Raw genomic sequence first — 103,335 nt, 5'->3', positions numbered from 1 at the left:
GCGTTTTCGTGCATCGAAATTTTGCACGAAAAAGCATTCAACATAATGCCGATCAACATAATGCGCAGTTATATATAGGTACCCAGATAAACGGCGTTATATCACCCAAAAGCTGCTTCTCATCATTAAACCCATAAATGTCATTTCGTATATCGGTGTCATCTTCTTACTCCGTTTTCGCTTTTGCGTTTTAGGATTCCCTCTATGGACTTTGTTGATATGAGTTAATCATCGCGGTCTTTCAGTTACCAATTGTTTACAGATCTTTGGTTTACTGTATGTCTATTTTTGCTTACAAAGCCCATTGAAATAAAAATGTGTCATCAATCTTATTAATAAATAAAACTAAGCACCAAACCAACTGCTCATTTCATCGAAGATCGCATCGGCGGTTTCACTGCTTTGCTCTGCAACGTTTTCTGCCATTTCCATTGCGCTATCTACGCCTTCTTCTATGGCGTCTTCTACTTCTTCTTTTGCTTGTTCTGCCGCATCAAACGCTTGTTCTGTAATGTCTTCTAAATCTTCACTGATTGTTTGTGCCTGTTCTTGAATTACTTCGTTAGTGTCATTTATCAAACCATATACATCTTGTAATAACTCTTGCGAACTTTGTGAAATATCCTCAGCTGCATCAGCCATGGCTTGCGCACTGGTTAGTAAAATGACACTAGCAGCATCTTGGGCAGATTGCGCAAACTCTGACAATAATACACCGGCTTCAAACATCATGTCTTGGCCACCTGCGGCGAGTTCTGCAGCCAACGTTTCACTCAACTCAAAGAAACTGGATAAACCAGTGACAGGATTGAACCGACTATCATCGTGCTCTGTAATGATGGTTTCTGGAAGCGGCAATGGCGTTGCCAACAATCGCTCTGCGTTTATGATGCCTGAGCCATGTCGCTGATTGTCCCAGTTTATGGGAGTTTGTACCGTATTTATCACATGCTGCCTAAAAATATGTGACACTGGGATATCACTGTATAAGTCTTGCTGCAGTTGAGTTTGAAAAAATGCGCGCCATAATGCACAAATACCTGCGGTATAAGCGCATGAGTAACTGGTGCCTTTTGAATACGCTATCATAGGCTCTACTGTTGTATTTCCCGCATCGTCTTGCAGCGCTCTTACATCTGCCATCCAAATATCATCTCCAGGCGCAGAAAAATCAATTTCATCACCACTGAAGCTCCAATATGTCGCTTCACCTCTGACATTACTGGCTGCGACCCCAATCACGTTTGGGTAAGATCCTGGTTGTAATACTGGCCCACCAATCGATGTAAACACTTGTCCTGCGGCGGCAATCGCCACAATATTTTTTTCTACGCCTGCGTTCAGTACCTCACGCAGTTTGTAATGAGCAAATCCGCCTAAACTCATCGAAATAATATGACATTTACCAGGGCTATCGGCATCATCGGGCTCTATCAAATATTCCGCACCACGAACCAATCCTTCGCTTGCAATTGTGGTAATCACACTGTCAAAACAGCGAACTGGCAGTATTTTGGCGTTGGGTGCAACGCCACTAAGTTGTAAATTAACACCCGCAGGTTCAGATAACCCAGCCGGTATCTCTGTGACTCTGGTGGTGCCCGGTTCAGCAGGAGCTGAAACCATGATTGCAGCCGTTGCTAAGCCATGGGTTTCTGTTTCAAACATATCAGAGCGAATTTCATGCATGGTTGCATCTTGACCGATAAGCCCGGTTTGTGCGTTATAAGCTTGCTCAAATAAAATTTGGGTTTGATCATACTCAGGGTGTGGATACCAGCCGGTATCTAAGTGACCGATTATGCAGCCCTCGCCTAGCGCCAATCCGCCATTTTGCAAAGGCTGTTGCCAAGCGTTGAATACGCCCATTGAGCGTAATGCCCAATCGGTATCTGCCGGCGGTAAATCGGTCATTTGATCCAATAAGCTTTGTGGTGCAAGGGATTCACTCGGTTGCACACTCAGGCACTTAATGCGTTTTTTTAATGCATTAGCAATGATAAATCGCTGGCTTAAAAAATGTTGTTTAGGTACTGCAAGGGTTAATACAAAGCAACTTTGCTTTTTAACCCTTAATAACAAAGGAGCAATGTAAGGCAAGCTTTGTACTTTGTAGCTGAGCTTGATCTTTAGTCTATCCGAGATGATTTTACAGGCTTGCTTGATATTATATTCCACAGCCAAATCGACGATAAAGGTCAATGGCTGTTGTTGTTTATAACGTCTTCTACTGAGTTTATCTTCACTGTATTTTGGCCATGGCATACTGGCCGTTAAGACTTGCTTGAGCAATGCTTTTTGGCGTGTCATCTTCTTTGCGTGAGATTTTCTAAGCAGGTCAAGATCGGCTTTTGCTTGTGCGCATAAAGCTGCCACACGTTGATGCTTTTTCTTAGTTGTTGGTGATTCTTGCTCGGTTAATCTTTGTTGCCAAGATTGCTGCTTTTTCTTCAATAACAGTTCGCCTTGCATGTGGTCGATACGCTGGCTGTTAGCCTTTACGAATTTCAGAGCCTTTAACATTAGCTTCTGTCGCTTGGCCGCGTTAATAACCGCAGGGTTAATACGGTTTACAGGCTCAGAAAGCCTTAGGTTCGGCGTTATTTCGGCCATGTTTGCTCTGTGAATCACCGAAGGTGTACGGCGGTGTAAAGTGGTGGTGGTTCCGGTTCGGCTTCGGCTTGTTGTAGTATTATGAGTAGTCATCGTTCGCTCCTTGTTGTGGATGGTCTCAGGGTTAAACTTAGCCTCTAAACCCCAAGCCTTTACGACGTTTCCGACTGAAAAATGACCTCATATAAGTATTGGACATAAGCTTTGATTTAATCGATATCTACAAGTCTATGTGATTGAAAGTCTGTTTTTTTTAGCACTCTTAATTATGGCCCATCCTTTATTGATATAAGCGTAAATAGACTTTCATAATCCTGAGAAAATCTGTCATGCATCAGACTTATTTACACTGTACATTTAAACAGTTACTCTGTGATTTTATACAATAGCGGGTAAACCAGTGCTTTACATGCCTCTTTTCCCCCATGCAGATCAATTAGATACAGGCGTGGATTACATCAATCAACAGGTGACCCAGTTGCAAAGGCAGTTCCCAGATGCCAGCTATAGCTATGAATTAGCCATTGAGTACTTGTCTGAAAATCGTTTTAACGCCAACAACTATAAATCTATTCGCAGTGAGCTGAACTTGTTGTTTAACTGGGCGTGGTTCACGCATGGCTGCGCCATCGCTGAGCTTGATCGGGTGAGCTTACGTAAATTCATCGATTTTTGTAACCAACCTCCTGAGCACTTGATCACAACCGCTGCCTTCCCATATTTTATTACCGACAAAGAAACAAAAGCTGTCAGCGCTAACCCGAAATGGCGCCCCTTTGTTAAGCGCGGGAGCGGCGGTTATATTCGAAAGCAAGCGACCTTAAAAGCCCAATTGTCTTTATTAAGTGGTTTTTTTCTATTTTTAGAAGACATGGATTATTGTTCTAAAAACCCGGCGGCCGTCTTATTGCGCCGCTTGAATGTCAACAATACCCGCATCGCAGCTACCAGTGAGCAAGACAAAGCACTCAGTCCTGCGCAATGGCAAGCCGTGTGGCAACATGTCAATGTGCTAGCAAATACACAGCCGCACAAACACGAACGCAGTCGAATGCTATTGGCTATCTTATATTCTTTATATCCTAGGGTATCAGAGATTGCGGCTCGGCCGGGTTTTACGCCACTGATGAGCCAATTTTATAGACACAGAAGTGGCCAGTGGCTTTATCGTGTGCCACAAAGCAAAGGGGGAAAAAGTCGGGCAATTCCCTGCCCTAAAGACTTGATGCATTGTTTAATTCGTTATCGCCAGTTTCTTGGTTTGTCACCCTTGCCGAAACCCGGTGAAGATTTGCCGTTGTTCGTGCGTCATCAAGCGGCAAGTCATGGTCGTGAAGCCGGTGTTTTGCACGCGCAATTAGGCATTCACGCGATTCAGTCTATTGTCAAAGACATATTCTCACAAACCGCCACCGAAATAGAGCAAGCGCATCCTTACGATGCCCAAGAATTAAGGCAATTTACCGCACACTCTCTTAGGCACACGGGTATTTCGAATATGTTGGCACAAGGTGCATCTATGCAAGCAGTAATGAAAAATGCCGGCCACAGTGATTTATCTACCTTAAGTATTTACGCTAATGCCGACCTCACTGAACAAGTCGCAGCAGCCACAAAGCAAGCGTTAAGCTAAAAAAATCCCCGTTGCCCAATGAATCACTGGGGCAACGGGGTTCGAGGAACCGTGCCGCTCACGTAGCGCAAACGCGGCGAAAAGTTATTGTTGGTAATTAAGATCCTCACCTGAAATCAGGTGTTGTAAGGGCGTTTGTCCCTGGTATTGCCAAACCTCAACTAAATAATGCTGTTCTGGCAAAGCACTCATGACGGCACTAAATTGACCATTAATCAAAGGGCCAGAAACTAAACGGCTCGAGGCAACAGGAATAAAATCACCCGTGCTGAGCTCAGTGAACTCGCTATACACAGAAACATAGGCTCTTGTTCCTTCGAGATCTGTGTAGCGCAAAGTAATATTTTTCTCCGTGATAGCTGTAAAATTAAAATCCTCATTGACAATCAAGTCTTGAATGTCCGTTGCCGAATCATTAACGATATCATCCGTAGGCGCAGTGGTTACCGTTGGCAGCTCTTCGGCTATCTCGTTGGCGTTAGATACATCATCAGGATTACTGCCTCCGCCGCCACCTCCGCATGCTGAGAGAGATATCAAAGTCATCAAAAATAATGCTAAATATGTAAAAGAGGTCATAATTATTTCCTTCACTTAAACAGATACGTTTCATTGGCGTGCTTTGGCTCAAACCAGTTCCAATCATTTACGCCGTTGGATTCAACAAAGGACTTAAATCGTGGGTATGCATGTAATAACCCTTGCCGCTCTTTCGGCCATTGCCATTCGCCGGGAATCATTAAAGCCCAGGGTAAATGGTTAGCATTTCGAAAGTAGCGGTTTTTTGTCGGTTCACTCGTATCTTGGGCTAAACCATAGAAAGCAGGATTAAACCTTTCTGTAGGAGCTTGATCTACCAAATGAATCTCTAAGCTTCGACCCGCTTGATTGGTAAAATTGTCGCCGTGATAAAAGCCTGGAGTCGCAAATATGAAAGGGTCTAATGCCGCATTTGGAAAGTTTGCAATATTAATGGGTTCATTGAAGGGGATACTCAAATCAAATTCAAATTGAGGGCTCTGATCACAACCCTTTTCAGTACGAAAATACTCACAGTTACTTTGCGTGCCTTGCCACAAGTCTTGTTTCACTGTGACTACGGCGAATTGGTTGTTTAACTCTAAAATCGGAAAGGTATCAGCGCCTTGTCTACCGCTTTCCGTTTGTAATTGGCCATTATGCCAAAGTCTCACCGCCTCTTGATTTATCTGAGATGTAAGGATATTTGGCAACGCAATACCAAAACCACTGTGATAACTGCCGCCTAATGCCAACAATTTACCATGAATATCGACTCTGATAACCTGGCCGTCGCGTATTATTTGTGTAGTGCGATAGGCCATAACAACATCATTCATGTCGTAATCATCCGTTGCGGGCCATTGATCTTCATATACTAAAGTCACCACGCCACTTTCAGATGGAAAATGTTGGTAAAGTACATCACCATCCACTATCGCTATTTGATGGTCTTCTACTTCTCCGCTACTACTGCCACCTGTTGGCCCAAGTCCCGCTTGTTGACTAAAGCGAAACCGCGACCAAGTATTGCCTGCTAGCGCTTGTTGCGGCACTCGCAGCTGAATGATATTGATACCTTGTTGCAAATAAACATCATTCAAGTCGTGCTCTTGGCTAGCCTCAAACTGTCCGTTTTGGTCCCAGTCAAACCACGCATTTAAATAGCCGGGTTTTGAAGCGATAACGCGTACAACCGAGTCTAAGCCAATTTCAAATGCCGTAACAAACTGCACGCCATCTTCATCGTCAAAGCTGTCATTATTGGCTTGATGGGTGTCATCACTATCTGGGCTTTGGTAACCGTCATAATCGCCGTCTGGCGCAGCTAGGCCGAGGTAAGTTTCACCATCAAGCAGGTGACGGGCACCGTTATCCGCAAGGCGGGTACCATAAGTGGCAGGCGCATCGCCAAAATCGATATTTGACGGTGAGTCTTCATCGATCAAAGGGGCATTTGCGCACCGTGCACCGTCATTCTGACTACTCATTGGCCCGCTAGAAAACAACACAGCGCTTACATCGAGCCCTGTTGCGTGGGGATCAGCTTGTTGATCAACTGAAGATAAATCGATGCGGTAAATTAAACCATCTTGATTACGTGAGAGGTAGAAATAACCATTAACATCAAAGTACATTGCACCAAAGGTGCCCGTTTCGCCGGTATCGCCTAACGCTTGAGTGGCACCTGTATCGGGGTCAATTTGGTATAACACGCCCGTCTTATTGTCTACTCCGTATAGCTTTTTTGATTGCGGATGAAAGGCAAAATCCGTTAAACGAATATTACTGTTTGCGCTGATAAGCTCTGCGGTTAATTGCCCTTGACTGTCACTGTCTAGCGGCGCCAAGTTAATTTTGTAAAAGCCAACGCCAGTGCGGTATAAATAATAGTGATGGTTAGCGACATCTCCTACAAAGAAGCTGGTATTACTCGGTAAACCACTGACATTTAAGGTTTCAGATTGAAAATCATCCCCTAGCCTTACGAGATTTAAATTGCTGGTATCAAAACCGTAGATATACCGGTCTGATTCGTTAAAACCTACTCCGTTGATGTTGGCATTGATACCGGGGGAATCAGACAGTTGCTCAAAATTTCCCGTCACCAAGTTAACGCCATAAGTGGCCACGGGCTTGCCTTGTAATAAAAACGCTTTACTTGGGCAACTGCTAAATGCCCCGCCCTGTGCACTCAGGCTCAGCGTTAACATTGAACCTAACAACGCGGTGCGTGATAAATTAAAATAACGCCCTCTGACAGGGCTCGTTAACCGATAAAAAGCATGCATGGCTCACTCCTTAATCAATGGGATACTCGGATGGTATCGCATCAATATGGCGCCACCCTTTTTGTGTTATCTAAAGCGTTTCAAGTCGTGTGCCAACCCTAGCGGGAACCGAGGAAGAGTTGTTTATTTCAATCATTTCAGTTAGGTAAATACAATTGCGTACAAACTTTATATTTCCGCTTTTTCTTTCTGACCCGCCAAATCGCAAATTGCAAAGCTTGCTGCAATCAAATTACTGTTTTGCGTTTAATTTGAGCGCTGTGCTTAATGTGTGCTCAATACTAAGCTGCGCAATTTGGTAACGGTATAACCCGTTACCTTTTGCGGCCTGCTTAACTCTTCTCTTGTGGGCATAAATATTGCTGTCTCTCAATAAAGCGGTAAACAGGCATTGATGGTTTCAAGTCGTCCACTTGCAGTTAGCCGCATTAACAAGGAGGCTTTTATGAAGGTGATACTACTACTCGATAGCCGCGGCTTTGGCGGCATTGAAAGCCATGTGATGCAGCTGGCTTTTGGCCTTAAAGCACACCGTCAAGCTGTGGAAGTCTGGTTATTGAAAGATTATGGGCGCCATCCATTAAGCAATAAGTTGCAACAACAAGGCATCACCATGGATCATGTGAATGGCGGAATACGCGCGTTATATCGCAAGCTCGCGACGCAAACGGATGCAATAGTTCACAGTCATGGTTACAAAGCAGGCATTGCCTCGCGACTAGTCTGCAAAATACTGTCTATTCGCTGTTTTAGTACCTTTCATGCCGGCGAGCGGGGCCGCGGTAAGATGGCAATATATCAATGGCTAGACGAGCATACGGCTGGCCTTGCCACCTCAGTGTTTGCGGTTAGCCAACCGATTAAACTTCGCTTGCCAGCAAACTGTGAATTAGTGAACAATTTTATCCACCTGCCGCCATGGCCCATGCAACTTGGTCATGAAGTCGCGTTTGTGGGGCGCTTGAGCGATGAAAAAGCGCCGCACCGTTTGCTGAGCATGGCGCAAGCATTACCTGAATGTCATTATGCATTTTACGGCGATGGGCCACTGCTCAGTCACTTGCGCCCGGCTGCGCCAGAAAATGTTAGCTTTTATGGCCAGCAAACTAACATGGAAGCGCGATGGAAAAACATTCAAGTACTGATTATTTGCTCGCGCCAAGAAGGCTTACCTATGGTCGCAATTGAAGCCATGGCCCGAGGTATTATCGTCATTGCATTTGAACTGGGAGCCTTAGCAAATTTGATTGATGATGGTATTAACGGTTGGCTAGTAGCAGGACAAAATCCGGCTGACCTGACGTTAAAACTGCATGCTTGGCGACAACTTTCGACACCACAACAAGCCAGAATGCGCCAGCAAGCCAGGCACAAAGTGGCACAAACTTTTAGCGATAGCGCGGTTATCCCCCAATTGCTGCGCCGATATCATGCCGCATTTTGATAGTGATAATCGACTCATGTGCAAGATGAGTTGCAAAATGCAAATAAACCCAAATACTCTGTTACACCTTCTCCACCCTTCATGTTAACCATCTGTTTTTATGTGAAAAATTTTTATTTCTGATTCTGTCTTTATTGGACTCAAGCTTGCAACACTTTACGAAAAGCCCAACCGCGAGCACCACTATGATGGCAGAAGAGGAAACAAACACAGTCAAACGCATACTTTTTGTGCATTACGGCGACAATTGGATAAGAGGCAGCGAACGCTGTTTACTTGATCTTATGGCGCAACTTCAGCAGCAATATTTTCAATGTGTGTTGTGGTGTAATCAAAGCGTGCTTGCACAGCAAGCTAAAGCTTTAGGGGTTACCGTCTACCGCAGTGATTTTCCAGCTAAATTGCCCTTGTTTCAACGCTTAAGCAAGCAACAGAGCTTCAATGTACTGGTAGGCACTGGCTGTCACATAGTGAAAAAGCACAATATTCAGTGTATCCACGTCAACAACGCTGCGCCTGGTCAATGGGTCAGTCAAGTGGCGAAACAGTCCCAGCTGCCCTGGTTGGTGCAGTTACACGGTATCTACTTTTGGCGCGACCGTATCTATAACAATTTGTACCAAGCAAACCGCTTAGTGGGCGTGAGTGATTATGTGATGCGAGACTTAAAGCAAGAACAAGCCTCGCCAACGCAAAAGTATCACGTTATCTCTAACGGCATCGACACCGACGCGTTACCGCAACAAGGGCAAATTGACCTCAGAAGCCAGCTTGGGATCAGCCGCCAAGATTATGTGTTTGCGCATTTGGGGTCTTTAATCAAGCGCAAGGGTGTCGACACCTTACTGTGGGCGCTAGCGCTACGAGTTAAACAAGGGGGCGCGGTGCATTTGTTGATCATTGGCAGTGGACCTGAACAACAGTCGTTAATGCAATTGAGTCGTGATTTAGGGATCTGCGCTCACGTCAGCTTTCTTGGTGAACAAGATACAGCTTTTGCCATTCTCGCTGGCACTGCCGATTGCCTTGTTTCAGGGGCGAAAGAAGAAGCATTTGGTTTGGTTGCAGCTGAAGCAGGCTTGGCAAAACTGCCGGCGATTGTGCCCGACATTGGGGGCCTGAAAGAAGTGGTTGTAGACCAACAAACAGGTTGTCACTACCCGGTCAATGACAGTCACAGATTATGTCAGCTAATGGCCAAGTATCAACAGCAACCTGAATTAGCAAAACAACACGGGCACAGCGGTTATATACGCGTTTGTCATTGTTTCAATATGGCGCAAAACGCGGCGGCGTTTGCCCGTAGCTATCAAGATATAGCCTCAGCCAATGGCTCGTCATACTGGCGCAATCACACAGCACTGATAGGCACCTATAGCTTGTCGATATTCAATACACTCAAACGCAAATTAAACAAAGGACTGGCGTATGAATAAGCAGCACTTGGTCGTAATTGACGCGATCCCCTTTCACGGTGGTTCGAAAGTCGCCACTGCTACCATGCTCAAATTGCTTGGTAATACGCAAAGAAATATCACAGTGTTAACCAGTAATCCAGCAGACTGGCCAGTGCCAAATATCGATATTATGCGTTTATACGTACTGCCTTGGTTTGCTCGCCAAGAACAAGGCCTTGGTTACCTAATGTTTCAATTATGGCTGGCCGTCTACTTGATGGCACTGCGACTAATTAAGGGTAAAATCGACATCGCCGTGGGCGCTTCAGGTCCAGGCGTGGATATGGCACTCTACCTCGTTAAAGGCGTAATGGGTTTTAATATCGTGCAGCTGGTGCATGGCCCAGTGGCTAGATCTGGCATGATCAAAAAAGCGTTATTAAAAGCCGATAAAGTGTTTTATTTATTCAGCAGTCATCACACGCTATGCCAAGCCCTTAGTATGCCAGTTCAAGCGGATGGCGCGCGTTATTTACCGGACAATTTCACTCCGATTAATAACGGTTTAGACGTCGAAAACTGGCCCACGTTGTCGCTTAAAAACAGCACCGATCAGAATTGCCATATTTTATGGTCAGCGTCTTTGTTGAAGTGGAAAGGCTTAGACGTATTCCTGCAAGCGTTGCCTTTAGTCAAAGCGCACAAGCAAGCCCATGTTTGTTATATCAAACCCAGCAATACGGTGTTGGCGACCACTAAAGCACCGTTAGTGATGGCAGATGTGAAATGGTACAAGCAACCAGAGAACCTCGATGAAATCAGGTCGAAGTGCAATGTTTTTGTGTCGACGAGTCAACAAGAGCCGTTTGGTTTAGCCATTTTGGAAGCATTAGCGGCTGGCCTGTGTGTTGTCATTCCGTCCGATGGCTCCTATTGGGATAAGGTGTTAGTTGATCATATCAATTGCATAAAATACCACCCTAACAGCCCGCAAGATCTTGCGTTAAGGCTCTCGCGTTTAATCAAGAATCCAGCGCAAATTCAGTATTTTGGTGAACAAGGCACTGAAGTAGCGAAACAATATCAAGCGCACCATCAGTACAAACGCGTGATCAACCATTGCGATCAATTATTACGTCCAGAAGGCTGTGATGTGGGAGCGTATATCGATGAAGGAACTACCAGTAAATGAGTTAACTCAACCCCGAATTTCGCCGGCGATGTCAGCAACACGCCAAGCCTGTTTGTACGGTGCCAGTTTGGTATTGATGAAGGGCACCGCGCTTATCATGTTGCCATTTATCGCGCATACGTTAACGACCGAAGATTTGGGCCGGCTAGAACTGATTAGCAGCGTCGCCATCTTTTGCTCAATTATGGTGGGCATGGGTCTTGAAGACACCTTGTTTCGCTTTGCTGCAAACCAAAGCAAAGCCAAAGCCCGGACCACAGTCGCCGCGATTTTTGCTCTGAGTTTACTGCTCGCCGTTACCGTTGTGATTGCCGGCTTGTTGCTCACTCCGGTGATTACAACAATGCCCGTCAGCATACGAGCGCAGGAATGGCAACTTATTACCCTGTCCATTGCCTTAGAGAGTGCGATAGCGGTACCGTTAGCTTGGTTAAGAATGACCGATAAAGCAGCGCGTTTTTTTCTTGTCAATGCTGCTAGAGCCTTACTACAAAGCCTTCTAATTTGGGCATTTGTCGTCGCAGAGTTTGGTATTACGGGCATTTTATTGGCAGGTTTTATCGCCTGCGCCATGCAATTTTTGTTGCTGGCCTACTGGCAGCTTTACGATACCGGAGTGAGGTTGGTGAAATCAGTGAGCCTGCGAGCGCTGAGTTACAGCTGGCCGATTGTGGGAAGTGGCTTACTGGCATTTGGATTAAACGGTTTAGACCGCTGGTTAATAGCAGACGTTGCAACACTCGCTGACATCGCCCATTACGCCATCGCCGCTAAGTTTGCCCTGGCCTGCGCTCTATTGATGCAACCTTTTGGTATGTGGTGGTCGGCCAAGCGTTTTCAAGTTTTAGCCCAAGTCAATGGCGCCAGCCAATGCGGCCACACCATCAGCCTTGGCATTACCGTGCTGAGTGTACAAACCGTCTTGGTCAGCATTATCGCCCCCTACCTGATCGCCCTACTGTTACCGCCGCAATATTTGGCGGCCATCCCTTTCTGCTTTGCGCTCATTTTGGTGGTGTATTGCAAAGAATTAGTGGAGCTCATTAACATAGGTTGCTTTGTAAAAGAATCTACCCAACAACAATTATGGATTAACGTATGTGCTACAGCCACAGGTATCGTCATTATGTTGCTAGCGGGCGAGCAGTGGCAAATTTGGGGAGTCATTGCCGGCTTATTGGGTGCACAGTTGCTGCGTTTAGTGATGTTTTATCTGGCAAGTCAAAGGCTGAGTTACATCCCTTACCCTGAAGCATTACTGCTGTTTATCACACTTAGCTGCGCCTTGATCAGCGTTGGTCATGGTGCGATGTGGCGCAGTGCATCGTGGCCCGAAATGGCTTTTCCTTGGCTAGCGAGTAGTGTCTACGTTGCCTTGACCCTTGGCGTGTTAGGACTGGCAAATTACCGCCAAAAATGGTGGCATTGGCCGCAAATATCCCAAGCGTTAAGCGTCATAAAAGTGAGGTTAACTCATGGTTAATGCGCAGCAATCTTACGGTGTTTGGCTGGCCCTTGTACTCTGCCTACTGGTTATTAGCGCTGCGAATATGACGCAGGCGTTCCTGCCTGGCTATATGAGCTTAGTGATCATAAGCGCACTGCCCTTAGCGGGCTTGGTATTGGTGAAATACAGTTTTGTCATGGTGTTTTTATTTGTCGGTTTTTCTTTTTTTCGCCTGCACGAGGCGTTTAGCCAGCTTTATCATTTTAAGATCCCTCTGTTGCTCTCACTCGCGGCTTTGCTAGGCTTAGGCTGGCAATTGCTCATAAGCCGGCAAATAAAGTGTTACTGGCGTGCAGAAATGTCGTGGTTGTTGGCTTTCTATTTAGTGGTGATGGTCGGCATAGTGTTAGCCAGTAACCGGCCAATTGCTTTAGCGTATTTCAATAATATTTATTGGAAAATCATCTTGATGAGCTTTGCCATTGCGTGGCTAATGCAGCGTAAACAAGACTTTTCTAGTGCTATTTTCATCATTGTGGGCTTTGGCACTGCCATCGCTTGCGTTGCCATCTATAACCAAGTAAACGCCATAGGTTTAGTAGAAGGTACAAGGGTTACAATAGGCAGGCAACTTGGTTCTGTTCTGGGCGATCCGAACGATTTGGCCTTAGTCTTGATGTTTCCAATGGCATTTGCCTGCGCCATCGCCTTCCACCCCAAGGTGACACCTTTTCTTCGGCTCGGGCTTTGCGGCTGTGTGATCCTCTTATCCGTGGCCATTATTGCGACCCAAAGTCGCGGTGGTCTGCTCGGTATCTTAGCCATTTTCAGCTTGTTTTTTTATTTTAAATGCCCCAGCAAGACGCTATTTTTAACCGTATTTACCCTGCTAGCGCCGGTTTTGTTTGTGATCGCCGGTATATCCGATAGAGCTTCAGGCGGCGCCGCTGAGGCTGGTATTGATGCTTCCGCCATGGGCCGACTTTATGCGTGGCAAGCTGCATGGGGCATGGCCTTAGATAACCCATTGAGCGGTGTTGGCCTGAATAATTTCTACGCTAATTATTACTTTTACAGTCCCCATTGGGACGGCTTGAATCACGCGGTGCACAGTACCTGGTTTGGCATATTGGCTGAAACAGGATTTTTAGGCCTGTTGATATTTACTGGACTCATGCTGAAGCTTATTCGCTGTGGCCAATACAACCTCAGCGCGCTAAGAAATACGCAACATACCGTGCCTTTGGTGATTGACATATCCTGCCGGGCCGTCTTTGTTGCTTTGATTGCAACCGTCATCTCAGCCACATTTCTTACTCAAGGCTTTACATGGCCCATTTATGTATTAGCCGCCATGGTCATCGCTTTAAGACAATGGATTGACAAGCATTTGTAGCTTGCATTGTGACACTTCTGCAATTGCCTTTTGCGTTCCAAGGGGCAGAAATGTTTATTTTAAACTCACCCAGTGCTTGTTTCACCAAGGTTTTGCTCCAATTTCTATGCCTAAATACGTGCTCTGTTGAGCGCTATTTTATTCCTTGGTCATTGAGGCCATGGGTTTTAAGCCCAAATCACACATCACTTTAATTAAATTCCAATCTATCTTGTCACGCTTACCGCCGCCTCCTGATTCGAGCGTTCAACTTTATCAAGCCAGTTCCAACCCCGCTTTTGCAAATTGCGAATGTTGCCACTGTGTTCGCGTTGCGAAATGCATTTATATCGGTAAAAAACCTAACAGATAATACGGTAAGGCACTGATAAATCGTTGTTTTTATCATTGGCACACACCATGCAACCCGTTAATAGCAATGCAAATTAAGATTTCTGGGGGGCAGTATGACGCTAATCAATATGCAGCAAGCAAAGGCCAGGCTCAAAGCCAGTCACCACCCGCTCGCAAGACAATGTATAACGGCCTTAAAAGCATTACGCGGGGCAAGTCTTCCCTTGCCTAAGCCGATAGCTTACGGGACTTATCATTTACTCACCGCCAGTCGAACTCTTTTTACTAACTGTCTGCGGATCTTTATTTACACCCCTGCATTTAGCGGCAGAGTGAGCGCTCAAGGCAGAGGGCTGTATTTGTATGGCGGCTTCCCCTTCGTGGCCGGCCCTGTGGATATCCACTTAGGGCACGATTGTCGCATTAGCGGCCAAACCACTATCACAGGCCGCAGCCAAGGCCAGCAAACGGTGCGTTTAGAGATTGGCAGCAATATTGATATTGGCTGGCAAACGACCATCGCTGTCGGTAAGCAGGTGATACTCGGTAACAATGTGCGTATTGCTGGGCGCTGCTTTTTAGCGGGCTACCCAGGTCACCCATTAGACGCTAAAGCACGAGCGCAAGGTTTAAGTGAAACCGCCAATCAAATCGGCGACATAGTACTGCAGGACGATGTTTGGTTAGCGACGGGCGTGACGGTGATGGCCGGTGTCACCATAGGCAAAGGCACTGTGGTAGCGGCCGGCAGTGTGGTGACAAAGGATCTTCCGGCCAACGTGTTGGCTGCTGGCGTACCTGCCCGCGTGATCAAAGAAATAGTGCAAGAAAATGACGAAAGGTGACAATATGAAAGCCAAAGATATGGTTGTTTTTGCGGAAGATTGGCACGGCTTACCAAGCAGTACACAGCATCTTATTCAGCACCTCGCGCAAGAACGCAAAGTAATTTGGGTCAACTCCATTGGCCTGCGTAAAGTCGGCTTAAACCTGACGGACATGCGCCGTTTATGGCATAAATTACGTGCACTTTTGAAGCCTAACGTAAATACTCAAGGGGCTTTTTCGAAGACTTGCCCAACTAACATGGCCGTGATGAACGTGTTGGCTATTCCGCTGCCAAGCTTTATGTGGCTGCGCCATTTAAACGCTAAGCTGATTGCGTTTCAAGTCAAACATAAATGCCAACAACACGGGGTGTTTAAGCCACTGCTTTGGTTGTCATTACCGTCGGCAGTCGATCTTATTGGCCATTTGAATGAGCATAAAGTGGTCTATTACTGCGGCGATGACTTTGCCTCATTAGCAGGTGTTGATCACAACATAGTCCCGCAACGTGAGCGAGCCTTGTTGCAACAGTCCGATCTGGTGGTAAGCGCCAGTCATTTCTTAACCGCCAAACACCAATTTAGCTGCAAGGCAACCTGCCATACATTAGTCCATGGGGTAGATTTTGAGCTATTTATACGCTCGCAGCCTCGCCCTTCAGACCTGCCCCAGGATGAGCGACCCATTGCCGGCTTTTACGGCAGCATCGAAAAATGGTTAAACATTGAATTACTGATAGCGGTCGCTAAAGCATTACCCTATTGGCACTTTGTGTTTATTGGCCATGTTAAAACTGAGGTGACTCAATTAGCGCAACTAAGCAACGTGCACTTACTAGGCGAAAAAAACCACCGCGCATTGCCTCAGTATAGCCAGCACTGGACTGCCAGCTTGTTACCTTTCGTGTATAACCGTCAAATCCAAGCCTGTAATCCGTTAAAGCTATCTGAGTACTTTGCCGCAGGTAGCCCCATTATCAGCACCCAATTTAACGCAGCTTTACGCCATAAATCGACAGGCTTAGTGCAGTTTGCTTCTGATACAGCGAGTTTTATCGAAGCTTTACTGGCTGCGGAGCACCTTAAACAATGGCCAGCCTTAAAACCTGCGATGCAACAGCAAGTAGCAAAGCAAACCTGGCAGCACCAGGCTGATACATTAAACCTGTGGTTGGAGGCGTTATGAATGACTTATATGTCAGAGCCTATTGCGGATTAGCGGCAGCTTGGCGTCGCCGTTATTTGCTGGTGCTACCGGTAGTGATATTGCCACTTGCGGCGCTCTTAATGGGACTATTAACCAGCAAACATTACAACGCCCACACCAGTATGTTGATTCAAGAAACGGCCAAATTAAACCCGTTTTTAGAAGACTTAGCCGTTTCTGCCATGCTTAAAGAGCGCATTAGCGCCCTTAAAACCCTATTACACAGTCGCCATATTTTATCTGCTGTCGCCACTGAACAGGGCTTGTTGAACGACAATATGCCTGCCCAGCAGCAAGAACAAGTCATTGCCGTGTTATCGCAAGCTTTGACCATTAATATGTTGGGTAAAGATCTTATCCGTATTGACTATCGTGCAACTGAGCCTAACCACATGGCGGCCATGTTAACTTCGGTGAGCCGTCATTTTATCGAGCAAGTCTTAGCGCCTGAGCGCTCATCAATGACTTCTTCCAGTCAATTTCTGTTACAGCATTTACAGCAACGGCAACAAGAGCTCGACCAGGCTGAACAAGCCATGGCGGACTTTGTCGAGCAACACGCCCAAGAGTTGCCAGAAATGCACTTAACCAATCTTAACCGATTGTCTCAGCTGAAACAGTTATTGTCGCAACGTGAAGCTGAGATGGCTTCTGCGCAGCGTCGCATTGGCGGCATCAATCAACAATTGTCAAAAACTAATCCGGTGCTCAGTTTACTCGAAACAGACATTATTCAGTTACAAGGCGATTTAGCGCAGCTGCGAGGCCGCTACACAGATCAACACAGCGCAGTGATCACCGCCCAAAAAAAATTGCGTCAATTGGAGTCTGAACGGCAAAGCCTGCTTCATCGGCAAGGTGACAATCTTAGTTTGGATAAGCTTTGGACCCTAGGCAGTGAATTCTCTGTGGGCCAACCTCAGCAACCCTTGCTGGTATCTCAGCTCAGTAATTTGCAGCAAACTCACAGCGATTTTGAAGGCTTAAAGGAAGAAATTTTGAGCTTAAAACAAAGCATTACTCAGCTAGAGAAACAAGTGGCTAATTACGGTACGAACGCCAGCGCGCTGTCTAAGTTACAACGTACCCTTACGATTAAACGCCAACTGTATGACGACATATTACTGCGGTATGAAAAAGCCAATATTACAGCGTCGCTGGGGGTTTTTGAGCGTGACAAACGGGTTAAGATCATCGATCGCCCTTATACCCCCAGTCAACCGACGAATCCGAGCTTGCTCGTTTATGGCTTGGCAGGCTTAATGGGCGGCCTCCTTCTCGGTTGTGGCCTTGCCATCATCACTGAACTAGCCGATAACAGCCTGCGTAAGGTTGAGGACCTTGAGGTTATCACTGGCGCTCCGGTTTTGGCGCGCATCCCTTATATGCCAAGCCTCACCTCACAGCCATTTTCTCCCCAGGTCAAAGGAGGCCAATCATGAAAACCTGCATGCAAATTGTTCAGCACCTTAAGCCCGGGGGCATTGAAAGCCTGTGTTTAGATTTAGTCTCTTTTGCACCGGCTCACGAACAAACCTATATCGTCAGCTTAGAGGGCAATCTGGAGCAGGCACTGACAACGTGGCCAAGGCTCGCGGCGTATAAAGAGAAACTACTCTTTATCAACAAAGGTCTGGGCTTCAGTTTTAGCTGTGTTATTAAGCTAAAAGCATTGATCAAGCAATACCGTATCAGTGCCATTCATAGTCACCATATTGGTCCCTTGCTGTATGGTGCCTTGGCCGCAAAAATGGCTGGCATACATTGCCATCTTCATACTGAGCATGATGCTTGGCACCTGCACTCACTCAAACATCGCATGTTGCAACGTTTTGCCTGCGCCATGAGCCAACCGGCGTTAATCGCCGATGCAGAATTTGTGGCTGCCAAAGCCGGACGATTTATGGGCAACAAACAGGCTTTTAAGGTGATTAAAAATGGCATTGACTGCGAACGTTTTGGCCCTGCGGCACGAATTCAGCCTCAAGCAAGGTCACACCCTCAGATTGTGATTGGCTGTAGCGGCAGGTTGGAATGGGTAAAAGGTCATCGATACTTGTTACAAGCCATGGCCTTATTACCTGCGCATTTTACGTTGCAAATTGCGGGAGACGGCAGTGAGCGAGCAAACCTTGTCGCTATGAGCCAGGCGCTGGGCATTGCCGACAGAGTCTGCTTTCTGGGCCAGCAACAAGACATGGCCAGCTTCTACCCTAAGTTGGACTTATTTTGCTTGCCGTCAGTCAATGAAGGTTACCCGTTAGCACCATTAGAAGCGCAGGCATGTGGTATTCCTTGCGTCATCACAGACGTGGGCGGCGCGAAGGAGTGCTTATGCCCAAGTATTGGCACCCTAGTTCCAGCAAAAGCGCCGCAACAGTTGGCTCAAGCCATTATTCAGCTGCACCTTAGCGCGCAACTCTTAGGTAAGGGGCAAGTGACCAAGGCGACCCGAAATTTTGTTAAAAACGAAAGTGAAGTTCGCCAAATGACGACGCAGTACGCCGCGCTTCGCCGTGACATTCTGAATCAAGGAGGTACGCCATGTGGCTCATACTAATCACTGCTGCTTGTATTATCTTAGTGATTTATCATCACTTGGGTTACCCCTTAATTTTAAGGTGGGTACGTCAACATAAACGGGGAATTGCGGCTCCTCATACGCAGCATGACTTACCTTGTAAACCCCTTGTCGAGTCACAGTTGCCAAGTGTTGTCATCATAGTGCCAGCGTATAACGAGGCAACTTGGATTGCCGATAAAATTCGCAACACGGCCGCCCTTAACTATCCTGCTGAGAAGCTTACGCTGCTCATTGGCTGTGATGGCTGTGATGACGCTACTTATCACATTGCGCAATCAACTCTCAGCGAGCCAGAGTGCCAAGGGTTACAGGCTAAGGTGGTTAATTTCGTCAATAATCGCGGCAAAGTGGCGGTACTTAATCAATTAGCGAAAATGGCGCAAGGAGACTTACTGGCGTTCAGTGATACCTCCGCACTCCTGTCGATTGACGCCTTGTTAATTACCGCTAAACACTTTCAAACGCCAGCAGTAGGCGTACTTAACGGCAGTTATTGTCTGTTAACCCAGCCCAATTATGGCGAACAAGCTTATTGGCAATACCAAAATAGAATTAAAGCGAGTGAAGCTCAATTAGGCGCTACCCTTGGTGCCCATGGTGCATTTTATGTCATTCGCCAAGCCTTGTTTCGCCCGTTAGAAGCCGACACTATCAATGACGACTTTATCTTGCCTATGCGACTTGTCGCCGACGGACATCAATTTGTCTATGACGACAATATTCACGCGGTTGAACAAGAGCCCAGCTCAGAGCAACAAGACCATCGCCGTCGTCAACGCATCGCCGCAGGCAATATGCAGCAGTTATTGAGATTAAAACAATTGTGCTTGCCTCGATATAAAGGCATCGCTTTTGCATTCTTATCAGGAAAAGGGCTAAGGGTATTAATGCCTTACCTTATGATAACCGCGTTAATAGGCAGCGGCATACTAGCTTTTACACATGCTCAATTTGCCACTGTATTCTGGTTGCAAGTACTGGCTTATGGCATTGCCGCGGTAGAACTCATATTCAAGCCAAAGCGCAGCCCTGCATGGGTAAAAGCCTTGGGATATTTAGTCGCGGGACACAGCGCTGGTTTGATTGGGTCAATGCGTTACCTATTACATTTGGACAAAGGCCACTGGAGTAAATAAAGGAGTTATTTATGCAAGGTTTAACAAAGAAGTGCATCATGCAACGCAACGCAGCTAGAAACAGTTATATCCCGTGGACGGTATTAACCTGCAAGCGAATATTTGATATCGCTTTTGCATTTACGGCATTGATTTTATTGCTGCCGCTGTTCCCCCTTATTGCAGTATTGATCAAAATGACCAGCAAAGGCCCCGTCTTATACAGCCAAGTTCGAACCGGGCGACAAACACAACAGGGCCGTGTGTTTATTATTTATAAATTTCGCAGCATGGTACAAGACGCCGAAAAAAACGGCCAAGCCATGCTAGCCAGTAACAATGACGTGCGTATCACTCAGGTTGGAAGGTGGCTCAGAAAAACCCGTCTTGATGAAACGCCGCAGCTATGGAATATTCTCAAAGGTGACATGTCCTTGATTGGCCCCCGCCCTGAACGCCCTGTTTTGGTCGATAAAATTGAGCAGCAGCACCCATTTTTTGCAGAAAGAACGTATCAAGTACTTCCAGGTTTGACTGGCTTGGCACAAACGCAGCAAAGTTACTTAGACAGTGTAGAAGATATAGAGCAAAAGTTGGCCCTTGACCATGGTTATTGTCTTAGCTTGAGCCGCTTTAGCACCTGGTTAAAAACGGATTGCCAAATAGTGCTTGCCACCGTGGTTACTGTGCTTAAGTGTAATGGCTAACATTAAGACTCAAACACCATCAAACTCAGCCTCTATGGCGAGCGTCAAAGCAATGCTTGGCTCAAGTGAATCAATATTTAAGACCAACGGCTTAATCCGAATCAACATGCAATATTTCGATGCTTTATTCTTGAAGCCGCTGCTACCCAGCAATGGCACATTCGATTTATGTCGAGCAACATGACTGCTCACTGGCAGCCGTTACCATCCTATGTTGTGAGTTGTTAGCCGCCGGGCGCTATCTCTTGGCATTTAATCCTTCTGTTATTGCGGGTATGACTAGGGTTAATGGCGACACCTGAGTCAACCCTGCACTTTGCAAAGTATATATCTCCCTTGCAATATTAATTGCAAAATGCAAATAGCCTGCCATGCAAGTCCCTCAGATTATTTTAAGTCACTGTTTTAATTAGATATAAAAGTAGGCATAAAGCCTGCAACATCAATCCTGTAGTGATAAGAAATATTTTTTGAGAGGACGCTAGCCATGCAAATTGAAATGAACGATTTATCGACGCAGCAATTAGTGCTTAACCTTTCCGGAGAAATGGACGCACTGGGTTGTAGTAAAATTCGACCTCGCCTAGAAAAGGTAACGGACTTGCCTCATCCCCATATCGTGATGGATGTCAGCCAAGTCAGTTTCATGGACTCATCAGGAATAGGCGCCATTGTGTTTTTATTCAAACGACTAAAACAACAGCAACGCACCATTGAAATTGTGGGTGTTCACGGCCAACCCAAAGATCTGATGAAGCTGTTACGCATTGACAGTGCTATTGCACTTTCGTATGTCGATGAGCAGGAGGTGCAACATGGATAAGTTAAGCAAAGTGTTCGCCACATTAAGCTTTTCACTTCTAGCCGCTTGTAGCCACAAAGCGCCGCCAAGCCAAGGGGGATTTGCAGAGCATGACCTCACGTACACGGAGGACGTTGCCCATCGCAGCAACCATCCCGTTGGCATGGAAAACGCCTTATACTTTGAGCAACAAATGAGCATGCGCCACCTGCAAGACTTAATTCAAGCCGGCGCCAATATTTGTTTTCCCGCGAGTGTCAAAGAGGCGCAAATCAGACAAAATCGTATTGCCAGAGAACTGCAAGGTGGCTTAGAAGCCGACGCGGCGAATGACTTGATCATTCAACGTGATAAATTAGCGCGACTTGAGCGCAGGCTAAACTATGTGCAATTACAAGATACTTGTGTTTACGACAGCCCACAGCAAGTAGCGCCAATTACTGCTTCTCACGCCATGCGACTGAGCGACGCAGATCTTCAACGTTTGACGCGCCAACTTAACAATAATAACCAATTTGTAACCGACTCTAGTGAGTTGAACCCTAGGTATATTGGCCAGCTAGCACAGGTCTGCGCCGAGCTAAAAGATCACCGCAATATCACCATAGTGATCACCGGCCATACTGATGCCAAAGGTCAGTCCGCGGCCAATTTAACTTTGTCTCTTGAGCGCGCCAAGCAAGTTGAGCGCTATTTACAGATTTTTGGTATCAACCCCAGTTTGATTCAAGTTAAAGGAAACGGAGAGCATCAGCCCTTATATCAAGGCGACGCACCGCAAATTGACCTTATCAATCGCCGTGTCACGATAGAACTGTTGGCACAAGCGTCTCCATTAGGAGGTAACACGTTATGAATACCATCAATAAAAGCCATTTAACATGGCTACGCCTTATAACGCTCTGTTTGAGTTTCTTATTAGCAGGGCAAGTCCAAAGTGCAACGATTCAACCCGGCGATTTACTTAGTGTTGATTTAGCCGGTGAACAAAGCTTAAGTAAACCGTTCAGTGTTGATCGCCAAGGCCGCGTTTCACTGCCAGAAATTGGCCGCGTCTCTCTGTCTGGATTATCAGAGCAACAGGCTCAGCAAAAATTACAAAGCGCCTTTCAATCTGTCTTTAAAGACACCAGACAATTACGCGTGCGTATTTTACGTCAGCAGAAAATTGTTTCTGTGCGTGGCTATGTTAACAGCCCGGGTGAATATACCCTGTCCCGTCAAGCCTCAGTACAAATGGCGATACATGCAGCCGGGGGACTGCGCCGTGGCGCTCAACTCGACAAAGTACAAGTGACCCGAGACAATAAAACCTCAATATTCAATTACAAACAGTACTTGGACACAGGTAACCGTCAATTGTTACCTCAATTACAGTCTTTAGACGCCATTTTTGTGCCTTCTTCACCCATGACGGGCAATGTAGAAGTAGAGTTTAACCCGGCGGATATTGTTAATGCAGGCGATGTAGCCAACGACAGCCAAGCCATTAAGGTCTTTGGGGAAGTGAATCGCCCGGGAAGCTTTGCCTTTCAAGCGTCACGAGACATTGTTGATTTGCTAATGGGCTCAGGCGGCGTGACTCGATACGCTGATGTTGAGAAAATCCGGGTGATCACTTCTGGCAAACCCGCGATCTTTAATTTAAAAGCCTACTTAGACACCGGCAAACAAAAGCACCTGCCACCGCTGCAAGCTGGGACGACCATTTTTGTGCCCAAACAAGAAGAAGCCATAAAAAGCGGCGGTAACATGGTGTACGTAATGGGTGAAGTTGCCCATCCTGGCGCGTACGAAAGCCAAGCGGGCGCGACTTTTATGGACATATTGGCTAATGCTGGCGGCCCTAATCGTTTTGCTGAGTCTCGCCAAATTCGCATCATTAAAGGCAATGGCCAAATCGTGCCGTTTGATTTAACCGCTTACACTGAAGGTGGCGCAGGCAGAAAGCCACCCACTGTCGGCCCTGGAGATGCCATTTTTGTCCCTGAAAAGACGGACATGAATGAAAAGTCTTGGCTCAAAGTAACCCCTAATCGCGCGGTGCGTGTGATAGGTCAAGTGGTGAGGCCAGGACGTGTCGAATGGTCTAACGAAATGTCTTTGCTGGATTTATTGGCTCATGTTGGCGGACCTTCATCAAAGGCTGATACGAACAATATTGAAATTGTGATCCCGCAGGCCACGGGCAACAACCAAGTCGTCAATTTTGACCTCAATGCGTTTATTCGCAATGGTCGCAAAGACAGTGAATTACCCGCCATTGTCGCCGGCAGTACTATCATGGTGCACGAACTGCCAGTTGATCCCAGTGATAATAAATCTCAGTGGGTCAGACAAGCGTCTAACAAGTCGATATACATCTTTGGCCAAGTGGGAGCCCCTGGTCGCTACATGTTTTCTAATGAAATGAACTTTTTAGACATTTTATCGGCGGCTGATGGCCCAACTGATAAAGCAGACCTGCGTAATATTCGCATCAATCACAGAGACAATGCTCGCAAAGGCGTCAGTAAATTAGATTTAGCCATGTATTTCGAAACCGGTGATGAAAGTTTACTGCCGCGGGTGAAAACCGGAGACACCATTTATATTCCAGAAAAAAACCGCCTTTGGCTCGACCAAACCAAGGAGTCAACCGTGCGTGTCATTGGCGCGGTGAACAAACCCGGTCGCTATCGTTTTGACGACACCATGACAATTTTGGACTTACTCGCAGAGTCCGGTGGCACCATAGAAGACGCTTACATTGAAAATATCACCGTGGTCAATGTGTCATGTTGTCAAGACCAGGCTCGCAGCTTCAACCTTAAGGAGTTCACGTACACGGCATCTTTTAACGACTTGCCGGTATTGCGAGCAGGCGACACCGTGTATGTACCTTATCGCCGAGAAAGCGGTTTTGAGACTTTTCGTCGCGGCCTGAACGACGTGGTGAAAATTGTAGCTTTAGGCGCACTAATAGGACTTTAACATGCAACTAGCGTATCAAAACCTTGAGATAGAACAGATTTATCACCAAGTGTTTCATGCTGATAAATTGGCGCTAACCGTGTGCGCTGCCAATGAGCAAGAAGGGGTAACCAGCCTCGCCCTTGCCCTCGCCCAGCGCCATACTTTAGCCGGGTATCGCACCTTAGTGGTAGACCTGAATTTATACCGGCCTAGCATCCATGCGGTGGACCCAGCACAGAAGTCATCGACAACCGGCTTAGTCGATGATGCGGGTTTCCAACCACCAAGCTTGATCACTAGCGAGCACCTTGATGGCGTGTTGCTCGGGGTACCCGCCCCGCAGCAACGCGTGCACATTATGGCTCTGCGACACGGTCAAGGCCTCGCGCAACAATTGCAGCAATGGTTGACCCAAGTGGATTGTGTCATTTTTGATACATCGCCCATCAATCAAATAAACCAGCATAATATTCCTGCAGAGCACGTGGCCGCGATTTCCGATGGCGCTATATTGATGGTCATGGCAGGTAAGACCAGTCAAGCCATGCTCAGTAATGCTATGGGAAAACTCGACAAAGCCAAGGCTAAATTGCTGGGCTGCGTGTATAACGACGCACAAAACCCTCGCTTGGCCTATGAGTTATTGCGACAAACCAACAAAGCCGGTCGTTGGCTTGGGCCTTTGTCTGTTGCAATCAAAAAAGGCATCTCAAATAGCCGTTTATTGAAGGTAGAAGTATGAATGTCACCTTGTTTCAGCAAACACTCAAGGGCCCAATTTGCCTCGACGCTATCAGCCTATGCCGCCAAGCGCTGCAACTGCAATTGCCGAATTTTGCCGTACCAACAGAGTTGCAGCAAAAAATGCTATTGTGTTTATCGGAAGTACTGACCAATTTTTATCGCTACGCCCAAGACATCACACAAGTAGGCGTGCAACTGCAAGCCACAGATACCGGCTGGCAATTGTCTATCGAAGATGATGGCGCTGCTTTTTCTCCCACTGAACACGCCGACGATCAAGTTTTACTCAATTTCTCTGAACAAGAAAATGGTCGCGGTCTTGCCATCATCACAAGCGTGTCAGATCAGCAACACTATCAAAGCACTGGGCGCAGCAACTGTCTTATTTTAACTTGGCAGCGCCAACTTAACGTTAAGCCCACGCTCTTGCTGGTTGAAGATAACGCCAGTTTGCTGGCCCTTTATCGGGCATATTTAAATCAAACATATCGCATTGTCACTGCGCAAGATGGCGAGCAGGCCCTTGAAAAACTTCAACAAATTGAAATAGATTTAGTCGTTTCCGACATCCGTATGCCCAACATGAGCGGATTAACACTGCGCAAAAAAATCGCCTGCTTAAAAGGCAGCGCGATGATGCCATTTATATTCCTAACCGCAGCTGATGATGAACTGGTGCAACAGCAAGCCAATGGTTTGGGCATTGACGATTACTTGTTAAAGCCCATCAGCAAAAAACAGTTGTGCCGCTCAGTTGAGCGAGTATTAGAGCGTAACTTACAGGTTTATCAACAATTAAGTCATCGCATAGAGCAAGACATTAGCGCGTCATTGCAGCCTGATTTACCCACTGAATTACAGGGCTGGCGTTGCCAAGTCGCAAGCAGAAACACTGGCTTGGGCGGCGGCGACTTGCTGACATACAAACGCTTCCCGGCGATGACACAACTGGTGCTGGCTGACATTATGGGTCACGATGACAGTGCTAAATTCTTTTCACACGCTTGCTGTGGCTTTATTCATGGCTTAATGCAAAGTTTGTCTGCGCAGCAGCAAGCCAATCAGATCTTGCAGCAGGTTTCTCATTTTGCACTATCCGATCAAGTCTTGTCTAAAGTGACTCTGACTGCATGCTCTATCCAGTTATCGCCCCATGGCATGATTGACATTGCCAGCGCTGGACACCCTGCGCCTTTATTGGTGTGCGCCGACAAAGCCGTGCCAATAGACATCACAGGTGTGATGCCAGGTTTGCTGCCCCACGCTCATTACGATGTATTACAAATGCAGGTGCTGCCGGGTCAGCGTCTGGCATTTTACACCGATGGTTTATTTGAGTCCGCCACAGATGACGTAGGCCGTGCCAAATTGCAACACGCGTTAGTCAAAGCCCTTAAAAGCACCCTATGCTTACCCATCGATAAAGCCATGGTGGAAGTGATGCAAGTGTTTGATGAGATCACCTGCCGTAAACCGAGTGATGATGCCTTATTGATGTTAATTGAACCAAGTCAGGCTTGATGTCTCAGTTTTGCTAACTGAGCGCCGGTTTTAATCATTATCTCATTGAGATATTAGAGTTTTAACCTAGATCCATTAAGATTAAATCAGGCTTAAGTGTGGAACTTAAGCCTTGTTATTTGTTTAGGTGTATATATGAATCGTTTAACTCGTTTGCCTGCAACCTATGTTGCACTTTGTTTTTTTTGGCTTTGCGCTGCAACGCAAGCGCAAACATCACCTGCAAACGCAAGCACGTCGCTGACGTTTGGCATCGTGCCGCAGCAATCCGCCAGTAAACTCGTTAAACGCTGGGGGCCGCTGCTGCAACAACTGAGTCTTCACAGCGGTGTTGATATCCGCTTTGCCACGGCCCCAGATATCCCCACTTTTGAACAGCGCCTTAGCCAAGGCCAATATGATATCGCCTACATGAATCCTTACCATTATGTCGAGTTTCACCAACGGGTCGGTTATAACGCCATCGCCAAAGCCAAAGACAAACAAATTAAAGGCATCATAGTAGTGCCTAAGAATGCAGCTATCAACGAACTGAGCGATTTACAGCAGCAAACCTTGGCGTTTCCGTCGCCAGCCGCTTTTGCTGCCACCATCATCACGCAAGCTGCGCTGCGCCAGCACAAGGTTGATTTTGACGTGGCTTATGTCTCGTCTCACGACTCTGTTTATCGCGCAGTGGCAAAAGGTTTGTACCCAGCCGGTGGCGGTGTTATTCGTACCTTTAACAATACCGAAAAAAACGTCAAAGATAAGTTGACCGTTTTATACACCAGTCTTGGCTACACGCCGCACGCCATTGCCACCCACCCTAGGTTAGCACCTGAAATACAAAGCAAACTGCAGCAAGCTCTGGTGAATTTGTCGAACACTGGCGAAGGCCAACAAGCATTGAAAAATCTCAGTATCAAAGGCTTTAGTCAGGCTCAGAATCAAGATTGGGACGATATTAGATCCCTTAACCTCCCCCAACTTGAACCCTAATTTGAGGCCGGCATGAGCTTTCGTTTAAAAACCATCATCGCGATTACGTTATTACAAAGCGCTTTACTGCTAGTGCTCATCATTAGCGTGGTGAATTTTTTAAAACAAACCAATGAAGAGCAATTAAAACTTCACGCCCAAAATACCTCGGCGCTATTTGCCACCTCAGTCACCGATGCTGTACTAGCGACCGATTTAGCAAGCCTGCAAAGCTTTATCGATGAAGTGACTACCAATCAAGACGTCATGTATGCAAGAATTTTAAACAATAATGACGTGGTACTGGCCGAAGGTGGTAAACCTGGCATGCTAGCCTTGGATCATAGCCCAGACCATTCATTGGCTGAAACCCAAGATGGCGTGTTTGATACCCATGTGGATATCACTGCCAGTGGCGTCACTTTTGGTCGTATCGAGGTGGGTATTTCTACTCACCCTTTGCAGCAACAGTTGGGTCGAGCGCATCGTTGGATCATGCTTATCGCTAGCATAGAGGTTGCCTTGGTGTTGGTATTCTCATTTTTGCTTGGCAGCTATTTAACCCGACAGTTAAGGAATTTAAAGCAAGCGTCAGAGAACATCGCATTAGCCGGGCCTGGCCACCAAATTGAAGTGGTTGGTAACGACGAGATAGCCGAGGTTGGTCATGCTCTTAACGCCATGTCGACGACCTTAGCAACCAGTTATCAGCAACTTTCTGAAAGCATCGACAAGCAGCGAGAACTCACTGAAATAGCCAGTCAAAACCAAGCAAAAAACAACGCCATATTGACCGCTTCTCTCGATGCCATGATCACCATTGACGACCTAGGCCATGTGTTGGATTACAACAAGATGGCTGAACAGGTGTTTGGCTGGCGCTATGAGGAAATCCATCAAAAAAACTTGGCTGACTTTATCATTTCTCCGCAAAAACGCGATGCACACCATCAAGGCATGCAACAATTTTTGCTCACCAAATCCTCCCCTGTGCTGAATCAACGCCTTGAGTTAAACGCCATGCATAAACAAGGTCACTCGGTACCGATTGAGATTAATATTGCTCCAATAGAAACCGAACAAGGCATGTTTTTCACCGCTTTTATTCGTGATATCAGCGATCGCTTAGCGGCGGAGACAGAATTGCGTTTAGCCGCGCAAACGTTTGAGTCCAGTGAAGCTATTTTTATTTGTGATACCAACAGCGTGATCATGCGAACCAACAATGCCTTTACCCGTATTACCGGTTACCGCAATGATGAAGTGGTAGGAAAAACGCCGAAAGTTCTCGCCTCGGGGCAACATGATCAAGCATATTACGAACAAATGTGGAACTCACTTATCGTCAACGGTGAGTGGAGTGGTGAAATTTATAATAAGCGTAAAAATGGTGAGATTTACCCTGAGTACCTCAATATTTCCTCAGTGAAAAGCGAGAATGGTGAAATCAGCCACTACATTGCCCACTTTATGGATATCACTGAGCAAAAGACCAACGAAGAAAAATTGCGAAGCGCGCGTTATGAAGCCGAGATGAGCAATGAGTCTAAGAGTCGCTTTTTGGCCACCATGAGCCATGAAATTCGCACGCCAATGAATGCGGTATTGGGTATTCTAGGCCTGCTTAAAGACACCGACTTAACTCCGAGACAATTAGAATTGGTGCAAATGGGCAGAGAATCCGGCGAGTTGTTACTGACCATTATCAATGACATTTTGGACTTTACCAAGATGGATATCGATAAACTGCAATTAGAGCATACCCGTTTTGATTTACATAAATTACTGCGAAATTGTAATGAACTGCTTAATAGTTTGGCGTTTAAAAAACAACTCGCCTTGACGCTACAGTTAGGGCCACAATTGCCGCAATTTGTCAGTGGCGACCCCGATCGATTAAGACAAGTACTGATAAACCTTATCAACAATGCCATTAAATTTACCCGTCATGGCCAGGTGAAAGTGTCGGCGAGCTTAGTCTCAACCAATGGCCATAACGCCATCATTCGCTGCCGCGTCAGTGACACGGGCATAGGTATAAAGCCGGATCATTTAGCGTCGTTATTTGACGAGTTTACCATGGTAGATCAAACCCATTCTCGTCGCTACGAAGGCACCGGCCTTGGTCTGGCCATTTGTAAACGCTTGGTTACCCTAATGAAGGGGGAAATCACAGTGACCAGTGAGATTAATCATGGCAGCACGTTCGACTTCACCATTGAGCTGCAATTGGCTCAAGAAAGCGATGACAAACAAGAGCTCAGCGCGCAACAAATAAAACAATTACCTTTAAACAACGTGCGTGTATTGCTAGCAGAAGATAATCCCGCTAACCAAATGGTTATCAAAAGTATTTTAGAATTTGCCGAGCTGCAAGTGGACGTGGTTTCTAATGGCTTTGAAGCCGTTGAAGCCGTGCGCACCCTGCCCTATGACATAGTGTTAATGGATATCTCTATGCCGGAAATGGACGGCATGGAGGCCACTCAACATATCAGGCAATTGTCCGCTCCAGCCTGTAATGTGCCCATTGTGGCGCTGACCGCTCATACCCTACAAGGTGATAAAGACAGATTCTTACAAGCCAGCATGAATGATTACCTCAGTAAACCGATTGATCGTGAAGCCACCTTAGCGTGTATCTGCCGCTGGACGCAAACTGACCCTGCACCTGCTGCGCTGTCACAAACCGCGGCACCATCGACACAAAATATGGATGATTATGCATTGGTCGATGAAAGTATTTTACTGCAGTTGGTGGCCGATACCAGCGCTGACATAGTGCCGGATTTACTGCTTTTATATATCGAAGACAGTGAATCCCGCCTCGCCTTGATCCAAGATGCCATCGCGGCTACAGACTACAAAACACTGGAGTTTGAATGTCATACTATAGGCTCCAGTGCAATCGCCCACGGTAACGTTAAACTGCACCATATTGCGCGCAGCGCCGAGCGAGCTTGTCAACAGGAAGACTTTGCGCAAGCAATTACTGCGGGCCAGCAACTTGTTAACCTTGCCCAGCCGTCATTTGAAAAATTAAGCAAACGAGCCAAACAAGGTTTCATGCCATCAGGAGCAACCAATGCCTAAATTTCCCAACGTTTTGATAGTTGAAGACTCAGCTCCACAAGCCAGGCTGTACGAGCAATATTTAAAGAATGAGACCCTGTTCTTGCATTTTGCTACCACTGGCGCGCAAATGCAGCAGCTAATGACAGAGCACAACATCGACTTAGTGTTACTGGATTACAAATTACCCGATATGGATGGTTTAGCCGCTTTAAAGTGGATGCGTCAGAACGGCCAAGAGTGTTTCGTAATTGTGATCACGGGGCACAGCTCAGTCGGCATTGCGGTGGATATGATGCGTGAAGGCGCCAAAGACTTCATTGAAAAGCCGGTATCGGCGAGCCGCTTAAAAACCTCGGTCAACAACCTGCTAGAGCAAGCCAGGTTACAAACCATCGTCAATGATTTCCAAAATACCTTTGAGCGTAATCGTTACCATGGCTTTATAGGCTCAAGCTTAAGCATGCAAACCGTTTATCGCATTATAGACTCGGCTGCGCCCAGTAAAGCGACCGTATTTATCACAGGTGAAAGCGGCACTGGCAAAGAAGTCTGCGCCGAAGCTATTCATGCTCAAGGGCCCAGAGCTAAGCAAGCTTTTGTCGCGATCAATTGCGGCGCTATTCCAAAAGACCTGATGGAAAGTGAAATTTTTGGCCATGTTAAAGGCGCATTTACCGGGGCTAGCTCAGAGCGCAAAGGCGCAGCGTCCCAAGCCGATGGCGGCAGTTTATTTCTCGATGAATTGTGTGAAATGGACTTGGATCTGCAAACAAAACTATTACGCTTTATTCAAACTGGCAGCTTCAAAAAGGTGGGTTCCAATAAATTAGAGCAAGTAGACGTGCGTTTCATTTGTGCCACTAATCGTGACCCACTTGCAGACGTTGCCAGCGGTCGATTCCGAGAAGATCTTTACTACCGCCTACACGTTTTGCCGCTGCAACTGCCTCCACTGCGCGAACGAGAACAAGACATTATCGCTATTGCCAGCGATTTTCTGCTCAATTATAGCCAAGAAGAAGGAAAACAATTTAAACAGTTTTCAGCCGAAGTAGAACACTTATTTTGCCATCAATACGATTGGCCAGGTAACGTGAGGCAGCTGCAAAATATCATTCGTAATATTGTGGTGCTACACGACGCCGAAACGGTTCAGTTAGAGCACTTGCCTGCCCCGCTCAATCAAATCTCTGCGCAAACCTCGGCAATGGGCCAACCTGTGCAAACAGCTACAGCGAGCTTGGCCACGCCTGAGATTACCGAGCCCAATCAAATTACGCCATTGGCGCAAGTTGAGAAACAGGCCATTGAGCAAGCTATCAACATTTGCGATGGCAATATTCCAAAAGCCGCCGCCCTGCTCGACGTGAGTCCATCAACCATTTACCGGAAAAAGCAAACGTGGGAACAAACAGAGTAGTGGCGCTGCCGTGTAGCGTCCACGAAGGAATATAGTAATGGGTGCTATTAAACACCGAGACTATGGTTATCAGAGGCTATGGCAATGAGAGGCTATGGCAATAAACGGTCATCTAAGGTGAAGTTTAATTGCTCAGCGCTGCTGATGGCGGCTTCAAAACCAGCATGCTTGGGGTTAAGAATAAAATTCCACTCCCTAGGCACAATCACACTGGGCACCGCCAGGGCTAAACTGGCCTTGCTGGCTAACCAATCGTCACCCATTTCTGCGGTTTCATAAGGGGCTGGATCATCACGCCAATTGTCGGGTAAATCGCTTAGGAATAACGCTTGCTTACGAGGCACGTGTAATTTAAAGAGGTCGTACTGGCTTAAAATGTCTGGCGCCTGAATATGAACCAATACTTCCAATATCGCCAACGACTCTGAGCCTGCAAGGTACACGCACGCTTTGCCTTTACTGTTCCAACGTCCGCCAAATAGACGCGCGCCTTCACCATCGAAAGCGCTGCTCGAAAACTTGCGTTTAACAATGCGATAAAGTGCCAGATCGCTCAAGCAAACACACCATGCTCTAAGCGGCCAATTAAAGACATCACAGCTTCGGTTTCAGCTGACGTGGCAAGCATGTCTATTGGTCGGCGTTGGCCCAATCCACGAACGGGCTGGGTTAACCAAAGTTTGGCTTGTTCGCTATTGCCTTCAAATAAATCGATGGCCGCTTTCAGCAGTTCAGCAAAGCGGTACAAGCGGTCACTTTCCACCTGATTAAAGTGGCCCGACTTGGCTCTACGCTGAAGCGTTGCCGGCGCGATCACCGTGACTTTAGCCAACTCTTTTTTGTCTAGGCCCGATAAAGCAGACAACTGGTTATACACCGAAAATGGCAAACCTTGATGCAGGGCCTGATAAAGTTTCTCACCCCGCGCCGGGACGCCAATTTCGCGCCAAAAGTTTTCTTTATGGCTGCTTGTCGGCTGGTATTGTTCGATGGATGCGAGCATAGGCACCTCTAATTCAATTGATACACTTATATACTATCATGTGATAGAAAAACTGGCACTGATTTTTTATTTTTGCTTTATGCCAACCGGTGTTTTCATCTTTGTTGTTTTTGTGTCAATCTTGATTACGCATTTAACGCATTCATTATAAGGGGTTTCATGAAGTATTCTGCATTAGGCCGTACCAACCTTAACGTTTCTCGTGTTTGTTTAGGCAGCATGACTTGGGGATTGCAAAACACGCAACAAGACGCAGATGAGCAGATAGATTATGCCATCAGTCAAGGCGTCAACTTTATTGATACGGCAGAACTCTACGCCGTGCCTCCTTCTGCCGATACCTACGGTAAAACTGAAATCATTATTGGTGACTGGCTGGCGCGCCATCAAGCTCAACGTAAAGACCTCATTATTGCCAGTAAAATCGCTGGCCCAGGCATTCCTTGGATCCGCGATGGCGGCCCAATAAACAGTAAAAGTGTGATTACCGCAGTAGATGCTTCGTTAAAACGGCTGCAAACGGACTATATCGATTTGTATCAACTGCACTGGCCAAATCGTACTTCGCCGCATTTTGGAAAACATAGCCCAGGGCAAGTGCGCTTCAGTGAGTTTGACAGCCAAGAACATACCGCGCAGATGCTCGACATTTTACAAGGCTTACAAAGCTGCGTTGAGGCCGGAAAGATTCTCCACTGTGGCCTGTCAGATGACACCACATGGGGCATCAATACCTACCTCAAGCTCAGCGAGCAACACAAATTGCCTCGCATGGCGTCAATTCAAAATGAATTTAACTTATTACATGCCAAAGATTGGCCGTATTTAATTGAAAACTGTGTGCAAGAAGACGTGGCTTACCTGCCCTGGTCGCCGTTGGCTACTGGCATGTTGGCAGGCAAATACCTAAACGGCGCAAGGCCAGATGGCAGTCGCTGGACGTTTATGCAGCGCAACGGGCTATTTCGAGATACAGAACAAGCTCAACAAGCAGTAGCCGCTTATGTTGATCTCGCGAACGCTAACGGTTACACCCCTAGTCAGCTTGCCCTCGCATGGTGTGACCAAGTGGATGGCGTGACTTCAACCATCATTGGCGCGACCACCATGGCGCAGCTAAAAGAGAATATCGCCGCATTTGATATGCCGCTGTCAGATGCACTCGCCGAGCAAGTTCAAACTGTTTTAAAACGCTTTCCGGCGCCGTTTTAAAGCGCAAAATCAGGCATAAAAAAAGGCTGCTTAGCAGCCTTTTTTATGTCATCAGTCAGCCCTTCATTTTAGGCTTGCTCTGCCGCCTTACAAGCTGTCGCAGTAAACAGTACGTCGGTAGAGCTATTGAGTGCCGTTTCTGCCGAGTCTTGAATTACACCAATGATAAGCCCCACGGCGACTACTTCCATTGCCACGTCATTTGGAATACCAAACAAGCTACACGCCAATGGGATAAGTAGCAGTGAGCCGCCAGCAACGCCAGATGCACCACAGGCCGATACTGCCGCGACAATGCTCAGCAGCAGTGCGGTTAAAATGTCCACTTGAATACCAAGGGTATGCACAGTTGCCAGTGTCAAAATGGTAATGGTGATAGCCGCCCCTGCCATATTGATGGTCGCGCCTAATGGAATAGACACAGAATATGTATCTTTGTGCAATTTCATCTTTTCGCACAAGGCCATATTAACTGGAATATTCGCCGCGCTTGAGCGAGTGAAAAATGCCGTGACGCCACTTTCTCTAAGGCAAGTAAATACTAATGGATAAGGGTTTTGTTTTAACTTGTAGTAAACAATTAAAGGGTTCACTACCAAGGCAATGATCAACATTGCAGCCAATAGCACCGCCACTATTTGGCCGTAACTGGCCATCGAAGAGAAACCGGTTTGTGCCACCGTATTTGCGACAAGCCCAAAAATACCAATAGGCGCCAAACGAATAACAAAGCGCACCATTTGTGATACCCCGTTACTGACGTCTAAAAAAACTTGTTTCGTCGTGTCACTGGCATGGTGCAGCGCTAAACCTAAGCCAATGCTCCAAGCCAAAATGCCTATATAGTTCGCGTGAACCAAAGCATTAACAGGGTTATCCACCACTTTAAATAATAAGGTGTTCAATACTTCGGCAATGCCTTGAGGCGGAGCAGCCACTTCCTGCGCCGCAACCAATTCAAGGGTGGTTGGAAATATAAAACTCAATACCACTGCCGTTAATGCCGCGGCGAAAGTGCCAAAGAAATACAACATCAAGATCGGCTTCATATTGGTATGTGCATTCTTTTTTTGATTAGCAATTGAAGCTGCGACTAATACAAATACCAAAATGGGAGCTATCGCTTTTAATGCACCAACAAATAAACTGCCTAAAAAGGCCACTTGCGTTCCCGCTTGTTGAGAAACCGAGCCAAGGATGGCACCGGCTATAATACCAATAGCGATTTGTAGCACTAAGCTGCCCGAAAACATGCGGGACAGCAGAGATGGCGAATTTTTCATTGATAAGCCTCTTTAATCTCTCAAAATAACAACATAATATTTTATCGCCTGCTGTTTTAAACAATGACAGTCCATTTGTCGAGCGATGCCAATATTTAACAGTCAGTTATGCGTCATATGTCCGGTTTAGCAATGAATTTCGCTAATTTAGCAATAAAATTGATTAAAGGCATGGTTTTAGCTGCGGCTGCACTATTGAGTCATACCTAGCCGCAACCAAGCAGTTGGAAATGGATAAGGATCAGGAATTGCACAACGAATGGGGGGCGCAGTGTAGTCAGAGTTACCAGCAAGCTAGAAGGTTTGCACCCAGGTGTGATAAGCAATAGGCATTCTTAGATAAACACTACCAAAGAATGCCTTCAATCCCGCAAAAGTAACTATTGTACGACCTCGACTTCGTAAGAGGAAAATTTCCGCACATTGATAACGCCCGTATCAAAGATAAGATACTGACCTTTAATGCCCAGCAAGGTGCCGCTGACCTCTGGCGCTTTGTCTAAATTAAAACTGCTTATTTTGCTCGGGTATTCAAGTACTGGGTAGCGAATATCCACAATATCTGCATTCAATGGTTCAATCGCACCGTCTGGGTAATCCGCGCTAAGTTCAGCTAACGTCGATTCGATTTCAGGAATTAATTCATCGGCTAATGCGCGCAGATCTAACGGAGCGTTGTCGCCTTTAAGCATTGCCCGCCAGTTGGTTTTATCAGCCACGTGCTTGGCAAGTGCAACTTCAATTAAACCAGAGAGTTTACGGCTGCTCACCTTAAAAATGGGTAAGGCCTGTGTTGCTCCTTGATCAATCCAGCGCGTGGGAATTTGGCTGTGGCGCGTAATTCCTACCTTTAGCGCAGAAGTGTTCGACAAATAAATAAAGTGGTCTGTCATACAAAATTGCTCAGCCCATTCAGGCTCGCGGCAGGTGCCTTGGGCAAAGTGGCAGGTTTCTGGTTTCATGATACACATGTCACAACGGGCCAGCTTTTTCATGCACGGAAAGCAGTGCCCTTGAGAGTAACTCTTCTTGGTTTTTTTACCGCACGCGTCGCAATAAATGTTGCCAGTGTGGGTAAAGCTCAAAGTTTTTCCTAGGTAAGGATTCAGGTGTAACTGATTGTCCCCTACTGGTAAATAGTACTGCACGGTAGCGCCGTGCTCGCTGCGCATCTTGCTCAAGGTGCCTGAAATTATATTTGTCATATTGCTTCTCTTGTGCCGAGTAATGGCTATTATTTTTATTGAGTTAAGTTTATATTAATACTTTAAAAACAACGGTTTTGTTGTGATAAATATTGCAAAGGAGATGGCTGTGATACTGTTAAAGCGGATCATTAAGTTGTGCTTTATTTTTATTTTACTCTTGATTGCAGGCTCAATGCTGGGCTTTTGGCAGACGACTGAAGTATTAGGCGCAATTTGGCATCCTCTCGCAGAAATGGTCAGGGAGTGGAATACTCCCTAACGCTCTGCTGAGTTTAGCCTGTATTGGCTAAACTTCTCGAATGAATGCTTGTCTTACTATGCTTGTTCTTGGCTTTTCAGGTAGTCGTCGTAACTGCCGTGGAAATCATTGATGCCTGTTGCCGTGATTTCAATGATGCGGGTTGCCAGAGACGATACAAACTCACGGTCATGAGAAACAAATAGCAAGGTGCCGGCGTAGTTTTCCAACGCCAAGTTTAATGATTCAATGGTTTCCATGTCCATGTGGTTGGTAGGCTCATCCATCAACAAAATATTTGGCGTTTGCATGATCAACTTGCCAAATAACATACGACCTTGTTCGCCACCCGAGAGCACTTTCACCGACTTTTTAATATCGTTTTGCGAAAACAGTAAACGACCAAGTACACCACGCAGTGTTTGCTCGTCGTCACCTTCGTTACGCCATTGTCCCATCCAATCAAGTAGGTTTAGGTCTTGCGCAAAATCATCCGCATGATCTTGAGCGTAATAACCTAAATTGGCGTTCTCGGACCACTTAATGCTTCCTTTCGTTGGCGTAATAGCGTTAACCAAACACTTTAACAAGGTGGTTTTACCGATACCATTCTGGCCAATAATGGCGATGCGCTCACCCACTTCCACCATTAAATCTAAGCCACTAAACAAGGTTTCATCATAGCTGTGACCTAAGCTTTCAACTTCAAGGGCATTACGGTGCAGTTTTTTCTCTTGCTCAAAACGAATAAATGGGTTCTGGCGGCTCGACGGTTTTACTTCTTCAATTTGTATTTTATCAATTTGTTTGGCACGCGACGTCGCTTGCTTAGACTTAGACGCATTGGCAGAGAAACGGCTTACGAATGTTTTCAGCTCAGCAATTTGCGCTTTTTTCTTGGCGTTATCGGCAAGCAGGCGTTCACGAGCTTGCGTAGCTGCAGTCATGTACTCATCATAGTTACCTGGGAACAGGCGTAATTGGCCGTAGTCCAAATCAGCCATATGGGTGCACACACTGTTTAAAAAGTGACGATCATGGGAAATGATTATCATGGTGCAGTTACGCTCTTTTAACACGCCTTCTAACCAACTGATGGTATGAATGTCCAAGTTGTTGGTTGGCTCATCAAGAAGCATAATATCAGGGTCGGAAAATAACACCTGGGCCAAAAGCACACGCAGCTTCCAACCAGGGGCAATTTCACTCATTGGGCCGTAATGCTGCTCTACCGGAATACCAACACCCAATAGAATTTCACCGGCACGTGACTCCGCAGTGTAACCGTCCATTTCAGCAAACTCAGCTTCAAGATCGCCGGCGCGAATACCGTCTTCGTCAGTCATCTCGGCTTTTGCGTAGATGGCGTCACGTTCAGATTTTACCGCCCACAATTCCTCATGTCCCATCACTACGGTATCGATAACGCTGTATTCTTCGTACGCAAATTGGTCCTGCTTCAATTTACCGATGCGCTCGTTAGGCTCTTTTGAGACGTTGCCCGCGCTTGGCTCTAAGTCGTTACCCAGTATTTTCATAAAGGTTGACTTACCACAACCATTGGCGCCAATTAAGCCATAGCGGTTGCCTTCGCCAAATTTAACGCTGACATTTTCGAAAAGTGGCTTGGCGCCAAATTGCATAGTGATATTTGAAGTTGTTAACACAGATTTACCCAGATTTTGAAAACAAATTTGACCGCAATGGCCGCAAAGATGGCGCGCATTATGCCATAAAGTATGGTCAAGCCCTATGCCTAATTCAGATGATCTAAAACGTATGAATCGCGCGCCAAAAAATACACCGGGTAATGAAGCTTAACGACAAAAAAAACAAGAAAACAAGCTCGTGACTGCTCAACCCGTGTCCTGTTGTCACACAAGGATTAAACCGTGGTGCTATCGGAGAACAATAGACTTTGATCGGAAACGCCCTTTGAATGCAAATCGTAGGCTATATAAAAGCTAAAAGTTGATCATTTTTAAAGCTCATTGTCTTCAGAAGGACTGTGGAAATGACTATAAAATCTGATCAATCTCTAGCAAGGTTTTGGACAGGAATGAGTTACCGTGCTTTAAGGTTCTCATTTTTGGGATAAGTATTTCTAAGGGAAATTTGCTCCTTGTCGCTTCCATCCTACTTCATTTATCTGATGCCTGGCGTCAGTCTACAATAAGTCAGTACACTTATTGCTGGGGTAGCTATTCTGTTAGAAAAAAAGGGCACTGGCTCTCAAACTAACTGGTTATGTATGCCAATTGAGAGCCAAAATCTCAAATTGAAGATTCTTATGCTTTGCGCTTGCTAAACCATAAGCCGAGAGAAATCAGCATAACTAGCACTGTTAATACAGGAGGCTTAGATTGTAGCGGTAGCACTTCTGCTGGGACATTAGGAGAAAGGTGTACATACACTGCCACGCTCATAATAACTACCGTAAGCATCGTTGCCAGATGTAATAAGGAGGTCGATATTTTAGTAGAGATTAACTTACCTTCTGTCAATATGGCTAAGTACAGCAGACCTGCAAATATTTCGCCCATTTTCCCTGCAAATTTTGATAATGCAGGAAACGGCAAACCACTTAGCGCAATTTGAGCTGAAAAAATATCGGCAAAAGGCAAGAAAAACTTAGCCGTCCCCGCCATAACGAGAAATCCACCCAACAGTGCGGTCACAAAGTTTATCGCCTTGCTGGCAGCGCTGCCTTTTGAGCGAACGAAATAGCCGGCTGTAATTAAGAACATTGTTCCAATCATTATGGCTTCTAACAATATTTGTTTGTTCATACCTGGTACCAATTTTAGGGTTATTGATGAGATTAGAGAGAGTTACGCTTGCTCTGGCTTAAGCAGTACTTTAGTTACAAATAAACGTACTGCGGGTGCGACTACAGCGAGTAGCAATAGCGCGGAAGGTACAACCTGCACTATTGCTGTGCCCCATGCAGAAAAAAATTCTCCACCATTTGGTAAGTTACGAAACGCCATGATGCCTGACATACCGATCAGCATTGTTGGCAGCACCATCGATGCAATGAGTGGGTATTGAAATTTACGGTCAAATTTTTTCATGATTACTTTCTCCAGAATTTGTTGCTATTAGGCGATTTGATGGAGTGAGTATAAATGGCTCTTAATGATTCAAAAATAGACAATGTTGAATTTTAAAAGTACATTTATGTATCTTTTGATAACAGGTGTCTGTCTATGATCACAACTAAAAACATGACCAACCTCTATTGGTTCTGCCTTTCGGTAGAATGTGGAGGATTTTCCGCAGCCAGTATCAAAGCCAATACGTCAGCGCCCACGGTCTCACGATCTGTCGCTAACCTTGAACAGCAACTTAACGAAAAACTGCTGCACCGCGATTCAAAAAACTTCCAACTCACCAACGCTGGAGAGGAGATATACAATAAGTTCTCAGAGCTGTTTCGTGGATTAGAGGAACAATGGCAGGGACTTTCCAACGCACAGGGTGAGTTAACTGGCAATATCCATATTTCATGTCCAGAGCCGTTTGCTGATTTTTTCTTGCAGGCGCTCGCATTGGAATTCATGGATATTCATCCAAATGTGAATATCCATGTTCATTTCTCTTCTGATGCAGAGACATTCATCTCTGAGAAAATGGACTTGGCGATTGTGACCATGCCTGCAACCGCCTCTCACCTAATTCAGCGTCAACTTTTTGAAACTGAATTAGCATTGGCAGCTTCCCCAACTTATTTAGCTCGAAGAGGCTCACCTAAGTCTGTGAAAGCGTTGCTTGAGCACAACGTGCTAGCAGGAAATAATTTCCCATATTGGCAGTTATATGAAGAGGGAGAGTCAATCAAAATACCCGTTAAACCAAAATATTCTATTAACAGCTTAAGGCTTAATATTCAGGCAGCTATAAGCGGTGCAGGCATTTGTTTGATGCCCAAAGTGGCACTCCAACGCCTAAGCGAGCAAAATCAGCTTGTTGCTGTACTGCCGAACGTTGAATGCCCGAAAGGCACAGCATACATGGTATGGACGGATAGAAAGATGATCGCCTCACGCGTTGTAGCATTTCGAGATCTTGTGTTTGAACGCATGAGCCACAATGCCGAATCATTGTGGCGCACCATGTTTGGTTAATCAGTAAATGCGTCCTTTAGAGCCGCAGTTAATTTTTCTTCACTCGCGCGTAAGCGAACGTCTTCAGCCTGGTCAATCCACCGAACAATCCCCTTTTCATCAATTAAGATTGAGGTTGGGATTGCCATGGGCTTGTACTTCATCTTCGTTGGAAAAGGTAATCCAAATAGTGTCAGGCTTGATGCACCGTCACCGCCAAGCGCTTTGTGATGTTCCACTCCATATTGCTTGATTACCTTTAATTCTGGGTCTGACAGCAGTAGATGGGTTAATTGATCGCGCTGTTGATGCTTTAACGCCGCCATGGGTGCATCATTTGATAAAGCAACAATCTTGACATCAAAGCGCTCAAAGATCGGCTTCATATCTTCAAACATCTTAAGTTCCATGCTGCAATAGGGACACCAAGCTCCTCTGAAAAATTTCAGTAATATTCGTTGCCCCTGTAAGTCATCTAATCTAAACGTTTCACCGTCACCATACACAGCAGTAATAGGCATTATTGCATCACCTACCTTGACCTGAATGTCTCCAAGTGGAGGTTTTGACTCTTTGAACGTCGTATAAAAAACGATGCTCATCAAAATAGGGAAGCTGGCTAAAAATACGCCGACAATCGAACCCAGTGTTGGAGCCCTAATGGCGAAATAAATCGCCGTCATCCCTACAACCGAGCCCAAAACAAGGCATGCAATGAAAAACAAAGGCAATTTAGGCGTTTGTCGTTGCTTCACCTTTGAAAGTAAGTAATAGCGCCAACAAACGTGCTAAGTGCGGCTAGCAGTGAGAGATAAATGTCAATCATTCGCCGCCCCTTCTTGATTCATGAGTTCTTGCAAAACCTGTATAAACGACTCTTTTGGATGAGCGCCAGTTAACGCACTTTCTCGGTTAAAAACCACTGTCGGTACAGCACTAACTCCCATTTGATGCCACTGAGATTCAACCTCTTGTACGACTTGCTTAGAGGCAGGATCATTCAGCACTGCTTCAGCACTCAATTTGTCGATTCCGACAGATTGCGCTTCACTAAGTAGCACTTCTCGCTTTGAAATGTCTTTGTGCTCGGTAAAAAATGCCGAGAAAAGTCGCATTTTTAGCGCATGTTGCAAATCAAATTGTTTAGCGTGCTCAAGAAGCACGTGGGCGTCGAGTGTGTTGACCATTTTCATTTTGTCAAAATAGTCAAAAACAAAGCCGTATTCAGCGCCTTTACTTGCGATATTCGCCCGAGCGCTGTCGCTATCCTCAGGAGATGCACCATACTTTCGAGCAACATGATCTCGAAGATTTTCACCTTCAGCAGGCATGTCAGGGTTGAGCTCAAATGGTTGCCACTCAATGTCAATGTGCCCTTGAATTCCCAATTCTTCAATGGCCGCTTCAAGGTGCTTGTAGCCTACAATGCACCAAGGGCAAACTACGTCAGAAATAATGTCGAGTTTTATACGTTTAACCATGGGAGAGTTCCTGTAGAAAAGCTTGCTATACGCAAGCTTTTAAAAAATGAGATCGCGTTACAGGCGTTTTGCATCCAATGCCGCGTTCAAGATTTTTTGCATTGAGAGCGACATCATTTTGCGAGGTGTTAAGTCAGCCATAAACGCCATTATGTTGTTGCGTAAACCGGGAACCGTTAACACTCGCTTGCCGACACCTTGTAAACCAACTTTTGCCACTTTCTCTGCTGATCTAGCGGCCATTGGCACTTTGTTCCAATTGACACCTGTGCTGACCGCCATTGGTGTTTTAGTGAGACCTGGGGATAAGATACTGACATCAACACCTTTTGATTTAAGCTCCCCATAAAGTGACTGACCAAAGTTAATCACAAAAGCTTTGGAGCCAGCATAAGTAGAGAAGTAGGGAGAAGCCATCTGACCAAACATGCTCGCGACCAACAATATGCCTCCTTTGCCACGCACTATCATAGTGTTGCTAAAGTGATGACTCAGATCGACCACAGAGTTTACATTCACTTGCAATAGCTGCCGTTCAACGGCGAGATCCAATTTCTCAAATGCACCGTTGGTCTCTAGGCCAGCAGACAGTGCAACCAAGCCTATGTCGTGTTGGGTGGCTTTGATTTCATCGACGCCTTGTTGTGTGGACAAATCAGCGACGATGACATCGGTTTCGATAGAGTACTGGGTTGCCAGCTTTTGAGCGTAGTCCTTTAACTCTTGTTCACGGCGAGCGACTAAAACAAGATTCATTCCATCTTCGGCAAGCTGTTGTGCCATCTGCTCGCCGATACCCGATGTTGCGCCTGTCACTAAAGCCCAGCCACCATATTTTTGTTTAAAGTTAAAAGACATCTTTATGCTCCCACTGGTTAACCCAGAATTAGGTAAAACTACGTTATTTATATGGTTTAATTAGGCTTTTTTAGTCCAGGAGAATTTTTCAAACATGGGGCCCGCTGGTGTTTTAGCCACGTGATTGGTGTAGTTGCTGATCACTTTTTGCGAAAGACCAAGAATAACTTCAAGTACTTGCTGTTGGCCGTAGCCTGCTGCAAAGAAGGCTTCCATTTGCTCGTCTGACACATTTCCGCGCTCACGAACCATGGCTAACGTAAAGTCATGCAATGCTTGCAGTTTCGCAGTTGGCATAGCTTCTTCATTACGAAGTGCTTCAGTTAGCGCAGGATCAACCTTCATTGAATGTGCAATAACGGTATGAGCAGGGACACAGAAAGTACACTCATGCTCAACGTTAATGGTTTGCCAAACCACGGTGAGTTCTTCTGCATCGAATGAACTATTCATGAATAGTTGGTGAAGTTGTTGATACGCCTTAAGGGTTTCTGGAGACTCAGCCATAACAGCGTACAAGCCCGGTACTGCACCCATTTGCTTCACTGCGCCTTCTAGCATTGATTTACTTTTTTCTGGTGCCGTTTCTACTGTGTGAAATGTGAATTTGCTCATGTTGAAAACTCCAATTGATATAACGTTCTAAAAAATTAGGGAGGAACGAGTGTGTTACCTCACTAGAAAGACCCCGTGGCCTTGTCAATGGAGTGAACTATACGTCCGCCTGAACGATCGTTCAAGTTTTATTTTGAGCAATCGTTCAATTTAAGTTGAGGATGAATGTTATCTATCAGATTTATAAGCATAATTTTTTTCGAATTCTTTGTGATCATGTGCCTGTTTAAGTTTTCGGAATTTCACCCTTTACCCAAAAGAGTCTCACGCTTATAATTGAACGAGTGTTCACATTCGAAAATTGAAAAAATAATTATGGCAAAGACTGCAAAATTTGACCGACAAGCTGTGGTAGACAAAGCGACCAACCTGTATTGGAAAAAAGGTTTTCACGCAACTTCAATGCGCAATCTGCAAGATGAGATTGATATGAGGCCTGGGAGTATCTATTCAGCCTTTGGAAGTAAAGAGGGGTTGTTTAAAGAGACACTTCGCAACTATACCGACATGGGGCTTGCGCTGTTGCAACGTTTAGTCGATGAATGTAACAACCCTATAGATGTGCTGAAGGCATTTGTTAAGTCGCAGGTGATCGATACGCAAACCGATGCGCCAAACGGTGTGTGCATGCTTGCAAAAACCATGAGTGAGCTGACTGAGGAAAATCAAGAGCTCATTGATGTGACTAAAGCCCACCTTGGTGAAATCTCTCAACAGTTTGAAGAGTTGATTAAAGAAGCCCAAATCCAAGGTTTAATTGATACAGAAAAAGATCCTGAAGCGCTAGCAAGCCACATACAAATCCAAATTACTGGGTTACGTACCTTCGCGAAACTGAATAAAGACAAAGCACTGCTTCACAGCAAAATTGACGACATTTTTTGTCATCATCCGTTTGCTTGAGTTTGGCCCTGTAAATAAATGGATGATTGGAGAACAACATGCCCACGCAAACCGTATTGTTTGACATTAATGAAACCGTACTCGATCTGAACGTACTCAAACCCAAGTTTGCCACCTATTTTGGCAATGAGAGCCATATGAGCACTTGGTTCTCTATTCTTTTACATTCATCGACAGTGTGTTTGGTTACAGGCACAACCACTGATTTTAAAAGCCTAGCATTAGCAGCATTAAAGACCATAGCCGGTCGACTGCGTAGGAACATAACGGATGAAGGCTATCACGATGTTTTGGGCACTTTCGCTAACTTGCCTGCTCATAACGATATTGAGCCTGCATTCAAACTGCTAAAACAGGCCGGTTTTAAATTAGCTGCACTCTCTAATTCTTCAACTGTACTGCTTAAGTCGCAATTGTCTTTCGCGGGTTTGAAAGATTATTTCGATGACATAATTTCAGTTGAGCGGGCCAACACGTTTAAGCCGTCAAATGCGGCATATCAATTTGCGTTACAGCAATTGCAAATCAAACCAGAACGAGCAAGGCTTATTGCGACTCATGATTGGGATACACATGGTGCGCTTGCAGCTGGTTTAAAAGCGGCCTATGTAGATCGAACAGGAGCCCCTTACAACGTACATTACTTGGCGCCAGATATAGTCGCGAATAACATGATAGATATTGCACAGCAAATTATTGTGACGGAAGGACTATAAATACAACCCATTTTACTGAGTGTGCCAGTGTATTGGCTGTGGGGAACGTGAGTTATCGCTATGTATTAGATTTAATAATACATTGCCAGTGGGATGAAACTCGTTTTGGGGCAAAGACGTGTTTACTATAGTCGATTCACATACCTCTGCCGAGTGAACTAGCAGAGGAAAAGTGACAAACTTTATTGTAAATGTTCAGGCTTTATTGGAATCGATGAAACTTTATTTTCCGCCGACAGGTACGTATCTATGGCTTACTGGTATTTAAGCTGATTTTGCCTGCCACCTTATTCAAATTTGATTTTGGCGAGTTTTCGAGGCTTAAAAGTCGCTGATTACGCCACAGCTGAACGGTAAAGGAAACGACAAACAAAACACTGAGTAATAAAATGATCGTCGGCGCTGGGGCACTGTCTAAGTAAAAGCTGACATACACGCCCGCCATACTGGCAAAGCTGGCAATCCCAAGCGAAGTGGCCATCATGGTAGCAAACCGAGAACACAGCATAAATGCAATAGCGCCTGGAGCAATCAATAAGGCGATCACCAAAATCATGCCTACCGCTTGTAATGCCGAAACGATTAACATGGATAATAGAGCCAACAAACCGTAGTGCAATACTTGGGTGTTTAAGCCAATCACTTGAGCGTGACAAGTGTCAAAAACAACCATGACAAGATCCTTGCCTTGCAGCAAGAGCACCGCAATGATGATCGTTGCCACAATGGCAATCTCAATTATCAAGGCCCAATGAGCAGCCAACAGATCGCCGTATAACAGGTGGTCGAGATGCAAACCCGTTTCCACTTTTGTCATCAGCAATAAACCAAGGGCAAACATCACAGAAAAAACCACGCCCATGGCCGTATCTTGCTTAATGCGGCTATGTTTACTGATATAACCCGTCGCAGATGCGCAGCATAGCGCAGCAATAAAAGCGCCAATCGCAAATGGAATGGCCAGTAAATAAGCCAGAATCAAGCCCGGTAATACCGCGTGCGCAATGGCATCGCCCATCAACGACCAGCCTTTTAACACCACAATACAAGATAAAATGGCGCAAGGAATGGCGACAAGCAATGCCAACAAAAACGCTTGCTGCATAAAAGCAAAATGAAAAGGCGCCAACAAGGCATCAATCATAGACCTGCTCCTTGATAACCTCGGCGCGTCGTTGCTTCTTTCTCGCAAGCGGTGTTATGCCATACTTTGGCGCCAACAAAAAACACAGTGTAAACAGCAATCCTTGCAGCAAAACGATGATAGCGCCGGTAGCCCCGTCAATAAAATAACTGATGTAGCACCCGAGAAAACTGGTGACAATGCCTATGCTGGTGGCAATGATAAGTAGATTAGAAAACTTATCGGCCAACAAGTAGGCGCATGCGCCCGGGATCACCACCATGGCGATAACCAAAAATGCCCCAACGGTTTGCTGCGCTGCCAAAGTACATGCGCTGAGTAAGGTAAAAAAAATCACTTTGGTCACGGCGGGGTTGATACCCATGCTGGCGGCCTGATTGGGATCAAAAAATACCAGCATCATGTCACGCCACTTAGCCCATAAAATTAACCCTGAAACAACACTGATCACGACCAGTTGTAGGGCGTCAGCTGGGGCGATGGCTAATACGTTACCCATTACGATGGTTTGAATGTCTACCGCTGTAGGAGACATCGAAGCAATGAACAAACCGAGACCAAAAAAAGCCGTGAAAATGAGGCCTATAATGCAGTCTTGCTTGAGCTTTGAGAAATGATTAAGAAACAATAACGCGCAGGCTGCCAGCCCCCCAGAGATAAAAGCGCCCATGGCAAAGGGCCAGCCTAAAAGGTAAGCAAACGCGACGCCAGGCACCACTGAATGGGATAAAGCATCGCCTATCAGCGACCAACCTTTTAACATTAAAAATACCGATAAAAACCCACACACTGCGCCAGTCAAAGTGGTCAACATCATGGCATTCACCATATACTCATATTGAAAAGGTAAGCTCCACTGACTCATGGCTGAGCCTCCGATTGCGAGGTGATAGCAGTAAGCTTTTGCTGGCGACTGAGCGGGGTTTGTGCCCATTGGTCATACATGACGACCGGCCGTTCACAATCTGAAATCACCGTCACTTTGCGGGTATCTTCATCTTCGTGCAGTTCTTTGCCGGCCAAAATGAAGTGTCTTAACACACCGCCGAAGGTGTGCTGCAAATTTTGATGGGTAAATACCTGCTCGGTCAAACCGGCGGCAATGATCCTTTGCTTGATCAATGCCGCGCGATCACAAAACTCGGGTACGCTGCCAAGGTTATGGGTCGCCACGAGTATCATCTTGCCTTCTTGGCGAAGCTCTCGAAGCAACGCCATGATTTGCTCTTCGGTGGTCACATCCACGCCTGTGAAAGGTTCGTCCAATAAAATCAGCTGGGCTTGTTGCGCCAACGCTCGGGCCAAAAACACGCGTTTTTTCTGGCCGCCAGACAGTTCTCCAATTTGTCGCTGACGACACGACCACATGCCCACCCGAGTCAAAGCTTGACGCACTAAATCGCGGTCTCGTTGTTTAGCTCGACGCAAAAAATTCATGTGGCCGTAGCGACCCATCATCACCACATCTTCAACCAAGACCGGAAATTGCCAATCTATTTCTTCCGATTGCGGCACGTAAGCCACTTGATTCGCTTTTAGCGCTTGGGCCATCGGCACATTGTTGAAAGTGACCTTGCCCGCGCTTAGTTTGACAAAACCCATGATGGATTTAAACAAGGTCGATTTACCACTGCCATTAACGCCCACTAAGGCTGTAATAGAGCCAGGTGGCAAAGCTAAATTGGCGTCGCTGAGCGCTTCTAAACCATTGCGATAACGCACGCTCACATGTTCTATGTTAAGGCCGCTTTGCATTTATTTCACCAACCCATGAGCGATGGTTTGAGTGGTTACCTGTAATAAAGCTAAATAACTGGGTACCGGGCCATTCGCGTCACTTAACGAATCAACATACAGCTCGCCGCCATAGTGAATACCTGATTCACGGGCAACTTGTTGCGCCGGTTTCGCCGATACAGTGCTTTCACTGAAAATTACTGGGATCTGCTTTTGTTTCACCGTATCAATCACGGCTTTAACTTGTTGCGGCGTACCTTGGGCGTCGGCATTAATGGGCCATAAGTACAACTCTTGCAAGCCTAAGTCCCTTGCTAAATAACTAAACGCTCCCTCGCTTGAAACTAACCAGCGTTTGTTTTCAGGCACCTTGGCAATAATGTCTTTTAGGGGTTGCATGCTCGCTTCGAGCTCGCCGATATAGCGCTTTGCATTGGCGCTATAAACAGCAGCATTTTCTGGGTCGTGTAAGGCTAAACTGGCGCGAATATTTTCGACGTAAATGATGGCATTGGTTAATGACATCCAGGCATGAGGGTTCGGCTTACCAAGATAAGGTCCCGAGTCAATACTGATAGGCTTGATGCCTTGGCTAACGACCACGACCGGGGTGTGTTTAAAGTGGGCAAAAAATTTATCAAACCACAGTTCAAGGTTAAGGCCGTTATATAAAATAAGATCGGCACCTTGGGTACGTCGAATATCTCCCGGTGTAACTTGGTAATTATGTATCTCAGCACCGGGCTTAGTAATCGACTCTACGGTGGCTGCGTCCCCTGCCACTTTTGCGGCCATATCAGCAATAACGGTGAAACTGGTGACCACTTTGAATTTCTCAGCAGATACCACGCTGACCTGACCAAGCAAAACGACAAACACAATCAAACGAAACATAAAGGCTCCTTAGCAGAATACTACTAAGGAGCCTAACAGAGGAGTTAAGATTATTCAATGCAAATGATAATGATTTGCAATTGTATTTATTGAGCTAACGCTCTGGTGACCTTTTCATATAAATCTTTAGCTAGATTTGGTAATGACAACAAACGGTTAAGCTGTTCTTTAATCAACAATTGGCGATCATTATCAAGCCGCTTAAATTGAATGAGAGGGGTAATTAACCTTGCCGCGACCTGTGGATTAGACGTATTAAGCTGACACAAAATATCGGTTAAAAATAGATAACCGCTGCCATCGCTGTTATGAAAACCTTGCACGTTGCCATTTACAAAACTGCCAATCAAAGCGCGCGTTCGGTTTGGATTTTTCAAACTAAAACCAGGGTGTTCGAGCAATGCTTTAACCTGCCCTAAGCTATCGTTAGCAGGCGTGGTTGCCGCTAAGCTAAACCATTTGTCCAACACCAGTGCATCATGTCGCCACCGCTGGTCAAAATCCTGCATTAACGAATCACGACATGGCAGTTGGGCAACGTTAGCAGCGATTAAGGCGCTTAGCGTATCTGTCATGTTGTCGCTGTTTTGGTAATGTTGCTGAGCCAATTCATCGGCAAACTTTGGTGCTGACAAAGCCAACAAGGTTAAGCAAGCACGGGCTAGAGCGCGTTTTGCTGCTTGTTCTTGATTGAGCTGGTACGCCGCTTTAAGGGCATGCTGGCGGTAAACACAGGCCAACTCATCTGCTAGCGCCGTTGATAACTGCGTCAGCATCTCTTGACGGGCTTGCCAAATTGCGTCGATGTCGACCTGCTCAAACAGCTCCCAAAGGCTACTTTGTGATGCGAACGCAAACACTTCCGCTATTAGGGCCAAATCTATCTCGTTAGAGAGTAATACGCCGCGATAAGCATCAATCACAAACTCAGGGATGGTGACACTTTGTTGCTGTTGTACCCTAGTGACATTGGCAATCAGGTGCTTATTAAATAAGTTTTGCGCGGCGTCCCAGCGGGAAAAATCATTGTCCGCAAACTGCATCAGAGTAGCGAGTTCTTGGTCACTGTATTGATACGAGTATTTTACCGGGGCTGAAAACTCTCTAAACAGAGCCGGTATTGGCTTGCTGCAAATGCCGTCAAAACTAAATGTTTGCTCGGTTTGTGTGACATTCAGCACCTGGTTTTTCTTTCCAGCTAATAGGAAATGCTCCCCACTTTCACTGAGCAGTTCAATGTCCATGGGGATATGCTGAGCAGACTTTTCGTGTTGCTCAGCCGTTGGCGCAGTTTGCTGGGTTACATGCAGCTGGTATTGCTGGGTTGTTGCATCGTATTGGTCAGTGATCGTTACTTGTGGTGTACCGGATTGACGGTACCAGCGCCTAAATTGTGTTAAATCGACCCCAGAAGCGTCTTCCATGGCTTGCACAAAATCATCACAGGTAACAGCTTGGCCATCAAAACGTTCAAAGTACAAATCCATGCCGGCTCTGAAACCTGCTTCGCCCAATAACGTATGGATCATACGAATAACTTCAGAGCCTTTGTTATACACGGTCACGGTATAAAAATTATTCATTTCAATCACAGACTCAGGGCGGATAGGATGCGACATTGGCCCTGCGTCTTCGGCAAACTGGTGTTGGCGAATAATGCGTACGTTATTGATTCTATTGACTGCTCGACTGCCTAAGTCACTGCTGAACTCTTGATCTCGAAAAACTGTTAATCCTTCTTTTAAGCTCAGTTGAAACCAATCGCGACAAGTTATGCGGTTACCTGTCCAGTTATGGAAATACTCATGGCCAATCACGGCTTCGATGCCATAGTAATCATCATCGGTGGCCGTGTGATCATTGGCAAGCACGTATTTAGAGTTAAAGACGTTTAAGCCTTTGTTTTCCATCGCGCCCATGTTGAAAAAATCAACCGCCACTATCATGTAGATATCAAGATCGTACTCTAAACCAAAACGTTGCTCGTCCCATTGCATTGACGCTTGTAACGATTGCATGGCGAACTTGGCTTTGTCTAAATTGCCTTTATCAACAAAAATCTCGAGCGCCACGTCTCGCCCAGAGACGGTTTTATAGCTGTCTTGCAATAAATCAAATTCTCCGGCGACAAGCGCAAACAAATAACAAGGTTTTGGAAACGGGTCTTGCCACTGCACCCAATGCTTGCCGTTGCCTGCATCGCCACTGGCAACTTTATTACCGTTGGACAATAAATAGGGGTACTTGGTTTTGTCCGCAGTGATTTTGGTGGTATACGTGGCTAGCACGTCTGGGCGATCTAAGTAATAAGTGATGCGGCGAAAACCTTCGGCTTCACATTGAGTACAAAATGCGTCGCCCGATAGGTACAAACCTTCTAACGCAGTATTAGCTTGCGGGTTAATCTCTGTCACTAGGGTTAAGATAAAATCGTCAGGTACTTGATGGATCTTGATGCCTTCATCACTGAGGGTGTAGTCACTGTGCCCTTGACCATCAATCTCAAGGCTGATTAACGTTAAGTGCTCACCGTGTAAAAACAAGTCATTCTGCTGGCCTGCTTTACGTACTTTCGAAACGGCGGTGACTTGGGTGGCTGTTTCATTGAGCTGAAAGTCTAAATCGATGCTGTCGATAAGAAATGAAGGCGCTTGATAATCTTTGAGGTGTTTAGCTTGTGGTTGCGACGCAGCCATGAATTTCCTGCCTAATGGTCATAAAAGAATTAACCTTAGGCTGGCAAAAAAATGCCATGGGGTCAACGTTAAAAGGCTTTAAACACGCATATTTAGCGGATGTCACCACTTTATAGGCTGATGAGTTAAGCGAATAGCTAAAGCAATAATGACGCCGGCCACGTCATTATTGAGAAGGGTTACAGTTCGTCACTGTGCACTTTGTTAATGCAACCTTGTAAACTAATCACCAAACAGCAGCTGCCACATGCTCGGCTTATCTTTCTTATGGTATTCAATGCGCAAATCATCCACGGCTTTTAGCTGCTTTTGCACTTCACCAAGGCTGGTTTGTGCGAGGTCTAAGTCAAGTTGTGCTAATGCTTGACTGACCTTATTCAGTCCTTCCAGTGATTTTTCTTTGTGTTCAGGTGCAAAAGAATATGTTTTTGCTTGTTCAACCAAATCGCTAAACTCGGTCATATGTTGCTTAAATTCGTCTTCAGACTCGGTTTTGATAGCCGCTTTAAACTGATACGACATTTCTTTCATTACCGCTTTGAGATCAACCGTGTTTGTCGCGCCGACAGGCAGCGTAAATAAGCTAAATAACAAACACCAAACAGGCAAGGCTTTCATAGTTTTTCCTACAACAAAAAGCCGGAGTGTGTTGAAAAGTCACGCAGCTGTAAAGCCTTTTTAACAAGCTTTACACTGCGCCAAATAAAGAAGGGGTTATTTCGAGCTATTTACCACTTGTTGCGCAATAGCACGGTGAAGGTTCAGCCAGTTTTGTTTCAGTTTTTCGACTAGGTCTGAGTAATCCCCTCTAGGGATATTTAACTGATGGTTAAAAAGTTCATCTTTCACCACCACCCCATCAGGATTGACTAAGCTCCAGCGACCAGACACCACCGCACTGCCCTCTAAGCGACCCTGAAAACGATTGACGTTAATTGCCAAAATCCAATATTTGTCACCTTCATTGGGATAAAAGTCGGTACTTTCTATAATTGACCACTGCGGTAAATGTAAGGTCAGCGCTTCTTGGCCTAAACTATCAAGTTGCTGGTTAAGGTTGCCTGCCCAAAGGTGTTGCTCAGCGATATGAATTTGATTGTCGGTCATTTGCATCACAACCCCTGAGCTGTTGAGGTAGTCTGAAAGCTCAACCGGTTTCACAACTAAGGTACCCTGTCCTTGATTATCGATGGCGGAGACCGCTAGGTCGTCTGCACCAAGCGCATAATAATAAGTTTCGATAGCAGATTGGTTGTTACTGCACGCCATCAGAGTGATGCCCGCCGCGGCCAATAATACGCGGCGTATAAGTGACTTCATCATTAATTATTCTCCAGCCTAGGATCTCGTTTCTTCGGACCATCAAAAATGATTGCGTTTGGTTTTGCGCTGACTTTACGAATAAAAGGCTGCAATTCACGCAATGTTTGCTCTAAGGTGCGAATGGTTTGCGTCAGGTCTTTGTGTATTTGTGAGTCTTTTGAATAACTGCGCAAAGTCACATTTGCTTGCTCAATGGCAGCGCTGAGCTCTGCGGGTAACTGTTGCGTTTGTTGGTTATTTACCAGTTTATTCATCGCTTGCATGGTGGCATCGGTATTAGCCAGTAGTTGATTGGCATTATTGATGGTTGTTTCGATTTGTAGATTGTTGATTTTATCTAACATCATGCTGACTTTTTGCTCTAATTGATCAAAGCCCCCCTTCACCGTTAAGATGGTTTGCAGGTCATACTCTTTGGCAAGCGCTAGCTGATCAGGATCGTCTAGGGCATTTTCAACGATTGAAATATCAATCAGTTTAGCACCGGTGAGCAAGTTACCCGATTTGATTCTGGCTCTTAAGCCTTCATCTTTGAGCCTATTAAAGACCTGATGCCAATAATCAAAACCGCGGCCATCATTTGGTAAGCGCCAGCGGTCGAATTCAATGCGAATTAACACGGGGATCATGCCGTGAAACTCATAGCTGTGCTGTTTCGTAAAATCCATGTAAGGGATTGAACGTACCCGGCCTACTTGTATACCTTTATACTCTACCGCTGCGCCTTCGACTAAGCCGGCAACGGACTCATCAAAAAATAGTACGTATTCAAGGTAGCTTTCGTATGATTCAGTCAGCACAGCACCTTTATCAACGTATAGCTGAAATTCTCTTGGCTGAGTGATCACATCTCCGGCTTTCCAGCCTTCTGGGACCCCAAATGTAATGCCTCCCGATATCAGGCTTTCTATCGACTCCATCTCCATTTTGATGCCTTTGGCGTCTAAAGATACTTCAAAACCGGGCTTGACCCAAAAACGCGTATTTTGTGTGATCAAACTATTATATGGCGCGTAAACAAAAATGCCGTACTTAATGGTCCGAGTATCGACTTCGTAATCCACTGTTTCTACTTGCCCAACGTTAAAGCCACGAAAATTAATTGACGAGCCAACTGACAAAGCCTTATTCGCTTTGCTAAATAACTGCAGTTTGATTCCAGGTACTTCAGGTCCGATCAGAGGGGTGTTTTCAAGTACCTCAAAATGGCGATGTTCTTTGTCACTGACACCGGGTTTGACTTCCAAATATGCACCAGACAATAACGTACTTAGCCCCGAAACCCCACCAGTACCGATACGCGGTTTTACCACCCAAAACTGGGCATCTTCTACTATCATGTCCGCGGCACTATTATTAATGCGGGCTTTAAGAATGGCCTTGGTAAAGTCTTCACTCAATCTTATAGACTCAATCACGCCAATATCCACGCTCAAAGATTTTACTTTGGTTTTACCCGCTTCTAAGCCTTCAGCATTGTTAATAACCAAGGTGACTAACGGGCCTTGACTGGAAATATGTTGGTAAATCATCCAAATGCCAATGGCTAACGCCAACAAGGGCACGAACCAGACTTTTGACATGCGTTTATTATCATTCACTGCTTCAGTCACTGTTACTTCCTTTTGCTTTAGCGCGATCCCAAATAATACGGGGATCAAAATGCATCGCTGATAACATGGTTAACGCCACTACCGCGCCAAAAGACAGCGCAGCAGGGCCAGGATAAATCACGATCAAACCATCGATATGAATAAGGGCAACCAAAATGGCAACCACAAAGACGTCTATCATCGACCAACGGCCAATAAACTCCGTAATGCGATAAATTTTAAGCGCTTGCTTTGGGCTAACTTGCTGCTTTTTACTCGCGGTATGCAACAGCCAGGCAATGGCAATCATTTTTGCAATCGGAATCATGATGCTGGCGAAAAGTATCACGCCGGCTACCGGATAAGACCCAAGCTGCCAAAGTAAAATCACGCCCCCTATGATAGTTGACGGGTCGTTTTTACCCAGCAATGCGGTATCCATAATGGGAAATACATTCGCAGGAATGTAAAAAATCGACGCGGCAATCAAGTACGCCAAGGTTGTTTGCAAGCTGTCAGGGATGCGGCTGTGTACCTTACTGTGACAACGCTGACATTCGTCATGGCCGATGGGTGTTAACTGGCCACAATGATGACACAACATTAAGCCAGCACTGGCTGTTGTCTCATGCCTTGCTTCGAGGGTATGGGGCTGTAAGTCCCCCACGTGCTGCAGCCAAAGCCAATGGGTATCGGTGGAAAGCGTTGCCTTTATCAACAGCAGTGCGTAAGCAACAAAAGACCAAAAGGACAAACCAAAACCAATGTCGGCCATCGACATGACCTTGACGAGGGCCACCAAAATGCCCACCAAAAAGACATCAACCATGATCCAGGGTTTAAACCAGTGTAATACCTTTAAGGTAATTTTGGCTCTAGCACTGGTGCGTTTTAACGCTAAACTGGCGTGCAAATAGATAATGATCAGCAAGCTGATTAGCGGCAGTGCAACCAAGGAGATAAACAAAAAGATAGCAATGGAGTTGTAACCGTTTGCCACTAATGAAGTCATGGCGCCTTTAAAAAGAATACTGCTCGAAATGCCCGCTGACGTAAAGGCCATAAAAGGAAAACTGAAAGTTAAGCCAAGCATAATGATCGCTGAGAGCGCATAAGCGATTGGGGCAGAGAGAGGATCACGTGGTAGAGCACTGATAGTATGCTGACAACGCTCACAGTGACGAATTTGCCCTGGTTTAACAGCAGAAGATGAGATCAGCCAATCACACTCCTCACACGCGGTTTCCACTTGGCGTTGAATGGGCTCTGTCATGGCAAATAAAAACCTGTCATATATCTTAATACTATCAAATAGCTCACTAATATCATTTAGTTAGATTCTATTTAATGTAGATGAGCAGTACCAGTAATGCGACTTTTTGCTGCCAATTTTCTCTTAATCATCGCTCTTGATTCAGTTTTGCTTGTGCCATCAAGGCGATAAACTGCTGATGATCATGCAGCGGTGACAACACGGTGTCATGTTGTAAAAAATCTTTTTGACTATAACCAGCTTTAATCGCTTGACCGATAGAGCGCAGCGCCATGTTTTGGTCACGAAAGCTGTGTAGCCTTGCTTTATATATATCAAGGTTGGGCAGTTTAACCCCTCTGCGATGATGATAAGCGATATCTTTAAGGCCTTTTTGTCTGACACTGGCCGCCTCAACGGGTCGGTTATCTTGTTCTAAGGCAAACGCAAAGGCACCGCGGTAAAATGCATCGCTCAGTAGAATTTGGTCCAACGCTTGCTTGCCATCATGGTCGCTGAGTACTTGTCTTAAATAATGGTTTGCCGTCTTATATTGACCCGCGTACACGGCTGATAATCCAAATTGTGCGCTGAACGCAGAATTGCTGAATACGTTGTCGTGGGTGGCGACGTACTCTTTTAATAACGGCAATAATTGCGACGCTTTATTTTGCGCCAGATAAACAGCTTCAAAGGCTGAAAAAGTCCTTTCAAGGGGTAAACCTTTTAGTTCGGACAACAGCTTCTGCGCTTGAATATACTGTCCGACATTTACCAGATTAACCACGTGATAGACTTTCAATTGCGCTTGATAAGGGGCTTTTTCTAAACGTTGCTCAATCCAGCGCAAAGCTGAACGACTTTGCCCTGTCGCCGTTGCTGCGGCAATTGCTACGTCGACATAATAGGGGTCCATCGGTTGTTCAAATAAACGATTCAGTGCCGCCATAGCGGTTGCAACATCACCTGAATACAGTCTAAGGATGGCTTGTAATGCTCTGACTTCGTTAGCATTTTCATGAGTCGTTAAAACCTTGGCCAAAGCGGCTTGCGCTTGATGTATATTGAGCTCTGCTAAATAAGTTTTACTGACATTTAAATTTGCCAGTAAGTTATTATTGTCCTTGGCTAAAATTTGCCGCGCAGTTTGCCTTGCTTGCTGATAGTCTTGGCCATAAAACTGGAGCTGGCTTAAGCCGTTTAATGCTTCAGCAGAGTCCGGCGCTAGGCTCAAGGCATGGTATAAATAGCCCTTTGCTTTTAGTAACCATTGGCTATTGTTGTGTTCGTGATAATATTTTTCAAAATACACCTCAGACAAGCGAATATAAGCTTGGGTATGGCGCTTGTTTAAACTGATTGCCAACAGATATTGCTCGATGGCTTTGTCATTGCTGTTTGGCTCATGTGCGCCGCGATATACATTGCCTTGCTCATATGCTTGCGCCGCTTGCATATTTAAATCATCAACGCTGTTATTTTGCTGTTTTAACACGGCGAGAATTTGCTGGAAGAAATATTCTTGTTGTTGTTCGATATTCTGCCAAGAGACTTTGCTACTGCCTGACCAATACTGAGTACCTTGTACCCCGTTAATCAAAGCTATTTCGATTCTAAATAGCTGGTTAGGCAACTCATCAATTTGTCCTTCTATCAGGTAATCGGCGCCAAGAGATTCTGCGATATGCGTCGCTGCCAACCCTTGTTTTGCGATGGCTGAACTCGATGTATGAGCAACTAATTGAATACCCTTTACTTTATTTAATAAATGACTTAATCCCCGGGCGGTGGCGTCGGCTATATGGTGGTTACCAGGTTGCTGTGTATTATTGTTAAATGGCAGAACCGCAATGGTAGTGGTCTTACTTGACTTCGGAAAAAGTGTTATTACCAGTAAGAGCAACAAACAAAATACGCTTACCGTCAGCCATTTTTGACGCGCCGTCAACCAAACAGACGCTTTAACTTCAAGCTGCGTTGGTTGGTCATCTTTTAGGAAATTATGAGTCACAGCGCTTGAACTCAAGTCTGATTCAATGCTAGTGCGTGACATTTTTGAACCATTAGCCGTGCGGGTCGACGATGTTGCACACGAGACGTTTTGTGCGGCGTCTGTATCTACATGACGGCCTGTTGATCCTTTGTCATCAAGCGCATGAGTAGCCTCGTCAGACTGAGCAGGCTTTTTTGGCAATGGCTCATTGATTTGGCTTGGCTGTTGCTGCCCGCGGGCAGTACCGTCGCCTTTGAGCACTTGACGTCTTTCGATAAAAGGCTTTTTAGCAGCACTTTGCGACTCGGCGCCAGTCTGTGGTTGCTTATCGCTGCGGCGGCGACGAGGCGTATTATCAAAGCCTTGTAAACTATTTGGTGTATCAATAGGGGTAATAACCGCGACTTCAGCAATCAACTTGTAGCCTTTTTTAGGCACGGTTTCGATATAACGCGGCGCACTGGCTTTATCTTCAAGCGCTTTACGTAATTGGGCAATCGTTTGGTAAATAGAAGAGCCGGTTACAACCCTGCCCGACCAAACCTTATCGAGCAGATCATCGGCGCTAAGGACTTTCCCTGGATGCTGGCATAAGTATACCAACAGGTCCATCACCTTGGGTTCTACGGTTTTGTTACTTTGTTCGTTAAAAATCTTGTTTTCTTGCGCCACTACTTGCCAGTGACCAACTCTAAACTGCATTATTTATCCTTGCACTCAGCGACCCATTCAATCTTCTCGCCTATAAATCGTGCTACCGACCTTCAAATAAGTGTGTGGTATAGATGACTGGTCGCTACCTTAATGGTGCATAACGACATTTTTATTAATCTTATGAGTCAAATTTTACCGACAGTTCACAGAGCTTCTTTTATTATTGCTTTTTAGCGGGCCTTATTATGAATTAAAGTTATAAAAATACCTAAAGAAAAGCTCATTAAGCTCTCAAAATCAGTCTTAAGACCCTGTTTTTACTGGTCGCTGAACAATTAATAAACATTTAATCTTCCCTTAAGTTTTATCCCATCGCGCTAAGTAAACTGATTTCGGTTTCATGAAGAAACACACTTTTTGGCTTTAATGGATTTAAAGTCGAATCATTTACCATGGATGAGAAGACTTAAGGTTAAATCATGTCTACTCAAAATAAAGCTATCAGCGTCATCATCCCTACATATAACCGCGCTGAATTGTTACGTCACACATTAGTATCACTTACAAAACAATCTCTTTCTCAACAAGCATTTGAAGTCATCGTTGTTGATGACGGCTCTGTCGATCACAGTGAAGCGGTTTGCCAGGAATTCAAGCAAAGTCTGGATATCAAATATTTCCATCAACAAGACAAGGGCTTTAGAGCCGGTAAGGCACGCAATATCGGTGCTGCAATCGCCGAGGGCGATTACCTCATTTTCATAGACACCAGTGTGGTGCTTTCGAGCCAAGCATTAGAAAAACACTTACAAGTGCATCAAGCCAGTGAGCAACCAACCAGTATCATAGGTTACGTTTATGCTTTCGGTTTACGAGGCAAAGAGATAGAGCACATTGAGCCAATGATGAGCAGCGACAATGCTGACGTAAGTCTCATGTACCTCGACAGCATTGGTGCAAACGATCAACGTCACGGCCAATATGAGTTGATGGGCGCCGATTTATCACGTTGGCCAGCACCGTTCGATATTTTTTGGACTTGCCACGTATCTGTTGAGCGCAAGTTATTCTTATCTGTTGGCGGATTCGACGAAAACTTTACTTCATGGGGCGGTGAGGATGTGGATCTTGGTATTCGTCTATTTCAAGCTGGCAGTCGCTTCCACATGCAAAAAGATATTTGTTCGTTTCACTGGCCACACCCTGAAGAAGGCGAAGAAAGCAAAAACAACGAAGGCGTTAACATCGCACAAGACCTTCACAAAAAATACCAGCTGTGGGAAACGAGTTTCTACGGCGACTTATACGGCGAGCCGCACATGTCACTGAATGAAGTCATCGCACGATTTGGCGGTCGCTCAGAACTTGAGTTGGTAGGTTAAGTCATGGCTGATTACCAAAATATCTATCTGACACGCCCAGATCAATCATTATCCCAAAGCGTAAACCAGCAACTGAGTGATTTCGGTTGTCAATTAGGCCTTGATAACGCCATTTGTGGGGTGCCACGGGTAGCTTATACCCAAATAAGCGATGATACTGACAACGCGGCGCCAATCAATGCCCATGATTTTTCCGGCTGTATCAGTATTGGTGATAACTGTTACATTGAGTCAACTTGCAGCCCAGCTTTTCACTCACAAGCGGTTAAAATGACCAGTGTGAAACGCAATCAATACCCTGCGGGAAAAATCACCATAGGTAACCACGTTCAGCTGCAAGGCACTGCTATTTTGGCCTATGAGCAGGTTACAGTGCAAGACAATGTCATATTTGGCCCTATGGTTACCATTATGGATTGCAGCGGCCACACGTTGACACAAAGAGGCCAAGCAGGTGAAATTGCGGCCTTAACCACCGCGCCCGTTACCATCAAAGCCCATGCATGGATTGGTGCCAACGTCATGATCCTAAAAGGGGTCACCATAGGTGAGCACGCGGTAGTAGGCGCAGGAAGTGTGGTTTATCAAGATATCCCAGACCACTGTGTGGCCTTAGGCAATCCGGCAAAAGTGGTAAAAGACATTCACCCCGAGCAGCTTAAGGCGGTCAGCTAATGGCTTTCTTCCTCGAAGTAGGCTGGTTTATCCGACAACATAAATGGCGTTATCTGACCATAGTGCTTGCCATTATCACGGCGTCAATCTGTAGCCTGTTACCGCCTTTAATGATAGCTAAACTGGTCGATAAAGTCGCATTACAACAGAATTTGGGCTGGGCTGAGCTTTGGCCTACTCTCGCGCAGCTGTTGCTGTTAGCTTTTGCAACGTATGGCTTACGGTATTTGTGGCGACTGTGTTTGTTTAGCAGCGCATTAGAGCTAGAGCGGCAATTGTTACTTAAACTTTATGGCCACTGCTGCAACATGCCGGCAGCATTCTTTCGCCGCCATGGCACGGGTAAATTGCTCAACCATCTAAATGCCGACATCAACTTGGTGAGCCAAGGAGTGGGCAATGGCGTGATCTTTATGGTCGATGCCTTTGTGATGTCGACTTTGGTTGTTATCGTGTTGGCGACTCAACTTAATGCGCTGCTCACCGTATGTGTGCTCTTGCCCTTGCCTATCATGGCTTGGGCGTTAAAACGCTATGGCAAACAAATGCATGATGTTAGCCATCAGTCGCAACAAGCGTTAGGCAATTATTACCAAAACATTGAACATACCTTATCCGGTATGCAAGTGTTAAAAAGTCACGGTTATACTCAAAGTCAGCAAGCGAAAGTGACGGCGAGCCTTGAAACGCTCACTCATGCCAATATTGCGCAAAGTAAAATTGAAGCCAAATACGAGCCCACTACGTCGTTAGTAGCGGCAGCCAGTTTTCTATTAACGCTCGCCGTGGGCTCCGTACTTGTGAGACAGGGTCACATGTCACTGGGTGAACTGTTAGCTTTTAACCTGTATCTAGGGTACCTAATTTGGCCTATGAACGCGTTTGGATTTCTATTCAATACATTAGCCCTTGCCAGTGTCTCGTTACAGCGAGTGAATCACGTACTCAATGAAAAGTGGCCGGTAGCGGCTAATGATGACGGCGATGTGTCCATGCCAGAAGCCGATTTACTTGAGATACATCTGCCGCAGGGGTTTAAACACGAGAACCGCGACACAAATGCACTACACCCTTTGCTTTTCACCCTTTCTAAAGGGCAATTTCAAGGCATTGTCGGTCCTATTGGCAGCGGTAAAAGCAGTTTATTACAATTATTGTTGGGCCAATTAAAAACCGAGCAACAACCGTGTTACCTACATGCAAATGCCAAAGTCGCCTACGTACCCCAAGAGCTCGCCTTATTCAGTGGTAGCTTAAAAGATAACCTGACCTTGGCCAAACAAGACGCCACCATGGCTGAGATCCGTCAAGCTTGTCAGCTTGCTTGCATTGATCAAGATATCCAATTACTGCCTATGGGATACAACACACTATTAACCGAATCCGGCCATGGCCTTTCCGGCGGTCAAAAACAACGCTTAAGCATTGCCAGAGCCATCTTGAGTGATGCCGAGGTGTTGTTACTCGACGATTGTTTTTCTGCGCTCGATGCCCTTACCTGCCGTCAGCTCATGGTGAATTTGAAATGCTGGCTCAATGATGAACGCGCCATCGTCTTAACCAGCAGCCGCTTAGGCTTGATGCGCCACTGTGACAGCATTTTGGAGTTAAGCGAACGTAACCATAACCTGCCCCATGATGCATTAATGGCGCAGGGAACTTGGTATTCACTTCATGTCGGCGATAAGGAGGCTTAGCATGTTTTCGATATTACGACGGCTTGTTGGTCTCAGTTATCACTACCAGCGAACGCTTTTTATCTCATCGGTTTTAATGCTGCTTGTGGCATTGATTGAAGTCACTTTACCTTGGCTTACCATGGTGTTTATTGATAACCATTTAAGTCAAGCATCGCCTAACCTTAACAGCATAGCGATTATTGTGGCGGCTTATGTTGGTTTAAATCTGTTAGGGGCCGCGCTGAGTTATTTACAAGCCACCACTTTTTTTAAACTATCGGCACGCGTCACCGCAAAACTGCGCCAAGACTGTTTTAATCACAGCTTGCATTTGCCCATGTCGCATTTTATTAGCCATCAAAAAGGGGAAATGCTAAATCGTCTGACGCAAGATGTAGAGTCAGTGCGCAGTTTATTCAGTCAAATAATGGGCCGAACGTTAAAAGATCTGGTGATCCTCGTCGCAGTTGTCGTTGCGATGTTTAGTTTGCAATGGCAGTTGGCGTTAATTACCTTGGCTTTTGTCCCTGTGTTTATCGGTGCTTTTGCTATTTTCCGACACTATGCTTTGCCATTACAGCGACGCATAAAAAGCAACAGCGCCAAGCTTAACGGTTTTCTCATCGAAAGCTTATCGCAAACTGGCATCATGCAGGTATTTAAAGCACAAGCCCGCTTTGGTGGCCGCCTTAACCAGATCGCAGCCGAGAACATTACTTTAACAAAGCGCAATATCCGCCTCGAAGCACTGCTATTAAGGCCACTGTTCGAACTCATGTCAATCGTGATGATGACGGCCATAGTGCTCAGTTTTCAATGGTTACCGGCGAGTGAACTCGGCTTTGGTTTGCTGTTTGCATTTTTTGCCTATTTATCGCGCTTTTTTGAGCCCATCATTAACCTCATGCAAAGCCAAGGCGACATGGTACAGAGTGCCGCCGCCGCGGAACGTGTTTTTTCGCTCATGGATCAAGAAGTCGAACACGCAGGAGGTGGTATTAATGCCGATGACACCTGCCAGCAAGCTCCCGAAATCGCTTTTAACAATGTCAGTTTTGGTTATGAGCAACAGGCAATATTAACCAATATGCATTTTACCTTAGCACCGGGACAACAACTGGCCGTTGTTGGGCCCTCTGGGGCCGGTAAAACCACCCTCGCCCATTTGTTAAAATGCGCTTATCACCCCAGCCAAGGGAGTATTCAGCTAGATGGCGTGGACATCGCTCAGATGCAAACCCAAAGTATCCGGCGCAATATTGCCATGGTTGAGCAGCAGCCGTTTATTTTATCCGCCTCAATCAGAGAGAATATTTGTTTGGGTCAAATTTGTAGCGACGCAGAGCTCGAGAGGTTATTGAAGCAAGTCGGTTTAGAAAGCTGGTTATTCAGTCAACGCAACGGGTTAGATACCTTGATTGACCAACAAAGCGAACTGCTTTCAACGGGCACTAAACAACTGTTGGCTATTGCACGCGCGTTATGCCAACGTTGTAAGGTCATCATCTTAGATGAAGCATCAGCCAGTCTTGATCCACAAGCTAATGCCAGTTTGCAAACTTGCTTACATCAACTCAAGGGTCAGGTTACAGTGGTTCTCATCGCGCACAAGTTAGAAACCCTTGCCAACGCTGATAATATTCTGGTGATGGTGAAGGGCCAGCGAGTGCAATGGGGAAGCCATCAACAATTGGCTAATGAGACAGGCATGTATCAAAGCTTGCTAACGAAACAACAGCAGGATTCACAAGCCGCATAACCGGCTCATCAGTGAGGGCCGATAGGCCCTCACTCATTTAACAACACGCGTTCAGATATCTTAGTTTAGGCTGTGTTGCCAAAAAACTGCATGTCCCATCTCAGGGTCGAGTTCATAACCAGAGAAGCCAGCTTTATGATAAGCCCGTTTTGCCGCTTCGTTCCCTGTCAGCACTTCAAGGGTCACTTTACAACAGCCCCGCTCGCGCGCAACTTGCTTCACTTGCTCTAGCATGTGTTGGCAAGTCCCTTTTCCACGACTTGATTCATGCACCACCACATCATGAATGTTAATCAAAGGTGCACAGTTAAACGTTGAGAACGCTTCAAAGCAATTAACCAAACCCACTGGCTTTTCATCATCGTAAGCCAGCACAGAAAATGCGTGATCAATTTTTTGTAGCTCGCCAATAAGGTTTGACTGAACGTCAGGCTTTAAAGCCGCGCCGCCACCCATGGGGTCAAGCGCGTAATAATTAAGGAGTGAAAGAATGTCTGCTGCGTGGGCAGCATTGTGGTAATCCGCCACGATGATTGTCAATGCCATAACGATATTTCCGATTGAAAAGCCATATTACTGCATATAACAATGGCTTTTGCAATGGCTTTAAATAACTGATTATTCGTTAAATTCTAATTGATAATCAATATACAAGGTCACTTTCTTATGGTCTTTTTGTTTCACCCGCACCGGATTTTGTAGCCCTTTGACCGTTACCCTATATTCGTTGCCAAGAATCTCCCGAGTAATATTAATCTCATCTTTGATCATGGATAACAGCTGGTTACGGTAATCATTCGGGCTTTTTATCGCAATCAGCGTATTACTCAAATGTAATTTGGTTTCGTCCGGTTTTTTTATGCGGTTAATAAACTGATAAATTTCTTGCGTGGCCGCGTAAATATCTTTGTACTCATCTAATTTATATAGCAAGTACATTTGCGAGCCAGAGCTTTTGGTTGCGTAGTTGCTCGAAAGCTCCACCGTGGTCTTCTCACCTGGCGACAGGGAAACGACTCCTTGCTGAAATTCAATGTTAACGTCTTTACTGGCCGCTTCACTGATTTCGTATTCTAGTTGATTGATCAAGTTAACCCGCTGCGAAGCAAATTTAGCTTCGCTCACCAATGAAATGGACATGGCAACGTATTCTGCATCGAGATCAATTGAGGTTGTTACCGGAACCTTGCCAGAGCTGTAAGCCAATACTACGTCTGAAAAGTCTGCATTTGCGTTGAAAGATAACGCCAGAGCTGCCGCTGCAATGATTTTTTTCATACCACATCCATGTAGAGCTAAAGATTCCATAATAACCCTGCCAATTTTTTTGGCAATATGGGGAAATGATTAAAGCGATAAATAACCGATATCGATCATAGAGTTGGCTATAAAGTATGCACTTATTGTTAAGTATGTAATAAAATCGCCGTCTAACCTTAGATGAAACTGTTATTAAGTTTGTCCGATTAACCTGCTGACAAACGCAATTCTGCTCCCATAATTAAGCTTATTTACCGATGCCAAATGACAATGCAAAAGCGTTCACGAAAGCTCGTCAAACAAAAAAAACATATCCGCCACAGACACCATCGTCAGCATCAATTTTTATTTTGGCGCCAACAACAATACGAACAAGAGTTTAATCAACATATTTCTGCGTAAAAATTGGCAAGAAAAACCTTGCAGCTTTTGTGATTTGTGATATTTTTGCGCCGAATTTTTCAGTGAGCACCACAGGTAAAATTACCACTTACTTAGTACAGGTTTATCGGTACTTTGTACATAATTTATCCAGTGCTACACTATGATGCGCACTTAACAGAATATTTTTGATGTTCTAATAGGTAATCAGTATGGGGTTTAAGGCCCCCGTAATAGTAGGGAAAATAAAAGTCCTCACCTACCGGCTTTTATTTACAAGTTTCAGGAGCCCGAAATGATTATATTCTCAACCACAAATCAATACCTTAAGGTAAAGCGTACTTTTATTATCGTACCCGAACCTTGATCTGACCTCCCCCGTAACATATGACATAACCCCAGTTTTTATTGGTTTGTAAAATACGGCACCTGTGTTGCCGGCAATTAAGCAACTTTTTTGTAGTGAGTTAGTTGATGAATAACATCTTAAACTTTGGTATTGAACCATTAACCGAACAACCTGTTGTACCTGTCTTTAAAGAAGTGTACGACCTTAGTCCAGACAACATCGTATTAAGCCAGGAGCACTACGAGTCTGAGGTTCGTTCTTACCCTCGACGTTTCCCCATCGCGATTAAAAGCGCGCAAGGGGTATTAGTGGAAGACACCAAAGGCCAGCATTACCTTGATTGTTTAGCGGGCGCCGGCGCTTTGCCATTGGGTTATAACCACCCAGAAATTAACCAAGAGATCATTGCCAAATTACATGAAGGCGTACCTTATCAAACGCTGGATATCACCACGCCAACTAAAGATAACTTCATCAAAGAAGTGATGGCATTTTTACCACAAGACTTTGCCGCGGAGTCGTGCATTCAATTTTGTGGACCATCGGGCGCTGACGCGGTAGAAGCAGCCATAAAACTGGCTAAACAATTTACCAAACGCAACAATATTGTTTCGTTTCACGGAGCCTACCACGGCATGACTAATGGCTCGCTAGCACTGACTGGTAACCTTGGCGCGAAAGCTCGTCGCACCGGCCTCATGGCAGACGTGCATTTTATGCCTTACCCATATAGCCTGCGTTGTAAGTTTGGTTTAGGCGGCGAAGCAGGCGCGAAAGCGGCGATACGTTATCTTGAGTCTGTGCTACTTGACCAAGAAAGCGGGATTTTGTTACCGGCAGCGATCATCGTTGAGCCTATTCAAGGTGAAGGTGGCGTGATCCCCGCGGATATTATTTGGCTACAAGAATTACGCCGCATCACAGAAGAGTTAGAAATTCTTCTTATTTTTGATGAAATACAGTGTGGGGTTGGCCGTTCTGGCAAACATTTCGCATTTGAATATGCCGATATCAGTCCGGACGTATTGATCATGTCAAAAGCCATCGGCGGCGGTTTACCCTTGTCCTGCTTGGTATTTAAAAAGAAATTCGATAACTGGAATGCCGGCGAACACACGGGAACGTTCCGTGGCAACCAACTCGCGATGGCAACCGGCGCTAAGACGTTACAAATTATTCAACGCGACGAACTGGCGAGTAACGCGCTTGAAATGGGTCAATCGCTCATGTCACAACTCAGTGCAATCGACAGCCCTTGCATCGCTGAAGTGCGCGGTAAAGGTTTGATGATCGGTGTTGAAATTGTAGTGCCAGGGGAAACCAACGCTTTAGGTGAGCCCTTAGCGGATCCCGACAAAGCCGCGCGTATTCAACGCGCGGCGTTAGAACGAGGCTTAATTATTGAAAAAGGTGGGCGTCATGGCGCAGTGCTGCGCTTTTTACCGCCTCTCATCATCAATCAAGAGCAAATTAACTATGCAGCTTGGGCTTTCACTCAAGCTGTGAATGCGTGTGAGGAGCAATAATTTGAGCCCTTGGCAACAACATTTTATTGCCACCGGCCCCGGTGGTAGCGAACATTATCAAGACGCGATGGCACAAACTGTGGCGCAGCTTGCACACGTGTTTGAACAAGCAGACAAGCCCTACTCAGGGCTTGATCCTGTGGCACTAAAGCAACAAATTGAGGCCATCAACCTTTCTGCTGCGCCTCACTCCTTGCAACAAGTGATTCAGCACAGTGCTGAACTCATCGCTCATCACTCCATCCTAGTGCAACACCCTGCTTGTATTGCCCATTTACATACCCCGCCCATGATAGCCGGCATTGCCGCAGAATCTATGATAGCGGCGCTGAATCAGTCGATGGACTCTTGGGATCAAGCATCCGCTGCGACCTATGTTGAGCAGCACGTGGTTGATTGGCTGTGCCAAACCTTCGGCTACGATCAACACAGTGATGGCGTATTCACCAGTGGTGGCACTCAAAGCAATATTATGGCACTGCTTATGGCCCGAGATTGGGCGGTTGACAGCATCTCACAGCACAACGTGCAACAACAAGGCATGCCAGAATACAGCCACCGCTTGCGCATCGTTTGCTCCGATAAAAGCCATTTCACGGTTAAAAAAGCAGCCAGCATCATGGGGCTGGGCGAAAAAGCCGTGGTGTGTGTGCCAACCCATAACAACGGCACGATAAAAATTGACGCATTAAATCAGTGTTTAAATGATCTCAAGCAGGCAGAACTTATCCCTTTTGCCCTAGTGGGAACGGCTGGTACCACAGATCACGGAGCCATTGATGACCTTAGCGCGTTAGCTGAGTTGGCAAAGCAACACAAACTTTGGTTTCACGTTGATGCTGCATACGGTGGCGCGCTCATATTGTCTCAGCAAAACCAGCGCTTGGCGGGCATTCATTTAGCCGACTCTATCACGGTAGACTTTCATAAACTTTGGTACCAACCGGTAAGCTGCAGCGCGCTTTTACTAAAACATAAAGCGCATTTTAAATACTTGCTTCATTATGCAGATTACCTTAACCGTGAAGGCGATTATCTACCGAACCTAGTGGATAAAACCATCTCTACCACTCGGCGTTTTGACGCCCTTAAGGTGTTGATGACATTAAGAACGGTGGGCAAAGAAGCCCTCGGCGCAATGATTGACCACCTGATCACACAGACTCGCCAAGTGGCTCAACTCATCGACGAGCACCAAAATTTTGAGCTGTTGGCGCAACCTAGCCTCAGTACGGTGCTATTTCGTTATCAACATCCGGTTGACGCGTTTAACCGTCAACTGAGATTAGCCTGTTTAAAAGCAGGCGTAGCCGTACTAGGCGAAACGACGGTCAATGGCCAGGCGGCATTAAAATTGACCATTCTCAACCCTTGTTTGAGTATCGAGAACTTCACAAACTTATTAACGAATATCAATGAATTTGCGGATTCATTATTACAAATGGAGACTTGCTAATGGCCGTTCTACAAATCGGAGCCGGTGGTGTAGGTTGGGTGATTGCCCATAAATGTGCCCAACACAATGACGTTTTTGGTGATTTGACTATCGCTTCTCGCAATATTGAAAAGTGCGATAAAATCATTGCCTCTATCGCTAAACGCGATAATCAAAAAGTCAGTCAGCACACCATTGAATCTGCCCAAGTAGATGCGGACGATATTCCTGCTTTAGTGGCTTTAATCGAACAAATTAAACCTGATTTAGTGATTAACGCAGGACCTCCATGGGTCAACGTCGCGATTATGGAAGCCTGCTATCAAACGCAAACATCCTACCTTGATACCTCAGTAGCCACCGACTTATGCAGCCCAGGTCAACAAGTGCCTGAAGCGTACGATCCGCAATGGGCTTTTCGCGAAAAATTCAAGCAAGCAGGCATCACCGGCATTCTAGGGGCAGGGTTTGATCCTGGCGTGGTCAGTGTATTCGCCGCTTATGCTCATAAACACTTGTTTGATGAGATAGACAGTATCGACGTAATGGACGTAAATGCTGGCGACCACGGTAAGAAATTTGCGACCAATTTTGACCCAGAAACCAATATGCTTGAGATCCAAGGCGACTCGTTTTATTACGAGCAAGGTAGCTGGAAACAAGTACCTTGTCATACTCGGATGCTGGAATTTGACTTCCCTGTGGTGGGTAAGCAGAAAGTTTATTCCATGGCACACGACGAAGTGCGCTCATTAGCAGAGTTTATCCCGGCAAAACGCATTGAGTTTTGGATGGGCTTCTCAGACAAGTATTTAAATTACTTCAATGTCATGCGAGACATTGGCCTACTTAGCCCAGATCCAGTGAATGTTGACGGTGTTGATATCCACCCACTTCGCGTGTTAAAAGCGCTACTGCCCGACCCCACGTCACTGGCGCCAGGTTATACCGGCAAAACGTGCATAGGTACGTGGCTGCAAGGTCGTAAAGATGGCGAAAAACGCAGTGCTTTCTTGTACAACATTTGTGACCATGAAGAGGCTTATCAAGAAGTAGAACATCAAGCCATTTCTTACACGACTGCGGTACCGGCTATCACGGCAGCCCTACTCTATTTCCAGAATAAATGGAGTGACGTAGGCTTGTATAATGTTGAGCAGTTGGACCCAGATCCATTTTTAGCGCTAATGCCAAGCATTGGGTTAGATTGGGACGTTCACGAACTGTAAGCGGTAAATGTGATTAATAAGGGCTCCCTCAAGGGGGCTTTTTTGTAAGTGCGTTATTAAAGAGTAGTTATGCAGCAAGAATCTCAACTGGCCACCCCTTACTTTATGATTGACGAAAGTAAGTTGATTGACAACCTTAAAAAATGTCAGCAGTTAAAACAGCTAAGCGGCGCAAAACTGGTGTTAGCGCTAAAATGTTTTTCTACTTGGGGGGTATTTGACACTATTGCGCCCTATTTAGATGGCACCACCAGCAGTGGCCCATACGAAGTCATGTTAGGCCATGAAACGTTCGGCAAGGAAACCCATGCTTATAGCGTAGGTTACAGTGAGCAAGACGTGAAAGACGTGGCGGATAAAAGTGACAAAATCATTTTCAACTCACAATCACAATGGCAACGTTACCGACACTTGGTGCCTGAGCACTGTCAAGTGGGATTACGCTTGAACCCTGAGCGCAGTGCTGCGGGGCAAGATCTGGCCGATCCTGCAAGGGCATTTTGTCGATTGGGAGTCACAGAAAGTGCGCTTGATAAGACCTTAGCCTTAGGTCTTGATGGCGTCATGTTTCATATGAATTGCGAGAATAAATCTGTCAGTTCATTTGCCGCTTTACTTGATCACATTTCAGCGCAATTTAGCGACGTACTGAGTCAGGTAAGCTGGGTCAGCTTGGGCGGTGGGGTATTCTTTACTTGGCCTGGTTACCCTATTGAAGAGCTGGCTGAAGTACTTAAGCAATTTAGCCTGGCCCACCAAGTGCAAGTTTACTTAGAGCCTGGGGAAGCGGTGATCACTCAAACCACAGATCTAGTTGTAACCGTGGTGGATATCGTAGACAACGGTAAAAAGACTGCCATTGTTGACAGTGCAACAGAAGCACACCGCTTAGACACATTAATATACAACGAGCCTGCTAGCATCGCAGAAGCTTCGCAAGATGGCCCGTTCCCTTACGTTATCGGCTCTTGCTCTTGTCTTGCCGGCGATCAGTTTTGTGAAACTCAATTTGACCAGCCATTGCAAGTTGGCCAACGCCTGACCGTGCAAGATAGCGGTGGCTACACCATGGTGAAGTTAAACTGGTTTAACGGCTTAAAGATGCCCAGCATATATTGCCGTCGGGTCAATGGTAGCATTGAGTGCCTGAATAGCTTTGAGTATCAGGATTTTAAACACACGCTTTCTAGGAAGTCGATATCAAGTATCTGATATAAAAAAGCCACGACACCCGAGAGGTGATGTCGTGGCAAATGGTCTTTATCCCGTGTTAGGCGAAGTTATTCATGAATGGTCTTTATCCCGTGTTAGGCGAAGTTATTCATGTAAGCCGCAGTGCTTGCCGTAGTGTTCATTTGTGCAGTGCTTTGAGTGGTTTCTTCTTCCTCAGTGCCAGTAGATTGTTCGATAAAATCAGAAGCAAGTTCGGCTTGGCTATTTACCGCGTATAAACCTACGGTAGACTCTCTGGCTTCATCATTGTTTGCTAATGTGTAAGCGCTGGCTGGAGAAAGGCCATTACCACTGCCCGTAGCGACACCCACTAAATCACTGGCTACCTGGTATTGCAATTGCGTTTGCTTTACATCTTTATAAGTCTGAAGTTGATCGCTGTAGTCTGGCTTAGGCTCGACAGGCAGTTGCACTGGTGGTTGGCTTGGCTGAGAAGAATTCAATGCTCTGGCTTCTGCCGAAATAGAAACCGTGTCTTTACTTGGCGCAATTGGCGCCGGTGCGGGGGCATTACTTCTTGCGTTAGCAACGTTTTGTGTTTGATAACTGCTAATGGCGCTTTGGTTTACAGTGTTTGATGAAATTTGCATACTAATACCCCTCTCTTTCTTAAATTATAGTTCAACGTTTCTGAACGCGACCTTAATATAGAAACAGTAAACCCCATCTACTTGCCGACGGGTATGTGGGTTTACCCCTACTGCTGGGCGAATAATTAATCAAATTATAACGTTTGGCAGCAAATGGTAATTTTATTCGCCTGTCACCGAGCAATCAGTGCACCAGTAGCGCCTGCGGTGAAGGTAAAGAATACCCGCGGTCTATAAAGCGTGATTGGGTAAGCTTTAAATAATCCGCCGTATTGATTACCATGACTTCATCATGGCGCCCGGCGCTAAAGGCAATGGTTGAGTGATCGCGTAAGCAGTCCGCTAGTATCACTTGCATGCCATAAAGCTGACCAAAAGGCGGGATTGCGCCCACTTCACATTGAGGAAAATAACCGCGAAACTCAGCTTCTTTTGCTAACAATAAGTGTTTTACCCCTAGAGTCAGGTGCAGTGCAACCAAGTCCAGCTCATAAGGAGCAGGAATCACTATCATAGACAGTTCTTTCTCAGCAATCACGATAACGGCTTTCGCAAGTTGAAAACCTGATATATGTGCGTTTTGAGCCACGTGTTGGGCACTGTATGCGGGTAAATGATTCTGTAGTTGGTAAGCAACATGGTGTTTATTAAGCAGAGCTTCAAGTTTAGGTTGGATCATAACTGCGACTCCTACATGACCTGCTTCAAGTATAGTCGGTTTCTTTATGTTGGTCTTTGCTACCTCCTTTGGATTAATCGAGCGCTTGATGAAAAAGAAGCTGAATGATGGAACAAGCAGCTTCTTCTTGCTTGATGCAAGGGTAAGATGACTTACATTGCCAAGCCGGGTTGCGATACTTGCTGGGCAATGCCCGTGCCAAGCGCCAGGCCAAGTTGCTTAGTAAACGCAGCCAGAGGCGAAGGTTTCACCGTATAATCGACAATAGTCTCATGACCTATGACCTCTCTTGCAACCGTTCCTGGGCTGCCTAACCCATCGACCAAACCCAACGCTTTTGCCTGTCGGCCATTCCAAATTAAACCAGAATAAAGTTTCGTTTTGTCTTGTCCTGCCAATTTGTCTTTACGGCCTTGCTCCACCGCATCAATGAATTGTTGATGTGTATCGTTCAGCACTTCTTGCCAAAACACCTTTTCGTCTTGTTTTAAAGGTGAGAACGGGTCTAAAAAGGCTTTATGTTCCCCTGCGGTAAAGTGGCGACGTTCTACCCCTAATTTATCTAACGTTTGCTCGAAGCCAAAACTGGATGCGGTGACCCCAATAGAGCCCACCAAACTGGCTTTATCAGCGTATATTTCATCTGCCGCGGCGGCGATATAATAACCGCCAGAAGCGCCCAATTCAGAAATAACGGCGTAGACTTTTTTATCTTTGTGTAACCCTTTTAAACGCTGAATTTCATCATATACATAGCCAGCTTGTACTGGCGTGCCTCCAGGGCTATTAATATGCAGCATAATGGCTTTAGCTTGTTCATTGTCAAAAGCATTACGCAGAGCAGTCACTATGGCGTTGGCGTTAGCATCTTGATCAGGGGCAATCATGCCTTTAATACTCACCATCGCGGTATGGTCTTCAGATTGTTTTGGGCCTGGCTTAAGCGCAGTACTCTGCATGACCATAAACAAAGCCACAAACAAGTACAAAAACGTTAAACTTTTAAAAACAATGCCCCAACGGCGCGCTTTTTTCTGCTCACTGAACGTTTCCTTCATGTAAGCTTGGATCCAGTTTTGTTCCTGATTAGACAAAATACTTCCTCAAATACGGTTTGTTAGCAGTCTAACAAAGCCGCTGCTTAGACACCAAGGCATAAAATGTAAACTCAAGCCATTAACTGGGACTTCACACGCTACATTCCTGCTTTTGGCATTAAGCAATGACAGACCGTGTCTCTAAAAGGTGAATCGCACGACCTTATCTGTTTGAATTTGTTATGATGAGTGTATTCCTTTCAATGTGAGGCATTGTCATGCAAGAAGCATTATTAGCCTTGTTTGCCGGTTTTGTGGTTGGTGTAATTTTTACTGCCGTTAAATTGCCCATTCCGGCGCCGCCTGTATTATCAGGCGTACTCGGTATCGTCGGAGTGTATCTCGGCGGCCTTTCTTATCAGTGGTTGGTTGAGCGTTTCTTCAGCTAATTGCGGCGCAATTTCTACAACCGCGAGGCTTAAGATACAATGCTAGAATAAGCTTATTAACTCAAATCGAGGCAAGAAAATGAAACGTGCGGTAGTCATAGTCGTAGACTCATTTGGCATTGGGGCAACTGATGATGCCGACAAGTTCGGTGATGTGGGCAGTAATACCTTAGGCCATATCGCCAATGCCTGCAGCTTAGGCCAATGTGATAACGACACCCGTAGTGGTCACTTAAAACTGCCTCACCTTGAACGCTTAGGGCTCGGCCTCGCGGCGCAACAAGCATGTGGTGAGCTACCCGCAGGTTTTAATGCAACACCTGACATCATTGGCGCTTACGGTTATGCCGCTGAGTTGTCTTCTGGCAAGGACACGCCATCAGGTCATTGGGAAATGGCAGGTGTACCCGTATTATTTGACTGGGGCTATTTCAGCGAAAAAACCAACAGCTTTCCAGCTGAATTACTTGCCGATATTGCTGCTCGCTCTGGCATTGCAACGAGCCTCGCCAATTGTCATGCCTCTGGCACCCAAGTATTAGACGATTACGGCGAAGAGCATATACGTACCGGCATTCCTATTTTTTATACCTCGGCAGACTCAGTGTTTCAAATCGCTTGCCATGAGCACTATTTTGGTCTCGACAAGCTGATGGCCTTATGTGAAATAACGCGGCAAGCACTTGCCCCGTATAATATCGGCCGTGTGATAGCACGACCCTTTGTGGGCGAGCAGCAAGGCGACTTTGTTCGTACCGGTAACCGCCGCGATTTGTCTTTGCCACCGCCCGATACCACGGTACTTGAAAAAATCATCAATGAGCGCCAAGGCGTGGTCACCTCGATTGGTAAAATCGCCGATATTTATGCGCACGTTGGCATCACCAATAAAATAAAAGCGACGGGTTTGAAAGACCTGTTAGACAGTACCTTACAAGCGTTGAATAACGCCAAAGACAATACCTTAGTATTTACCAATTTAGTCGACTTTGATTCTTCTTTTGGCCATCGCCGTGACACGACAGGTTACGCAGGGGCGCTGGAATACCTTGATGGTAGGCTACCAGAGATCCTTTCTGCGCTTGGGCCTGAAGATATCCTGATTATCTGCGCCGATCACGGTTGCGATCCAACCTGGCCCGGGACAGATCATACTCGAGAACACATACCGGTATTGCTCTATGGTGAGAAAGTGGCAGCCGGATTTACCGGTAAAAGCGACACGTTTGCCGATATGGGTCAAACTTTGGCCCACTTTTTTGCCACCAGCGCGATGAAATATGGCCGCTCACTGCTCAAACAGTGATAGTTCGAGACTGCTCTATTTATCGCTAATCAATTCACGCCCTTCATATTCAGGGTGCTGTTTGTTTTACTCTAGCAAAGAGCACCTTCGTAAGGGACTCCTGAGCTTCACGAGGCTATTCTTTAATGGCGGCGACGTTGGCCTGACAAGCCGTCACAAGATCTGTGGGGTTGATGCCAATATCTAGCCCACGTTTGCCTCCACTAACGTAAATGGTTTGCTGCGCCATCGCGCTCTCATCAATAAACGTGGCCAAAGATTGCTTTTGCCCTAACGGGCTGATGCCTCCGAGAAGATAGCCCGTCACTCGCTGCGCAATTTCACCCTCAGCCATGGCGAGTTTTTTCACCTTTGCGGCCTTCGCTAACGCTTTTAAGTTCAATTTACTGCTCACCGGCACTATGGCCACCAGCAATTGCTTCGGCTTGCTTGGGTCACAGGCAAGCAAAGTCTTAAATACACTTTCAGCTTGCAATTGCAATTTGTCTACGGCTTCCTGGCCAAAGTCAGTGTTGGCCGGATCGTGATCATATTCATGAATGCTAAATGCCACCTTGTGCTTAGTTAACCAATTGATTGCTGGAGTCATATTGTTAATCCCACCTTAAATACGCCGTCTCTTAACATACTATGTATTCACGGCTAAAGGTAAAGGTTTAAATCTAATGCTAGCCTGATAAAATAGCCCTATCCCATACTTCAGGACAACACCATGAGTTCATTAGCCGATCAACTGTTAAAATCGGGCCTAGTCAGTAAACAAAAAGCAAAAACTGCCCAATCTGAAAAACGCAAAAAGCAAAAACAGAAAAAGAAAAAAGGCACGGTAGAAAAGACCCAAGTGCAAATAGACATAGAGCAAGCGGCCGCTGCTCAGAAGCAAAAAGACGATGCGCTAAACGCCGAACGTAGACAGCAGCAAGCCGAAAAAGAGTTGCAAGATCGCATAAAACAAATCATCCAAGGCAACGCCATCAAACAAATGGAAGGCGATGTTGAATTTAAATTTAACTTTGACAATGTCATTAAGACGCTTTGGGTCACTGAAAAGATCCAAAAGGACTTAGTAAAAGGCATTCTGGCCATATGTATCAGTGAAACGAAATTTTTTGTGGTGTTAGACCAAGTTGCGCAACGCCTAAACGATATTGCCCCTGACGCCGTTGTGTTACTCAATGAAAAGTCTGCTACGACAACCAGCGCGCAAGACAATGAAGAAGAAGATCCGTATGCCGACTATGAGATCCCGGATGATTTAATGTGGTAACCGGCAACAAGCACGGCCTACCAAAGCTCAAACGGCCATGTAATTTGGCCGTTAATTTGCCCAATGCACCCGTATTACCTCGTGGATATTCCACCCTGGACGACACTGATAAATACCAAGCCATCATTAATGAAAATGGCAACCACTGGCGTAAAATCCTGATTATTATTAGTAAAATAATGGCAGGTAAAGACTGGAGAGATTACCGCTATCAATCGCTTTTCAGCGGTGAAGTGCAGTGGCAGTTTTTATCATGCCAAACAACGCCATCGCATCAGCAAAATCACAAACGCGACCCTTTAACCGGTAAAGTGAGCACTTCTGCGGCTTGGTCTTTACATGCTGGCAAATTAACTTGGCTAGAGCAGGATTTTGACCCTGAAACAAGTAAAAGTGCGCAGTGCATTAATAGCCAGTTTCCCTGCTATTTGCTGCAGCAGAAGATATTCAGCCCTTATTTAGATTACCGCCAACTGCCTAACGCACTGACTGAGCACTTACACCAGCTAGTAAAAAACTGAACGTCTCATTAACGCGAATTTTTGCAAGCATTGCCAACACCAATAAAGTGCCATGGCGTTGGCGTAACATTGAGCTTAAGGATTAAACATCCTCTTCTGATTCAGGATCGTCCATTGGCTCTAAGCTCAAGCTTAACCCACTGGATGTCGTCATCGTTGCCTCTTCACCTTCGCCCTTGTGGTGCAACTTAAACCTTAAGCGCAAGTTATTGGGTGAGTCAGAAAACTTGATCGCCTCCTCTTCACTGATACGTCCTTCGATCGCTAAATCAAACAACGCCATGTCGAAGGTTTTCATGCCCAGTTCTTTAGATTTTTCCATCACTTCTTTTAGCTGCGTGAAGTCGCCCCTTTGCACCATGTCTCGTATGGTGGGAGAGCCAAGCATCACTTCCACTGCCGCGCAGCGTTTACCCTCTATGGTAGGCACCAAGCGTTGCGATACAAAAGCCCTTAGATTATTACCTAAATCATTTAACAATTGGGGCCGGCGCTCTTCAGGAAAAAAGTTAATGATGCGATCTAAGGCTTGGTTAGCATTATTTGCATGCAAAGTAGAAATCGCTAAGTGACCGGTTTCAGCGAATGCCAACGCGTGCTCCATGGTTTCCCGGTCACGTATTTCACCAATCAAGATAACATCGGGGGCTTGTCGCAAAGTGTTTTTTAACGCCGCGTGAAAGCTGCGGGTATCCACCCCTACTTCCCGTTGATTAATAATGCTCTTTTTGTGTTGATGTACATATTCAACCGGGTCTTCAATGGTAATTATATGTCCGCCTACGTTGCTGTTTCTATGGTCAATGAGCGCGGCCAGCGAAGTCGATTTACCAGAGCCCGTACCACCGACAAAAAGCACTAATCCGATTTTTGTCATGATCACGTCTTTTAAAATCTCTGGCAGCTTTAAGTCTTCAAACTTGGGAATATCCATTTTAATGTTTCGGGCCACAATGGAGACTTCGTTTCGTTGCTTAAAGATATTGATACGAAAGCGCCCTACCTTGTTAATGGATAACGCTAAGTTCATTTCAAGATCATGCTCAAATGCCAATTTTTGTTCGCTATCCATGATGGAATTGGCGATGGCAGCAATATCACCGCTTTCAAATCGGGTTTTATCTATCGGCTTTAATACCCCTTGGAATTTTGCGCAAGCGGGCGCTCCTGTTGAGAGGTACAAGTCCGAACCATCGTTATGGGCCAAAATTTTGAGCATGTCTTCAAATTGCATACTGCATCCTTATTGCAAATGATTATTGGCGAAAATAAGCGGCTGAAACACATCGCGATACTTTTGCATCGCAGCTTCTGTCTCAGGCGTTAAAAAGGGATTTTTTAATTCTAAATAATTGCGTTCGGCTAAATTAAGTTCGTTTAAGGTGCGGGCAAAATGGGTGTTGAACAAACGCTTGAACTCGCCCGAAGACTGTAACTCATGCAGTCCTAATTCAATCCGTTTCGCCAATTCAGGGTGCGCTTTGTTAACAAAGAAAAATAACGGAAACGGGTAATACACCACAAAGCTTTGTTCGGTGACGATATTTTTAAAGCTATGGGCGACTTGCTCTTGCACCACTTCATTGGCGCCTCGCGCAAAGCAATCAAACCGTCCCACATTAAGTTGGTCAAACAACAAGGAGTACTTATTACTTTTCCAAACGTTGATGCCGTTGGCTTCCAATATGGCTGTATCAGGCCAATCTTGATGCTGGCCTATCGTAATGCCAGACTCAAGCAGCGAATGTAATCCAGATATGCCGTTAAACTGCGCTTGGCGGCCTGCTTTAATCAAACAGACCCGATGGCTTAATAAAGTGGCAGTCACCGGAAAGCGCACGGCGATAGCGTCACGCTCTCGTTGTTGCGTAGGGCCAAACACGGCAACTTGAATGAGCGGCTTGCTAGACATATGCCGGATTAGCCTGCCTTGCTCCATCGCTTCAGAAGGGATCAAGTTAACGTCGCCGTATTGCTGCGCCGTTACTTCTAACGCTCGTTGCAAGAGTTGCGGCACCATTTGATTGGGATGACTGACTAATTGGTTCCATACCACGATGTTTTTTACTTGGGCTTGCACCGTTAATGATGCGCCGAGCCAACACAGCGCGGTCAAAAAGCAAGTTGTAGCAGCCTTGTTCATTTCCCTGAACTCACATTAACAAATCAATAACCAATAAGATTGGAACCTCATTGATAAATGTGCAAATAACAAAACTCATAAATTTGCAGTGGCGCAACAAATTACTCATATAAAAGACTGAGCTACCTACAAGGATGGTACATCAGTCTTTGCATTTAATTGCCGCTAGCAATATTACTGCTGAGCGTAGTGGCCAGGCTCTGTTTGAGTCAGGGTGACACTGACCTTACGTTGCAATGCAAAACTGTCCAAGTCTTTGTCATTGGCTAGCTCAGACTTAGCCTGACTGCCGTAGGCGGTAGTTTCAATGACTGCGGGGCTAACTCCAGATGCTATCAAGACATTTTTCACCTGCGCTAAACGCTGCTGTGAAAGATCTAAATTGAACTGGTCGTCACCCCTTGGGTCAGCAAAACCCGCTAATGCGATCGACACCTGTTCTTGTTGGCTGACGTAATCCGCCAACCAAGTTAGCTGCTGTTTAGCTTGCTCACTTAACTGCGCATCGCCGGTACGAAAAAACACTTCAAACTGCAGTCGCTGTAAAGCCAGGTCTTGCATCATCGCAAGCTGCTCATCTTGCGCGAGTAAACTGTCTTGTAATGTATCGACTTGCTGCTGGCTTTTTGCTAATTGAGGCGCTAAGGTTTTCGCTTGGGCATCGCCGTCCATCTTTTCATTCACAAAATCGCCTACTGCAAGCCCCACAATGCCCCCAACCGGACCGCCTATAGCCACGCCAGCTACCGTTGCTAAGGTATAAACCGTGCCTTTTTGCCACACAGGTACAGGTTCTGCGGCTAACGATTGACTAATGAGGCTTGAGGCGATTAGAGTGCTGATTATTAGTTGTTTTTTCATTGTTAAATCCTATTATGTCTGCGTTGTTGATAGGATGTATTACAACAACTAAATGCGACTTTATTGGCACCGTGAAATGGCAGCATTGGGATACATAATGACAAAATATGGCGCTATCACGGGCTGGAGCAAACAAGGATAACTGGGTGAAACGAAACATAGCGTTGGTAGAAGATGAAGCCGCCATTGCCGCAAACTATCGAGCGGCCTTCGAGAATTTAGGCTTTACGGTACAAGTTTACAGCCATCGCCTCACTGCGTTGGCGGCATTTGCACAGCATGGCCTACCAGATTTGGCGATCATTGATGTCGGTTTAGAAGATGAATACGAGGGTGGCTTTGATTTGTGCCGTGAACTGCGGGCGCAATCTCCCTTGTTGCCGATTATTTTCTTAACCGCCAGAGACTCTGAATTGGATGAAGTGTCGGGGCTCAGGCTAGGTGCCGATGACTATTTAACCAAAGACGTGAGCTTGCACCAGATGGTAGCCAGGGTCAAAGCGCTATTACGTCGCGTCGACGCGGTGCAAAATTCTTCGAGTCAAGCATCAGAGCTATTAGTTCGTGGTCAGTTATCCCTCGACAGCCAAAAAATGTTGATTTGCTGGCAACAACAACCCGTTGATTTAACCTTGACGGAATATTGGATCATCCACGCTTTGACCAAATTCCCCGGTCAAGTGAAAAGTCGCCAACAATTAATGGACGCGGCAAACGTAGTGCAAGACGACAATACCATTACCACGCATATTAAACGCATTCGGAAAAAATTTCGGCTCATTGATAACGAGTTCGACCATATCAAAACCGCTTACGGCATGGGCTATCGCTGGAGCGAACAGTGAAATTAAAAACTCAGCTATTGTTGGTTTCACTGTTAATGTTAAGCCTGCCTTGGGCAGGTTGCCAAAGCATGAAAGAAATTGCCAACGTGATGGCTGAAAACCAAAAAATCAACCTTTCTTCGGCTCTCACCGCCGCGGCAGTGTTAGTGGATAACCAATCTGAACATATCCCAGGGCGCCACCATAAAACCCTTGGCAGGGCCATTTATGCCGTGCAAGGCAAAGATCAAGTTAACCTCGATGGCTATGATAACGATTGGCTGCAACCTGTGGCGCCTCAGCTGTATTTAGAAAAACAGCATCGAAAACTGGCGGTACAAGCCCAGTATCAAGGGCAACAGTTATATCTAAAGCTGACACTAACAGGCCCTCCCATTACTTATTTTGGACCCAACCGACGAGCGTATGATGCTATCAGTTTAAAAGGCCTTGGCAAAAATGATCAAGTAGAACAATACTTGCTTCGCACCGAAGCGCCCGGTGAATTCTATTTACAGCGCAAAACCCACCACGTCGGACAATACCTTTCAAGTTACCCGGCATACTGGCGTGAAACAGACAGCGGCACCGTGATTGAACTTGCATTGCCCTTGGCCGAGTTTAGTCACGGCATCAGCATTCGCTGGCAATATCCTGATCCCATCCATGGCCTCAGCAAGCTTGGCACCAACAATACGTTTCGGCCTTTGTTATACCAACATGACTTACTTGATAATGCGCTACAACCACTGACCAAAAAAGGCTTAGATATCTTTTTGGTGGATCAAGCAGGCTGGTTACTGAGCCAAGCAAAAGGCGAAACAGTCGATACAGACATCGCCGGCTTTTGGCTATTAGAAAGTTTATATGCGTGGCTGCTGGAAAATAAACACTTACCAGATTGGCGCCCATTATTTAAACAAAGCCGACTGGTTTACCCAAGCTTTACTCAACAAGTAGACCAAGCCACTTGGTTCAAAGAAGGCTATCGTCGTAATCTGTTACTGGTACAACCTGTCACTCTGGGCCAACCAAGCCAAACCTATTACCTCGTTGGCACCCAGCAAGGGGAGGTGCTAATTCGCATGGCTGGCAGCGCGTTTACACGCTTGTTTCTTATCAGTCTGGTGGTCATTTTTATCACTACATTCGCGTTGTTCGCCTACGCGAGTTGGCTCAGTTGGCGCATTAAAAAACTCAGTGCCAGTGCCAGCAGCCAGTTACAAGGTGACGGCCAATACTTGGGCCACTTACCTTTACAGCACGACAAAGATGAGTTGGGTACCCTCGCCCGCAGTTTTGCAAGCTTGTTGAATTTTCGGCAACAACAAACAGATTATTTGTCGCAATTGGCCAGTAAACTTTCTCATGAAATCCGCACGCCTTTGGCGGTTATTCGCTCCTCGTTAGATAACTTACAACATAGTTCACTCAATGAAGAGCAACAGCAATACGTGCAACGCGCGAACGATGGTTGTAGCCGGTTAAGCAAAATGATTTCGGCGATGAGCGAAGCCAAACGGTTAGAACAAAGTTTGCAAGATTATGATCGCGAAGACGTCCCTATTGTCACCATGCTAGAAGAACTCACGGCCATGTATCAACAAACCTGGCCAGAGCATGATATTCAATTCGACAACCAATTGGTCGACCACGACATCAAAATAAACCTTTACCCCGAATTACTCGTACAAGCTTTAGATAAACTGATGGATAACGCGGTAGATTTTGCCGGTAAAGAGAACGCTATTGCCTTAGGGGTTAAAGCCGAATGGGAATCGGTGGTTATTTTTGTCCATAATCAAGGCTCTTCTCTACCAGATGCCATGGGACAACAAATATTTGAATCCTTAATATCGGTGCGACAAGGACAATCAAGCAAAGCACACCTTGGCTTGGGTTTGCATTTGGTGTCGTTAATCGCCAAACACCACGGCTTTAAAGTGTCAGCTAAAAACCAGCAACAAGGTGTGGTTTTTAGCTTAAGTTTACCTACGCGCCACTAGCGCTTTGCCTCACGTTTAAGCGCCAACAACTGGCATATTTTAGTTGTACCATTATGCGCAAGGTTATTACCCGCTTATAACACGACGACACAGATACTATACAGGTACTACACGGATAGGAGCCTATGGAACAACTGACAACGGTTAATATCACGCCACTCAACAAGCGCCATGCCAACACCATGGTTTATGGCAGCTTGATCCTTATTTTGGTCCTGATGGGGGCTTACCCATTGCTGAAAACAGTGTGGGCCATTTACATTTTATTACTGCCGACCTTCATTTTATTTTTCATTATAGGCTGTGGCAAATTGATGGAGCCTGATCCTAGCTTAACCATTGCGCCAGCGCGCATGACTTGGCACAGCAATCGAGGAGACGTGGTTTTAAATTGGTCAGATATACATCACTTTGGCATGCCAGCTGGCAGCCGCGCTTCAGGCCATGCACCATTAAACCTAATTGGCATTCAGTTACACCGCATAGAGGCTTTGCTTGATGCTATCCCGCTACGTGCCTGTAACCTGATTATCCATCAACACCGAAACCTGATGATGGCAATAGCCTTGGATGAAAGCATCAAAGAAGCACAAGCCGTGGATGAATCGGTGTTAAATGACAAGTTTCAAGGCAACAATGGTGAGCTATATACCGGACTAAAGGCCAGCCTCGCCCACCGCTTACTACACACTAAAAAGCTCACGGGTTATCACATGTTTATCCCTGCAAACTGTTTAGACAGAGACATAGAGGCATTTTTACCCTTACTCAAAGACTACCACTTGCAAGCGGTAGCCCAAAAAGAGTGATTTTCCTACTGTACGTTCGCTTCATTAATGACGGTCACACTGGGCAACACGGCACCCGGAGTCGCCGGTCGCAAATACACTTGGTAACTGTTGGCTAATTGATAGTTAATGGTTTGCTGTAAAATAACATCTTCGGCGTTGTTGATATCACCGCCGTGATACACCACCGTCATTAACGCATCTGCACCTGCAACAGAGTCGGTCACCGTTCGCGAGCTGGCACCATAATTCAGTTCGTCGACCACCTTTTCTTGATCAAGATAAATGTCGACGTCTTGACGATGCTGAGCTAATACGTGAATAAACCGCATAACGGCAGCCGTGCGATCTTCGTCCTTTGGAAATATTTGGATCTTTCGCATAAAGGGCTGCGCGCCGTATTCCTCACCGACTAAACCGTATTGGTATAAGAAATATAAATAATCTCTTTCTAAATCAATTTGATGAACCGAAACCACAGTATCTTGAGTATTACTGTCAAGGGCTTTAAATCGAAACGTGGCACTGTCAGCACCCACTAAATCTATGTCTGCTTTGCTGGAATATTGATTATATGGAGTATTTTCAGTCAACGTCGACTCGAACACACCTTTGCTGTCGGTGACCACTAAATCAATCGGGCCAGATACAAAATTCAAAGTACGAAACTGTGTTTCAGTTGGCAATATAATGCTGTCTTGCTCATCACATCCGGCTAAAAAAGGGCCGGTTGCCAATAACAAGGTACCGATAACTGCTGCGATAGGTTGACGCATATCCATTCTCCTTGTGGCTAGTGGAGTCAGATTACACGGCTTTGAAAACAAAAAAAAGCCCTGTATCAACAGGGCTTTGGGTTATTCATCACAAGAAAAGTGATTATTTGTTGGTGACTGGTGGAAGCGTGTCCATGTAAGTAGCGTGGCCATTTACGAACTTACTGCCTTGAGTTCTATCCCAGTTGATAGACCAAGTCATAACACCGCGAAGGTCGTTATAACCTTCTGGGTTTTGCAGTACGTAGTCGCCACCGAAGCTCTTACCATAAATCAGGTAATCCATTGCTTTTTGCGTTTCTTCTACAGATACATAGCCACCAGAAGGTGCTGCTGCAGGAATAGAAGGCAAACCAATGGCTACTTGGTCAGGGCGTAAACCAGGGAAGAAATGCTCGCCCGCTTTAAAGCCCGCTAGCATCATTTCTGTCATAGACACAATAAAGTCAGCGCTGCCTTGGCCGTATGCTTGGCCGTCTAAGGCATTGATGCTACCTGTGTTGTAAAGCTGTACATGGATAACCGTTAGCTCATCACGTAAACCGTGGATAATTGGCAAGTAAGCACCCTCTAGCGGGCCATATGCACGGTAACCACTTTGTACATAAAGGGTTTCAGGCGCCATGGTTAAGATAAGGTCGCCTTTAAAGTGGGCAATAATATCTTTGGTCGCTTTGATCATGTTCACAGTAGTTGGTGTGGTTGGGTTACGGAAGTCTTTGTCATCACTGTTTAGGGCAAGCGTTGAGCCACCTTCTAAATCAATGTCTAGACCGTCAAAACCATAGTTCTCAATCATTGCAATCATGCTCGATGTGAACTCTTCACGCTCTACGTCTGTTTTCAATTTAACGTGTGCGTTAGCACCGCCGATTGAAATAAGCACTTTTTGACCGCGAGCTTGAACAAATGCAATGTCATCTTTCATTTGTTGTTCGCTGTGACCGAGTTTAGTTTGGATCTCAAGTACCATGTCTGATTCGCTGCCACGTTTTGGCTCGGCAAACGACACGTTAATGATATCCCACTCTGGCGATACTTCTGGTAGCAGTGGGAAACCGCTGCCATTTTCAAAGTTGTGCCAGTAACCAATCACCGCACGATCTGCAAGAGGTGGAATGCTGGTAGCTTTGATGTTTTTGCTGGTTTCAGCCACGTTACCTGCTGCATCAGTCGCAACCGCTTTAACTACGTGGTCACCGTCTAATGTGAACGTAATGTCTAAGCCATAAGGATAGGTGCTATCAGAGCCAACCATTGCGCCATCTTTGTAGAAGTCGACTTGCGTAACATCTGATGGAATGGACTCAGCGTTTACTTCAAAGCTGATGGCTTTACCTGTGTTGACTTTAGCCTTGCTTGGCGCAGTAAAGTTCACCACTACAGCTTGATCACTGACGATAATATTACTCATCGCCATGCCAACCAAACTCTTACTATCAGTCGCTTGTGCTTTAAGGCTGATATCGCCTACATCACTTGCTTGATATGTGGCAGTAAACGGTGCACTGTTATCAATGCCGAGTGAGATGCCATTGGCAAAGAATTCAACACTGTCGATGGTGCGAGAAGGATCAGAAGAGCTAGCATCGGCTGCTAATTCAACCAAGCTACCTTGTAAGTACGCTTTCCCTAGCACTGGCGCGCTAAAGGCAACGTTAGTCACAACTGCTGGGCAATCTTTCACTTCAACCCACGCGTCTTGCCATGCACTGCCTACACCCGGTTCATAGAAGAAACCTTGATCAGACGAACACCAGCCGGCAATAACACACTCGTATCCTTTTTCATTATTAACAACAATTTCACCCGCCGCATAAACCGTTCCGGCCGCATAGCTGGCTTCATTACACACACCAGCACTTGGCGGTAACGTAGGCTCTAGGGTTGGTTCTTGTGTAGGCTCTTGCGTTGGCTCTTGAGTAGGCTCTTGCGTTGGCTCTTGAGTAGGCTCTTGAGTAGGCTCTTGCGTTGGCTCTTGAGTAGGCTCTTGAGTAGGCTCTTGCGTTGGCTCTTGCGTTGGCTCTTGAGTAGGCTCTTGCGTTGGCTCTTGAGTAGGCTCTTGAGTAGGCTCTTGCGTTGGCTCTTGAGTAGGCTCTTGAGTAGGCTCTTGCGTTGGCTCTTGAGTAGGCTCTAGGGTTGGTTCTTGTGTTGGCTGAGTGCCGCCACAACTGACTTCATCCCAGAACCAATTTCCCCCTGCTCGTGGCGTTTCCCATGAGCCAGGGCTGTTTTTAGCTTGGAAACATGCGCCGTTATAAGAAACAAGATCGCCGTTACTCACTTTGGTTGAACCCGCTACCCACGGCGTTATGTCGCCAGGTACGCTGGGGGCGTCAGTTGGCGTCACTGGAGCGTCAGTAGGCGCTTGAGTGGGTTCAACTGGGGTACTACCACAATCAGTGCCTTGCCAAAACCAAGTGGCTTGAGCAGAAGGTGTTTCCCAACTGCCTGGGTTATTTTGCGCGATGTAACACGCGTTATTATAAATGACGGTGTCGCCATTGCTGACTTTAGTGCTACCAGGTACCCATTGAACAGGGTCTGCAGCCATAGCATGGCCGCTGAAGCATGCGCCGATAACAATCGCCGCAACGCTGGAAAGTTTCATATTCATAATTATCATCCTGAAATAATTGCAATAACATCCTTTATTGCCTTGTTTATCATAAAACAGACGTATGTTGATGTGTCTGTAAAAAGCATGAATATTGGATCAAGCTCAAGATTTATTTTACATTTTTAACTTCTAACGCTCTCTAACCTATTGTTATCCATACCTTAGTCAGTCTTATATCAATAAAGAATCATAAAATTCATCATCCCTCGCCTCGCTTTTCATGTTGACTTATCAAGTCAGCTTCAACCACATATCGCAATGGTCCTTGAGTCACTTGATCAAACGGAAAGCAAGTTACCAGAAGCAAGCGCGCCTGAACGGGACTGACGGTTAAGTCATACAATGAACTGTCAATAATCGCGATACGGCTGACCCGGTAATAAAATCGAGTGCCCATTACGTCGGTCAAGGTTAATTGCTGGCCTAGTTGCAATTGCGCCAAACTTTTAAAATGCGTATCTCTGTGTCCGGCGATGACCGTCTCTCCGCCACTACCCGGTGCAAATGAGCCCGCCATCATTCCCGGACCAAAAGCCAACGCTTCACCGTGGCTTTGATCCATCACGAGCCATGACGCCTCAGCAGTTGTGAGCAATAACGAAGGCCGTGTGTCGGCCCAGGGCCAAGGGGGCTCAGCCTTAAAAGGCTGCCCTGAATTGCCTGATTGCGCCGCCGAAGCAGCTTGCGTGGTCGCAAGCTGCCAACTTCTCATCATTAGTAGTTGCGCTAATTGCCCTTTTATTGGCATATACGCAGCTTGAGCGCCGCACATTAACATCAATAACAAGGTCAACCAAAGGCATCGCTTAGCCACCTTAAGCGAGCCGTTTTGTTGATTGCTAAGTGTCTTACTCACGTGATGAAACCTAATTACTGTCAGCACAAGCATCAACGCAGTGGCCTGATTGAGACCCGTTGCGGCGCAATTGCCTGATAAACAACCATAGCGCGAAAGCTAACAGCGCCAGCACTAAACTCCAGTAACCCCAAAGTAATGAGCTCGTTGCCGTCTTTGGAAACGCAAGCTGCTTAACGCCAGCGGCGCTCATCTTATTTTGAGCCTTAACGGTGGCGAGGCTGGTCATCTTGGGCTTGATGGGGGCCTTTGCTACCGCTACAAAAGAGGTATACGGCGACAACAATTGATAACCCAAAGCCAAAGGCAATACTTGCTCCTTTCTTTCATCCCGGTCTAATCCCGCTAAGCTTTGTCGCTCTATTTTGGCTATCATTTTACGCGCCCAGTAATTAGCCACCCCAGGGTGCTGAGCGCTTTTGCTTAAATCAAACCGCTGTTGCCATAGCGCTTGTTTGGTGCGTGCATCGTCGATGCCAAAACCGGTAACGGTAACGGTCTTAGCTTGTAGACTGCGTATTGCCACAAACAGTGGTTCTCCGAGGTACAAGTCTTGAATTTGCTCAACGCTTAATTCAACCGATTCACTGTCACTAGTGATGTGAATATTGGTCAACACGGGTGACGATAACTTTTTAAATAACTGCCCTAAGCGTTTATCCACTTGATCGGTATGACTCACATAAAGGTGTTCTCCGCCGCCATAGTACGCGGCGGCGCGCATGAAATAATCGTTGGGTGCTTGACCTATGCCGACAGTGAACAATTTACTGCGGCCTATATTCTGGCGGATCTGTTGAAACAAGACTTGCTCATTACTCACTGCGCCATCCGTCATAAAAATCACTTGGCGCACCCGTAAACCGTGACTCTCGTGGCTGGGTAATGCCATTGCCAACGCTTTACCCATTTCAGTGCCGCCCTCTGCTTCAAGGTCTGCAACCCAGTGACGAGCTCGGCTAAGGTTTGCTTCATTGGCAGCTCGGCTGGTGTTAAATAAAGCATGAGCGCTTGAACTGAACGCTATGATATTAAATGTGTCTTCTGTATCAAGCTGGGTTAACGCGCGCTGCAGCGCGGCCTTAGCTTGCTCAATCGCATCACCGTGCATAGAGCCTGAGGTATCGATGACAAACACCCGCTCTTTTGCAAGCCGGGTAATCTCTGGTAATGCTTGCGGTGGCATCAGCATCAATAAATGGTGCTGATAGGTTTCCCCGTCGACAGTTTTATCCTCGTTGAACAGCGCAGCTTGGGGAGTTTCACTCGCGCTCAATTGCCACTGCAATAAAAAATCTCTGTCCATGGCAAGTATGCCATTGAACCTGAGTTGCGACTGTTTAACCTCAACGCTATTAGGGTGATTGAGTAAACGAGCGTGCGCAATATCGCCTCCGCCATCAAGGGTCACCGACACTTCAATCTGAGGAATCTTTGGCTCCTTAGCAGCAAGCAGCTCTGAGGGTGTTACTGACAACGGCTGGCGCAGTGAGTCAGCACGGCGTTTGTTAGGTTTAGCCCAGCCACTGCTCTCAATATCTATATGAGTTTGTTCGTTGAGCGACTCAACAACCTGTTGTTGTTGGCGAATCGACAACGTCGCGGGCCTGTAACGCGGCGTATAAGTCGTCGGCAATCGATAACTGAACAAGCCATCTTGAAAACGCAAAGCTTGTTCAACCACTAAACGTATTTGAACCGTTTCCCCTGGGGCAATATTAACCATACGATGACGAAATAAGTTAGGCCGATGCTGCTCGGTAAGCGCGGCCACTTTACCGGCTTTTTTGGCCGCTTGATAAATGTCTTCGGCTTGCTGTTTTTCTTTAATTTCCGCTTTAATCACTTTATCTCGAAACCGAATTTCCATCGCACTCACGCTGGCGTGCTCAGCCAACGGAAACACATACAGCCCCTCAAGCCAATGCTCACTGTCATTTTTAAATGATTGGGTTAATTCGGTATATGCAATCAAGCCACTGATTTGTATGTTAGCCTTTGCGCTTAGACTCAAAGCGTTAAGATATTGCCCAGCATCGTCTATCAATAGCAGTTGAGCGCTGGTGTAATCATTCGTCGATGGGTGATTTTGCGCTTGTACTTTTAATGGTCGAATAAGGTTACTGATAAAAAATGCCGCGAATATAATGAACGACAGTTTTGCCGCATTGTTTAACCAAACTTTCATGGTTATCTCCCTTGCTAGTATTGTCTCTATTACAACAATCAATACAGGCCATTTAGGGTTAATAGCAGGGCAAATAAAGGTTGAATAATGACAAAATATGGCATTAGTGTTGAACACTTGTTATCTGTATGCAGCAAAACTGAATGATTACGCATACTCAGATTGCATTGGCCCCACCTTTTCCTTATTATCTTTGGCAAAATTTCGTGGTATTACTTTCAAAGGACAAGTATGAAAAACTATAAAGTTGCACTACTCGCGGGTGACGGCATCGGCCCAGAAGTGATGAAGGAAGCGGTAAAAGTGCTTAAGTTGGTTGAAGAGCGTAACGCAGACGTTGCTTTTGAACTTAACGATGTACTATTTGGCGCTGCGGCTTACTTCGAAACAGGCAAAGCTTTCCCAGAAGCTACTAAACAAGCGTGTGATGAAGCTGACGCAATCCTAAAAGGCACCATAGGCCTTAGCCACGAAGAGTCGAAAAAAATCCCGGTTGACGAGCAACCTGAACGTGGCGCATTGTTGCCACTGCGTCGTCGCTATAATACTTACGCAAACTTCCGCCCTGTTTACCTTCCAAAAGGCGTAGCCCATTTTTCACCGCTGAAAGCAGAAGTGATTGGCGAAGGCCTTGATATCATGATCATCCGTGAGCTCGTTGGTGGTCTTTACTTTGGTGAAAAAGAGACTGGCGTAGACGAAAACGGTAAACGTTTTGTACGCGAAGTGCTTGAGTATGACGAAGACCAAATTCGTCAAATCATCACGGTTGCGTTTGAAGTATCTCAAAAGCGTAAGAAAGTACTGCACAATATTCATAAATCAAACGTACTGAAATCTTCAGTTCTGTGGAATGAAATTGTTGAAGAAGTAGCAAAAGACTTCCCAGATGTTGAAGTGAAAAACATCTTGGTTGATGCTGCAGCAACTTACCTTTGCCTAAACCCTGCGCAGTTTGACGTGATGGTTATGGAAAACATGTTTGGTGACATTCTGAGTGACCAAGGCGGCGGTATATTAGGCTCACTGGGCCTAATGCCTTCTGCATGTAAAGGTCCAGAGAAGTCGTACTACGAACCTTCTCACGGCAGCGCCCCAGACATCGCAGGTAAAGGGATCGCAAACCCTTATTCTATGATCGGTTCAGTAGCACTGATGCTTGAAATGAGCTTTGGCATGGAACAAGAAGCGAAAAACCTTTGGAATGCCATGCAAAGCGTATTTGCAGCGGGTTACTCAACACCGGATCTATCAAAAGACGGTGAAGCTGAACTTATCACTACTGCCAAGTTTGGTGACCTAGTCTGTGAAGCACTTGCTAAGATGCCTGTTGCTTAACTCGGTTCTTATTTGTACAAAAAACGCACGGAAACGTGCGTTTTTTTTTGTCATCTCTATTAATTAAGATTAATAAATTGACTTTTCCTGTCACAATTCCTACTTTGAGCTTATAAATCAGCCTGTCAGTAACTGATAAACAACAAAAACATTTTTAAAGCACACTTTTTACAAAAATAAACGAAAAAAACTTTCTCTCTCCATGCTTGGTATCTGCCAAACTAAAAGTAATAGCCAATGGAGTAAATTGCGTGAAGCCTGCTGTATCTGCTTTTTTATATGCTGCCTTATGCAGCCAACCTGCACTTGCGTTAAGTGACGAATTCGCATTTCCAGATGTATGGAACAAACACTCTGATCCATCGAGCATGGGAATTTATCATCAGAACTACCAAGCTCTGATGCTAACGAGTACCTGGCACAATCGTGCTAACCTGCAAGCAGCCATTGACCAAATCGAAGTAGCGGGTCAAGCCCGAGTAGACGCGACACTCACTGGCCATTGGCAACAATTACAAGCGAATCAGTATGCGGTTGACACTCAGCGTCAACGTCAAGCCCTGGCCGAAGCATTATTGGCTACATACAGTTACAAAGACACCCTTCAAACGGTAGGCGTTGATTGGTTCTTTAAGCTGCAACCGCATCAACGACCAGACGTCATGGCAATTCCAAGCCGGGACCGATTAGTCGCCATGAATGAAGCTCTGGAGCTGCAAAACCTCGCCGACTTTACCCAGCAACAACAAAAACACCCACAGCAGTTCATGCAAATGCTTAATGCCAAGCGCCACCTGTCATACATTCGCTATGATATATGGCCATTGGTGGAAGAGCCAAAGAAAGTGGTCCGTGCCAACGATTCCGTCGCCAGTATGGAAAATATCCTCAATATCATGGTTGTATTGGGAGACATCACCCAACAAGAAGCTGACGAGATCATGCTAAACAGCGAAAGCCGTTTAACAAAAGCTTTCCAAAGCCACATAAAAACCTTTCAAATTCGACACGGTCTTTATCCAGATGGCGTGATAGGTCCAAAAACCATGGCTTGGCTAAACACAGACCCACAACAACGAATGCAACAGCTAGCATTGAATATGCTGCGCCTGGAACTGTGGCCAGAAGATAAACAAGGCTTAATCGAAGTTAATATTCCTGGCTATGAAATGGATGTATGGGTAAAAGGCGAAAAGGTTTTTGAAACCAAGGTCATCGTTGGCAAACCCACGCGCCAGACGCCCGTATTTACAACGCGTCTTGATAGCGTGATTTTTAATCCCGGTTGGAATATACCTTCAAAAATAATGCGTAAAGATATCTTGCCAAAAGCGCGAGTTGACACAACCTACACTTATCGCAAAGGTTATGAAGTCGTGTCCAGTTGGAGTCGTAACGCAAAAGTCATCCCCAATGCGGATATTCACTGGCCATCGGTGAATCCTAAAACCTTCCCTTACCGTATGCGCCAACCCCCGGGTAATGCAAATGCGTTGGGTCGTTACAAATTTAATACCCCCAATGATCAGGCGATTTATTTGCATGACACACCAGGAAAACGGTTGTTCAACAAAGATATTCGGGCATTTAGCTCAGGTTGTATTCGTGTCAAAGACGCCAACGTGTTTGCTAATAAACTGCTGACTTTGTCTAACAAAGACCCTAAAAATTATGAGCAGTACCAACAATACGACACCAATATTTTCACTAAATATGTGCCGTTAAGGCTTAAATTGCCAGTGCATACCACTTATCGCACGGCGTGGGTCAATGAAGGCAAGTTAGCGCAATTTCGTGAAGACATCTATAAGTTTGATCGCGCTACTGTGGACCACAATATTGCTCAAATAAATACCAAGAAAACAGATTAAAACACCAAAATAATATAAAACCTGCGGGATTTAGCTCATAAAAACGCAGGTTTTATCCCTTCTCGCCTTTCGGGCAGCACTTAATTCCAGTACATTAGCCTCGGTAATTGGCCGCGTCTGTTGTTCGGTCAAAAAAGGAATTGAGTAGTACCATGGCTGTTTTAAATCGACGAAAATTTTTATTTTGTAGTGGTGTCGCTGCCGCAAGCAGTGTTATCCCGAATATCTCTCAAGCAAGTTCTTTTGTTGTTCCAAGCAGTAGAATTTTAACCCTGACCAGTATACACACCGGTGAGACCGCAAAATGTGAATATCACAATGGTGATATTTATTTAGACGATGGCTTAAGCGAACTTAATCATATCTGTCGCGACTTTCGCCGAAATGAAGCCGCGATGATGGATCGGGTGTTATATGACAAGCTCAATGCTATTCTCAGCAAACTTAACGCTGAGGACGCCTCCATTAAAATTGTATCTGGCTACCGTTCACCAGCAACCAATGAGATGCTGCGTAAACGTTCTGGTGGCGTAGCTAAGAAAAGTTACCACATGAAAGGTCAAGCCATCGATTTTTATGTTGAAGGTTACTCAATGCGCGACGTTCACAAAGCCGCTATGTCATTACGCTCAGGCGGCGTCGGTCGTTACCGTGATTTTATCCATATAGATACCGGCCCAACTCGCGCTTGGGGTTAATAGGCTTACAAAGCAATTCAACTGGGATTAATTGGATTGCTCCGGTGCAACTTTCAGCTTGGTTTTTATAAAGTCTGAGTGTTTCACATACAACAGCTCGGCGATTTTTCGAATTATGTGATCTTCATATGGATCAAGCACTTGGTCTGAATAAGCCACTTGCCACATAGCCTCAACAAAACGCACCCTTTGCTCGTAACTGGTATCTTGCTTGAGTACTTGGGTGTAAGTTTGCATCGACACAGAAGACGCCTGTAACTCGATGGCTTCAGCTAAAAGTGCGTCTATCCGCGCTTGATCAAGGTCGAATGCCCGCTTCATCATAGAAGCAATCTTTGCTTTTTCGCCAGTGCCGATGCGCATGTCAGCTTGGGCCACTTCTGCTAGTAACACCGCGATCGCCAGATGTAAATCGATGGCTGTTTCTGGTTGTTGTTGACGAATTTCAGAAAAAAATTGTTTTAAAGATGCAAGCATATCTCTCTCTTACTTAAAGGTGGGTGAGGTATTGTTGATAAAGCTTAATGTTTAGCCGGTTGTGACTTGTCTATACTCAATACCATGAAGCAATTAACCTAATAGGTCAAACGAATGTGGTCGCGTGTCTGCGATATTATTTCTCATGCTCAGGGTGAGACTTATCACATCAGTAAAAAGTTTGTCATACGACAAACGGACAAAGTGCGTTGCCTCTGTATCAGCAACGGTCACACGCCCTTCTTTATAAAAATTGCTGAACGCGACCACCAAGAACAATTTCAAGCAGAAGTCGACAATCTTAAACACCTTCAGCTCAGCCAAGTTGTTAATACACCTGAAGTCATTGCGGTTGAAAACAGCAGTGCGATGAGTTTTATCGTGCTGCAGTACTTTGCGTTTGAGCCTGCTGCTCGACTAGGATGGCAACGGGCAGCGCAGCAATTAGCCAACTGTCATCAATATGGTGAGCAAAGCATGTTTGGGTGGGATCAAGACAACTTTATCGGTGCCACCTTACAACCCAATCGTTGGCAGTCTAACTGGTCAAGCTTTTTCAGTGAACAACGTATAGGGTGGCAACTAGAGCTCAATGCCGAAGCGGGAACATATTTCCCCGGTATTGATAAAATTATCGAATCAGTAAGACAACAGTTACATCACCATAAGGTAACTCCAAGCCTGTTACACGGCGACCTCTGGCGAGGTAACATTGGTTTTTGTGGTCAACAAAGTTATTTTTTTGATCCTGCTTGTTATTGGGGAGACAGAGAAACTGACATCGCGATGACACAGTTATTTGAACCTTTCGAAGCCTGTTTTTTACAGACATACCAACATCAGTACCCGTTGCCACAAGATTTTCAAGCACGCCAAGACATCTATCAGCTTTATCACTTATTAAATCATAACCTATTGTTTGGTGGTTGTTACTTTGAGCAATGCCAGCAGTATATTCGCCGAATTTTATCACCATAAGGCCATTTATCATGAAGCAGTTTGTTGCTAGCCAAATCTCATGTCCCCACTGTGGGGTAACCACGGACATTGAAATTGATGCCAGCAATGGCGATCAAGAGTTTTATGAGTCTTGCAGTCAGTGCTGTAAGGATATTCACATCAAACTGCATTTAAATGAGGTTTCAGATAGCTTAGAGGTGTTTATAGATGCCGATGATGAACAGGTTTTTTAATCTATTTCACACTAATGCATAAGCCTATTCTGTTACAGTGGCGTTGGTATCTTTAGGTAAACGGTAACAATAATGCTGAAAAAATTATCCTGTGTATTTCGGTTATTGATTTTTCTCATGTTTAGCGCAAGTGCCCAAGCGACAGAGCGCGCTGAATTAGCTTGGCAAAAATTGGCCCAAGGCGCAGTGTTAATTGACGTACGCACCGCAAGTGAATACCAAGACAAACACCTTGCCGGCTCAATCAATATTGCGGTACAAGACTTCCCTACAATGGATTTTTCAATATTTGCCAAAGACGAAATGATTGTGCTGTATTGCCGCAGCGGTAATCGATCTGGCAGAGCTCTCGATTACTTAAAGTCCCAAGGTTTTACGCACCTTGTAAATGGAGGCGGCTTAGAAGAAATGCTGCTCGTAAAACCAAGTCCATAATAGCGCTGCTTTAACGAGCAGCCCTAGATTCAATACACATTGGTGCTTTTCCCGAACGAACCAAGTGCACTAAATCGTGACTGGCAAACTTCCTTGCTTTACTTTCACTATACTTAGTGAAAACGGCCACAGGCAATGTCGATACGCTCAGGTTATCAAGCGGACTTTCTCAGCCCTTATTCTATTTTGCTGCCAAGCCCAAATTTAGCGCTCGCGGGCGATGTCTTACAACCTCCTAACCTGCCAGCAGGCGAAACCGTCATACCTTACGTGCATTATTCATTAGTCATGAGTAAAAGTAACAAACAAGCTTTGTATTCCGCCGCTAATGTTGACAATGCCAAGGGACAATTAATCTCTGGCAGCAAGGGACGAAAATGGTTTATTGACCAACACGTGGGCTTCGATAATCAAATCAGTAATTTCGCATATCGTCAAAGTCCATGGGATCGCGGTCACCTCACACGACGCACAGCAGTAACCTGGGCGATCACCCTACAGCTTTAGCTGCAAGTAATGACAGCTGCGCCTACACCAATGCTTCTATGCAACATGCCCACTTTAATGAAGATGAATGGCGCTTACCGGAAACTGCAGTGAGTAAGTTTGCGTTTGCAAAAGATGATAAGTTAATTGTGATGACAGGTCCTATTTTTACCATTTGCGATAGGTTCTTCAGTCGCGGTATGGGGTTTTCTCCTGTGCGCATCCCCTCCGGATTTTGGAAAACCATGAGTTATATTGACGCAGGCAGCAATAAACTGGTGACTGCGGCATTTATTATTTTTCAAGATATCGACACCTTAAAAACGGTAAAAGCTAAATCGCGTATTCAATTACGCCACTTTCGGGTCACTACTACAGAGTTACAGCTTTGGACCGGCTTAGAATTCGATCACCAGATGTTTGACAGTAACCCGTTGCGATTTTATTCCGGCCCAGAAGTTATAAAAGTGAATCAATTCAGTGAACTTAGCACTGCAACACAAGGTTTACTTGCCGCAGGCGTGGCAAATGCCGACGCAGTTAGAGAAGCCAGAAGCTTAATGAGTTTGCAACAAGTTTACGATTTGATTGATGAACTAAGCTGGTACTAAAAGGCCTAGGTATATCCGTGTTTTTTAGTTAAAACACTGATACTGTACTCTTTTACCTATCTCTTCAAACAAAGGAGTTGTGATGTTTAGCCATGTTTTCCTCGGCACTAATGACATTGAGCGAAGCAAACAGTTTTACGATGAAACCTTCAAACAATTAGGTCACAAGCCTGGCATGATGGATCCCAGTGGCCGCTGTTTATATATGACGCCAAGTGGCTTGTTTGGCCTGACAACGCCCATTAACGGAGAGCCTGCTTCAGTCGGAAACGGTCAAACTATCGGCTTTATTGCTACCAGTGAAGAGCAAGTGAAACAATGGCATCAAGCCGGTTTAGCTCATGGCGGCGTAGCCATAGAATCGGCGCCCGGTTTGCGCCAAAAAGGAGATATCCAGCTGTTTATGGCTTATCTAAGAGATCCCGATGGCAACAAAATCTGCGCCACTTATCCCATGTCCTAAAAGATATTTGTCGTTGTAATTCATGGGGCGCACTGCCCCATTCCTCGAACTTTCGCCAGTCTTTAATCGACCTTTAGTCCTGCTTGTCCCAGCACAAAGCCTACGCATTATAAAAGCCCATACGCTCTCACCAGGCACGACAGTAAAGCCGCGTACCTTTCACCACCTATTAACATATCAAATAGTAAGTAACTCAAACTATTTCATTTTCAACGTTATTATGCTGCTCATAGACGGTAAGGCTTTAGCAAAACGCCTTAAAGCATAATTTTCAAGGAGCAAGCATGATGACGTTATCGAGAAGAAAGTTTCTACTTTACAGTGGTATCTCCCTTTCAAGTGCCATGATTGCTCCGACTTTGCGAGCAGAAACAGCAATAATCAGGGAGTCGAAAACACTCAATGTCAGTAATATTCACACGGGCGAATCAGCGCAATGCGAATATCTTAAAGACAAGGTGTATCAAGACGCAGGACTGAATAGTTTAAATCGTATTTGCCGTGATTTTAGGCGTAATGAAACCGCGCAGATGGATCCTAAACTCTTCATTAAACTAAGCGCGATTTTGGATAAACTCGAAGCTCCGCAAGCTAATATTCATATTGTGTCGGGGTATCGTTCACCGGCAACGAATGCCATGTTGCGAAAAGGCTCTAGCGCAGTAGCGAAAAAAAGCTTCCACATGAAAGGACAGGCAATCGACTTCTTTGTAGAAGGCATCGCCGTCAGCCAGGTACATAAAGCAGCCATGTCATTACGTTCAGGAGGCGTTGGCCGTTATCGAGACTTTGTACACATAGATACCGGTCCTACTCGCGCATGGGGTTAAGCAAAAATATCGCCATTGTGTGAAACGCGCAACTTGATCCCAGATACGCCATCTCGTGATGGCTTAACGCCAATTGCCAGTTTAATACGTCGTATTGCCGATTAACTTTAGGTTTATGGGATTCACTGTCGCGAGTAGCACTAAGGTAAAAAGACAAAACAGACCGCGCTTAACACAAAGCTCTTAATTCATATCTAAGGCATTGGGGGGATGTAAGCTATCAGTGTCAGATCCAGTGTGACGTTCTTAAACAAACCCCGACCGCTTTTAAGCTAACTTGCTATCCCCTACGAAGGGCCAGTATGCCTTTAATGTCATAGGCTTCTTGATACAGACACAAATTTTCGGTTTGCTGCTCAATGGCTATAATCGACATACGATCGGCCAATTCGTTACCTTCGACACCGACATGGCCATTCACATGGCAAATTTCGACTTGACCCAGTAACTCTTGATACAACTCAAATGCAGGCTGAATGATGTCCAAATTTTTAATCTCGCCAGTCGACTTCTTCCAGCCTTTGCTTTTCCAGCCTTTGGCCCACTTTGTTATACAATCAATGGCATAACGTGAATCGCAATAAATCGCAACTGACAAACCCTCAGCCAGCTTATTTTTAGCCATCAACAAGGCTTGCTGTAAGCCTTTAAGCTCGGCGGTATTATTGGTTCCCACTGCTTGGTACAAGCCATACCAAAGCTCTGTGACTTGGTTGTGTTGGTAAAGTGCTAAGCCTGTCCCCGCCTCACCAGGGTTAGGCTCACAAGCCCCGTCGGTAAAAATTTTGACGTCTTGGGTCATGGCGTCGATGCCTGCTTGGGTTAATGTGTTGCTTTTAACTGCTGTAGTACGAGCAGTCGTCGCAGGTTTAGCTTGGTAAGCCGCTTTTTTACCAAACGCCGCTTCGGCTTCAGCCAACGTTGTGAACGACTTGTATTTCGCACCTGCAAAACCATCCACCAAGGCTTTACACTCTGCCCAGGTGTTAAATATGCCAGCTTTACGCCCTTTCCAAACAACATAAAATTTTTGTTTAGCCACAATTAACCTTTAATTAATATTTCAACGACAGTATGCACGGCACCGGACCAGACTTGAGACTATCACAAAGGGCTGCGGGCCTATAATCCCTGTAGCATCATCGATAGAGACGAGCACATTGAGATAGGCCAGCTTACTGAAATTGCTTCGAATAGCAAAATTGATTGTAAAAACAAATCGTCGGGGGCGCGCCCAGCTAAATTGACGCCTGTGACACGGGCTGTATGACTATGCCACCAAACCTCGCTTCATTAGCATAACACGCAACCCCCTTAATAAAGCAAAGGTGACTGTTTCTTTCTTCGCCCGTATCTGTGTACTCGGCTTTAAAGCCACCTGACACGCAGGTATTAAAAAATTGTAACAATCGACCATTTTCATCCGCCGCAAGTTCAGCGCAATGACCACAAACATAGCGTGGATACCTCGGGTTATACGAGGTTTCGACTTGGCAAATAGGACAATATTGAGATGTCATGTTATGGCTCCTGCTATGAACCTGTGAGTTAGCTTTTAAATGGTATGGTACTGCGTCATCATAACCAAAATAGCGCTTCGATTTATAGGAAATGCCTGACTTCACCTCGACATACTTGCAGTAAAGCACCCTGCGCCAATAAATACAGAGCCGACTAACTTGCTTAAGTGTTTGCGTAACAGCGCCTGCGTTGTTAACCATGTGCGATGGTTTGAAATGGTCGGCAAAGCCCTTGTTTGGGTAAACACTTTTAGCTTGGTCGCTAATAGAGCGTACAAAGACAAACAAACAAAGGATTGCAGCATAAAGCTGATCACCAGTATCATAAACTGTGGCAACAACGCGGTCTCTGAATTGATAAATTGTGGAAATAAAGCAGTGGTAAACACAATCGCTTTAGGATTGGTCAGCGCAACTAAAAGTCCTTGGCCATAAAGTTTTGCGCTTGAAAGCCGGTCTTCTAATTGCTGCGCGTTGTGGACCTGTTGTTGGTTTAAGCTGCCTAAGCCATGACGCCAAAGCTTAATGCCTAGGTAAATTAAGTATAAAGCACCGAGCCACTTCACCACAGAAAAAGCCAGTGCAGAGTGTAACACTAGAGCGGTTAATCCCGCCACTGAACCTGCCGACATCACCAATAATCCGGTGATATTCCCAAGCACAGAAATCATCGCGCCTCTTGTCCCAAACTTAATACTGTTTACCACAGTTAAGAGCACAGCAGGGCCAGGAGTGGCACTTGCCAGTACCGCTATCAAACAAAACCCTAACCAATTGTCTAAAGGCATAAATTGATCCTTGTTTTATACATCCTAGTGCTTTGAAAAATGAATTTACCCTAGTGTTCGATAAGACGTTGGCTTTGCACTTTCATAAAAGTTGATCAGTTTCGCTGGTAACATATCACCAGGCTTAGGCGCACCGAATAAAGCTATTAACGCTTTGATATGTTCATTCAAATGTTCTTCACTTTCCCACTGCTCATAAAGAGAGAACTTCGTCGCATCTTCAAGACTCTGATTAAATACATAAGATATACAGCCTGCCCGGCAACGTGATTCTTTCGTAAGTAATAAAGCAGTTTCAATGTACTCTTCTAGCAGTTTTGGCTTGACCTTTACATCTACGATAACTGTTATCAAAATCTGTTTCCTAGAGCTATAGCTCAATGAGTAATGACTGGTTCACCACCTAACGCTTTTAACCGGTAAGTAACGGCTTGCAAAAAAATAATTAAAGTGGAACTAAGCAAATTTTTTCAAACCGAACTTTAAGACCTTTTTTCGTATCAAATCAGTTCAACTGTCTAACTACTTGAGAAACTTGATGCTCATTGGGTAAACCCAGAATTGACCATCATTAGCCTTAATGGCAGCAATAACCGCAAAGACAAAGTTAAGGATTGCTAATATGATAAAACCAAAAATCCCAATAAAAATGAAAACTAAAACACCACAAATGATAGAGTAAATGAAAAGACTAATAAGCCAGTTAACGGTGATTTTACCGTGCTTATCAATTGCATCACTTTTATCTTTATTCATAGCCCACATCACTATAGGCAATATCAACCCTAACCCTGGGATGATTATACTGGTTAACTGACTTAGGTGGATCAGCATGCAGTAAGTATTTAAGGGCATGCCCCAATACTCTTCTTTATTTTCATTCATTATGTATTTCCTTATTTTCACTGAAGGACAAAACATCATTCAGAGATTTTTAATTGCCGTTTATAATATCGCCCAGCGCGAAGAGCACGATTGTAAGTCTTTCACAAACATTTCTTAGGTGAATACTAAAAAGCACTTGACGATAAGCCTTTGTATCATCTCATTAATTAATAAAAACAACAAGATGCGCGTGCACCATATCTTACAACAACACCCTCAACATCAATGCACGTTCATTCACAAAAACGACTTAAACAATTAATTTATATGCCCCCTCTTTCACGGCAGACACTGTAAGTTATCGTAGTCATACTATTAGCGGAAACCTTACCCAAATATGCCATTAAGCGCGTCAATTGGCAGATAAGGATTAGCCATTGACATCGCAGGGCTTGAATCAGCAAGCGGCCTGAGTTGACTATATCAGCAACAAAGAAGCCAGTTCATTGGTCGGGGTCGCATCTCAGGGCAACCGCATGAATGCTCATATTTCAATCAGCTGACTCAATCCCGCATGTAACACGCCTTCGAGGAAGCTTGTTTTCATCCATGCTCGCTTTTGTTTGGCGGGGATACTTCCCTTTGAGGGCTCCGCTCTTAGCATATTAAGTGATAATTGGCGCAACATCGCCCAGTTCTCTGCAGCGTGATTTTGATAAATTTGGCACTTGTCTTCGTTCATGCTGACATCTAATACCCAGTGCAGACTATTCTCTATCCCCCAGTGAGCCCGAACGGCGCGAGCCAGTGACATCTCATCAAGAGCTGCGGAGCTGATGTAATAGCGATATGTCAGCTCGATTTCTTTCCCTTTCGCCTGCCTGAAGTTCA

94 protein-coding genes are annotated in these 103,335 nt (G+C 45.6%); 50 read left to right on the top strand and 44 right to left on the bottom strand.

Translation table 11 applies throughout. The features are described from left to right. Positions 1-345 precede the first annotated feature (345 nt). Entirely contained in the window at positions 346-2,706 is a 2,361-nt protein-coding gene (locus D1Z90_RS13475) for a S8 family serine peptidase (RefSeq protein WP_119911298.1), read from the bottom strand. 316 nt (positions 2,707-3,022) lie between these two features. On the opposite strand from D1Z90_RS13475, the gene D1Z90_RS13470 reads away from it, so the two are divergent. After that, on the top strand, positions 3,023-4,246 hold the full coding sequence (locus tag D1Z90_RS13470; RefSeq protein WP_119911297.1) for a tyrosine-type recombinase/integrase: 1,224 nt from the start codon (positions 3,023-3,025) through the stop codon (positions 4,244-4,246). Between the two features lie 84 nt (positions 4,247-4,330). On the opposite strand, the gene D1Z90_RS13465 is transcribed toward D1Z90_RS13470, so the two are convergent. Together D1Z90_RS13465 and D1Z90_RS13460 are read right to left on the bottom strand one after the other, a co-directional pair. Continuing rightward, the gene (locus tag D1Z90_RS13465; protein WP_119911296.1) at positions 4,331-4,825 is read right to left on the bottom strand and encodes a hypothetical protein; all 495 of its coding nucleotides are present in this window, start codon (positions 4,823-4,825) and stop codon (positions 4,331-4,333) included. Between the two features lie 11 nt (positions 4,826-4,836). After that, complete coding sequence (locus D1Z90_RS13460; protein WP_119911295.1) at positions 4,837-7,056, bottom strand: LruC domain-containing protein; 2,220 nt, start codon at positions 7,054-7,056, stop codon at positions 4,837-4,839. A 445-nt stretch (positions 7,057-7,501) separates the two neighbouring features. On the opposite strand from D1Z90_RS13460, the gene D1Z90_RS13455 reads away from it, so the two are divergent. From D1Z90_RS13455 to D1Z90_RS13365, 19 genes are all read left to right on the top strand, one after another. Next, the gene (locus tag D1Z90_RS13455) at positions 7,502-8,500 is read left to right on the top strand and encodes a glycosyltransferase family 4 protein (RefSeq protein WP_158587142.1); all 999 of its coding nucleotides are present in this window, start codon (positions 7,502-7,504) and stop codon (positions 8,498-8,500) included. Between the two features lie 146 nt (positions 8,501-8,646). Beyond that, positions 8,647-9,936, top strand: a complete 1,290-nt coding sequence (locus tag D1Z90_RS13450; protein WP_119911293.1) for a glycosyltransferase family 4 protein — start codon at positions 8,647-8,649, stop codon at positions 9,934-9,936. Then, positions 9,929-11,089 carry a glycosyltransferase family 4 protein gene (locus D1Z90_RS13445; protein ID WP_119911292.1) on the top strand — a complete coding sequence of 387 codons (1,161 nt, stop codon included), beginning with the start codon at positions 9,929-9,931 and terminating at the stop codon, positions 11,087-11,089. Before D1Z90_RS13450 ends, D1Z90_RS13445 begins: the two co-directional genes overlap by 8 nt. After that, complete coding sequence (locus D1Z90_RS13440; protein ID WP_158587141.1) at positions 11,067-12,572, top strand: lipopolysaccharide biosynthesis protein; 1,506 nt, start codon at positions 11,067-11,069, stop codon at positions 12,570-12,572. The genes D1Z90_RS13445 and D1Z90_RS13440 overlap by 23 nt, the downstream gene beginning before the upstream one ends. After that, positions 12,565-13,932 (top strand): O-antigen ligase family protein, encoded by a 1,368-nt coding sequence (locus tag D1Z90_RS13435; RefSeq protein WP_232525261.1) that lies wholly within the window; start codon positions 12,565-12,567, stop codon positions 13,930-13,932. The genes D1Z90_RS13440 and D1Z90_RS13435 overlap by 8 nt, the downstream gene beginning before the upstream one ends. Positions 13,933-14,378: 446 nt before the next feature. Next, entirely contained in the window at positions 14,379-15,110 is a 732-nt protein-coding gene (locus tag D1Z90_RS13430; RefSeq protein WP_119911290.1) for an acyltransferase, read from the top strand. A 4-nt stretch (positions 15,111-15,114) separates the two neighbouring features. Continuing rightward, positions 15,115-16,278, top strand: coding sequence for a glycosyltransferase (locus D1Z90_RS13425; protein ID WP_119911289.1), 1,164 nt, complete (start codon positions 15,115-15,117; stop codon positions 16,276-16,278). Next, a complete protein-coding gene (locus D1Z90_RS13420; protein ID WP_119911288.1) occupies positions 16,275-17,741 on the top strand; it encodes a GumC family protein in 1,467 nt (488 codons plus the stop codon). The genes D1Z90_RS13425 and D1Z90_RS13420 overlap by 4 nt, the downstream gene beginning before the upstream one ends. After that, complete coding sequence (locus D1Z90_RS13415; protein ID WP_119911287.1) at positions 17,738-18,859, top strand: glycosyltransferase; 1,122 nt, start codon at positions 17,738-17,740, stop codon at positions 18,857-18,859. The genes D1Z90_RS13420 and D1Z90_RS13415 overlap by 4 nt, the downstream gene beginning before the upstream one ends. Beyond that, positions 18,844-20,019 (top strand): glycosyltransferase family 2 protein, encoded by a 1,176-nt coding sequence (locus D1Z90_RS13410; protein WP_119911286.1) that lies wholly within the window; start codon positions 18,844-18,846, stop codon positions 20,017-20,019. Before D1Z90_RS13415 ends, D1Z90_RS13410 begins: the two co-directional genes overlap by 16 nt. Before the next feature lie 11 nt (positions 20,020-20,030). Further along, positions 20,031-20,705, top strand: a complete 675-nt coding sequence (locus D1Z90_RS13405; RefSeq protein WP_198419188.1) for a sugar transferase — start codon at positions 20,031-20,033, stop codon at positions 20,703-20,705. A gap of 487 nt (positions 20,706-21,192) precedes the next feature. After that, complete coding sequence (locus tag D1Z90_RS13400; RefSeq protein ID WP_119911285.1) at positions 21,193-21,528, top strand: STAS domain-containing protein; 336 nt, start codon at positions 21,193-21,195, stop codon at positions 21,526-21,528. Further along, entirely contained in the window at positions 21,521-22,363 is an 843-nt protein-coding gene (locus tag D1Z90_RS13395) for an OmpA family protein (RefSeq protein WP_158587140.1), read from the top strand. The genes D1Z90_RS13400 and D1Z90_RS13395 overlap by 8 nt, the downstream gene beginning before the upstream one ends. Then, complete coding sequence (locus D1Z90_RS13390; protein WP_119911283.1) at positions 22,360-24,480, top strand: SLBB domain-containing protein; 2,121 nt, start codon at positions 22,360-22,362, stop codon at positions 24,478-24,480. The genes D1Z90_RS13395 and D1Z90_RS13390 overlap by 4 nt, the downstream gene beginning before the upstream one ends. Before the next feature lies 1 nt (position 24,481). Then, positions 24,482-25,204, top strand: coding sequence for a P-loop NTPase family protein (locus D1Z90_RS13385; protein WP_119911282.1), 723 nt, complete (start codon positions 24,482-24,484; stop codon positions 25,202-25,204). Then, a complete protein-coding gene (locus D1Z90_RS13380) occupies positions 25,201-26,727 on the top strand; it encodes a response regulator (protein WP_119911281.1) in 1,527 nt (508 codons plus the stop codon). Before D1Z90_RS13385 ends, D1Z90_RS13380 begins: the two co-directional genes overlap by 4 nt. 135 nt (positions 26,728-26,862) lie before the next feature. After that, positions 26,863-27,708 carry a phosphate/phosphite/phosphonate ABC transporter substrate-binding protein gene (locus tag D1Z90_RS13375; protein ID WP_119911280.1) on the top strand — a complete coding sequence of 282 codons (846 nt, stop codon included), beginning with the start codon at positions 26,863-26,865 and terminating at the stop codon, positions 27,706-27,708. 12 nt (positions 27,709-27,720) lie between these two features. Next, positions 27,721-30,780, top strand: coding sequence for a PAS domain S-box protein (locus D1Z90_RS13370; RefSeq protein ID WP_119911279.1), 3,060 nt, complete (start codon positions 27,721-27,723; stop codon positions 30,778-30,780). After that, entirely contained in the window at positions 30,773-32,182 is a 1,410-nt protein-coding gene (locus D1Z90_RS13365; RefSeq protein ID WP_119911278.1) for a sigma-54-dependent transcriptional regulator, read from the top strand. The genes D1Z90_RS13370 and D1Z90_RS13365 overlap by 8 nt, the downstream gene beginning before the upstream one ends. Positions 32,183-32,274: 92 nt before the next feature. Here D1Z90_RS13365 and D1Z90_RS13360 read toward each other — a convergent pair whose 3' ends face one another. Together D1Z90_RS13360 and parS are read right to left on the bottom strand one after the other, a co-directional pair. Next, the gene (locus D1Z90_RS13360; protein ID WP_119911277.1) at positions 32,275-32,739 is read right to left on the bottom strand and encodes an RES family NAD+ phosphorylase; all 465 of its coding nucleotides are present in this window, start codon (positions 32,737-32,739) and stop codon (positions 32,275-32,277) included. Next, positions 32,736-33,185: a type II RES/Xre toxin-antitoxin system antitoxin gene (parS, locus tag D1Z90_RS13355; RefSeq protein ID WP_119911276.1), complete on the bottom strand. Its 450-nt coding sequence runs from the start codon at positions 33,183-33,185 to the stop codon at positions 32,736-32,738. The genes D1Z90_RS13360 and parS overlap by 4 nt, the downstream gene beginning before the upstream one ends. Positions 33,186-33,344: 159 nt before the next feature. Here parS and D1Z90_RS13350 point away from each other — a divergent pair, with 159 nt between their 5' ends. After that, positions 33,345-34,397: an aldo/keto reductase gene (locus tag D1Z90_RS13350; protein ID WP_119911275.1), complete on the top strand. Its 1,053-nt coding sequence runs from the start codon at positions 33,345-33,347 to the stop codon at positions 34,395-34,397. A gap of 68 nt (positions 34,398-34,465) precedes the next feature. Here D1Z90_RS13350 and sstT read toward each other — a convergent pair whose 3' ends face one another. Next, a complete protein-coding gene (gene sstT, locus D1Z90_RS13345; RefSeq protein ID WP_119911274.1) occupies positions 34,466-35,680 on the bottom strand; it encodes a serine/threonine transporter SstT in 1,215 nt (404 codons plus the stop codon). Between the two features lie 380 nt (positions 35,681-36,060). Then, a complete protein-coding gene (locus D1Z90_RS13340; protein ID WP_198419190.1) occupies positions 36,061-36,873 on the bottom strand; it encodes a DUF2797 domain-containing protein in 813 nt (270 codons plus the stop codon). A 121-nt stretch (positions 36,874-36,994) separates the two neighbouring features. Here D1Z90_RS13340 and D1Z90_RS21325 point away from each other — a divergent pair, with 121 nt between their 5' ends. Next, positions 36,995-37,147 (top strand): hypothetical protein, encoded by a 153-nt coding sequence (locus tag D1Z90_RS21325; protein WP_158587139.1) that lies wholly within the window; start codon positions 36,995-36,997, stop codon positions 37,145-37,147. A gap of 56 nt (positions 37,148-37,203) precedes the next feature. Here the strand turns inward: D1Z90_RS21325 and D1Z90_RS13335 are convergent, their stop codons facing one another. The 3 genes from D1Z90_RS13335 to D1Z90_RS13325 form a co-directional block, all read right to left on the bottom strand. Further along, positions 37,204-38,793 (bottom strand): ABC-F family ATPase, encoded by a 1,590-nt coding sequence (locus D1Z90_RS13335; protein ID WP_119911272.1) that lies wholly within the window; start codon positions 38,791-38,793, stop codon positions 37,204-37,206. 621 nt (positions 38,794-39,414) lie between these two features. Then, a complete protein-coding gene (locus D1Z90_RS13330) occupies positions 39,415-39,915 on the bottom strand; it encodes a hypothetical protein (RefSeq protein ID WP_119911271.1) in 501 nt (166 codons plus the stop codon). Between the two features lie 42 nt (positions 39,916-39,957). Continuing rightward, a complete protein-coding gene (locus D1Z90_RS13325; protein WP_119911270.1) occupies positions 39,958-40,200 on the bottom strand; it encodes a DUF2798 domain-containing protein in 243 nt (80 codons plus the stop codon). Positions 40,201-40,335: 135 nt separating this feature from the next. On the opposite strand from D1Z90_RS13325, the gene D1Z90_RS13320 reads away from it, so the two are divergent. Next, positions 40,336-41,253, top strand: coding sequence for a LysR family transcriptional regulator (locus tag D1Z90_RS13320; protein ID WP_119911269.1), 918 nt, complete (start codon positions 40,336-40,338; stop codon positions 41,251-41,253). On the opposite strand, the gene D1Z90_RS13315 is transcribed toward D1Z90_RS13320, so the two are convergent. The 4 genes from D1Z90_RS13315 to D1Z90_RS13300 all read right to left on the bottom strand — a co-directional run bounded on the left by D1Z90_RS13315 (position 41,250) and on the right by D1Z90_RS13300 (position 44,186). Further along, a complete protein-coding gene (locus D1Z90_RS13315) occupies positions 41,250-41,915 on the bottom strand; it encodes a peroxiredoxin family protein (protein WP_147378768.1) in 666 nt (221 codons plus the stop codon). The two genes, D1Z90_RS13320 and D1Z90_RS13315, sit on opposite strands and share 4 nt — an antisense overlap. A 135-nt stretch (positions 41,916-42,050) precedes the next feature. Continuing rightward, the gene (locus tag D1Z90_RS13310) at positions 42,051-42,713 is read right to left on the bottom strand and encodes a DsbA family oxidoreductase (protein WP_119911267.1); all 663 of its coding nucleotides are present in this window, start codon (positions 42,711-42,713) and stop codon (positions 42,051-42,053) included. 57 nt (positions 42,714-42,770) lie between these two features. Next, the gene (locus tag D1Z90_RS13305; RefSeq protein WP_119911266.1) at positions 42,771-43,571 is read right to left on the bottom strand and encodes an SDR family NAD(P)-dependent oxidoreductase; all 801 of its coding nucleotides are present in this window, start codon (positions 43,569-43,571) and stop codon (positions 42,771-42,773) included. Positions 43,572-43,631: 60 nt separating this feature from the next. Next, positions 43,632-44,186, bottom strand: a complete 555-nt coding sequence (locus tag D1Z90_RS13300) for a carboxymuconolactone decarboxylase family protein (protein ID WP_119911265.1) — start codon at positions 44,184-44,186, stop codon at positions 43,632-43,634. Between the two features lie 348 nt (positions 44,187-44,534). Between D1Z90_RS13300 and D1Z90_RS13295 the strand changes: the two genes are divergently transcribed. Both D1Z90_RS13295 and D1Z90_RS13290 read left to right on the top strand, forming a co-directional pair. After that, entirely contained in the window at positions 44,535-45,089 is a 555-nt protein-coding gene (locus D1Z90_RS13295) for a TetR/AcrR family transcriptional regulator (protein WP_232525260.1), read from the top strand. Positions 45,090-45,127: 38 nt separating this feature from the next. Continuing rightward, positions 45,128-45,805 (top strand): haloacid dehalogenase type II, encoded by a 678-nt coding sequence (locus D1Z90_RS13290; RefSeq protein ID WP_119911263.1) that lies wholly within the window; start codon positions 45,128-45,130, stop codon positions 45,803-45,805. Positions 45,806-46,052: 247 nt separating this feature from the next. On the opposite strand, the gene D1Z90_RS13285 is transcribed toward D1Z90_RS13290, so the two are convergent. From D1Z90_RS13285 to D1Z90_RS13240, 10 genes are all read right to left on the bottom strand, one after another. After that, positions 46,053-46,949 (bottom strand): metal ABC transporter permease, encoded by an 897-nt coding sequence (locus D1Z90_RS13285; protein WP_119911262.1) that lies wholly within the window; start codon positions 46,947-46,949, stop codon positions 46,053-46,055. After that, the gene (locus D1Z90_RS13280; protein ID WP_119911261.1) at positions 46,942-47,814 is read right to left on the bottom strand and encodes a metal ABC transporter permease; all 873 of its coding nucleotides are present in this window, start codon (positions 47,812-47,814) and stop codon (positions 46,942-46,944) included. Before D1Z90_RS13280 ends, D1Z90_RS13285 begins: the two co-directional genes overlap by 8 nt. Next, a complete protein-coding gene (locus D1Z90_RS13275) occupies positions 47,811-48,704 on the bottom strand; it encodes a manganese/iron ABC transporter ATP-binding protein (protein WP_119911260.1) in 894 nt (297 codons plus the stop codon). The genes D1Z90_RS13280 and D1Z90_RS13275 overlap by 4 nt, the downstream gene beginning before the upstream one ends. Further along, positions 48,705-49,580, bottom strand: coding sequence for a metal ABC transporter substrate-binding protein (locus D1Z90_RS13270; RefSeq protein ID WP_119911259.1), 876 nt, complete (start codon positions 49,578-49,580; stop codon positions 48,705-48,707). An 86-nt stretch (positions 49,581-49,666) separates the two neighbouring features. Further along, complete coding sequence (pepN, locus tag D1Z90_RS13265; protein WP_119911258.1) at positions 49,667-52,276, bottom strand: aminopeptidase N; 2,610 nt, start codon at positions 52,274-52,276, stop codon at positions 49,667-49,669. A gap of 222 nt (positions 52,277-52,498) precedes the next feature. After that, the gene (locus tag D1Z90_RS13260) at positions 52,499-52,894 is read right to left on the bottom strand and encodes a cytochrome b562 (RefSeq protein ID WP_119911257.1); all 396 of its coding nucleotides are present in this window, start codon (positions 52,892-52,894) and stop codon (positions 52,499-52,501) included. A 96-nt stretch (positions 52,895-52,990) separates the two neighbouring features. Beyond that, positions 52,991-53,599 carry a PqiC family protein gene (locus D1Z90_RS13255; RefSeq protein ID WP_119911256.1) on the bottom strand — a complete coding sequence of 203 codons (609 nt, stop codon included), beginning with the start codon at positions 53,597-53,599 and terminating at the stop codon, positions 52,991-52,993. Continuing rightward, positions 53,599-55,212, bottom strand: coding sequence for an intermembrane transport protein PqiB (gene pqiB, locus D1Z90_RS13250; protein ID WP_119911255.1), 1,614 nt, complete (start codon positions 55,210-55,212; stop codon positions 53,599-53,601). The genes D1Z90_RS13255 and pqiB overlap by 1 nt, the downstream gene beginning before the upstream one ends. Further along, positions 55,205-56,464 (bottom strand): paraquat-inducible protein A, encoded by a 1,260-nt coding sequence (locus tag D1Z90_RS13245; RefSeq protein WP_119911254.1) that lies wholly within the window; start codon positions 56,462-56,464, stop codon positions 55,205-55,207. The genes pqiB and D1Z90_RS13245 overlap by 8 nt, the downstream gene beginning before the upstream one ends. Before the next feature lie 127 nt (positions 56,465-56,591). Further along, a complete protein-coding gene (locus D1Z90_RS13240; protein WP_119911253.1) occupies positions 56,592-59,138 on the bottom strand; it encodes a winged helix-turn-helix domain-containing protein in 2,547 nt (848 codons plus the stop codon). Positions 59,139-59,569: 431 nt separating this feature from the next. Here D1Z90_RS13240 and D1Z90_RS13235 point away from each other — a divergent pair, with 431 nt between their 5' ends. Genes D1Z90_RS13235 through D1Z90_RS13220 form a run of 4 tightly spaced genes read left to right on the top strand, consistent with a single transcriptional unit; the run spans position 59,570 to position 64,585 of the window. Beyond that, positions 59,570-60,472, top strand: coding sequence for a glycosyltransferase (locus D1Z90_RS13235; protein ID WP_119911252.1), 903 nt, complete (start codon positions 59,570-59,572; stop codon positions 60,470-60,472). A gap of 3 nt (positions 60,473-60,475) precedes the next feature. Next, positions 60,476-61,147 carry an acyltransferase gene (locus tag D1Z90_RS13230; protein WP_119911251.1) on the top strand — a complete coding sequence of 224 codons (672 nt, stop codon included), beginning with the start codon at positions 60,476-60,478 and terminating at the stop codon, positions 61,145-61,147. Next, the gene (locus tag D1Z90_RS13225) at positions 61,147-62,844 is read left to right on the top strand and encodes an ABC transporter ATP-binding protein (protein WP_119911250.1); all 1,698 of its coding nucleotides are present in this window, start codon (positions 61,147-61,149) and stop codon (positions 62,842-62,844) included. The genes D1Z90_RS13230 and D1Z90_RS13225 overlap by 1 nt, the downstream gene beginning before the upstream one ends. A 1-nt stretch (position 62,845) precedes the next feature. Next, positions 62,846-64,585 (top strand): ABC transporter ATP-binding protein, encoded by a 1,740-nt coding sequence (locus D1Z90_RS13220; protein WP_158587138.1) that lies wholly within the window; start codon positions 62,846-62,848, stop codon positions 64,583-64,585. Between the two features lie 60 nt (positions 64,586-64,645). Here the strand turns inward: D1Z90_RS13220 and D1Z90_RS13215 are convergent, their stop codons facing one another. Then, a complete protein-coding gene (locus tag D1Z90_RS13215) occupies positions 64,646-65,131 on the bottom strand; it encodes a GNAT family N-acetyltransferase (protein WP_119911248.1) in 486 nt (161 codons plus the stop codon). A gap of 72 nt (positions 65,132-65,203) precedes the next feature. Continuing rightward, the gene (locus tag D1Z90_RS13210; RefSeq protein WP_119911247.1) at positions 65,204-65,863 is read right to left on the bottom strand and encodes a hypothetical protein; all 660 of its coding nucleotides are present in this window, start codon (positions 65,861-65,863) and stop codon (positions 65,204-65,206) included. 837 nt (positions 65,864-66,700) lie between these two features. Between D1Z90_RS13210 and D1Z90_RS13205 the strand changes: the two genes are divergently transcribed. The 4 genes from D1Z90_RS13205 (at position 66,701) to nspC (ending at position 71,977) form a co-directional block, all read left to right on the top strand. Then, entirely contained in the window at positions 66,701-68,101 is a 1,401-nt protein-coding gene (locus D1Z90_RS13205; RefSeq protein WP_119911246.1) for a diaminobutyrate--2-oxoglutarate transaminase family protein, read from the top strand. A 1-nt stretch (position 68,102) separates the two neighbouring features. Beyond that, positions 68,103-69,557 carry a pyridoxal phosphate-dependent decarboxylase family protein gene (locus D1Z90_RS13200; protein ID WP_158587137.1) on the top strand — a complete coding sequence of 485 codons (1,455 nt, stop codon included), beginning with the start codon at positions 68,103-68,105 and terminating at the stop codon, positions 69,555-69,557. Beyond that, positions 69,557-70,765 carry a carboxynorspermidine synthase gene (locus D1Z90_RS13195; protein ID WP_119911244.1) on the top strand — a complete coding sequence of 403 codons (1,209 nt, stop codon included), beginning with the start codon at positions 69,557-69,559 and terminating at the stop codon, positions 70,763-70,765. The genes D1Z90_RS13200 and D1Z90_RS13195 overlap by 1 nt, the downstream gene beginning before the upstream one ends. A 69-nt stretch (positions 70,766-70,834) precedes the next feature. Then, positions 70,835-71,977: a carboxynorspermidine decarboxylase gene (gene nspC / locus D1Z90_RS13190; RefSeq protein WP_119911243.1), complete on the top strand. Its 1,143-nt coding sequence runs from the start codon at positions 70,835-70,837 to the stop codon at positions 71,975-71,977. Between the two features lie 95 nt (positions 71,978-72,072). Here the strand turns inward: nspC and D1Z90_RS13185 are convergent, their stop codons facing one another. From D1Z90_RS13185 to sppA, 3 genes are all read right to left on the bottom strand, one after another. Further along, positions 72,073-72,588, bottom strand: coding sequence for a hypothetical protein (locus D1Z90_RS13185; protein WP_119911242.1), 516 nt, complete (start codon positions 72,586-72,588; stop codon positions 72,073-72,075). Between the two features lie 184 nt (positions 72,589-72,772). Beyond that, positions 72,773-73,267, bottom strand: coding sequence for an aminoacyl-tRNA deacylase (locus tag D1Z90_RS13180; protein WP_119911241.1), 495 nt, complete (start codon positions 73,265-73,267; stop codon positions 72,773-72,775). A 152-nt stretch (positions 73,268-73,419) separates the two neighbouring features. Further along, positions 73,420-74,361 (bottom strand): signal peptide peptidase SppA, encoded by a 942-nt coding sequence (gene sppA / locus D1Z90_RS13175; RefSeq protein ID WP_232525259.1) that lies wholly within the window; start codon positions 74,359-74,361, stop codon positions 73,420-73,422. 221 nt (positions 74,362-74,582) lie between these two features. Here sppA and D1Z90_RS13170 point away from each other — a divergent pair, with 221 nt between their 5' ends. Together D1Z90_RS13170 and D1Z90_RS13165 are read left to right on the top strand one after the other, a co-directional pair. Further along, the gene (locus D1Z90_RS13170) at positions 74,583-74,753 is read left to right on the top strand and encodes a XapX domain-containing protein (RefSeq protein WP_119911240.1); all 171 of its coding nucleotides are present in this window, start codon (positions 74,583-74,585) and stop codon (positions 74,751-74,753) included. A 79-nt stretch (positions 74,754-74,832) separates the two neighbouring features. Continuing rightward, positions 74,833-76,059, top strand: coding sequence for a phosphopentomutase (locus tag D1Z90_RS13165; RefSeq protein ID WP_119911239.1), 1,227 nt, complete (start codon positions 74,833-74,835; stop codon positions 76,057-76,059). A 115-nt stretch (positions 76,060-76,174) separates the two neighbouring features. Here the strand turns inward: D1Z90_RS13165 and ybaK are convergent, their stop codons facing one another. Further along, positions 76,175-76,648, bottom strand: coding sequence for a Cys-tRNA(Pro) deacylase (gene ybaK / locus D1Z90_RS13160; RefSeq protein ID WP_119911238.1), 474 nt, complete (start codon positions 76,646-76,648; stop codon positions 76,175-76,177). A gap of 123 nt (positions 76,649-76,771) precedes the next feature. Here ybaK and D1Z90_RS13155 point away from each other — a divergent pair, with 123 nt between their 5' ends. Beyond that, positions 76,772-77,326 (top strand): DUF2058 domain-containing protein, encoded by a 555-nt coding sequence (locus tag D1Z90_RS13155; protein WP_119911237.1) that lies wholly within the window; start codon positions 76,772-76,774, stop codon positions 77,324-77,326. Between the two features lie 44 nt (positions 77,327-77,370). Then, a complete protein-coding gene (locus D1Z90_RS13150; protein WP_147378767.1) occupies positions 77,371-77,847 on the top strand; it encodes a DUF6942 family protein in 477 nt (158 codons plus the stop codon). Between the two features lie 82 nt (positions 77,848-77,929). Here the strand turns inward: D1Z90_RS13150 and D1Z90_RS13145 are convergent, their stop codons facing one another. The 3 genes from D1Z90_RS13145 to D1Z90_RS13135 all read right to left on the bottom strand — a co-directional run bounded on the left by D1Z90_RS13145 (position 77,930) and on the right by D1Z90_RS13135 (position 80,851). Beyond that, complete coding sequence (locus D1Z90_RS13145) at positions 77,930-79,081, bottom strand: PilT/PilU family type 4a pilus ATPase (RefSeq protein ID WP_119911235.1); 1,152 nt, start codon at positions 79,079-79,081, stop codon at positions 77,930-77,932. A 9-nt stretch (positions 79,082-79,090) separates the two neighbouring features. Next, positions 79,091-79,990, bottom strand: a complete 900-nt coding sequence (locus D1Z90_RS13140) for a type 2 periplasmic-binding domain-containing protein (RefSeq protein WP_119911234.1) — start codon at positions 79,988-79,990, stop codon at positions 79,091-79,093. Between the two features lie 174 nt (positions 79,991-80,164). Then, complete coding sequence (locus D1Z90_RS13135; protein ID WP_119911233.1) at positions 80,165-80,851, bottom strand: OmpA family protein; 687 nt, start codon at positions 80,849-80,851, stop codon at positions 80,165-80,167. A gap of 146 nt (positions 80,852-80,997) precedes the next feature. On the opposite strand from D1Z90_RS13135, the gene pdsR reads away from it, so the two are divergent. The 3 genes from pdsR to D1Z90_RS13120 all read left to right on the top strand — a co-directional run bounded on the left by pdsR (position 80,998) and on the right by D1Z90_RS13120 (position 84,490). Continuing rightward, on the top strand, positions 80,998-81,696 hold the full coding sequence (gene pdsR, locus D1Z90_RS13130) for a proteobacterial dedicated sortase system response regulator (protein ID WP_198419186.1): 699 nt from the start codon (positions 80,998-81,000) through the stop codon (positions 81,694-81,696). Then, complete coding sequence (locus D1Z90_RS13125) at positions 81,693-83,681, top strand: histidine kinase dimerization/phospho-acceptor domain-containing protein (RefSeq protein ID WP_119911231.1); 1,989 nt, start codon at positions 81,693-81,695, stop codon at positions 83,679-83,681. Before pdsR ends, D1Z90_RS13125 begins: the two co-directional genes overlap by 4 nt. Before the next feature lie 125 nt (positions 83,682-83,806). Beyond that, positions 83,807-84,490, top strand: coding sequence for a DUF2982 domain-containing protein (locus tag D1Z90_RS13120; protein ID WP_119911230.1), 684 nt, complete (start codon positions 83,807-83,809; stop codon positions 84,488-84,490). A 5-nt stretch (positions 84,491-84,495) separates the two neighbouring features. Here D1Z90_RS13120 and D1Z90_RS13115 read toward each other — a convergent pair whose 3' ends face one another. The 4 genes from D1Z90_RS13115 to D1Z90_RS13100 form a co-directional block, all read right to left on the bottom strand. Further along, on the bottom strand, positions 84,496-85,245 hold the full coding sequence (locus D1Z90_RS13115; RefSeq protein ID WP_119911229.1) for a hypothetical protein: 750 nt from the start codon (positions 85,243-85,245) through the stop codon (positions 84,496-84,498). Between the two features lie 103 nt (positions 85,246-85,348). Then, a complete protein-coding gene (locus tag D1Z90_RS13110; RefSeq protein ID WP_158587136.1) occupies positions 85,349-87,862 on the bottom strand; it encodes an Ig-like domain-containing protein in 2,514 nt (837 codons plus the stop codon). 202 nt (positions 87,863-88,064) lie between these two features. Continuing rightward, a complete protein-coding gene (locus D1Z90_RS13105; protein ID WP_158587135.1) occupies positions 88,065-88,721 on the bottom strand; it encodes a sortase in 657 nt (218 codons plus the stop codon). 10 nt (positions 88,722-88,731) lie between these two features. Then, on the bottom strand, positions 88,732-90,909 hold the full coding sequence (locus D1Z90_RS13100) for a marine proteobacterial sortase target protein (protein ID WP_119911226.1): 2,178 nt from the start codon (positions 90,907-90,909) through the stop codon (positions 88,732-88,734). Between the two features lie 231 nt (positions 90,910-91,140). Here D1Z90_RS13100 and leuB point away from each other — a divergent pair, with 231 nt between their 5' ends. The 3 genes from leuB to mepK (D1Z90_RS13085) all read left to right on the top strand — a co-directional run bounded on the left by leuB (position 91,141) and on the right by mepK (D1Z90_RS13085) (position 94,816). Beyond that, on the top strand, positions 91,141-92,247 hold the full coding sequence (gene leuB / locus D1Z90_RS13095; RefSeq protein WP_119911225.1) for a 3-isopropylmalate dehydrogenase: 1,107 nt from the start codon (positions 91,141-91,143) through the stop codon (positions 92,245-92,247). Positions 92,248-92,498: 251 nt separating this feature from the next. After that, complete coding sequence (locus D1Z90_RS13090) at positions 92,499-94,118, top strand: L,D-transpeptidase family protein (RefSeq protein ID WP_119911224.1); 1,620 nt, start codon at positions 92,499-92,501, stop codon at positions 94,116-94,118. 152 nt (positions 94,119-94,270) lie between these two features. Continuing rightward, positions 94,271-94,816 carry a peptidoglycan L,D-endopeptidase MepK gene (gene mepK / locus D1Z90_RS13085; protein WP_119911223.1) on the top strand — a complete coding sequence of 182 codons (546 nt, stop codon included), beginning with the start codon at positions 94,271-94,273 and terminating at the stop codon, positions 94,814-94,816. Between the two features lie 27 nt (positions 94,817-94,843). Here the strand turns inward: mepK (D1Z90_RS13085) and D1Z90_RS13080 are convergent, their stop codons facing one another. Continuing rightward, positions 94,844-95,293, bottom strand: coding sequence for a tellurite resistance TerB family protein (locus tag D1Z90_RS13080; RefSeq protein ID WP_119911222.1), 450 nt, complete (start codon positions 95,291-95,293; stop codon positions 94,844-94,846). 114 nt (positions 95,294-95,407) lie between these two features. Here D1Z90_RS13080 and D1Z90_RS13075 point away from each other — a divergent pair, with 114 nt between their 5' ends. The 7 genes from D1Z90_RS13075 (at position 95,408) to mepK (D1Z90_RS13045) (ending at position 99,311) form a co-directional block, all read left to right on the top strand. Continuing rightward, a complete protein-coding gene (locus D1Z90_RS13075) occupies positions 95,408-96,271 on the top strand; it encodes a fructosamine kinase family protein (RefSeq protein WP_119911221.1) in 864 nt (287 codons plus the stop codon). Positions 96,272-96,282: 11 nt separating this feature from the next. After that, positions 96,283-96,486, top strand: coding sequence for a CPXCG motif-containing cysteine-rich protein (locus D1Z90_RS13070; RefSeq protein WP_119911220.1), 204 nt, complete (start codon positions 96,283-96,285; stop codon positions 96,484-96,486). A gap of 72 nt (positions 96,487-96,558) precedes the next feature. Then, entirely contained in the window at positions 96,559-96,921 is a 363-nt protein-coding gene (locus D1Z90_RS13065; RefSeq protein ID WP_119911219.1) for a rhodanese-like domain-containing protein, read from the top strand. Positions 96,922-97,056: 135 nt separating this feature from the next. Next, positions 97,057-97,428, top strand: coding sequence for a DNA/RNA non-specific endonuclease (locus tag D1Z90_RS13060; protein WP_119911218.1), 372 nt, complete (start codon positions 97,057-97,059; stop codon positions 97,426-97,428). Next, positions 97,365-98,018, top strand: coding sequence for a DNA/RNA non-specific endonuclease (locus tag D1Z90_RS13055; protein ID WP_119911217.1), 654 nt, complete (start codon positions 97,365-97,367; stop codon positions 98,016-98,018). The genes D1Z90_RS13060 and D1Z90_RS13055 overlap by 64 nt, the downstream gene beginning before the upstream one ends. Before the next feature lie 82 nt (positions 98,019-98,100). Beyond that, positions 98,101-98,481 carry a VOC family protein gene (locus tag D1Z90_RS13050; protein ID WP_119911216.1) on the top strand — a complete coding sequence of 127 codons (381 nt, stop codon included), beginning with the start codon at positions 98,101-98,103 and terminating at the stop codon, positions 98,479-98,481. 284 nt (positions 98,482-98,765) lie between these two features. After that, on the top strand, positions 98,766-99,311 hold the full coding sequence (mepK, locus tag D1Z90_RS13045) for a peptidoglycan L,D-endopeptidase MepK (protein ID WP_198419185.1): 546 nt from the start codon (positions 98,766-98,768) through the stop codon (positions 99,309-99,311). 280 nt (positions 99,312-99,591) lie between these two features. Here the strand turns inward: mepK (D1Z90_RS13045) and D1Z90_RS13040 are convergent, their stop codons facing one another. From D1Z90_RS13040 to D1Z90_RS13015, 6 genes are all read right to left on the bottom strand, one after another. Continuing rightward, complete coding sequence (locus D1Z90_RS13040) at positions 99,592-100,353, bottom strand: ribonuclease H family protein (protein ID WP_119911215.1); 762 nt, start codon at positions 100,351-100,353, stop codon at positions 99,592-99,594. A gap of 196 nt (positions 100,354-100,549) precedes the next feature. Further along, a complete protein-coding gene (locus tag D1Z90_RS13035) occupies positions 100,550-100,831 on the bottom strand; it encodes a hypothetical protein (RefSeq protein ID WP_119911214.1) in 282 nt (93 codons plus the stop codon). Positions 100,832-100,932: 101 nt separating this feature from the next. Then, positions 100,933-101,619, bottom strand: a complete 687-nt coding sequence (locus tag D1Z90_RS13030; protein ID WP_119911213.1) for a LysE family translocator — start codon at positions 101,617-101,619, stop codon at positions 100,933-100,935. A gap of 45 nt (positions 101,620-101,664) precedes the next feature. Next, positions 101,665-101,973 (bottom strand): putative quinol monooxygenase, encoded by a 309-nt coding sequence (locus D1Z90_RS13025; protein WP_158587134.1) that lies wholly within the window; start codon positions 101,971-101,973, stop codon positions 101,665-101,667. Between the two features lie 168 nt (positions 101,974-102,141). Continuing rightward, the gene (locus D1Z90_RS13020; protein WP_119911211.1) at positions 102,142-102,504 is read right to left on the bottom strand and encodes a DUF4870 domain-containing protein; all 363 of its coding nucleotides are present in this window, start codon (positions 102,502-102,504) and stop codon (positions 102,142-102,144) included. Positions 102,505-102,988: 484 nt separating this feature from the next. Beyond that, positions 102,989-103,335, bottom strand: a 347-nt coding sequence (locus tag D1Z90_RS13015) for an ISAs1 family transposase (protein ID WP_119911210.1), incomplete at its 5' end; no start/stop codon positions are given.

The organism is Motilimonas pumila, assembly GCF_003596335.1.
Classification (GTDB): Bacteria; Pseudomonadota; Gammaproteobacteria; order Enterobacterales; family CBDFNC01; genus Motilimonas; species Motilimonas pumila.
Note: the sequence above shows the minus strand (reverse complement) of the source record. Positions and strands in the feature narration are given on the sequence as shown.

Excerpts from the sequence above, each read along its gene's own strand:
- D1Z90_RS13420 (WP_119911288.1), top strand. The coding sequence starts at position 16,275 with ATGAATGACTTATATGTCAGAGCCTATTGCGGATTAGCGGCAGCTTGG.
- nspC (WP_119911243.1), top strand. The coding sequence starts at position 70,835 with ATGCAGCAAGAATCTCAACTGGCCACCCCTTACTTTATGATTGACGAA.
- D1Z90_RS13035 (WP_119911214.1), bottom strand. The coding sequence starts at position 100,831 with ATGACATCTCAATATTGTCCTATTTGCCAAGTCGAAACCTCGTATAAC.
- D1Z90_RS13235 (WP_119911252.1), top strand. The coding sequence starts at position 59,570 with ATGTCTACTCAAAATAAAGCTATCAGCGTCATCATCCCTACATATAAC.
- leuB (WP_119911225.1), top strand. The coding sequence starts at position 91,141 with ATGAAAAACTATAAAGTTGCACTACTCGCGGGTGACGGCATCGGCCCA.
- D1Z90_RS13225 (WP_119911250.1), top strand. The coding sequence starts at position 61,147 with ATGGCTTTCTTCCTCGAAGTAGGCTGGTTTATCCGACAACATAAATGG.
- D1Z90_RS13170 (WP_119911240.1), top strand. The coding sequence starts at position 74,583 with ATGCAAGAAGCATTATTAGCCTTGTTTGCCGGTTTTGTGGTTGGTGTA.
- D1Z90_RS13410 (WP_119911286.1), top strand. The coding sequence starts at position 18,844 with ATGTGGCTCATACTAATCACTGCTGCTTGTATTATCTTAGTGATTTAT.
- D1Z90_RS13155 (WP_119911237.1), top strand. The coding sequence starts at position 76,772 with ATGAGTTCATTAGCCGATCAACTGTTAAAATCGGGCCTAGTCAGTAAA.
- D1Z90_RS13240 (WP_119911253.1), bottom strand. The coding sequence starts at position 59,138 with ATGCAGTTTAGAGTTGGTCACTGGCAAGTAGTGGCGCAAGAAAACAAG.
- D1Z90_RS13305 (WP_119911266.1), bottom strand. The coding sequence starts at position 43,571 with ATGTCTTTTAACTTTAAACAAAAATATGGTGGCTGGGCTTTAGTGACA.
- D1Z90_RS13280 (WP_119911261.1), bottom strand. The coding sequence starts at position 47,814 with ATGAGTCAGTGGAGCTTACCTTTTCAATATGAGTATATGGTGAATGCC.
- D1Z90_RS13185 (WP_119911242.1), bottom strand. The coding sequence starts at position 72,588 with ATGCAAATTTCATCAAACACTGTAAACCAAAGCGCCATTAGCAGTTAT.
- D1Z90_RS13395 (WP_158587140.1), top strand. The coding sequence starts at position 21,521 with ATGGATAAGTTAAGCAAAGTGTTCGCCACATTAAGCTTTTCACTTCTA.
- D1Z90_RS13270 (WP_119911259.1), bottom strand. The coding sequence starts at position 49,580 with ATGTTTCGTTTGATTGTGTTTGTCGTTTTGCTTGGTCAGGTCAGCGTG.
- D1Z90_RS13440 (WP_158587141.1), top strand. The coding sequence starts at position 11,067 with ATGAAGGAACTACCAGTAAATGAGTTAACTCAACCCCGAATTTCGCCG.
- D1Z90_RS13060 (WP_119911218.1), top strand. The coding sequence starts at position 97,057 with ATGTCGATACGCTCAGGTTATCAAGCGGACTTTCTCAGCCCTTATTCT.
- D1Z90_RS13120 (WP_119911230.1), top strand. The coding sequence starts at position 83,807 with ATGGAACAACTGACAACGGTTAATATCACGCCACTCAACAAGCGCCAT.
- D1Z90_RS13055 (WP_119911217.1), top strand. The coding sequence starts at position 97,365 with ATGGGATCGCGGTCACCTCACACGACGCACAGCAGTAACCTGGGCGAT.
- D1Z90_RS13145 (WP_119911235.1), bottom strand. The coding sequence starts at position 79,081 with ATGCAATTTGAAGACATGCTCAAAATTTTGGCCCATAACGATGGTTCG.
- D1Z90_RS13070 (WP_119911220.1), top strand. The coding sequence starts at position 96,283 with ATGAAGCAGTTTGTTGCTAGCCAAATCTCATGTCCCCACTGTGGGGTA.
- D1Z90_RS13425 (WP_119911289.1), top strand. The coding sequence starts at position 15,115 with ATGAAAGCCAAAGATATGGTTGTTTTTGCGGAAGATTGGCACGGCTTA.
- D1Z90_RS13470 (WP_119911297.1), top strand. The coding sequence starts at position 3,023 with ATGCCTCTTTTCCCCCATGCAGATCAATTAGATACAGGCGTGGATTAC.
- mepK (WP_198419185.1), top strand. The coding sequence starts at position 98,766 with ATGATGACGTTATCGAGAAGAAAGTTTCTACTTTACAGTGGTATCTCC.
- D1Z90_RS13330 (WP_119911271.1), bottom strand. The coding sequence starts at position 39,915 with ATGAACAAACAAATATTGTTAGAAGCCATAATGATTGGAACAATGTTC.
- parS (WP_119911276.1), bottom strand. The coding sequence starts at position 33,185 with ATGCTCGCATCCATCGAACAATACCAGCCGACAAGCAGCCATAAAGAA.
- D1Z90_RS13475 (WP_119911298.1), bottom strand. The coding sequence starts at position 2,706 with ATGACTACTCATAATACTACAACAAGCCGAAGCCGAACCGGAACCACC.
- D1Z90_RS13195 (WP_119911244.1), top strand. The coding sequence starts at position 69,557 with ATGGCCGTTCTACAAATCGGAGCCGGTGGTGTAGGTTGGGTGATTGCC.
- D1Z90_RS13030 (WP_119911213.1), bottom strand. The coding sequence starts at position 101,619 with ATGCCTTTAGACAATTGGTTAGGGTTTTGTTTGATAGCGGTACTGGCA.
- D1Z90_RS13220 (WP_158587138.1), top strand. The coding sequence starts at position 62,846 with ATGTTTTCGATATTACGACGGCTTGTTGGTCTCAGTTATCACTACCAG.
- D1Z90_RS13445 (WP_119911292.1), top strand. The coding sequence starts at position 9,929 with ATGAATAAGCAGCACTTGGTCGTAATTGACGCGATCCCCTTTCACGGT.
- D1Z90_RS13290 (WP_119911263.1), top strand. The coding sequence starts at position 45,128 with ATGCCCACGCAAACCGTATTGTTTGACATTAATGAAACCGTACTCGAT.
- ybaK (WP_119911238.1), bottom strand. The coding sequence starts at position 76,648 with ATGACTCCAGCAATCAATTGGTTAACTAAGCACAAGGTGGCATTTAGC.
- D1Z90_RS13245 (WP_119911254.1), bottom strand. The coding sequence starts at position 56,464 with ATGACAGAGCCCATTCAACGCCAAGTGGAAACCGCGTGTGAGGAGTGT.
- D1Z90_RS13065 (WP_119911219.1), top strand. The coding sequence starts at position 96,559 with ATGCTGAAAAAATTATCCTGTGTATTTCGGTTATTGATTTTTCTCATG.
- D1Z90_RS13325 (WP_119911270.1), bottom strand. The coding sequence starts at position 40,200 with ATGAAAAAATTTGACCGTAAATTTCAATACCCACTCATTGCATCGATG.
- D1Z90_RS13115 (WP_119911229.1), bottom strand. The coding sequence starts at position 85,245 with ATGCGTCAACCTATCGCAGCAGTTATCGGTACCTTGTTATTGGCAACC.
- D1Z90_RS13310 (WP_119911267.1), bottom strand. The coding sequence starts at position 42,713 with ATGGTTAAACGTATAAAACTCGACATTATTTCTGACGTAGTTTGCCCT.
- D1Z90_RS13260 (WP_119911257.1), bottom strand. The coding sequence starts at position 52,894 with ATGAAAGCCTTGCCTGTTTGGTGTTTGTTATTTAGCTTATTTACGCTG.
- pepN (WP_119911258.1), bottom strand. The coding sequence starts at position 52,276 with ATGGCTGCGTCGCAACCACAAGCTAAACACCTCAAAGATTATCAAGCG.
- mepK (WP_119911223.1), top strand. The coding sequence starts at position 94,271 with ATGGCTGTTTTAAATCGACGAAAATTTTTATTTTGTAGTGGTGTCGCT.
- D1Z90_RS13300 (WP_119911265.1), bottom strand. The coding sequence starts at position 44,186 with ATGAGCAAATTCACATTTCACACAGTAGAAACGGCACCAGAAAAAAGT.
- D1Z90_RS13370 (WP_119911279.1), top strand. The coding sequence starts at position 27,721 with ATGAGCTTTCGTTTAAAAACCATCATCGCGATTACGTTATTACAAAGC.
- D1Z90_RS13135 (WP_119911233.1), bottom strand. The coding sequence starts at position 80,851 with ATGAAAAAACAACTAATAATCAGCACTCTAATCGCCTCAAGCCTCATT.
- D1Z90_RS13375 (WP_119911280.1), top strand. The coding sequence starts at position 26,863 with ATGAATCGTTTAACTCGTTTGCCTGCAACCTATGTTGCACTTTGTTTT.
- D1Z90_RS13180 (WP_119911241.1), bottom strand. The coding sequence starts at position 73,267 with ATGATCCAACCTAAACTTGAAGCTCTGCTTAATAAACACCATGTTGCT.
- D1Z90_RS13075 (WP_119911221.1), top strand. The coding sequence starts at position 95,408 with ATGTGGTCGCGTGTCTGCGATATTATTTCTCATGCTCAGGGTGAGACT.
- D1Z90_RS13140 (WP_119911234.1), bottom strand. The coding sequence starts at position 79,990 with ATGAACAAGGCTGCTACAACTTGCTTTTTGACCGCGCTGTGTTGGCTC.
- D1Z90_RS13110 (WP_158587136.1), bottom strand. The coding sequence starts at position 87,862 with ATGAATATGAAACTTTCCAGCGTTGCGGCGATTGTTATCGGCGCATGC.
- D1Z90_RS13350 (WP_119911275.1), top strand. The coding sequence starts at position 33,345 with ATGAAGTATTCTGCATTAGGCCGTACCAACCTTAACGTTTCTCGTGTT.
- D1Z90_RS13080 (WP_119911222.1), bottom strand. The coding sequence starts at position 95,293 with ATGCTTGCATCTTTAAAACAATTTTTTTCTGAAATTCGTCAACAACAA.
- D1Z90_RS13205 (WP_119911246.1), top strand. The coding sequence starts at position 66,701 with ATGAATAACATCTTAAACTTTGGTATTGAACCATTAACCGAACAACCT.
- D1Z90_RS13255 (WP_119911256.1), bottom strand. The coding sequence starts at position 53,599 with ATGATGAAGTCACTTATACGCCGCGTATTATTGGCCGCGGCGGGCATC.
- D1Z90_RS13455 (WP_158587142.1), top strand. The coding sequence starts at position 7,502 with ATGAAGGTGATACTACTACTCGATAGCCGCGGCTTTGGCGGCATTGAA.
- D1Z90_RS13210 (WP_119911247.1), bottom strand. The coding sequence starts at position 65,863 with ATGAAAAAAATCATTGCAGCGGCAGCTCTGGCGTTATCTTTCAACGCA.
- D1Z90_RS13400 (WP_119911285.1), top strand. The coding sequence starts at position 21,193 with ATGCAAATTGAAATGAACGATTTATCGACGCAGCAATTAGTGCTTAAC.
- D1Z90_RS13050 (WP_119911216.1), top strand. The coding sequence starts at position 98,101 with ATGTTTAGCCATGTTTTCCTCGGCACTAATGACATTGAGCGAAGCAAA.
- D1Z90_RS13100 (WP_119911226.1), bottom strand. The coding sequence starts at position 90,909 with ATGAAAGTTTGGTTAAACAATGCGGCAAAACTGTCGTTCATTATATTC.
- D1Z90_RS13415 (WP_119911287.1), top strand. The coding sequence starts at position 17,738 with ATGAAAACCTGCATGCAAATTGTTCAGCACCTTAAGCCCGGGGGCATT.
- D1Z90_RS13465 (WP_119911296.1), bottom strand. The coding sequence starts at position 4,825 with ATGACCTCTTTTACATATTTAGCATTATTTTTGATGACTTTGATATCT.
- D1Z90_RS13390 (WP_119911283.1), top strand. The coding sequence starts at position 22,360 with ATGAATACCATCAATAAAAGCCATTTAACATGGCTACGCCTTATAACG.
- D1Z90_RS13380 (WP_119911281.1), top strand. The coding sequence starts at position 25,201 with ATGAATGTCACCTTGTTTCAGCAAACACTCAAGGGCCCAATTTGCCTC.
- D1Z90_RS13385 (WP_119911282.1), top strand. The coding sequence starts at position 24,482 with ATGCAACTAGCGTATCAAAACCTTGAGATAGAACAGATTTATCACCAA.
- D1Z90_RS13165 (WP_119911239.1), top strand. The coding sequence starts at position 74,833 with ATGAAACGTGCGGTAGTCATAGTCGTAGACTCATTTGGCATTGGGGCA.
- D1Z90_RS13285 (WP_119911262.1), bottom strand. The coding sequence starts at position 46,949 with ATGATTGATGCCTTGTTGGCGCCTTTTCATTTTGCTTTTATGCAGCAA.
- sstT (WP_119911274.1), bottom strand. The coding sequence starts at position 35,680 with ATGAAAAATTCGCCATCTCTGCTGTCCCGCATGTTTTCGGGCAGCTTA.
- D1Z90_RS13405 (WP_198419188.1), top strand. The coding sequence starts at position 20,031 with ATGCAAGGTTTAACAAAGAAGTGCATCATGCAACGCAACGCAGCTAGA.
- D1Z90_RS13215 (WP_119911248.1), bottom strand. The coding sequence starts at position 65,131 with ATGGCATTGACAATCATCGTGGCGGATTACCACAATGCTGCCCACGCA.
- D1Z90_RS13315 (WP_147378768.1), bottom strand. The coding sequence starts at position 41,915 with ATGACGGCGATTTATTTCGCCATTAGGGCTCCAACACTGGGTTCGATT.
- D1Z90_RS13320 (WP_119911269.1), top strand. The coding sequence starts at position 40,336 with ATGATCACAACTAAAAACATGACCAACCTCTATTGGTTCTGCCTTTCG.
- D1Z90_RS13460 (WP_119911295.1), bottom strand. The coding sequence starts at position 7,056 with ATGCATGCTTTTTATCGGTTAACGAGCCCTGTCAGAGGGCGTTATTTT.
- D1Z90_RS13435 (WP_232525261.1), top strand. The coding sequence starts at position 12,565 with ATGGTTAATGCGCAGCAATCTTACGGTGTTTGGCTGGCCCTTGTACTC.
- D1Z90_RS13020 (WP_119911211.1), bottom strand. The coding sequence starts at position 102,504 with ATGAATGAAAATAAAGAAGAGTATTGGGGCATGCCCTTAAATACTTAC.
- D1Z90_RS13275 (WP_119911260.1), bottom strand. The coding sequence starts at position 48,704 with ATGCAAAGCGGCCTTAACATAGAACATGTGAGCGTGCGTTATCGCAAT.
- D1Z90_RS13430 (WP_119911290.1), top strand. The coding sequence starts at position 14,379 with ATGACGCTAATCAATATGCAGCAAGCAAAGGCCAGGCTCAAAGCCAGT.
- D1Z90_RS13365 (WP_119911278.1), top strand. The coding sequence starts at position 30,773 with ATGCCTAAATTTCCCAACGTTTTGATAGTTGAAGACTCAGCTCCACAA.
- D1Z90_RS13230 (WP_119911251.1), top strand. The coding sequence starts at position 60,476 with ATGGCTGATTACCAAAATATCTATCTGACACGCCCAGATCAATCATTA.